Raw genomic sequence first — 115,343 nt, forward strand, 5'->3', positions numbered from 1 at the left:
TTTTAATGATCATTATTTATGGTATTAATATCATGTTAGCCTTCATTATTTCTGCAGGATTGAAAAAAGTGGATGCTTCAGGCTGGAAGATTCTGGAATTCTTAAGAAGAAAGACCGCATCTTAAGACTTTAGCGATCAAATTGAAATAAAGTCACATTTCTTATCTCAATTTGTTTAAATTTACAAAAATTTTACAACATGTTTAAGTTGAAACTCCCTACCGATCCAAGGTGGGCAAATATTGCAGAAGGAAACATCGGAGAAATTTTAACAGATCATGCCTGGTGTGAGCAAAAAGCAGCTACCAATGCTATAGGCCTGATTACAATGCTTCCGGAATATCCTGAGATTGTGACAGAACTCCTTGCCATTGCACAGGAAGAGCTGGATCATTTCAATCAGGTGCATGAGATCATTAAGAAAAGAGGACATACCTTTGGAAGAGCAAGAAAAGATGATTACGTGAATGAACTGGCGAAATTTATCGTTCAGGGAAAAAGAGAAGACCTCATCGTAGACAAAATGCTTTTTGCTGCTATGATTGAAGCAAGAAGCTGCGAAAGATTCAAGGTTCTTACTGAAAACATTAAAGACGAAGAACTTAAAGTTTTCTATAAAGAACTTATGATTTCTGAAGCCAATCATTACACCACTTTCATTGGATTTGCAAGACAGCTTGGAGATCCGGAAAAAGTAAACAAACGTTGGGAAGAATGGCTGGAATATGAAGCCAGCATCATTAAATCTTACGGAAACAAAGAAACTATTCACGGTTAAAATAGAAACAGTAAAGAATACACATTGAAGAAGCCAAGTTTTGAAAATATTGCCAATCTATTTCTGAAAAACTTTTTTCAGGGGCTGGTTATTATTGGTCCTATCGGGCTTACCATTTTTGTAATCTGGTATATTGTAAGTGCAATTGACAATCTTGTTCCTTCTCTTGCAAAGCAGATCCCGGGTCTTGTTTTCGTATCAATCATACTTTTTACTGCTATTTTAGGGTATTTAGGAAATAAATTCGTGGTCGGAAGATTCTTTTTCGATACGATGGACAGCTTACTGGAAAAAACTCCGGGAGTAAAGCATATTTACACTCCTACGAAAGACGTGATGTCTTCATTCGTAGGTGATAAGAAAAAATTCAACGATCCTGTATGGGTAAAAACCAATGAAAATCCGGAAATCTGGAGAATCGGCTTTTTAACCCAAAAAGAAATGTCGGACGTTGACAAGCATAATTACGTTGCGGTATATCTTCCCCACTCGTACGCCATCTCGGGCTGGGTAATTGTTACTGAAGAAAAAAACATCAAACCTGTAGTGGGAATGACTGCGGCTTCTGCAATGAAGTTTGCAGTGAGCGGCGGTGTAGCCGGATTCCATTCTGATGAAAATATATTTAAAGCTCCGGAATAATACTTCCCAGCCTTATTTATACATTGATGAATTTTGAAAATTATTTTCAAACACATTTTCTTTACAAACAATTTAAAACATAATTTAACTCATGAAATTACCGTACGCGGAACCTTTCCGCATCAAAATGGTGGAGGAAATCTACCAATCTACCAGAGAAGAAAGAGAGCAATGGCTTAAAGAAGCTAATTATAACCTTTTCAATTTACGATCTTCACATGTTTATATTGACCTGCTTACCGATTCAGGAACCGGAGCAATGTCTGATAGACAATGGTCTGCTTTAATGACCGGAGATGAAAGCTACGCAGGATCCCGTTCTTTTGAACAGTTACAGAAAACTGTAGAGAACATTACAGGATTCAAATATTTATTGCCTACACACCAGGGAAGAGCGGCAGAAAACGTTCTTTTCTCAGTATTGGTAAAAGAAGGAGATGTAGTTCCGGGGAACTCTCATTTTGACACCACAAAAGGGCATATCGAGATCAGAAAGGCACATGCCATAGACTGTACTATTGATGAAGCTTTTGATATTAATGACCTTCACCCTTTCAAAGGAAATATCAACCTTGAAAAGCTTGAAGAAGTTTATAAAAGCCATCCAAAAGAAAATATTCCTTTCTGCTTAATTACCATTACATGTAACTCTTCAGGAGGGCAGCCTGTATCATTAGAAAACATGAAGGCTGTAAAAGAACTTTCTGACCAATATGGAATTCCTGTATTCTTTGATTCAGCGAGATTTGCAGAGAATGCTTACTTCATCAAAAAAAGAGAAGCAGGACAGGAAAACAGAAGCATCAAAGAAATCTGTAAGGAAATTTTCTCTTACGGAGACGGGATGACAATGAGTTCTAAAAAAGACGGTTTAGTAAATATCGGTGGGTTCATTGCTTTAAATAATGAAGAAGTTTTCAGAAAAGCTTCCAACTTTACCATTATTTACGAAGGATTTATTACTTACGGAGGAATGGCTGGAAGAGATATGGCGGCATTGGCTGTAGGTCTTGATGAAGCTACTGAGTTCGCTTATCTTGAAAGTAGGATTTCTCAGGTTGAATACTTAGGAAATAAACTAATTGAATACGGAATTCCGGTTCAAAAACCAATCGGAGGACACGCTGTATTCATTGATTCTTTAAACTTCCTTCCCAATGTTTCCCGTGAAGAATATCCAGCACAGACATTAGGACTTGAAATTTACAAAGAAGCAGGGATCAGAACTGTAGAAATAGGAACACTATTGGCAGACAGAGATCCTGCCACAAGAGAAAACCGTTATCCTAAGTTAGAGTTGGTACGTCTGGCGATTCCTAGAAGAACCTATACCAATAACCATATGGATTATATTGCTGCTGCTATCAAGAATGTTTATGAAAGACGAGAAGAAATAGCAAAAGGATACAAAATCACCTGGGAACCGGAAATCTTAAGACACTTTACTGTTCAGCTTGAAAAAGCTTAATCATAAAACCGGAATTTTTTTCCGGTTTTTTTATGCATTAAAATTCAAAAAGCTCCCTATACAAGAGCAATCTTGTTCCTCTTATTTTCAAAAAAACAAACATAACTGGTTTAAAATCATTCAGATATTATATTTTACAAATAAATATAAATCAAACATATTTCTTTATCATACCCAACATATTATTCTTACCACTTTATTTTTCAGAAAACTCAATTAAATTAATTCCTTTTTTGAAATAGTGAATGTTTTTAATTTTAATTTTGTACCGATCTGGTAAAACAGATATAAAAATACTTGAGAACCAACCTGAAAAATCCGTTATTCCGAAAATGAAGAAAATTGCTGTCGTGGGCGCCGGTATCTCCGGCTTAAGCATGGCGAATTACTTAGAAAAATACAAGATTGATTATCACATCTACGAAAGAAGAAAAAAGGAAGATCTGGCAGGTCATGGTTTTCTTATTCCACAGGAGGGAATGGAATACCTTTATCAGATCATAGATCCGGACCTTCTTCTTAAGCATGGGAATTTTTTAAAGAAATACATACAATACTCCCATACGGGAAAAATACTGGCAGAAAAAGAACTGAACCATGTTTTTGCCATTTCAAGAAATTCATTGATTGATCTCCTGGCTCAAAATATTTCTCCTGAAAAAATAACCTACAAACACACCATAACCCCCGATGATCAGCAGAACGGAAAATTAAAACTTTCCGATGGAACTGATATTGATGCAGAAATAGCGGTCATTTCTGATGGTTCCCGAAGCCGTATCAGAAGCCGTCTTTTTAAAGATGAAATCATGAAAGTGGTAAGGGAAAGTGAAGTAGTGAATATCATTCAGGATAAGGAAATTGCAGATTCTATTGAAAATGACTTTATAAAATTCCATCATGAAGACGGTGGGTTAACTTTTGGTATTCTTAAACTCACCCATGATACCATTCTTTGGTATTCACAGTTTGACAATGAAAAATATATGATCAACGACCGCTCAGCAGAGAATCTAAAGAAATATATGCTTGAAGTTTTTGAGAACTGGCATCCTTTAGTCCCATCAGTTATACAGAAATCCGACTATAAAAACGTACATTTATGGTGTGTTTATGAGCTGGAAAAACTGAATCCGTTTTATCAAGATAATATTGTATTCATCGGAGATGCAGCACACCCACTGATCCCGTTTACAAGCCAGGGTGTAACCTCTGCATTGAAGGATTCTTTTACATTAACGAAATATCTAGTTGAAGAAGAAGATAAAAAGGAAGCCTTCAGAAAATATGAAGCAAAAAGGAAACCTGAAATTGAGACTCATATCAATAACGGAAGAACATTGCTCAATCAGTTCCTGCTCCCGCTCCATCAACAATCAGAAAATATTTTACCCATATCTTACAAATAAATATGTTCAGCAATAACGATATCAATTTTGAAGCACTGAAAAGAAAAGCCTACAACGGAAGATGGGCAACTTTAGAGGAAGGCATTATTCCCCTTACCGCTGCAGATCCGGACTTCAGGACAGCCCCTGAAATAGAACAGGGAATTATTGAATACCTGAAAGACGGCTATTTAAGCTACGGACCGTTTTCCGGTCTTCCGGAATTCAAAAAAAGTGTTGCAGATCATTTTAACAATGAGAAACATGGAAGCTTTTTCCCGGAAAATGTTCTGGCAGTCAACAGTGCCGCCCAGGGAATGTTCCTGATCGCCTCTTATGTTCTTAACCCGGGAGATGAAGCCATCATTCTGGATCCTGTAGATTTCCTTTTCAAAAAATCAGTAGAAACCGCAGGTGGAAAAGTGATGCTTTGCCCTGTAGATACAACAACGGGAGACATTGATTTTGAAAAACTGGATTCTTTAATCAATCGCAAAACGAAGCTTATCAGCATCTGCAATCCGCACAATCCACTGGGAAAAGTATACCCTAAGGAAGTTTTAATAAAAATAGCAGAAATCGCTTCAGCTCATGATCTTTGGGTGATGAGTGATGAAATCTGGAGTGATATTATTTATGATAACAAAAACTTCCACACTTATTCTTCTGTTTCTGAGAAGGCAAAGAGAAAAAGTTTTACCGTTTATGGCTTTTCAAAATCATTTGGAATTGCAGGACTGAGAATTGGAGCTGTATTGTGTAATGACCAGGATATTCTTGAAGACTTTACAGAAAAATCCAATTTCAATTCAACAATAGAAGGCGTTTCTACTTTGTCCCAGATTGCCGGAAGTGTAGCTCTGGAGAAAGCAAAGCCTTGGTATAAGGAATTTTTAGCTCATTTACAGAGTAACAGAAATTTTGCTTTTACATTATTAAGCCGCTCAGAAATTGTAACTCCCAATCTGCCTGAGGCTACTTTTGTACTCTTTCCGAAGATTGAAAACGGAATGTCCAGCGATCAGTTTGCCCAACATGTTTTAAAGCAGGGAAAGGTTGCCATTGTTCCCGGATCAGAAAGATGGTTCGGAAAAGGAGCAGAAGGACATATCAGAATTTGTTTTTCCACTTCACAGGAAATTTTAGAAGAAGGAATTAACAGAATCATTACCAGCTTTTAATATTAAAATTTTTCATCAAATTCCAATAATAAGTTATTATTTTTCTCAATTTAACACAAATCTTTATTAAATTAAGATATCCATACTAAATATTTAATTTTAATATGGATTTAAAAATAAATATTGATAATTTTGATTAAATCACCACTCAAAATTATCAATATGAAAATAAAATACATCAGCATTATTTTTCTTGGAGTTTCTACCTTATCTTATGCCCAGCAAATAAAGGATACCCTGAAAGAATCGAAGATTGACGAAGTGGCCATCACCGGAAGCCGGAATAAAAAACGAACCGTAGTGAATACACCTGTTCCTATTGATATCATCGACATTAAACAGGTAAGCCAGTCAACAGGTCAAGTAGAAATCAACCAGCTTTTACAGTTTTCTGCGCCATCTTTCAACTCCAACAAACAATCAGGATCTGACGGTGCTGATGCAGTAGATCCTGCCACCCTAAGAGGACTTGGGCCGGATCAGACTTTGCTGTTGTTGAATGGAAAAAGATATCACCAGTCTTCACTGATCAACCTTTTCGGAACCAAAGGAAGAGGAAATACCGGATACGATATGAATACCATTCCGATTGGTGCGATAAAAAGAGTGGAGGTCCTTCGTGACGGAGCCTCAGCTCAATATGGATCTGATGCCATTGCAGGGGTAATCAATGTAATTCTGAATGACCGTGACAAAGGTTTTGAAGGAAATGCTTTTTATGGAATGAATCTTTTTAAAAGCCCGGGGAATAATGATGTTGTCTCAGATCATAAAGTAGACGGAACCACCTTTGATTTCAGTGGAAATTTAGGAACCAAAATAGGCTCCAAAGGAGGTTTTGGAAACTTTACCGTAGAGTTTATGAACAAAGATTATGCGATACGAAATGCAAATCCTGACTTATATACTGCTCCGAGACAGCGTTTCGGGGATGCAAAAGCGCAAAATATTTACTTTTTCGGAAATATTGAGCTTCCTTTATCTGATGGTCTGAAATTCTATTCCCGTCAAGGTTTTTCTCACAGAAATACCAAAGCCTACGCATGGACCAGATCAGCAGATGCCGACGGAAATATTCCTGAAATTTATCCTACAGGATTCAATCCGATTGAAAATACAAGCATTACAGATTTTACGTTTGATAACGGCCTGAGATTCAAGGTTGCCGGATGGGACGTAGATTTTTATAATGCTTTTGGCAACAACAGATTTACCTATCAGATTGACAATACGATTAATGCCACTCTGGGGATCAAATCACCTACAAGCTTTAATGCAGGAGGACATTCATTATTACAGAATACAACAGGTTTTAATGCTGTGAAACAGTTCAAAGTGCTGGAAGGGTTGAATATCGCTTTCGGATCGGAATTCAGGTATGAAAAATTTGATATTATCAAAGGAGAAGAAGCTTCTTATAGCATGTATGATGTAAATGGAAATCCTGTGACTGCCAGTACACCCCAAAACCTTCTTGTCACTAATCCTTTAAGCGGTAATGTAAGACCAGGTGGTTCCCAGGGATTCCCTGGATATTCTTCAGACATTGGTAAAAGCAGAAATAACTTTGCGGCCTATGTAGATACTGAGCTTGACGTTACAAAAAACTGGATGATAAGTGTTGCCGGAAGATTTGAAAATTATAATGATTTCGGAAGCACTTTAAATGGAAAATTTGCGACAAGATATGCGATCACTTCACAGTTTGCCTTCCGCGGTTCCGTTTCTACCGGATTCAGAGCACCTTCTCTGGCTCAGAAATACTACAGCCAGCAGTTTACCAACTTTCAGGGTGGCCAATTGGTTACTATTCAGCTTGCTTCTAACGATAGTAGCATTGCAAGCAGTCTGGGAATTCCTCAGTTGAAGCAGGAAACCTCTGTGAACGGAAGTGCCGGATTTACTTTCAACACAGGAAAATTCACGGCGACAGTGGATGGATATTATATTCAGGTAAAAAACAGAATTGTTCTTACCGGATATTTTGCACAGGCAGACCTGCCGGCAGATGTTCAGGCAGATAATCCATTTATTGACCAGGTACAGTTCTTTTCTAATGCAATCGATACCCGTACGAAAGGCGTTGACCTTATTTTAAACTATAGTGAAAACCTTGGTTCCGGGAAACTGACTGCTACCTTAGCCGGAAACTATAATGATATGGAAATCACAAAAGTGAATACTTCAGAAAAGCTTGCAGGGAAGGAAGATATTTACCTGAGCGAAAGAGAAAAAGCTTTTATTCTCGCTTCTGCTCCAAAAACAAAAGTCAATTTAAACCTCAATTATAAGATCAACAAATTCAATGCGAATCTGCAGTTGGTAAGGTTTGACAAAGCAACACTGATTGGGTATGATGGTACAGAACAGGTATATAATCCAAAAGTAACTACTGATCTTTCTTTTGGCTATGAATTTTGTAAGAATCTGAACCTCACCCTGGGCAGTAAAAACCTGTTCAACAGATATCCTACGCTGCAAACCACTCATGTAAGTGATGGAAATACAGAAGGCGGAGGTATTTTTGACCCTGTTCAGATGGGATTTGCCGGAAGACAGGTTTTTGCCAGACTTAACTTTAAGTTTTAATTGAAAATAAAAACTCCTGAAAATTTCCAGGAGTTTTTTTATTTTATTTTTTTGAAATCTTATACAATTTGCCACTGTCAGTTACCGCATAAAGATTTCCGTCCATTCCGTTCAATACATCGCGGAAACGTTCTTTCTGATCTGCCAGAAGACGTTCTTCACCGATGACTTTATTATCTTTCATGACAATTCTGTCAATATGTTCGCCACTTAAGCATCCGATGATCAGATTTCCTTTCCACTCTTCGATATTTCCTGTATAAAAAGTAATTCCGCTTGGAGAAATCACAGGATCCCAGTAATAGACGGGTTGTTCAGTTCCTTCTCTTTGGGTGATTCCCTGCCCTACTTTGTCTCCTGAATATTCAATTCCATACGTTACATCTCCCCATCCGTAATTTTTTCCGGGTTGGATCAGGTTGATTTCATCCCCACCTCTCGGTCCCATTTCCACATCCCAGAGATTTCCATTAGGATCAATTGCCATTCCTTGCGGGTTACGCACACCATAAGCATAAATTTCAGGCTTATAGCCTTGTTTTCCGATAAAAGGATTTCCAGGAGCAGGCTTACCGTCTTTTGTAATTTTCAGGATTTTCCCAAGATAATTATCCGTTTTCTGTGCGTACACACGGGTTACTTTATCCGATCTTTCTCCTGTACTCACGAATAAATGTCCATCTTTATCAAAAGCCAGACGGCTTCCATAGTGTTTATCTCCATCATAAGAAGGCTCAGCACGGAAAATAACTTTTACATCTGAGATATTTTTGAGATCTGCAGACAACTTACCTTTCGCCACGGAAGTTAAATTTCCTTTTCCAAACGGTTCTGAAAAACTGAAGTAAATAATATTGTTAGCAGTAAAATCAGGATCAAGAGCTACATCTAGCATTCCTCCCTGCCCTTTTGAATCCACTTTTGGAAAGCCTTCTATTTTTGACACCTGTTTCCCATCCGTTGAAACAACATTCATGTGACCATTCTTATCCGTGATCAGAAACTTTCCATCAGGTAAATTGATAATTCCCCAAGGTCTTCCTAAATCTTTGTTTAATATCTCTACATTATATGCTGTTGCAGTCTTTACTGCCTTGATTCTTGTCTGTCCTTTAAATGCCGGTTTGTAATCAGAATTAGGTTTCTCCGTCTCTACACTTCCATCGTTTTCGGTCTTCTGAGCATTCGCGTGATTTTCTTTGCACGATGACAAAATAAGAAAAAGACTCATTATCGGGACATAAAATTGATTGATTCTCATAATATTAGGATTGGTGATTGTATAATGAATGGAAAAATAATGCCATAAAATTTGTTAGTTTCATTTTTTATTCTACATTTGTAGAACAAATTACAGCATTGTAGAATGAAAGAGATTAAATTAACAGATTCTGAAAAAATTCTCATGGAAATTCTTTGGGAGAAGAAAAAAATTTTCATGAAGGATATTCTGGAAACCTATCCTGACCCCAAGCCCGCTGCAACTACTATTGCAACTTTGCTTAAAAGAATGCAGAACAAAGATCTTGTAGGTTATAAAGTGTATGGAAATTCCCGTGAATACTATCCAAAAATAGAAAAAGGGGAATATTTCAAGGAAGAAATGACTTCCATGATTGATCGTTTTTTCAACAGCTCGGTAACACAGTTTGCCTCCTTTTTTACATCGAATGCTAAACTCAGTCAAAAGCAACTGAAAGAACTCCGCGATATCATTGATGATCAGATAAAAGAATAGATATGGCAGCCATTGTTCTGAAAATAATTCTGTGTTCTTCTATTTTCATTGCCGTTTATTATCTCTTCCTTGAAAAAGAAAGAATGTACAGATTCAACAGATGGTATTTACTAAGTGGCATACTGCTTTCTTATATCATTCCATTTATTAATATTACGATACAAAGAGCAGAAGCTAAAATAGAGCCTCAAGCTCAAATGATGATTGAAGAAACGGCTCAGCAAATGATTTTAATTCAGCCGGAACAGAACAGTTTCAACTGGATGAACGTTGTATGGGGCGTATATGCTGTAATTACACTTTTTCTACTCATGAAAAGTCTCTTAGCTCTCTTAACTTTCAGAAGAATTAAAGGTGAAAAACGTATTTACGAACATTACAATATTATATTAACAAGTGAAAGTCTTTCTCCATTCAGTTTCTGGAATACAATATATATGGGGAAAAATTACATGGAAAATAATAGAATTGACCAAAGGATTTTCCTGCATGAAAAGGCTCACATTGACCAGAAACACAGTCTAGACTTAGTAATACTGAATTTTTTAAAGATTTTTACCTGGTTCAATCCTGTTCTTTTCTTATACAAAAAAGCAGTAATCACAAATCATGAGTTTTTAGCAGATGAAGCGGTACTGAAAAAGAATTATAATATTAAAGAATACCAAAACCTTATTCTTGAAGAAATTCTTAGCCACCAAAATCCTCCTTTGACTCATTCATTTAATTTTAATAACACCAAAAAAAGATTTATTATGATGAAAACAGAAAAATCGAGATTTAGCCTGTTAAAGAAAACAGCTGGAATAACAACGCTAATTGCTGCTGCAATTTTACTTTCTGAAAGAACGTATGCGGTAAATTCGATAAATATTCAGGTACCAGAAAAAACAGCGGAAATTTCTGCTCAATCTAATGACCAGAATTCTTATCAGGAATTTAAAGACATATTGGCTAAGTATGCAGATTTGCTGAATGACGGAAAATATGCTGAATTTTCAAAAAAGGTCTCTGAAAGTGATAAAAAAAGACTGGAAGAACTTTATCCTTTACTGAATGAAACCCAGAAAAATGAACAGAAGATCACATTCTTTGCGTTGCCTGAACTGAAAAAAAGAATTCCAACAGAGAGTGAGCTGAAATCATTTTTAAATAAAAAAGACTACGCAGTCTGGATTGATTCAAAGAAAATAGAAAACAGCGTTTTGAAAAACTATAAGAAAACAGATTTTTCAAATGTTTATATCAGTAAAATTTATCCGAATGCCAGAACAGCACAAAATCCTCAGCCTTATCAGGTTACTTTAATGACTCCGGCTTATTTTGAAAAGACGAGACAAGAAGGAAAATCGTCTGTCATAATGGGATTCAAAAGACAAGATTTAAAAGCCGTTTCAGATACAATCGTTCCAAGAATAAATAGTTTAAACGAAAATAATCAGGGTAAAAACACAAATACAGCCATCAATACTCCATCGAATGCTAATGAGCTTCCGGCACAATACGTTGATGGGGATAAGAGTTTTAGAATGCAAATAAATAAGGGCATTGATACCAGTAACTTTGAACCTAAATATGGTACTATAACATCAACTGCCTATATTCACATCGATGAGACAGGAAAAACAACACAGGTAACCACTTCGGGAGATAATGAAATACTAAACCGTGAACTTCTTAAGACTGTCACTGAAATAAGTAATAACACAGTCTGGAAACCTGCTACGAAAGATGGCAAACCCATTGCTTCTGTGCTAAAAGTCCCCGCAACAATGACTTTTACAAAACCTTAATGTTGAAAGCGCTAAAAATTAGCGCTTTTTTATTTTTTCAATTATTCCTATTGAGACTGTTAAAATTTTATTATCAAAATATTCACCTTCAAAACATTATCCTGTCTAATAATTTCTTTCGTATTTTTGTTACATACATTCTTTTCTATGGATTTTAAGCTTCAATCAGAATATAAACCTACCGGAGACCAGCCCCAAGCAATTGAAAAACTTACCGAAGGGATAGAGATCGGTGAAAAATATCAAACGCTACTCGGAGTTACAGGCTCCGGAAAAACCTTTACTGTTGCGAATGTTGTAAAAAATGTTCAGCGCCCAACCTTAGTTCTGGCACACAATAAGACTCTTGCGGCACAGCTTTTCATGGAGTTTAAAGAGTTTTTCCCGGAAAATGCCGTGGAATACTTTGTAAGCTACTATGATTACTACCAGCCTGAGGCGTATATTGCTACAACAGGAACTTATATTGAAAAAGACCTGAGCATCAATGAAGAGGTGGAAAAGCTGCGTCTTTCTGCAACTGCCAGCCTTCTTTCAGGAAGAAGGGATGTTTTGATTGTAGCCTCTGTTTCCTGTATTTACGGTATCGGAAACCCTACGGAATTTCATAAATCTTTAATTTCAATCGCTATTGGTGAGAAAGTGACAAGAACAGCACTTCTCCATTCACTAGTTAACGCATTATATTCCAGAACATTAAATGAATTCCAACGAGGAACATTCCGTGTAAAAGGAGATGTGATTGATGTATTTCCTGCTTATACTGATAATGCCATCAGAATTCAGTTTTTTGGAGATGAAATTGAAAAAATTCAAAGCTTTGATCCTGTTACAGGGAATGTGGAAGATAATTTTGATCAGATACAAATTTATCCTGCCAATCTTTTTGTCACATCAAAGGAAACCTTAAACGGTGCCATCAAAGAAATTCAGGATGATATGGTAAAACAGGTTGATTTCTTTAGCTCTGTTGGAAAGCCATTAGAAGCCAAGCGACTTCAGGAAAGAACTGAATTGGACCTTGAGATGATCAAAGAATTGGGCTATTGTTCAGGAATTGAGAACTATTCGAGATATCTTGACGGCCGTCTTCCGGGCACAAGGCCTTTCTGCCTGATCGACTATTTCCCTAAAGACTTTTTAATGGTTATTGATGAAAGCCACGTAACTGTTCCACAGGTTCACGCCATGTACGGAGGTGACCGAAGCAGAAAAGAAGCATTAGTGGAGTACGGCTTCAGACTTCCGGCTGCTATGGACAACAGACCTTTAAAATTTGAAGAATTTGAAGCTATTCAGAATCAGGTAATCTATGTATCAGCAACTCCTGCAGATTATGAACTTGAGAAAACCGGAGGAGCTTATATAGAGCAGATTATTCGTCCGACAGGACTTCTTGACCCTATTATTGAGGTAAGACCTACCATCAACCAGATTGATGATTTGATGGAGGAAATCCATAAAAGATCGGATGCTGATGAAAGAGTACTGGTAACGACTTTAACGAAGAAAATGGCTGAAGAACTTACGAAATACTTTACCAAATTCGGAATCAGAACAAGATATATTCACTCTGATGTTGAAACGCTGGAACGTATTCAGATCATGCAGGATCTTCGTCTGGGACTTTTTGACGTGCTTATTGGAGTCAACTTATTGCGAGAAGGATTGGATCTACCTGAAGTTTCATTAGTCGCTATTCTGGATGCTGATAAAGAAGGAATGCTGAGAAGCAGAAGATCAATGATTCAAACCGTGGGACGTGCTGCAAGGAATGTGAACGGAAAAGCAATCATGTATGCTGACAAAATCACAAAATCTATGCAGGCCACCCTGGATGAAACCGAATACCGTCGTGCCAAACAAATGCAGTACAATGAAGATCACGGCCTGAAGCCACAAGCATTAAATAAAAAGATTTCTGAAAACCTTGTCGGAAGAAGCAAAGACTTCCCTGATGAGAAATATACCCAAAAAGAAATCCTTCAGAAAGTTGCTGAAACAAAAGCAACTTATGCAAGTGAAGATATAGAGAAAATGATTACACAGAAGCAGAAAGAAATGGAAGCGGCTGCAAAAAACCTTGACTTTATAAAAGCGGCCAAGCTGAGAGATGAAATTGCAGCTTTGAAAGCTTAATAAGACTGATTGATAAAAAAGTTTCGGCGGCATCTTCGATGCCGCCGAAACTTTATACCAAGATTGGTTTATTTATTTTTTACAATCCGTTTCTTACTGCTGCCCTGATGGGAGTCAGAAGATCCATCAGACCGTTTAATTTGATCTCATAAACTGTTGAAAGCTGCATTCCCAGTTTTCCTTTTGGCATTCCATTTTTGTTGAACCATTCCAGGTAGCTGATCGGAAGGTCAATCAGAACCGTTCCTTCGTACTTACCGAACGGCATTTTCATGACGCAGATTTCTTTTAATATTTCGGGATTCAGTCCTTCCACTTTTTATATAATTAAATTAATTTTTCTTCAAGATCATTTTGACCGGGCAGTTCAAGGTCCGGAGGTGTTTCTTCATCCGAAAATTCATTTCTATACACCTGAACCAGAAGAAGGGTCAGTGAAATCAGAATAGGCCCGAAAATAAGCCCCATGAAGCCAAAAAGATTCATTCCCATGATAATCCCAAATACGGTATTCAAAGGATGAATGTTTTCCAGTTTCTTTAAAAGCGTAAAACGAAGAAGATTATCCGTAAGACCTACCACTACAAGGCAGTAGATCGCTAAGCCGATACCTTGACCTGTATTTCCTTCAGCGATCATAAAGATACATACGGGAACATATACAATAGCCGTTCCTACCACAGGAATTACTGAAGCAGCAGCCGTCAGTGCGAAAAGAAGTATTGCTCCCGGAGCTCCAAAAATAAGGTATCCGATAAGCGCTACAATCCCCTGTCCTACTGCTACAACCGGAATCCCGATAGCATTGGCCATAATCAGTTTTCTCATTTTATCGCCTATCAAAGAAATATTTGATCTCTTCAATGGTGCAGAAGAAGTAAGAATCTTTTCAAAGAGTCTTGGCTTTTCCAGCATAAAATAGAGAATAAAATACATGGACATCACTACAGTAAGCGTATTGAATGTACCACTGACCGCTGACGTAGAAACTTTTCCTACATTATCTTTCAGTTTCGCCATATTTTCTTTGCTCAGAATATCAAATCCTGTTTTGGAAAATATGTAAGAATGTATTTTATCCAGGAAAACATTGAACTTGGCCATATAAGCCTGTGCATTTCCCAGTTTATCAATAATAAGATCAGCAATAAAGTAGATCGGAAGAATAAGAACAATAAGACTCGCAAACATTAATGCAAATGCAGCAAGTGAAGGTTTCCATTTTTTTTCTTCCTGCAGGTAAAAGTTATACTTTCTGCAGACTACATAAATGGTGATTGCCCCTAAAACAGAGGGAATAAACAATGCCAGATTAAAACAGATCAGCCCTGCCAGCACTATAATAATGGCCAGCAAAGACATCTGCTTTATCGCAACACTGCTTATTTGTTTGTCCTTATTCATCATCTATTTTATATTTTATTTACTGTACATTATTTGTCTTGGTTTTCCTAAGAAAGCACAATACGTAGAGTACATTACAATCATAATAAACGGAGCGGTTAAGATAACCCCAATTCCGCAAAGAATAACCCCTGCAATAGAGATCAGGAATCCTAAGAATCCGGTTAATAAGAAAACTCCATAGTTTTCTTTAGCAATATTGAATGATTTTCCCAAAGCATCTGTAGCTGAAGCATTTTCAAATAACAAAATAGGATACCCTAATAAAAGGAAAGGATATACAAAAATAATAGGCAGCACACATAATGCAAGAGCAACTGAAGAAATAATCCCCGATAGAAGACTGTAGATCAATATGTTTACAAAATTCTGACGGTATCCGATGAATAGGTCAGAAAACTCAATAGGACTTTTGGTATTATATTTATTCACCATGTAAATCAATCCTACATACAAAGGCGATAACAAGAGACCGAAAAGACTGGAAGCCCCCATATACAAAGGAAGCCCCGGAGCATTCCAATAATTGAAGTCACCTCCTGAAGATTTCATATCTTCTACAATAGAAGCAGAATCAAATCCGGTAAGCATCTGAATAACAGACCCTCCAACCAGATAAATAATCATTGCTACGATTCCGTAACCGAAAACACCTTTATACATTTCAAAGGCATGAGAAATAATCGACCCCGTATCTCTGTTAGGCACAGAGCCTTGCTGATCAAATTCGTTAAATTCAGACATAGTTTAAATATTTAATGATTTTACCAAAATTAGTTTTTTTTAGTAAAAAATCACATTAAACACGAATGAATTTTAACTTTTCTCTGAAAAAACCGTTTTATACAATGAATAAATCATCGCATTCCAAAAAGGAAAAGTGAAAAGTCCTCCTATCAAAAACAGAGCAAAACCCAAATACTTAAATAGAAAAGCAACGATTACACAAACCATTATTTCAACGAAATACATTTTAAGAGCTTTAAAGTTCAGAGAAATTGCTTCGAATATCCTTTTATCCGTAAAAAACATAAGTGGTGCAACAAAAAGAGTCACAGCAACCCAAGCAACGGCCAATACTACGGTAGGAATTGTAAATTTGTAAATAAAGAACCAGAAAAGAAAATACCCTACATATTTAAAAAAGTTGAGTCCATTGTATCCTGCAAACAGATCTCCGATGACAATATTTTCTTTAAGATCAATTTTCCTGAAAATCTGGAACATCCCGAGATTCAATGGATATAAAAATGCTGTAGTTCCCCAGATAGCCAGGGTAAACATCTGATAATTTTCGGTTGCCGTTATTGCTTCCATTTTTTTCAGATATGCTTTTGTTCCCTGCAAAAAAGCTTCCTCCAATTCTTTATTGTAAGAGAAAACGTCATATTTTGTTCCAAAAAGCATAACTGCGGTAAGCAATATTCCAAAAAAGATGATGGAAAACATCAACTGAAAAACCAGTGTTTTATTCCAATAAAAAAAAGCCTGCTTCAATATAAAATCTAGTCCCGGTTTCTGAGGATATTTGTTCTGCATCATAAAAAATTTATGCAAAAGTAAACATCAATAATTATTTTTGCAGAATGTTTTCAGTGAATCATCAAAAATTTATGGAAATGGACGAGCTTTCTCTTCAGAAGGTTCCCTATTTTTTCGTAATCGACTTTCTCTCGGAGAGCGTCGAAATATATCAGGAACATGAAATTGACAAATCAGGTTTAATAATTGATTTTCAAGAGTTTTCAAACACAAAAGAAATACAAGCGCTAGATAAAAAGGTAGTCTGGAAATCGTTTCCTGAAACATTGGAAAGCTTTAAAATTGGTTTTGATAAAGTTCAGAAAAATATTCGTTTGGGAAACTCTTATTTAGTAAACTATACTAGAAAAACGAAGATAGAGACAAATTTAACCTTAGAAGAAATTTTTTATCATTCAAATGCAAAGTATAAAGTTTTTTATAAAGATTTTTTTGTATTTTTTTCTCCTGAAACTTTTGTTAAGATCATTAACGGTAAAATTTTAACCTATCCCATGAAAGGCACCATTGATGCCTCTATTGAAAATGCTGCGGAAATACTGAAGAATGATAAAAAAGAAAAAGCAGAACATTACACTGTAGTAGATCTGCTTCGGAATGATCTGAGCATAGTAGCTGATGATGTAAAGGTGGACCAGTTCCAGCATATTGATTTCATCAAAACCCAACAAAAGGATCTGTATGCAATGAGTTCTGAGATTTCAGGAATGATAAAACCTGAATTTGATGGAAAAGTAGGAAGCATCATGCAGAAGCTTCTTCCCGCAGGCTCTATTTTAGGAGCTCCCAAACCTAAAACACTGGAAATAATTCTGGATGCAGAAGGGTATGAAAGAGGCTATTACACGGGCGTTTGCGGCTGGTTTGACGGCCAGAATGTTGACAGCTGTGTGATGATCCGTTTTATAGAGAAAGAAGGAAATCAACTTTATTTCAAAAGTGGAGGCGGTATAACGCATATGAGTAAGTTAGAAGACGAATATCAGGAAATGAAAAATAAAATCTATGTCCCAATTCATTGAAAGCATTAAAGTAGAAGATCAGGAGATTTTTCTATTGGATCTACACCAGAAACGTGTCAATCAAACATTTTCCCATTTCGGGAAAGAAGACTCTATTGATCTGGCCAAGATCTACAAAAATCTACAGCATGATGAAGATGGTCTTTTCAAATTAAGAATTTCTTATGATCTCGACAAAAGAGTCAGAACACAGATGATTCCTTATGCGATTCCTGAAATTCAGGATTTCAAGCTGGTAGAAAATAACAGTTTTGATTATTCATTCAAGTTTGAAGACCGTAAGGAGTTGGATAAAATGAAGATGAAATCTAAAACAGAAGAGATTATCATTGTCAAAAATAATCACATCACCGACACCTCTTTTTCCAACCTTTTATTTTTAAAAGGGAAAGACTGGTTTACTCCCACTACCTATCTTCTGAACGGAGTACAGAGACAGCATCTTTTAAAGCACAAAAAGATCAAAGAAACGGAGATCACTTTACAAAATATAAAGCAGTTCACCCATTTCCAGATCATTAATGCATTGAATGATTTTGATGATATGTTCATCTATCCTATCGACAGAATTATCAATCTGCCGGGGAATGAAGAGTATCTTGATCTTTAAGATTATTTCATAAACTCAAAGTATGACTTCAGCACATCTGCGCTATTCTTCCCGTGAGTATTTACTTCCAGGATTTTTGGTTGTGCATCAGGTTTGAAGAAATTCTCCAGAACTCTGTCAAGCGTAATTTCATCTTCTACCTTTACGTAGGAGAACCCAAAGTGCTTGGCAAGAGATTCTGCATTCTTACGGTGTTTTGTGGCAATAAACTCGTCTAATGTATTCGGGTTGGCATTTCCAGGCCCCGGAATGATCTTAAAGATATTTCCTTCACCGTTATTGAAGATCATGATTCTTACAAACGGAGGAATATATTGATTCCAAAGTCCGTTGATGTCATAAAAGAAACTTAAATCTCCTGTAATCAGCAAAGTAGGATTTTCATTTTTAATAGCAAACCCCATTGCCGTAGAAGTAGATCCGTCAATACCGCTGGTTCCTCTGTTACAGTACATTTTTCGCTTTCCAAAATCAAACAGCTGTGCATATCTGATCCCAGAAGAATTACTGAAATGGATGTTATAATTTTCAGGAATCGTCTGTGAAGCCTTATTGAAGAAATAAAAATCTGAGAATTCAATCGTATTCAAAAACTGCTCGTGTTTAGCATCTTTTTTATCCCTTAAAACGTCCCAAAGATTAAAATAAGGTCTGGGCTCCAGATTGATAAATTTCAACAATTTTGAGAAGAAAACTTCAGGCTTAACTTCAATTTTTTCTGTCAGTGAGAAATAAGTATCCGGCTGCCATACTTCATCCAAGTGCCAGTGCTGTTTAGGACGAGCACTTCTCAGGAACTGTTTTACTTTTTTAGAAACAACGTTCTGCCCCACTGTAATCAACAGATCCGGAGCGTAGGTTTTATAGTCTTCTTCTGTAAAATTAAATATATAACGGTCTATATGTTTAAAAAACTTCTCATGATGAAGGTTAGAATTAGCTTCACTCAAAACAATCACAGAATGGTTTTTCACCAATTGAGTCAATTGATTTTCCAGCTCAGGGCTATAATCTCTGGTTCCTACCAACAACATAATTCTTTGTGATGTATGCCATTCTGCAATTAAATTTGAAGGAATTTCATACTCTTTGTACTTGATTGTTTTTTCTACTGTAGGAAAAGTAGGAAGTTCTGATACAAGCTCATACAAAGGCTCCTCCAAAGGAATATTAATATGCACCGGTCCCTGTTTTTCAAAGCAAAGTTCAATGGCTTTTTTAATCGTATCGAAATTAATATCTTCTGCATGTTCTTTGCTGTCTTCCAAAAGCTGGAAGTCACCATAGGAATGCTGATGAAAAACATCCTTCTGTCTTATCGTCTGACCATCGAACAGATCAACATAATCAGTTGGTCGGTCGGCAGTAAGTACCAAAAGTGGAATATTCTGATAAAAAGCTTCAGTAACAGCAGGATAATAGTTTACCACTGCAGATCCGCTGGTACAGGTAATTGCTACCGGTTTCTTTTCGCTTTTCGCCATTCCCATTGCCACAAAAGCAGCACTTCTTTCGTCTACAATACTGTAACAGTTAAAACTATCTACCTCCGAAAAATGAATGGCCAAAGGAGCATTTCTTGACCCCGGAGAAATCACGATATCAGCAATTCCGTACTGTTGAAGAAGATGTGCAAGTATTTGGATACTTCTCTTAGAAGAATATTTTTTCATACAGCAAATTTAACTTATAAATAATGATTTTAAAATCATTTAAATTAAAAAAAATGTAATTTTGCTGTTCGTAAATTTCTAAAAATGGATAAAATACCTAGTGTAGACCTGCGTGATTTCCTTTCGGACAACCCGGAACGCAAACAGAAATTTGTAAATGAAATCGGAAAAGCTTATGAAGAAATTGGTTTTGTAGCCTTAAAAGGCCACTTTCTTGATGACAACCTAGTGGATGATTTGTATGGAGAGGTAAAAAACTTTTTTGAACAGCCAGCGGAAACGAAACAGAAGTATGAGATTCCAGGAATTGGTGGCCAGAGAGGTTATGTAGGATTCGGTAAAGAAACTGCAAAAGGTTTCAAAAAAGGAGACTTAAAAGAATTTTGGCACTTTGGACAATATCTGTCTGATGATTCAAAATACAAAACTGAGTATCCGGACAATGTAATTGTTGATGAACTTCCAAAATTCAACGAAGTTGGTAAAGAGGCATTCCAGATGCTTGAAAAAACCGGACAGTATGTTCTAAGAGCTTTAGCATTGCACCTTGGCTTAAATGAATTTTATTTTGATGACAAAATCGCAGAAGGAAATTCTATTTTAAGACCTATTCACTATCCGCCAATTACTGAAGAACCGGATGACGCGGTAAGAGCAGCAGCTCATGGAGATATCAACCTTATTACTCTTTTAATGGGAGCACAGGGTAAAGGTCTTCAGGTTCAGAACCACAATGGAGAATGGATTGATGCCATTGCAGAACCAGATGAATTGATGATCAATGTTGGAGATATGCTTTCAAGACATACCAACAACAAATTGAAATCTACTATCCACAGAGTGGTAAACCCACCAAGAGAGTTGTGGAGTACTTCAAGATATTCAATTCCTTTCTTTATGCATCCTGTAAGTGCAATGTCTTTAAATGCACTTGAAAATTGTGTAGATGAAAACAATCCGAAACTGTACGAAGATACTACTGCCGGAGAATTCCTGCATGAAAGATTGATCGAACTGGGATTGATTAAAAAATAAATAAAGAGGCTGTCTCGATCTTGAGACAGCCTCTTTTTATTCCTATTTGTATCACTATCCTGTTATACAATAAAACTCAGGGCATGGTGTAGGCTGAGTAAAAGTTCCCCACGGACAGATACATGTATAAGAATCACCGCCACCGCCTGGGTTTCCTCCTCCTCCCGGATTTCCTCCATAAGGTACACATTTTCCACCTGAACAGATCTCTCCTGCAGAGCACCCTCCTTCCCCTGGTCCTCCACCTTCAAAACAATATGCCGGAAAGTCTATTCCAGCAACAATACTTTTCTTGTCTTCTCTTGAAAGTTTTTTTAGATTTTTCATAGTTTTTGATTTTTGGTATTTCCTACTCTATAAGCTTTTCGGATAACGCTTGTTTAAAAATAATATTTATTTAACTAATAATCAAATAATTAAATGAAATTGAGTTTCAAACAGATTCAAGAGACTATAATTTTACTAAACTTTATTTTTTTATATACTATATCTTGTTTAATTAAAAATATTTTAACTATTTTTACTTTACCTACAAATTTTTAATTAAAACAATATGAAAAATTTAAAAAAACTACAAAAAGACCAATTAAAAAACATTTCCGGAGGTGCTACTCTTCCTGAAGCAGATTTCTGCATGTATTATTGCAGCGGAGTAATTGTTTGTGCTACGTGCAGTGATGATTTCAAATGCCCGGACACAAATAATGATATGTAAGATTGAAAATCAAAATGTCATAAAATGGGAACCGTTTCTTTGTTGAAGCGGTTTTTTATTTCTGTATGCTTACAATAGCGTAGATTTTAGCTCCTCTTATAGCATTTCCACACATAGATGTATTTTAATAAAAAAGAGATTGATTATGAGCTTAAAAATAATGTCTGATAGTAATAAGTAATACTGGTATTAAATTAGAAAATGCTTTAGCATTAATAAAGAAGAGCATTCTCCCGCTATCCATTCATACTCCTCGTGCCAGTGCTTTCCTACCCTTAAACCAAACAGATTTCCCACGCAAGCTGCGGGATAACCATTACTATCGGGGCTAGGGAAGACGAATGATGAACGATAATTATGAATTAATAAATTATGAGTTGTTGAAGCGATCCTGTCTAAGAATGATCAATTTTACATTCTAAGATCTAGTATCCCCAATTATGTCATTCCGCAGGAATCCAGCCACATTTATTAACGTGAAGGTTTCAAAGGGAAAATATACCACAGTTTCATTTAATTCAGACGATTTGATATTGTAAAATATGTTTGATGATAGAATTTAAAATGGATTATTCGGACTCCTGCGGAGTGACAAGATAGTATGTGCTCTGAATGATAAGTAATAAGTGATCAATGCAATGTATGATTTGGATTGGATAGCAACAGCAAACAATCAAAATCATTATTGACTGTTCATTACTTACTGCCGATTGCTGATTACTGATTACTCATTGCTTATGTTTGAGTTGGGTATAAAGCAAAAAAAAATCCTTTATCATAAGATAAAGGATTTTTAAAAATAAAATAAAAACTGGCGGCGGCCTACTCTCCCGCTTTCGCAGTACCATCGGCGCTGGTGGGCTTAACTTCTGTGTTCGGAATGGGAACAGGTGAGCCCCACCGCTAAAACCACCCTAAAGAAGGTATATAGCATCTGGCTATTTGCTGCTGGCTCTTGGCTATTTGCCATTCGCTAACCGCTAGTCGCCAATTGCATTTTTAAGCGATAAAAACTTTCACAAAGACAAAACCTTCACTGCGCATAAAGTACTTGTCGTATTTATTATTTAATAATTTGATATAGCAACCAAAGGCTATAAATCTACGGGTAATTAGTACTACTCGGCTATGACATTACTGTCTTTACACCTGTAGCCTATCAACGTCGTCATCTACAACGACCCTTAAAAGATGTCTCATCTTGAGGCGAGTTTCGCACTTATATGCTTTCAGTGCTTATCTCTTCCAAACGTAGCTACTCAGCGGTGCACCTGGCGGTACAACTGATACACCAGAGGTTTGTTCAATTCGGTCCTCTCGTACTAGAATCAAGCCCTCTCAAACATCTAACGCCCGCAATAGATAGAGACCGAACTGTCTCACGACGTTCTGAACCCAGCTCGCGTGCCACTTTAATGGGCGAACAGCCCAACCCTTGGGACCTTCTCCAGCCCCAGGATGTGACGAGCCGACATCGAGGTGCCGAACCTCCCCGTCGATGTGAGCTCTTGGGGGAGACTAGCCTGTTATCCCCGGAGTACCTTTTATCCTATGAGCGATGGCCCTTCCATACGGAACCACCGGATCACTATGTCCTGCTTTCGCACCTGATCGACTTGTAGGTCTCACAGTCAAGCACCCTTATGCCATTACACTCTACGCACGGTTACCAAGCGTGCTGAGGGTACCTTTGAAAGCCTCCGTTACTCTTTTGGAGGCGACCACCCCAGTCAAACTACCCACCACGCAATGTCCTTCTAAAAGAAGTTAGGCTCCAAGTAAGTAAAGGGTGGTATTTCAACGTTGGCTCCACCTACACTAGCGTGCAAGCTTCAAAGCCTCCCACCTATCCTACACATTACTTACTCAAAGTCAATACGAAGTTATAGTAAAGGTTCACAGGGTCTTTTCGTCCCATTGCGGGTAATCGGCATCTTCACCGATACTACAATTTCACCGAGCTCGTGGCTGAGACAGTGCCCAGATCGTTACACCATTCGTGCAGGTCGGAACTTACCCGACAAGGAATTTCGCTACCTTAGGACCGTTATAGTTACGGCCGCCGTTTACTGGGGCTTCAGTTAATGCCTTCGGTTTAACCCTAAGCACCTTCCTTAACCTTCCAGCACCGGGCAGGTGTCAGACCCTATACAGCATCTTTCGATTTAGCAGAGTCCTGTGTTTTTGATAAACAGTCGCCTGGGCCTCTTCACTGCGGCCACCATTGCTGATGGCGTCTCTTCTTCCGAAGTTACGAGACTATTTTGCCTAGTTCCTTAGCCACGACTCACTCGAGCACCTTAGGATTCTCTCCTCGACCACCTGTGTCGGTTTTGGTACGGGTTGCTTCACTTCGGCTTTTCTTGGATCAGATTACACTACAGCAGCTTCGCCCGAAGGCTAGGCCTTGACTATTCCGTCAGTCTTTAGCAGCTACATCCAACCGTCCCCTTTTTAGTGTGAGCAAGTATGGGAATATTAACCCATTGTCCATCCACTACCCCTTTCGGGTTCGCGTTAGGTCCCGACTAACCCTCAGCTGATTAGCATGGCTGAGGAAGCCTTGGTCTTTCGGTGAGCAGGTTTCTCGCCTGCTTTATCGTTACTTATGCCTACATTTTCTTTTCTATCCGCTCCACAATACCTCACGATACTGCTTCGGCGCAAATAGAATGCTCTCCTACCAGATATATCTAAAATATAAATCCATAGCTTCGGTAATATGTTTATGCCCGATTATTATCCATGCCGGACCGCTCGACTAGTGAGCTGTTACGCACTCTTTAAATGAATGGCTGCTTCCAAGCCAACATCCTAGCTGTCAATGCAGTCCAACCGCGTTGCTTCAACTTAACATATATTTTGGGACCTTAGCTGTTGGTCTGGGTTCTTTCCCTCTCGGACATGGACCTTAGCACCCATGCCCTCACTGCCGTAGAACATTTATTAGCATTCGGAGTTTGTCAGGAATTGGTAGGCGATGAAACCCCCGCATCCAATCAGTAGCTCTACCTCTAATAAACTTATATACGACGCTGCACCTAAATGCATTTCGGAGAGTACGAGCTATCTCCCAGTTTGATTGGCCTTTCACCCCTACCCACAGGTCATCCGAAGACTTTTCAACGTCAACCGGTTCGGTCCTCCACTCTGTGTTACCAGAGCTTCAACCTGCCCATGGGTAGATCACAAGGTTTCGCGTCTAATCCTACTAACTATGCGCCCTATTCAGACTCGCTTTCGCTCCGGCTCCGGTACTTAATACCTTAACCTCGCTAGTAAAATTAACTCGTAGGCTCATTATGCAAAAGGCACGCCGTCACAGCATTACGCTGCTCCGACCGCTTGTAGGCGTACGGTTTCAGGTTCTATTTCACCCTTCTATTCGAAGTGCTTTTCACCTTTCCTTCACAGTACTTGTTCACTATCGGTCTTTCAGGAGTATTTAGCCTTGGAGGATGGTCCCCCCATATTCAGACAGGATTTCACGTGTCCCGCCCTACTCATTTATCACTCAAATATGCCTTTCATATACGGGGCTATCACCCTCTATGGCCGTTCTTTCCAGAACATTCTATTAAACATATATCAGCTTTTGGGCTAATCCGCTTTCGCTCGCCACTACTTACGGAATCTCTTCGATTTCTTTTCCTCCGGGTACTTAGATGTTTCAGTTCTCCGGGTTTGCTCCTCTTACGAGGTAATACATCTTCAATGTATTGGGTTGCCCCATTCGGACATCTGCGGATCAATTCGTGTGTGCCAATCCCCGCAGCTTTTCGCAGCTTACCACGTCCTTCTTCGCCTCTGAAAGCCTAGGCATCCGCCATACGCCCTTAACGATTTCTTTCCTATTGGTTACTCAAGCGCTTTATGCGCTCGGTTTTCTCTTTGTGATGTCTTTACCGTTAATGTCAATGATCTTAATGTCTTCTTGTCCAATTGATGAACAGATGTTGTTTTTGGCTCCATCCGTAACTTTTAAATCAATCTTCCAAAACTGTGGAGAATAAGGGAGTCGAACCCTTGACCTCCTGCGTGCAAGGCAGGCGCTCTAGCCAGCTGAGCTAATTCCCCCTCTAGTTGCTGTTGGCTTCTTGCTTCTCGCTATTGGCTCTATTGCCATCAGCTATAAGCTATTTGCCAGCCGCATTAATTAGTAGTCTCGGGCAGGCTCGAACTGCCGACCTCTACATTATCAGTGTAGCGCTCTAACCAGCTGAGCTACGAGACTGTCTCTTAGACGTAAAGAGGATAGACTGATAGATAATTGACCCGCGTCTCTTCTCTAAACTCTCTCTTCTTTGTCTCTCTCAATCCCTTTACTAATTTCTAGTGGGTTTTGTATTTTTAATATAACCAACCAAACAAAAAACTAAAGCTTTACTTTGAAGTAAGTACTTTGTATCTTACGATACTAATTTTGTTTATCGTCATAAGACGCTCTAAAATGAGATGTTCCAGCCGCACCTTCCGGTACGGCTACCTTGTTACGACTTAGCCCTAGTTACCTGTTTTACCCTAGGCAGCTCCTGTTACGGTCACCGACTTCAGGTACCCCAGACTTCCATGGCTTGACGGGCGGTGTGTACAAGGCCCGGGAACGTATTCACCGCGCCATGGCTGATGCGCGATTACTAGCGATTCCAGCTTCATAGAGTCGAGTTGCAGACTCCAATCCGAACTGAGACCGGCTTTCGAGATTTGCATCACATCGCTGTGTAGCTGCCCTCTGTACCGGCCATTGTATTACGTGTGTGGCCCAAGGCGTAAGGGCCGTGATGATTTGACGTCATCCCCACCTTCCTCTCTACTTGCGTAGGCAGTCTCACTAGAGTCCCCAACTTAATGATGGCAACTAGTGACAGGGGTTGCGCTCGTTGCAGGACTTAACCTAACACCTCACGGCACGAGCTGACGACAACCATGCAGCACCTTGAAAAATGTCCGAAGAAAAGTCTATTTCTAAACCTGTCATTTCCCATTTAAGCCTTGGTAAGGTTCCTCGCGTATCATCGAATTAAACCACATAATCCACCGCTTGTGCGGGCCCCCGTCAATTCCTTTGAGTTTCATTCTTGCGAACGTACTCCCCAGGTGGCTAACTTATCACTTTCGCTTAGTCTCTGATTCCGAAAAACCAAAAACGAGTTAGCATCGTTTACGGCGTGGACTACCAGGGTATCTAATCCTGTTCGCTCCCCACGCTTTCGTCCATCAGCGTCAGTTGTTGCTTAGTAACCTGCCTTCGCAATTGGTGTTCTAAGTAATATCTATGCATTTCACCGCTACACTACTTATTCCAGCTACTTCAATAACACTCAAGACCTGCAGTATCAATGGCAGTTTCACAGTTAAGCTGTGAGATTTCACCACTGACTTACAGATCCGCCTACGGACCCTTTAAACCCAATAAATCCGGATAACGCTTGCACCCTCCGTATTACCGCGGCTGCTGGCACGGAGTTAGCCGGTGCTTATTCGTATAGTACCTTCAGCTACTCTCACGAGAGTAGGTTTATCCCTATACAAAAGAAGTTTACAACCCATAGGGCCGTCGTCCTTCACGCGGGATGGCTGGATCAGGCTCTCACCCATTGTCCAATATTCCTCACTGCTGCCTCCCGTAGGAGTCTGGTCCGTGTCTCAGTACCAGTGTGGGGGATCACCCTCTCAGGCCCCCTAAAGATCGTAGACTTGGTGAGCCGTTACCTCACCAACTATCTAATCTTGCGCGTGCCCATCTCTATCCACCGGAGTTTTCAATTTCTAATGATGCCATCAAAAATATTATGGGGTATTAATCTTCCTTTCGAAAGGCTATCCCCCAGATAAAGGCAGGTTGCACACGTGTTCCGCACCCGTACGCCGCTCTCAAGATCCCGAAAGATCTCTACCGCTCGGCTTGCATGTGTTAGGCCTCCCGCTAGCGTTCATCCTGAGCCAGGATCAAACTCTCCATTGTATGTTTGTCTGACTCACTCAAAGTTTTTTAACGCTTTAGTTTTTCCTTACTTGGTTGTTATATTGTATGTCAATGATCTTTATATCTTTCGCTTTTTAACGTAGCAATCTTCTCTGTCAGTGTCGCTCCGTATTTGCGAGTGCAAAAGTAAAACTTTATTTCTTAATGACCAAATGTTTTGAAAGAAAATTTTAAAGTTTTTTTAAGTAACCTTAATTCCTTTCTTAACCTTAATCACCCTACTCCTGCGCTCCCTTTATTTGGGACTGCAAAGATACAAACTCTTTTTTAACCCGCAACTTTTTTTAATAAAAGTTTTGAAGTTTTTTCGTCCGTCTCTTTTTGAAGTATCTTAATGTCTTAGCTTATCTAAAAGCTCTTCTGCGCTACTGATGTACTCTCGTTTTCAGTGGGGCAAAGATAACAACTTCTTGCAACGCAAAACAAGTTTATTTAACATAAATTTTACCTTTCCGTAATATTTAACCCTAAACTACTGAAACAAAGGATCAAAAATTTTAAACATTTGTTTGGAAGAAGGAAGGGAAAGTTGGAGAGTTGGAGGGTTTGAGCGTGGGAGAGGGTTTTCGTTCGGTGGAAAGGGATTCGGGATACGAGGTGCGGGGTGCGAGGTTTGGGATGTGGATGATCAAAATAATATATATATAATTATATAAAATAGCTTTTTAAAAGTTTTGGCTGCGGTCTAGTATTTATAATCATTATTATTCTATATCCCGGATAGTATTGTTACTCCGTAGGAGTCTGGATAAAACTCTTTCGAAAAATTAAAATAGCAGAAATATAATTCAGCTTAATTAAAATGCTTCGACTCAGCTCAGCATGACACTGCTAATACTAACTGCTAAAAAAATCTTAAACATATTCTGCCAACTTCCTTCCTTTAAAAGCTCTCGTAAAGAAGTTTGGATTCCTGAGCAATGACACAATGGAGATTTATACCCACTAACCACCTAACATAAAAATCAGGAATATGAAAATTCAACAACAATGTTCTGCATAGAAACACGAAACTCGAAACTCAATAACCCGAAACTCATTATTTATAATTCATAACTTATAATTCATCATTCGTCTCCCTAGCCCTGATAGAAATGGTTACCCCGCAGCTTGAGTTGGAGAGCAGATGATTTTTAGCGCGGGACAGCTCCGCGCGAGGAGTAGGAATGGATAGCAGGATAAGCTCCTGAAAAAAATCGTACTATATACTATATATATGATATAGTATTAAAAATAACCAGAAGTGGAAAGTTTATTAACGACAACAATGTTGAAAACAGCTACTCTTTATACTATAATATAATAGATAAAATTAATCCGTCCGTAATGATCAATTCCGGCTGTAATGATCAATCAAATAGTCTTAATTGTTGATCGCGGGTTCCGGTAAAATTAGCAGTTGAAAGCTTTGGAAATTCTTTACCGTCAAAAAACTTCTTTCTGCCGATCTTAAAAGTGGTGTGAATCATTTCAGCGATATTGCCTTCTCCCCTCTGTCTTTCGAAATATCTTTTATCTCCAAGCTTTCCGCCCCGCATGGATCGGATAAGGTTTAAAACTTTTTGTGCCCTGTCCGGAAAATGGCTTTCTATCCAATTCACAAAAACAGGTTCAACAGTATCATTTAATCTCACCAGCGTATATCCGAATCCTAAAGCTCCTGCATCGGAAATGGCTTTTAATATATTCAGCGGTTCATCACTATTGAGTCCGGGAATGATAGGAGCAACCATTACGTGTACGGGGATGTTGTTTTCGGAAAGAATTTCTATGGCTTTTAATTTATTTTTTGCAGAACTCGTCCTGGGCTCCATCTTCCGTCTCAGTTCTTCGTTGATAGTGGGAATACTTAAAGAAACAGATACCAGATTTTGCTCTACCATAGGCTTTAAGATATCAAGATCTCTCAAAACCATTGCATTTTTTGTCAGAATATTGACAGGATGTCTGTAATCAAGACAGACCTGCAGTAGTTTTCGGGTGATTTCAAATTGTCTTTCGGCGGGCTGATAGCAGTCTGTGTTACCGGATAGCAGAATTGGAGCTGCTTTATACCCTCTTTTTTGAAAAAATTTCTCCAGCAATTCCGGGGCATTTTTCTTTACCATGATCTTTCTTTCAAAATCAATCCCGGCGCTGTACCCCCAATATTCATGGGTAGGTCTTGCAAAACAGTAAGAACAGCCATGTTCACATCCCTGATAAGGATTCATAGAATATTCCATCGGAAGATCCTCGCTTTTCACCTGATTAACAATGGTTTTGGGAAAAACTTCAGTGAAGGAGGTTTTTATTGTTTCGAAATCTTCATCATCAGGTTCATAGGTATACCTGTCGAAACGATTAATAACGTTCCGCTGAGCTCCCTGACCTTTTATGAAATTTTCGTTTTGCATTCCTGTGTAAAATTAGAATGGAATTTGCATAAAATAATGAGTTTTAACATTAAAGTTTTCCACAAAAAAATCCAACACTTTCAAAAGCGTTGGATTTTAACATAATTAAATATATTTTTTTACTACTTCAGTGCGTAAAATTCCACTCCGTGAGTTTCATCATCCTGATTCTTTTCATCAAAGTGTCTGTGATAATCCGAATAGGAATCACTATATTTTTTATCTTTTTTAGTCAATATTTTTTTTATGCTTATTAAACTTAATACTGCCAAAAGACCAACTCCTCCTGCCAGTAAAACTCCAACTTCTTTTTTCATATTTTCTTTGATTTAATATTGTTAGCATTGCAAAAAGCATACCTATTTTATTTTTTCAAATTATAAATTTTGTTAACATTGAACTTTATTATTAGGGAAATTACAATCCGATATTTTTATTATATTTAAAAATTGCAATGGTTTAATTATTGTACTTAACAAGAAAAATAACATTATGGAAAATCCAGAAAACATTGACAGAATGACAACCTTAAGCCAAGTCATGAAAACGCTTTCTGAAAGAGGAATACAGCGAGAATTCAGGATGAATGAGAAATGTGAAATGAAGTTTGAAAATTCTGAAAAAGTTTATCAGCCTGCAGAATTGGTGATCTTAAAAACATACCGTTTTGAAGGAGACAGCAATCCTGATGACAATGCAGTGCTTTATGTAGTAAAAGATAATGCCGGAAACCGTGGAATGATCATAGACTCTTACGGAGCAGACAGCAATTATCCAGGTGAAGAGTTTGATAAGTTTCTAAGAGATATTCCTATATTGGAAAGTGACGAGTTCAATTTTTAAACTGAACCATTTTATATTAATTCTTTAAACCATTAAGGTTGTTTCAATAAAAAGATCGTTGGTTTTTAATCATCAATCATTCTGCTTTAATGGTTTAAAGAATTATTCTTCTGAATTTTCTTTTTTCTTGAATATATTGTTCAGAAAACCTTTCTTTTCCTTTTTTTCTGCTTCCGGTTTGGAGGCTTCTTTTTTATTTTTGATCTCCTGTTTTATTTCTTTTACAGATTGTTTCATTTCTTTCACAGAAGTGACTGCTTCTTTTACTTTCTTTTCTGTCTTTTCTACGTTTTTACCAATGAGGGTTTTCTTCAATCCTTGCTCAATTCCTTTCCAGAAGAGATTAAAGAAAGATTTTGTAGGATCCCGCTCTACATTTTCTACGGTAACAGCCTCTGGAAAACTGCCTGAATCTGACTTCAGAAAAACATTGGCAACAGCTGTAAGGAACCCTTTCTTCTCATGATTATTCTTATTAAGTACTGCAATTTTCAGGTCTTTATGTTTAAGATTAAAGGTTCCATGTAATCCGGCAGGATTTCCTTTAAAATTAAAAAGCATTTCCTGAATAGTTCCTGCAGTAGCCGTTACATGAAGGTAAGGCCTGATAAACGGATTGATTCCACTGGCGGGAAGGCCGGTAGTTTTCCCTGCAATTGTAAAATTATCATTGCTATCAGCAACATCGAAGTTCCAGTTTACGGAAAGCGGCGAGAGATTCATGAATGAACAATTGATTTTGATGTCTACTTTTGTGGGTTTTCCTTTTATTTTAGCAGAATTCAGGTTTCTGACATTCATATCAAAATTACTGAATATCAGTTTTCCGGGTCCCATACTTTCCGGAGTATCTTCTTCATAGACTAATACTGAGTTTTTCAGATCAAGAGTATTGATCGTCATCGGAATTTTAATAGAACGCAGCATTTTGGAATACAATGCTTTTATTTTTGGATCGTCTTTCGGAATTTTGCTTCTGAAAATATTGGCATCTGCTGACTGGATTGTTATATGGGAAGCATTCACCATTTTATGATGAGAAAATAAATCCCACGTTCCTTCTGCCGATATTTGCCCGGCTTTGATATCATATAGATCTCTCTCAACAGGAATCATTCTGATAAACTGAGCCCTCGAAACAAGTGGTTTCATGGCAAAATTATTGATCTGAACTTTATTTTTATTAAGTTTCAGAAGCCCTAAGCTCATATTATAGAACTGTGTTTTATATGCAAAGTTCCGGGTGGTGAGATAATAATCTTTAACTTTAAATGATAATCCTGACTGATTTGGCTTGGGAGCTAATTCTATAGCGTTAAGTGTAGCATTCAAATCATGAAAAACCAAGGGTTCTTTCCCATTATCATAAGTAATATTTGAATTTTTCAAAGACATTTTACCTACAACAACAGATTGTATGATTCCAGGGCCCGAAGTTTTATTTTGCTTCTTCTCCCCTGTTTTAATTGTTCCATTTACATTGTCTATAAGGATATCTTTGAGATCAAGATTCACTTTTTTATTAAGAAATTCTAATTTATTAATATTAAAAGCAATGTGATTTGTCTTTAGAACTGCAGCCGTTTTTTCTGCTGATGGAGTTCCGGGTGTCAGCAGAACATCCATGATTTCTCCGCTTTTAGGACTTAATGCAAAACTTCTTATAGAGATATTCTGATGATTGGAATATTGGATATCTTTTCCGGCAAGCAGGAAATCTTTATACCCGATAGGAATTACCTGTTGTGAACTTTCTTTATTAAACATCAGCTGATTGATGTTCAGATTAAGGTTTCCTACAGACAAGAACTTGTTTCCATCCGGTTTATTGATCTGAACTACGGCATTATTCAGTTTTATATTTTTCAAATCAACTTCAAAACTTGAATTTTTATTACTTTTTATCGCTTTTACCCCTGTATTATACACTGTAAAAGCAGGATTTTTAAAGTCAGCATTGGCAAGCGACACTTTATTTTTAGTCAATACGACATCTTTGAATTCCATTCTTGGAACGCTAAATTCAAATAATTGAGGCTTTTTAGGATAAAACTTTTTAAACTGGGTAAAAGAAAGAAGCGGAGTCAGTTTAAAATTTTCAACTGACATCTGCCCATCACGTGTATTAATCTTATGGATGGTAATAGCATAGGTTTCATCGGGACGGAAAAAGAATTTCTCTCCTTTAATGCTGTATCTGTCAAAAACTATTGGAAGTTTATTTTCAACAGACTCTTCTGTCATCTGTAAATTTTCCACAAACAGATTCAGTTGCTGTACAGATAAAAATTTCTGTTTGGTGTGTTTGAAAACGGCAATCTTTCCGTCATTGATCCTGATATTTTCAAATAAAAACGGATTTCTCTTCTTTCCGGTTTTACGATCAACAGGTTTTGCGAGAATGACATTTAAATTAGGCTTTGCCAGCAAAAGATCCGAGGAGCTTATTCTTTTATTAAAAATAGCATCATAAATTCCGAAACGGCTTATTTTCAGGGTATCAATAGTTCCCTGCAATCCAATAACGTCTGTATTTTGCGGATCTTTACTGTTAACAGAAATTCCCGAAGCAAAGATATTTCCGGTTCCTAAATCTACGTCCAGAGTTTTATAAGAGACTTTATATTCAGTATTCTTTTTTATATACTCCGGAAGCTGGGTTTTAAGCCATATATTCAGTCCGAAATTCGCAGCAATAAGAATTCCTGCTAAGATTCCGAAACTTATCAATAGTCTTTTAACCCATTTTTTCATATTTTGTGATTTGGTTTTATTTTACATCGATCAATTTTTTATTTCAAGATCGATTACATATCCTTCGTGTCCTCTTACATTGATGAAATTTCCTCCTTCAAATCCAAGATACTGTCCTTTGATGCCGGAAAATCTTCCCATAAATTCAGGTTTTTTATCTAATGTAAATGAAGTTACCTTTTCCGGTTTCTCAAAAGGGTAATCGAACATCCATAATTCTTCTCCATCTCTATAGAATTTCTGAAAATCTTCAGGAAAATATTCTCTGATTTTTTGTCTGAAGTCTGCCAGGTCTATTTCTCCTTCAAAATCGTCCTGCAACATTTTTCTCCAATTGGTTTTATCTGCCAAATGTTCTTTCAGAGCTACTTCTATCATTCCTGCTTCATAACGGTTTTCCGTTCTTGCTATGGGTAATGCAAAAGTCGCACCCTGATCAATCCATCGTGTTGGAATCTGAGTATTTCTCGTTACTCCTACTTTTACATCTCCTGTATAAGCCAGATACACGGTGTGCGGCTGAAGCTGAATTTGTTTTTCAATCTCAAGATCCCGTTCCGCAACGCCTAAATGTGCTGTAGAAAGCTCCGGACGGATAATGGTATCACTTGCATAAGGACTTTCAAAAAAGCAGTTTTTGCAGAATCCCATTCTGTAAATAGGTTTATTTTCCCCGCAGTTTACACATTGGAATCCGGTGTGCCTGATGCTTAATTCCTTTCCAATCAGCTCATTCATATGGATCAGATCTCCAGAAAGATTGAGATAGTATTGGATTGGTTTTGCATCGTAGCTTGTCATCTTTAAAATTTGCCCTTGAAACTGCATATTATATTTGTATTACTTTTTTAAGTAAATTTAATGATTATATTTTTCAAAAAGTAAAATTTATATTTTTGTACTCATAAAAAATACAAATGGTTTATCTTGTAACAGGCGGTAGTGGGTTCATCGGATCTCATTTAATTGAACGATTATTAAGAAATGGACATTCTGTCATAAACATTGACAATTTTGATGATTTCTATAATTATCAGGTAAAAATTAAAAATACTTTAGAGTCAATTGGCAAAATTTCGGATTTTGAATATTCAGACAAAGAGACTGACATCCGCCAATTGATTTCACTTACTCATTCTGACCAATATTCCCTCTATTGGCAGGATATCCGGGACCAGAAAGGTCTTGAAAACATCTTTAGAAATCACCCTATCGACATGGTGATCCATCTGGCTGCACTTGCCGGTGTACGCCCATCCATTGAACGTCCTTTAGAATATGAAGAAGTCAATATAAGAGGTACTATGAATCTTTGGGAGCTCTGTAAGGATTTTAATATTAAAAAATTTATTTGTGCTTCCTCATCAAGTGTTTACGGAAACAATGAAAAAGTCCCTTTTGCAGAAACAGATAATGTGGACAATCCGATATCACCCTATGCAGCCACTAAAAAAAGCGGTGAAATAATAGGACATGTTTACCACAATCTATACCATATAGATATGATACAGCTTAGGTTCTTCACGGTATATGGGCCAAGGCAAAGGCCGGACCTCGCCATACATAAGTTTGTAAAGCTTATTTCAGAGGATCAGGAAATTCCTTTTTATGGTGATGGCAATACTGCCAGAGACTATACTTATATAGATGACATTATTGACGGGATTACCAAGTCTGTCTTTTATCTGGAAAATAATTCCGGGATTTATGAGATTCTGAATCTCGGAGAGAATCAGGTAGTCACTTTATCAGAAATGGTTTCCACTATAGAAATGGCATTGGGAAAATCTGCCATTAAAAAAATTCTGCCAATGCAGCCGGGAGATGTCACAAAAACCAATGCTGATATTACAAAAGCAAAGGATTTAATAGGCTATAAACCGGCCACAGACTTCCAAAATGGCATAAAAAAATTTGTGGAATGGTTTTTGAGAAAACGACATTAAGTAAATTGCTGACACAGCTGCCATTCAGTTTGTGACAGCCATTTATAAGAAAAAATTATAAAAAGAATTGAAAATCAAGTATAAAAAAGTTTATTATACAACCTATTTTTATACTTTTGCAAAAAATTAGAAAATTATGTACTGGACATTAGAATTAGCTTCATATTTAAGTGACGCACCTTGGCCAATGACAAAAGCAGAGCTTATTGACTACGCAATCAGAACTGGTGCACCTATGGAGGTAGTAGAAAACCTTCAGGCAATCGAAGACGAAGGAGAAATTTATGAATCTATCGAAGAAGTATGGAGTGACTATCCTACTGACGAGGATTTCCTTTGGAACGAGGACGAATATTAATAAAGCGATAAGCTTTAGGCTGCGTGCTTAGAGCTTTTTTGCCCTTTTTTATATATTAATTTCACACGATAAGCGTGTCATTTAAAACGCTTAAAGCATCTTGCATTAAGCATAAAGCAAAAAATTTATGAGTTTTTTAAACAAAGTTCTTAAAGGGTTTTTGGGAGACAAAAAAGCGCAGGACCTAAAAGAAGTAAAAAAAGTTGTAACAAAAATCAAGGCTGTAGAACCTAACATCCAACAATTGACGGATGATGGGTTGAGACAAAAAACGGCTGAGTTTAAAGAGAATATAAAATCTGCAACCAGCAAGATCACAGCTCAAATAGAACAGATAAAAGAGCAGATAAAAAATTCAACCAATGTTGACGAAAAAGAAGCTCTTTTTTCAAAAATTGAGTCTCTAAAGAAAGAATCATACGAAATTGAAGAGAAGGTTCTTGTTCAGGTTCTTCCTGAAGCTTTTGCATTGATAAAAGAAACAGCAAGAAGATGGGCACAGAATGGAGAGATTCGTGTAACAGCAAGTGACTGGGACAGAGAACTGGCTGAAGCAGGAAAAGATTTCGTTAGCATTCAGGGAGACACAGCTGTTTGGAAAAACTCATGGGATGCTGCCGGAACTCCAGTAGTTTGGGATATGGTCCACTATGATGTTCAGTTTATCGGAGGGGTTATTCTTCACAGCGGTAAAATTGCCGAGATGGCAACCGGTGAAGGTAAAACTTTGGTAGGAACATTACCTATTTACTTAAATTCACTTCCTGAAAGAGGAGTACACGTTGTAACCGTGAACGACTATCTTGCAAAAAGAGACTCGGCATGGATGGGGCCTCTTTACCAGTTCCACGGAATGTCTATCGATTGTATCGATAACCACCAGCCGAACTCAGACGGAAGAAGAAAAGCATACAACTCAGATATTACTTACGGAACCAACAATGAATTCGGTTTCGATTACCTGAGAGATAACATGGTGACTTCACCTTCAGAACTGGTACAAAGAGAACTGAACTTTGCTATCGTGGATGAAGTTGACTCTGTATTGGTAGATGATGCAAGAACACCTTTGATCATTTCCGGTCCGGTTCCTCAGGGAGACAGACAGGAGTTTGATGTTCTTAAACCCTCTATCGACAGAATTGTTGAAGTACAAAAGAAAACGGTTTCTGCTATTTTCAACGAAGCGAAAAAATTAATCGCTGCAGGAAATACAAAAGAAGGAGGATTCAAATTACTTCAGGCTTACAGAGGTCTTCCAAAAAACAGACAATTAATCAAATTCTTATCGGAAAGCGGAAACAGAGCATTGCTCCAGAAAGTTGAAGCGCAGTATATGCAGGATAACAACCGTGACATGCCGATTGTAGATAAAGATCTTTACTTCGTTATTGAAGAGAAAAACAATCAGGTAGACCTTACAGACAAAGGTGTTGAATACATGTCTCAAGGAAACTCTGATGCCAACTTCTTCGTTCTTCCTGATATCGGGACTGAAATTGCTGAAGTAGAAGCTAAAAACCTTTCTAAAGAAGAGGAGTTTGAAGCTAAAGAAAGACTTTTCTCTGATTTTGCTGAAAAATCTGAGCGTGTTCACACGATGAGCCAGCTATTGAAAGCTTATACATTATTTGAAAAAGATGATGAGTATGTAGTCATTGATGGTGAAGTAAAAATTGTTGATGAGCAGACAGGTCGTATCATGGAGGGTCGTCGTTATTCAGACGGTCTTCACCAGGCAATTGAAGCAAAAGAGAATGTAAAAATTGAGGCAGCTACTCAAACTTTTGCAACGATCACGCTTCAGAACTATTTCCGTATGTACAATAAACTTGCGGGGATGACTGGTACAGCTGAAACTGAGGCGGGTGAACTTTGGGAAATCTACAAACTGGATGTAGTGGTTATCCCAACAAACCGTCCAATCTTAAGAAATGACAAACAGGATTTGGTTTTCAAAACCAATAGAGAAAAATATAATGCTGTAATTGAAGAAATTGAAAGATTAACTGCAGAAAAAAGACCGGTATTGGTAGGTACTACTTCTGTTGAAATTTCTCAGTTGCTTTCAAAAGCCCTTCAGTTAAGAAAGATTCCACACCAGGTACTGAACGCGAAGCTTCACAAAAAAGAAGCAGAGATTGTAGCTGGAGCAGGACAGCCGGGAGTTGTTACGATTGCAACCAATATGGCAGGTCGTGGTACGGATATCAAGCTTTCTAAAGAAGTAAAAGATGCAGGAGGTTTAGCAATTATCGGTACCGAAAGACACGATTCAAGACGTGTTGACAGACAGCTTCGAGGTAGAGCGGGACGTCAGGGAGATCCCGGAAGTTCTCAGTTCTACGTATCTCTTGAAGATAACCTGATGCGTTTGTTCGGTTCTGAGAGAATCGCTAAAATGATGGACAGAATGGGTCACAAAGAAGGTGAAGTAATTCAGCATTCTATGATCAGTAAGTCTATCGAAAGAGCACAGAAAAAAGTAGAAGAAAATAACTTCGGAACAAGAAAGAGACTTCTTGAGTATGATGACGTAATGAACAAACAACGTGATGTAATCTACAAAAGAAGAAAGAATGCTCTATTCGGAGACCACCTGAAGTATGATATCACCAATATGATTTTCGATGTAGCCAATTCTATCGTTGCGAAAGGAAAAGCTAGCGGAAGTTATAAAGATTTTGAATACGAAATCATTAAAACATTCACCATGGAATCTCCGGTTTCCCAAAGTGATTTTAATAATAAAAATGTTCAGGATCTGACGAATATCTTATTCAACGCAGCTCAGGAAGATTACAGAATGAAGTTGAATCTATTGAAAGAAAAATCATTTCCTATCATTGAGAATGTTTACCAAAATCAAGGTTCAATGTTCAAAATGATCCAGGTTCCTTTTACAGACGGACACAAAACAATGACGATTGTGGCTGATCTTAAAGAAGCGTACGATACGCAATGTGAAAGTTTAGTAAACGATTTCGAAAAGAACATCACTTTATCGATCATCGATGAAAACTGGAAACTTCACCTTCGTGAGATGGACGACTTAAGAAGATCTTCACAGGGAGCTGTTTACGAACAGAAAGATCCATTGGTAATTTATAAGCAGGAATCTTTCCACTTATTCAGTGAAATGATCGACAAATTGAACAAAGAAATTATTTCTTTCTTATATAAAGGAGAAATTCCAGCTTAAGAAAAATTTAATAATATCATCTAAAAACCGCTATGGCATTGACCATAGCGGTTTTTTGTTATTCAGTATATAATAATTTTATGATAAATATCAATCTTATTATTTATTTAGAACAGTTAAAAATAATATATTTGCAGAAAATTTGAGTTTCATGAAAAATGTACTGATCTGTGCTTCCGCACTGGGAACAATGCTGGTTTCTGCGCAAAAAAAAGACACCATCAAATCCAATGATATTGAAGAAGTAGTTGTTAACGGAAGATATTATCAGAAGTACAAGCTGAATGAGGTTTCGGGTTCACTGAGAATTCAGACTCCTATTCTTGAGCTTCCACAGAATGTACAGTCTGTAAGTTCTCAGGTTCTTGCTGATCAGATTACATTGAACATGTCGGAAGGGATTGTCCGTAATGTAAGTGGAGCAAGAAAAGTAGAACACTGGGACAATGTGTATTCCAATGTATTTATGAGAGGAGCCGGTATTGCCACTTTCATGAATGGAATGAATGTTTCTTCTACCTGGGGACCTATCAATCCTGATGCTTCTATTATAGACAGAATAGAGTTTGTAAAAGGTCCTGCCGGATTCATGGGTTCTATGGGAGATCCTGCCGGGTTTTATAATGTGGTAACCAAAAAACCTACCGGAAAATTTGCTAATAGTGTTCGTTTTACTACAGGAAGCTATAATCTTTTCAGAGGGGAAGCAGATCTTGACGGGGTTCTTGTAAAAGACGGAGTTTTAGATTACCGTATCAATCTGATGGGAAGCTCCAACAATTCTTGGGTGGAAAATGATAAAACAAGTAAAATCATTGTTGCTCCTTCCATTACTTTCAGACCAACAAAGACCACTACCTTTACAGCACAGTACAACTATCAGTACTTGAAGTTCAATCAACCTGGAGCTTACCTGATGTCTAATGACGGATATGCTTCATTGAATGTACATACCAACTTTAATGATCCCAACTTCAAAAAAACTGAAGTAAAAGATCAGAGTTTATTCTTAAGCTTAGATCAGGAACTGTCCAAAGATTGGGTATGGAGCACACAATATGCTTACATGGACCTGAACTATGACGGAGGTTCTTGGTGGGGAACATTTGATCCATCCAATAAAAATGTTTTAAACAGAACATTAAGCAACTGGCAGGCAAAAGGAAAAAATCACATTTTCCAGACGTATGTAAGAGGAAAGCTTAATACAGGAAATATTGTACATAAAATTATTGCAGGATTTGATTATGGAGACAGAAAATACATCGCCGACTTTTCTTCTTATTCAAAAATTGTAGATGGTAAAGAAACCTTACTATTCCCTATCGATATTTATAATGTGAATTATGGAGTGGATCCTTCGAAACTTCCTTCTTCTGATTTTTATACATTAAACACTTCTGCCCCATTTTATAATGATCAGGGAGTAAAATACACTTCTTATTATGCTCAGGATCAGATTGAAATGATTGATAATAAACTAAGATTAACCCTAGCAGGAAGATATACAAGTGGAAAAACCTATTCTGCATATCCTAATCTAAGCCCTGGTACTCCTATTGTACCTGATACAGCAGGAGAGTTTACACCAAGAGTGGGAGTAAGCTACTCTATTAATGAAAACTTCTCTGCTTACGGTATCTATGACAAGACCTTCGTACCACAATCCGGAACAGGAATTAACAAAACCAAAATTACAGATCCTTTCAGAGGACAGAATATTGAATTCGGACTGAAAAAAGACTGGTTCGGTGGAAAATGGAACTCTACTTTCGCTGTATACGAAATCAGAAGACAAAATATTCTTGTTACGGGACCTAAAGAACAAAATGAAGGACAGCCTTTTCAGGTTGCTACAGGTGAACAAAGAGCCAGAGGATTTGAAACTGATATCAAAGGAGAAATCATTAAAGGGTTGAACATTATCATCAACTATGCATATACAGATGCAAAAACAGTTAAAGATACAGATCCTGCAAAAATTGGAATCCAGTCTCCGGGGAATGCTAAAAATGTACAAAATACATGGGTAAACTATAGGTTTGAAAATGGCCTTATGAAAGGTTTTGGTATTTCGGCAGGTTATCAGTATCAGGGAGGAAGACAATCCTGGTATGGGGTAAGTGCCACAAAAGATCAAAGCTTACCTGATTATTTTGACACCAACTTCGGGGTTTCCTATGTTGCTAAAAAATTCGATGTCAACTTTATGTTGAATAACGTTCTTAACAGAAAACTTTACAGCGGATACAGAGGAGATGGAGGAGAATACGCATGGATTTATAATGCTCCGCGTAACTGGAGAGTATCAATAGGATATAAATTTTAAAAAATTCAAAGGTTAACCCCTCGTGGGGTTAACTTTTTGCTATGAGAAAAAAGCATCACCATAAAAAGAAAGTTTCGCCAACAAAAAAATGGTCTGCCAGACTCCATTTGTGGTTTGGTCTGTCTGTCGGCATCATTGTATTTATAGTCTCTCTATCGGGGACTTTATATATTTTTAAGGATGAAGTACAAAACAGTCTGCGCAAGGAAGCCATTTATGTAAAAACAGAAGATCCCGGAAAGAAGGCATTATCGCTTAATTTGCTTCGTGAAAAATTATCGTTGGAACTCAACGAAAAACATCCGTTAAGCTCAGTAGAAATTCCTTTAGACAAAAGCAAATCCTACCGATTTCTTTATTATGAAAAAAGTAAAAAGGGCTGGAATTATTTTCAACAAGTTCTCATCAATAAACAGGTATATGTAAATCAATATACCGGAGAAATCATTGCGGTGTATGATGAAAAATATGATATATTTAATATTCTGAAGTATATCCATTGGGGACTTCTGCTCAATTCCGAATGGGGACCATATACCGTAGGAATCCCTACCGTTCTCTTTATCATAATGCTGATTACAGGAATCATCTTATGGTGGCCCAAAAATAAAAATGCAAGAAAAGGACGTTTTTGGTTCAATTGGGAAAATGTAAAAAACTGGAAACGTAAAAACTATGACCTTCACAATGTATTAGGGTTCTATGCCTCATTCATTGCCTTAATAATGAGTGTTACGGGAATTTATTTTGCTTATCCATATGTGAAAAATACCTTTAACCTTGCGATATCCGGTTATTGGGAAGCTCCAAAAGAAAAAGAAATCAAGTCTCCGGATTCACTGATGGTAAAAAATAAAGCTGTTTTTGACCTGGCCGCAGCGCAGACCGAAAAATTGTATGCAGGCTCATCCAGTTTCAGAATCAATTTAAACGGAAAGAATAAAAAAGGGAAAGAACTGAAAAACCTTCCCGTTACCATCTATGGACAAGATGGAAGATTCAGCGAAAGAAACCTGCTAACATTCGATAAATACTCAGGAAAGCTATTAGCCAACAAACCTCATCAAAAACTGAGCAACGCCGAAAAATATGCCAATGCTAATTATGATGTTCATACAGGATCTTACTTCGGTCTGTTTGGAAAAATCATCTGGTTTATTGCCGGACTCACGTGTACATCACTGCCTGTAACAGGATTCCTTGTTTGGTGGGGAAAAAGAAAGAAAAAAGGAAAGAAAATATAATGAAAAAAGCGCTTTTATCAGCTGCCTGTCTGGGAACCACTACCGTTTTTGCTCAGGTAAAAGATACTCTACAAACTAAAAATGTAGACGAGGTTGTAATGACTGCGTCCAGAAAAAAGGAAAACATAAAAGAAGTTCCAAGCTCTATTACTGTTGTGGGAGAGAAACAGATTCAGTCTCAGCTTACAGTAAACTCTGATATTACGAGCATTTTACAATATACGGTTCCCAGCTTAGGAACCAATTCAGGGCAGACTTCCAATTCAGGACAGACGTTGAGAGGGCGCCAGGTTCTGGTTTTGATTGATGGGATTCCACAGTCTACTCCACTTCGTAACGGAGCAAGAGACTTAAGGACCATTGACCCTTCAGCTATCGAAAGAATCGAAGTGATCAAAGGAGCTTCTTCTATCTATGGGAACGGAGCAGACGGAGGAATTATCAATTATATTACGAAAAGAAGCAAAACAGATAAAAAAATTTCCGGGGTTTCACAGATTGGTCTTACAGGACAGCCATACGGAGGTACTTTAGGAGTAAGAGCCAGCCAGCTTTTATCCGGAAAGATCAATAAATTTGACTATACCCTTTCATTAGCCTACGAAAGAACGGGATATACAAAAGATGGAGATGGTGTTTTAATCAGCCCTACCTACAGCATTGCCAAGATGGACAACTACAACGGATTGCTTAAAATTGGCTATGATATCAACGAAAATCAAAGAATTGAAGCCTCTTACATTGGCTATTCTTCAAGATCAGACCTGAATGTAGGATTAAAAACAGGAAAATACGGCATCACTCCTACCATTGGCGAAGGAATAGGAAAAGGACTGGAAACCACACCTCAGGGAACTCCGAAAAACCACAACATCAGAGTAAGCTATGACAATAAGAACCTGTTTGCAGGAACTTCTTTAAATATTAATCTTTATTATCAGGATTTTAAAACCGTTTACGGATACAGTGATACGTTCTTCAACGGTGGACAATCCAATGTTATTTCCCAGAAAAAAGGAGCAAGAATCAATTTGGATACCCAACTCTGGAACTCCCCGAATTCACAGGGAGAAATCATCTACGGAGCTGATATCCTGAACGATCAGACCGTACAGAAGCTGGAAGACGGACGTTTCTGGACTCCCAATATGAGCATGACCAATATTGCTCCTTTTGTATTGGCAAAAATTGACCTTTTCAAAAAATTCACAATCAAAGGAGGGTTCCGCTACGAAAATATCAAAGTGAATGTTGATGACTTCAACACCCTTTCTACCCTTAAAAGTGACGGAACTTTCACCAAGAGTATTCCTGTAGCAGGAGGAAAATTAAGCTACAATGCGTTGGTTGGAAATATCGGGGTACGTTATAATATCGAACCTTATATCAACCTTTTCGGAAGCTTTTCTCAGGCCTACTCTATCAATGAATTGGGCAGAATTCTAAGGACCTCAACTTCTGAAACGATTAAAAACCTGGAAACGAAACCAATTATCGTTAATAATTACGAATTGGGAGCTACAGGACAACTTTCCAGCTGGCTTAATTATGAACTGACTTCTTACGTGAGCACTTCCAAACTGGGAGCCTCATTCGTACAGAGCCCGGACAGATCCCTGATGATTCAGAGATCTCCTGAAATTGTATACGGTGTTGAAGGTTTCTTACACTTTACTCCTGTAAAATGGATTCAGTTTGGTGGAAGCTACAGCTGGATGGAAGGAATTACCTCTGTAAAAGATGATGGTGATTATTCCGCAAAAATCAATAACAGCAGAATTTCCGCTCCTAAAGTTCTGGCTTATGTACAGGCAAAACCTGTTCCTACATTATCCATTGGTTTAGATATGCTTCATTCTTTCCAGCAGGACAGATTTGAGCCTAATGCAAAAACAGGATTATATGCCTATGGAGAAGGATATGTTCCTGAATATACCGTTTTTAATTTCAAATCAAGTTATGAGGTGAACAACAACTGGAGGGTATCTTTGGGGATTGAAAACCTTTTCAACAAAGTATATCAGCCGGCAATTTCATGGTGGACCGCAAGAGACAGTGATTTCACCAATGCTCTTGGATTGAGGGGAACCTTCATGATCGAATATAAATTTTAATTAATCTAAATAAAAAGTAAAATATATCTTTGCTTTACTTTTAGCTGCATATGAAGAAAAATCATCATCATAAAAAAAAACCGGGATTCTTTAAAAAGTGGTCTGCCAAGCTGCACCTTTGGTTCGGATTGGGAATAGGTTTTCTGATCTTTATTATCTCTATTACCGGAGCCTTGTATGTTTTTAAGGATGAAGTGGAAAACATCACCCGAAAAGACGTCATATATCATCATGAGCAGAATATTGAGCAGAAACAGGTACTTCCTATCAGAGTAATGGAAAAAGCTGTTGCAGAACAGGTCAAGGAAAAATATCCGATCCATTGGGTGAATGTTCCTATTGACAAAAAGATGTCCTATATGTTCTTCTGGTATGAGCACAATGCAGATGCCTGGAACTATTTTGATGAATTTCCAATTTATAAACAAGCTTATGTAAACCCGTACACCGGGAAGGTACTGAGAGTTTATGATGAAAAAAACGGATTCTTCAATATCGTAAAAATGATCCACTGGAGCTACCTTCTGAAACAGGATTGGGGAACGTATGTCGTAGGAATTCCGGTAATCATTTTTATCATTATGCTGATCTCCGGGATTATTCTGTGGTGGCCTAAGAACAAAGCAGCAAGAAAACAGCGTTTTGCCTTCAAATGGAAAAATATTAAAAGCTGGAAAAGAAAGAACTATGACCTTCATAATGTATTAGGCTTTTATGCATCTGTTTTTGCTTTGATCTTCTCCATTACAGGACTTTTCTATGCATTTTTTGTTGTTCAGGCGATGATCTACGTGATATTTTCAGGAGGAGAAACAAAGTATCCGGATTTTTCCCATATCAAGACAAAAGCTCCTATTGAATTGAGAACAGAAGGTACACTTGATAAAATCATCAATACAGTACAGACGAAATATCCTGATTCTTATGGTTTTGCTATAGATTTAGGACACCCACACATGGATGACCACGAACATCCTAATTTTGAGGTGTATGTGAAACATCTTTCTTATTCGTACCATAAAAGCAGCAGCTTAATCTTTGATGAAAACTCAGGAGAATTGCTGCACACTCATGATCCGAAGGATAAAAACTTTGGAGAAAAGGCTGTGAATGCCAATTATGACATCCATGTAGGCGCTATTTTAGGGCTTCCTACCAAGATCATTGCCTTTATCGTAAGTTTGATCTGTGCCTCTCTTCCGGTAACCGGATTTATGATCTGGTGGGGGAGAAAAAAGAAAAAACCGTTAAAAACAGCTTAATATATTAAATAAAACCCAGTTAATAATCCATTAATACAATCTTTTTTATAATTTTAGCCCCTAGAATTTAATAATAGAAATGTCATTAATAGATTTATCAAAACAAGTTGCCCTTGGAGTTGACATCGGCGGAACCAATACTAAATTCGGAATCGTAAACCACCGTGGAGAAGTTCTGGATAAAGGAAACCTGAGAACCGATGCTTATGACAAAGTTGAGGATTTCATCGATGCTTTATATGAACATGTTCATCCAATGATGGAAAAATATGGTACTGAAGCACATTTTGACGGAATCGGAGTAGGAGCTCCTAATGCAAATTACTATAAAGGAACCATAGAATTAGCTCCCAACCTTCCATGGAAAGGAGTAATTCCTTTTGCTGAGCTGATGACAGCAAAATTCGGACTTCCTTGTACAGTAACCAATGATGCGAATGCTGCTGCCCTTGGAGAAATGCTTTTCGGAGCAGCCAGAGGAATGAAAGATTTCATTATGATTACACTGGGAACAGGAGTTGGAAGCGGAATCATTGCCAATGGAAGCTTAATCTACGGACATGACGGGTTCGCCGGAGAATTGGGACATACCATTGTAAAACCAGGTGGTAGAAAACACTGGAGTACGGGTTCTGAAGGGAGCCTTGAGGCCTATGCTTCTGCTACAGGAATTACCATTACAGCAAAGAAAATGAGAGCTGAGTTCCCGGAATCTATGCTAAACCAGTATCCTGAAGATGCAATCAATTCTAAAACAGTATACGAGTGTGCGATGAAAGAAGACCCAATTGCCATTGAGGTTTTCAGATATACAGGTCAGAAACTGGGTGAGGCATTGGCTAATTTTGTGATGTTCTCTTCCCCGGAAGCCATTCTTTTATTCGGCGGAGTGATCAAAGCAGGAGATTTTATATTAAAGCCTGCTAAGCTTCATATGGAAAGAAATCTTCTTCCTATCTTTAGAAATAAAGTAAAACTGGTATTCAGTGAACTTGACGAAGCAGATGCAGCTATCCTTGGAGCAAGTGCTTTGGTTTGGGAAAAATAAACTGAACACTATTTATATCATACAGAGCATCCTTTTTTAGGGTGCTTTTTTTGTCCACAGATTATACAGATCGTCACAGGTGATTATGCTTTATTATTCTTGTGGTTATTTGTGAAAGCATTTGTGTTATTTGTGTTTAAATCTAAAAAACAGACCCCCGGAAAAACATTTACAGATTAAGTTTAGTTGAGATGCTTCGACTCCGCTCAGCATGACATTGCTAATACCAGCTGTTTTTAAAATATCCCAGATATCTGCTTTTACATTGTGTATTACTCTATTTTCTCACAGATTTCGCAGATGATCGGGTTACATTTCCTTGTGTTTATTTGTGAAAACATTAGTGCTATTTGTGTTTAAAATTCAGCTTAATTGAAATGCTTCGACTCCGCTCAGCATGACAATTCTAATACTAACTGCTTTAATACTATTTCCGTCATTTACCCTCAATATTTTGTTCTTAACCGTGCTTAAAATCATTTGTAGCATCTATCATTATAATTTGAGTTTATGAGGTTAAAACCGTGTTCAAATGAAAAAGTTTTTCCTATTTTTGATAAGCTTTTCCCGTACAAAGGAAGAGAAAATAAAACAATATAATTACCAACAATGGACAACAATAATTTAGAACAGATTACTTTCGGTGGTGGATGTTTCTGGTGTGTGGAAAGCTGTTTCAATATGCTTAAAGGGGTAAAATCTGCTATTTCAGGATATTCCGGGGGACATAAAGACAATCCGACCTATCAGGAAGTTTGTACTGGTGAAACGGGACATGCAGAAGTGGTACAGATCACATATGATCCTGCGGTTATTTCTTATGAACAGCTGATGGATGTATTTTTCTTCCTTCATGACCCTACCCAATTAAACAGACAGGGGAATGATATCGGTACACAATATCGTTCTGTTATTTACTATAAAGATGCTGCTGAGAAGGCAAAAGCTGAAGAAGCCATCAAAGTATCTCAGGAATCAGGAAGATGGGCCGGTACTTATGTAACAGAACTGACCCAATTCGATACATTCTGGCCTGCAGAACAATATCATCAAGGGTATTATAATGAGAACCCTACACAGCCTTATTGCAGCGCTGTAGTGGGCCCTAAGATCCAGAAGTTTAAAAAGCATTTCGGAGAACTGGGAATGCTGAACGCGGAATAAAGCCTTATATTCTAAGTTCTGGCTAAAGTGCTTTCAATTGGCAGCACATGAAAGCTTAGCTGAATGCTTACAAACTGATATAAAATAAAAGGAGCGAAGAGGAAATCTCTTCGCTCCTTTTTTGTTTAAAAACTAACCGAGCAGGAATCTTATTCTGACATTATGGGATCTGCATTTTTTCCTGCATATTTTGTAATCATATGCCTCGTGGCATCTCTTAAACTTTTTCCGTTATCCGGATTTATTCCATCCATAGTAAAAAACTCAACTGCATTATCATACTTTGTATACCAAGAGTTACCTAATCCGTTTTCTATTGTCAAAGTATCTGGTCTGGTAATTTTCTTAAAATATTTTAGCCTTATAGTATCAACTGGTATTAATTTATGCTTGGGGTTTCTATCATCACAAGATGTAATTTTATATTCATTCCCATCCCAATACATACATTTATTTTCTTTACCAAACCTTATACCTCCATTCCCTCCGTAAGAAAAACCTGCAAATAAAATAATAATCAGAGCACCTATTCCCATCCCATTTTTTGCCATCTGTGGAATGTTGAAGACTGGTTGGTTTTTTATCACTATCATGATATTTGACATTTTATCAGAAAATGAATTTCCTTTAGTCACAGTGACATTCACTTCAGTATCATCAGTATCATTTTTATAATGAGCTTTTCTTTCTTTGCGATAATGATTGAAATCGTTAAAACCCAAATACTTACTAAATAAGTCCAAGGTGGCTGGTTTTATAGTTGCATCCTTATTCAGGTCTACAATAGATTGATAGTACCCCAGCATTGTTCTATAATTAAGATTGATCTTAAAGTCCTGAAGAAGAATAATTTGTAAATACTTCAATATACCACTTACTGATGTTCCTGAACCATCTTTTTCAGCTTTAGCATATACTTCTTGGAGTAATTTTTTTTTCTCTTGTAAATTTTTTGCCATGATCTTAGTAATTATTTGGAAAAATAAAAAGATTTCAGAAGATAAGGATGCGGAAAACCGTAAATATCAACATTTTAAAGTTTCCAAAATCTTACCAAAAAGCTACTACCAGTCACTTTCCATTTTGACGCAATTTTGTAATCGAGATCAGGGACAAATACAAACATTAAAAATAAAATCTAAAAAAACCTGATTTCAAAAATCACCAGATAAAACGGAGGAAAACTCCGGGTTGGGAAGCAGATGTTTCTCCTCCGTTTTTGAAGGTTCACTTCCCTAAAAAATTAAGAAGCGCTTCGAAATTTTAATTGTGTACAGCCTGAGATAAATAGATCTCAGGAGGAAGAAAAACAGTCAAAAAACTTCTAAAATTTTAAGGAATGATCGAGATTATATTGATGCTATTCGGTTTAGCATTCTCAACCAATAATACTAATGCAACAACTGCAAATGATAATAACCCAACAACTGTAACAGTTCAACCTCAAAGTGGTGCTTCAGATCCTGGAGGGTCTACAGAAGAGACAGGTGGAAGTGATACAGGAGGAGAAACAGGCACAACGCTTCCTCCTAAAAAATAAAAAAAACCACTCTTTTTAGAGTGGTTTTTTTTATTTTAGTAAAATGATACGAAATTTATTATTTTCCCTTTTTTCTTTCTGCCTCATTGCTTCATGTAAGGATACACTTGAAAGCAATACTAATATAGTAAAAGCCGATAAATTATATGAAGAAGGTGTTAGCCTTCTTGAAAAAAATGATGTTAAAGCTTATTTAAAACTCCAGGAAGCAATTTCTTACTATAATAAAGAAAGTGATTTTTCTAATATTTCTAAAAGTTTGATTGTACAAGCAAATGCTCAAAAAAACAGAGGTGATTTTTTAGGTGCAGAATCAACATTAGTAGAAGCCTTAAAAATGATGAGTGAAAATGATGAAAGTCTTTACTCATTATATGATACTATGGCTACCTTGAAATTAAATCAAAAGCAATATTCACAAGCAATAGAATGGTATGACAAGGCTCTTTCCGTTAAGATTGAGTCGGGGCAAAAAAGACTCAGTATATTAAATAATAAATCTGTAGCAGAATATAAATTAGGAAAATATAAACTGGCGTTAGATATTTTACAAAAACTTGATTTATCAAAACTTTCAGATTTAAAATTAAAAAATAGAATCAAAGAAAATATTGAATACACAAAATGGCTAGACAATAATAATTATGAGGCTCAAGCTACTATAGAAAATATATTAAAGCTTAAATTAGAAAATAATGACCTTTGGGGAGCGAATTCAAGCTATGCACATTTAGCAGAAATAAATAAAAAATCTAATCCAGAGAAATCTCTTTATTATGCTAAGAAAATGCTTGATATAGCTCAAATAAACAAAAGTCCTGAAGATAGACTTGAAGCTCTTGAAAAAATAATTTATGTTGATAAACCAACAAATACCAATAGTCATTTTATAACATATAAAAACCTGTCTGATAGCATCCAAAATAGTCGTAGTGATTACACAACTAAATTTGCATTTATAAAATACGAAAACACAAAAGTTAAAGCAGAAAAAGCAGAAAAAGAAAATCAATTATTATGGCTTTCGTTAGTTTTAGCATTACTTACTGCAATATTTATTGTAGTTGTTATTTTATATAAAAAAAGGCAGAAAAGACTTCAACAAGAAAAAGAGATCGAGGTAAAAAACACCCAGCTTAAAATATCGAAAAAAGTCCATGACGTAGTTGCCAACGGCATTTATCAGGTGATGACAAAGATTGAGAATCAGGAAGATTTTGACCGGGATAAAGCCCTTGACGAACTGGAATTTGTGTATGAAAAATCAAGGGATATATCCTACGATAAAACGGCGGAAGAAAAAGAGTTCAGTAAGGTAATTTCAGAACTTATTGCTTCCTTCACTAATGATATTGTAAAAACTTTTACTGCAGGAAATAGCCCGGGGATTTGGGAACCAATTTCTTCTACAGTAAAAGAGGAGATTTACCAAATGCTTCGCGAACTGATGGTGAATATGAAAAAGCACAGCCAAGCCACCCATGTTGCCGTTAAATTTGAAAAAATCAACAATAGGGTTGAAATTCAATACAAAGATAATGGAATAGGAATTTCAGGAGATCTTGTGTATAAAAATGGCTTACGTAATACGGCATCCCGCATTGAAGCGATTAATGGAACCATTACTTTTGATACAAAAATTGAAAAAGGGCTGAAGGTTAATCTTTCATTCCCTGCTTCTTAACTATATCATCATGTTCAAAAAAGTTTTAATCGTTGAAGATCAGGAAATAATGAACAAGGGAATCCTGAATACAATAAAAGAATTAAATATCCCTGCTTTCGATTATGTAACGTATTGTGATGAAGCTTTGGGTAGAATCAGAACCGCATTAGAAAGAGAAAGTCCTTACGAATTGCTTATTGCTGATCTGTCGTTTGACAAAGATCATATTTCCCAGAAACTTCATTCCGGGCAAGAACTTATCTTTGAAGCGAAAAAACTTCAGCCTGGTTTAAAAGTAGTTGTATTTTCAGTAGAAAAGAAAGCAAAAACCATTGATGACCTTTACAAGATATATAAGATTGACGGATTTGTAGGTAAGGCAAGACGTGACGGACAAGACCTGAAAAGTGCAATACGGAAAATTTTTAATGGAGAGACCGTAATTCCTCAGGAAGTTCTGAATACGATGCGTCATATTTCTTCCGAGTTTGACGCCTATGATATGAAACTACTTGAGTTGCTAGCCAAAGGACACAAACAAAGTGAGATAAGCATCTATTTAAAGGAGCACAAAATGATGCCCTATGGTATCAGATCTATTGAAAAAAGATTGAATGAGCTTCGTGACAGCCTTGGTGCAAAAAACAATATCGAGATGATTGTAATCTGTAAAGATATTGGCCTAATCTGAGTATTTCCGCTGAAAAGATCATTTTTTTATTCTTTTTACGTGAACCCGTAATTATAAAATATCAAATGAATATATTTTTGAGGTCTTAACCTATTTTTTAAAATTAAACCGTATAACCATGTTCAAAAAAGTTTTAATTGCCGAAGACCATGAAAGTATCAATATTTCCGTCCAGAAAACCCTTAAGGAATTAAATATTCCCCAAGTCGATTATGTGTACTATTGTGATGATGCTATAGGAAAAATTCAGAAAGCACTACGGGAAGAGCATCCCTACGACTTATTGATTACAGATCTTTATTATGAGGAAGATCATCACGAGCAGAACCTTAAAGACGGAAAGGATCTCATCAAAAAAGTAAAAGAAATACAGCCTGATTTGAAAGTTATTGTATTTTCTGCGGAACATAAAACGGGAATCATAGAAAATCTTTTTTCAGATTATCAAATTAACGGGTTTGTCCGTAAAGCCAGAAACGATTCAAAAGATTTAAAAAAATCTATTGCAGCAGTATATATAGGCGAAAACTATTTATCTTTTGATTTGAAACAGGAGATGAAGAAGTTCAATAGCTATGAGTTTTCTACATTTGACATTACACTTGTTTCTCTGCTATCTAAAGGTGTTTTACAGAAAAACATCCCTGTTCATCTCGAGGAAAGAAATATAAAACCCGCCAGCTTGAGCAGCGTTGAGAAAAGATTAAACAGCCTGAAGGAAGACCTTGAAATAAATAGCAATGAGCAGCTGGTAGCCTTCTGTAAAGATATCGGGATTATATAAAAAAACAATTCATTTCACTTACAGCCTTTCAAATTTTTTGAAAGGTTTTTTTATTTTTTGTCCGTTTTACGGAAAACCGTAACGGACCAAAATTTAATGCTCATATTTTTGGACTGTTAAACAATAAACAATTTTTATTATGAAAAAGGAATATTACCTTAATAAGAATCAGCAGTCAAATGGAGACTATGAAGTGCATGAAAGCTCATGCCGATTTTTACCATCTTCTGAAAATAGAATTTATTTAGGCAGTTATTATACTTGTGAGGAAGCAGTAAATGAAGCGAAAAGACGATTTCCAATTCAAAGAAATAATATCAACGGGTGTTATTATTGTTCAAATGCATGTCATACAAGTTAAAATAAGAAAAGCTAATCATGGGAAAATTCGTAATCACTCAAAGAGTTAACAAAGAATATCAGTTTAATCTGAAGGCTGGAAACGGCGAAATTATTTTAACCAGCGAAGGGTATATTCAGAAAGCATCCTGCCAGAAAGGAATCGAATCAGTAAAAGTTAATTCTCAGGACCTTTCAAGATACGGCAGAAGACTTGCTAAAAACGGAAAAGATTATTTCGTGTTAAAAGCAAGAAACGGTGAAATTATCGGAAACAGTCAAATGTACAGCACAAAATCCGGAATGGAAAATGGCATCGCTTCTGTAAAATCAAATGCTCCGACAGCAGAAATCGTTGATGAAACTTTAAAAAATTAAAAACTATGGATCTTAAAATTAAACTTGAGCAACTGCATCAGAAAGTAATAGGCCTTAAAGACCAGATCGGAACAGAAGAAGCTACAAAAAATGCTTTTGTAATGCCTTTCATTCAAATCCTTGGTTATGATATTTTCAATCCTACGGAAGTAGTTCCTGAACACGTCTGTGATATTGGGACAAAAAAAGGAGAAAAAGTGGATTATGTAATCAAAAATAATGATGAACCCATCTTCATCATTGAATGTAAGCACTGGAAAGAAAGCGCTGATGCTCATAATTCGCAGCTTCACAGGTATTATCATGTTTCTAAAACGAGATTCGGAGTTTTGACCAATGGAATTGTGTACAACTTTTATACGGATTTGGAAAAGCCTAATATTATGGATGAAAAGCCGTTTTTTACCATCAATATTGAGGATCTGAAAGACAGCTCCATTAAAATTCTGGAAAGCTTCACCAAGAAAGATTATAATCTGGAAAGCATCCTAGATTCTGCAGAAGCCTTGAAATACATCAAAGCTATCAGAAAGGAATTCGAAAAAGAAATCGAAAACCCGTCTGACGAACTGGTAAAAATTCTGGTGAACCGCTTCTTTGAAAAACCTTTAACAGCCAACAGAATGGTTTCTTTCAAGGAATATGCTAAAAAAGCATTGACCACTTCTATTAATGAGTCGATCAGCTTCCGGTTAAAATCCGCCCTGAGCATCAATGAACAGATAGAAAAAAACGAAGACGATGTGAAATCATCACAGCCTATCGATCAAAATAACGATTCTAAAATTGTAACTACAGAGGAAGAGCTCGAAGGTTTTCAAATTGTAAAAGCGATTCTAAGGGAGAAAATTCCATCTTCAAGAATTGCTTACAGAGATACTCTTTCCTATTTCGGGGTGTTGTTGGATGACAACAACAGAAAACCGCTTTGCCGACTGCATTTTAATACAACGAATAAATATCTGGAGACTTTTCACAACGGAAAAGAAGCAGGAGAAAAGATGTTATTAAATACACTGGATGAGATCTACAATTATAGAAATCAGCTTCATCTGACGCTGGAAAATTATGCATAAAATTAATAGCCATGAAAACTTTAATATCTTTCATAATACTGATATTCAGCTTATTTCTTTTAAATTCTTGTTTGAAAGCTAATGACAATGTAGGACACGGCGGAAGGTGCACAGGTTCAGCCTATTGTTCCGCTTGTTCCAACTGTTCAGGATGTGCTCACTGCAGCAGTGGTGGGACTTGTGGTGTTTGTCGTGGTGGATCTTACAGAAAAAGCTCTTCTTCGGGAAGCTCTTCGAAAAGCAAGTCTAAAAAACATAAATCCCCGGATTCTTACAGGTCTTCAAAGCCACATACCAGTAAACCTCCAAAAGTATTTATTGACAAGGTAAACATCAATCTAAACTCTAACAACAGATACATTGCAGGCATTGCAACAACAAATGTTTATGAGAAGCCTACCTTTAAATCTAAAGTAATAACAAAAGTATCTAAAGATGCCAAACTATTACAGCTCTCAAAGGAAGGATCATGGTATAAAGTACAGGTCAAATCAAATGGAAAGACAGGATATGTCTTCAATAAAGATGTAAAATAATCAAAAAACAAAATAATATGAACTTAAAGAAATTTTTAAATGAAGAACAGGATCCTCAAGCTGTTGAAAAGCTTTTAGGAAGAATCAACAGCCTTCTTACCTCACAAGAAGCTGTAGAATATATAGCTGTTCAGAAGAAGCCTGTAATAAATTTATCTCCTGATTGTATTGTCCTTACCAATAGAAGAATTATTTTCTGCAGGCCAAAAAACTTCGGCTTATCTATGGATTTTCAGGATTACAGTTGGGTGGATATTGCTGATTGTCACATCAAAGAAGGAATTGTTGGCTCTACCTTTATTATGAGAACTACAAAAAACTTTACAAATATGATGGATTATCTTCCTAAAAACCAAGCCAGAAAGCTGTATCAGTTTGCACAGGAAGTGGAAGAAAAAATGCGGGGGCTCAGACGAGAAAAAAATCTTGAAACATTGAGAGCCTCTGCAGGAGGCGTTACTGTGAATAATGCTACCCCTATTATCACACAACCTCAACAATTTCAGGAAGAAAAAAAGCCATTGTTGATAGAGAATGAAGATCCTTTTGCTTTATTGCAGAAGTTAAAAGACTTAAAAGAGAACGGAATCATTTCTCCTGAAGAGTTTGAAACAAAAAAGAACGAAGTTTTATCAAGAGTTTAAATTATGAAATCAAAATCTACCGCCGCATTACTTGCTTTTTTCTTGGGAGGATTAGGCATTCACAGGTTTTACCTAGGTCAAAATATTATGGGAATATTGTATTTGGTATTTTGCTGGACTTTCATTCCCGCATTAATAGCATTTATCGATTTCTTCGTCTTTATTTTTATGTCTGAAAACCGTTTTAATTATAAATATAATCTCAAAACAGGATTTTAAACAAACATTATGAAACCATTCCTCACCTTCTGTGCGTTATGTTGTTTCGCTGGTATTTTCAAACTTCCTATAGAATATTATACTTTTCTTAGAATTATTATTTCCATTGGAGCATTATTGGTTTTATACAATACACTGAGCTCTAAACAACATTATTTCAGTATATTATTTCTAATCATTCTCATTCTTTTCAATCCCGTTTTTCCTTTTTATTTATATAGGAAAAGCATTTGGATCCCGATTGATATCATCACAGGAATTTTATTTCTGCTGACCAACTTCGCAGAAAGAAAAGAACAAAAAAAGGAAGAAGAAGTTCCTGAAGAAACCACGAAACAATCTGCTCCCATCCACCAAAGAACTGTTTCAAGAGACAGAATCATTAATCCTAAAAAACCAAAAGAAGAATAACCATTATGGAGAACAATCAAATAACTGAAAATCTCAAAGCACATTTTTTACGATTGTATCAAATGGCTATCTGTGATGATGATTTCAGTGCACTAGAATTAAAAATGCTCTACAAATGTGCAGAAGAAAGGGGAATTCCATCCAAAAATTTAGATGAAATCCTTTTAAATCCAATCAATTTAAAATCATTGGTACCACAGACTATTGAGGAGAAAGTAGATTATTTATATGATCTCACCGTAATGATCTGGGCAGATGGAATTGTTTCTCCAAACGAATATATTGCCATGCAAAAATACGTTCTGATGTTTGGTTTTGTAGAAGAAAATGCACCTGCCATTGTAGGTTATCTTATTGAAGCCGTGAAAATCGGAAAGAATAAAAGTGAAATTTTATATGAATTAAAAAACTAACTTATCATGGATACCACTAGTATAAAAAATTTATTTAAACTCAAATCCGTTCCGATAGAGTCCAAACAGGAACACCTTCCTAAAAACAATATCATTCCAATTGATGAATCTCTCGAAGAAACCCGAAAAAGGACCTATCATGAATCAGGTTACAGGGACAGCTCACGAACCAACGGAAACCACTCTACTCTATCCATTTGCCTGGATGCCGTTTATTCGAAATTTCAGAACGAAGAAAAGGAAATGGTCGAAAAACAGAAAAATCTGAAAGAATCCTACGTCAACGAACAAAAAAACAGAGAAACTGAAATTAAGGCGCTGACAGTATCACAGGAAACAAAAGAAGAGCAGCTAAAAAACAAAAATATAGAAATTGAAAATCATCAGCATACAATTGAAAATTTAAAAGCTGAAATCCTTGATCTACCCAGAAACCCGGAAAAGCACCATATAAATGCGACAAGGGGAGCTTCTGCAAAATTCTGGATCGGGCTTTTCCTTTTGATTCCCATCACTTTATATTTAGGAACATTTTATATCTCAACTTCTTATTCAGCTTTTTTCAAAAGTTTTGATGCAAAAAGTACAATTATCCAAAGTGTTTTAGATGCACAGGCTTTCAGTAAAGCGTGGAACGAAGGAGTAATTGAAGGAGCTTTTGTTACCTTGATCCCGTTTGTATTTCTCGGGTTGGGATATTTGATTCATATGTTTTGGGAGAATAAAACAAGAGCCAATTATATCAAGCTGGGATTATTATTTATCGTAACATTTATTTTCGACTGCATTTTAGCCTACGAAATTGAGTCAAAATTGTATGAATTAAACAAAACTTTTGAATCACCACCATTTGATATTAAAATTGCTTTTACCAAAATTCAGTTTTGGGGAATTATTTTCGCTGGATTCATTGTATACATTATTTGGGGACTGGTTTTCGACTTTGTAATGAAAGAACACCGTGAAAAAGATAAGATTAAAAATGAACAGGAAATCAGACAGAAGAGGATTGAGTTCTTTCAGGAAAAAATCAATGTCCTGAAAAAGGAAATTGAAGAAATCCTGACCAATATCGGAAGTACAAAAGAATTAATTATCAAAACACGAGGAAGAATAGAAGAACTTCAGAATATTATTGACGGTGTGATCATACCTACTAAAGATTACAAATTGTATGCGTCAGAGTATGTTCAAGGCTGGATCACTTTTATCGGTGAAAAAATAGCAGTATCAAGAACGGAAAAGCAAACGATGATTGATGACTGCATTTCAACCTACAATGCCAATCTGGAAACCGTGGGTGCTAATTCTGACAATCAAAATTTAGTGTATTTATCATCTTTATAACTGAAAATTATGAAAAAGATATTCTATTTATTATTCATTATTTCTTTGGTTTCTTGTTGCAAAGAACAACCTCCAACACCGTGTACAAATTGTCCACCAGCTGTTGATTCTAATAATATTAATCTTAGTATTTTAATTGATTTATCAGACAGAATTGATCCTATAACCAATCCAAATCCCACCATGCAGTATTTTCAGCGGGATGCAGAATATATCAAAGCTATTGAAAAAGGATTTTTAAATCATATTAAATCAAAAAGAATCATCACATACGATGATCAGATGCAGGTTTTCTTCAATCCGGAGCCTTCAGATCCGAAAATGAACGAGTTTACAAAAGAATTGAAGGTTTCTTTTAATAAAGATATTCCAAAAAGTTATTTTGATTCTGTTGACAAAAAATATTCGGAATTACCTCTAAACATTTATCAATCAGCAATAAAAGATGGCAAATATGTAGGGTCAGATATCTGGGAATTCTTCAAAAACAAAGTGAAAGATTATTGCATTAAAGATGATCGCAGAAACATTCTTTTCATTTTGACAGACGGCTATATGTATCATGAAAACACTAAGTTTAATGAAAAGAAGGAAAAATCATACAAAACTTCCTATTTAACAACCAAGCTTATAAAAGCTAATAACCTGACAACATCCGGTTTTAAAGATACCATTGAAAAAAATGGCTTTGGCTTTGTAAAAGCAAATGAAAACCTGAGTAATCTCGAAGTTATTGTTTTAGGAATCAATCCCGAAAAAGGAAATCCTTTTGAAGAAGCTGTTATTAAAGAATATTGGGAAAATTGGTTTAAAGAAATGAAAATCAAAAAGTATCAGATCAAATCTGCCGATCTCCCTTCCAATCTGGAGCCCATTATCTTAAAAGCTATTTCAGGAAAATAAAAAACACACTCTAATATATTTAACCAAAAAAGCGAAGAATTAAATTTCTTCGCTTTTATTTATTTTCTTATCATTTCCGTATGCGGAATATCATCTTCCAGATACTTCTTGCCCGTATCTATAAATCCGAATCCACTATAGAATCTTAAAAGATAATCCTGTGCAGATATTTTGATTTCAGAAGTGTGAAAACGGTTTTCTATTGTTTCTACGGCATATTGTATCAGCTGTTTTCCCAGACTTTTACCTCTCGCCTGCTCTGTTGTCAGAACTCTGCCGAAGGAAGTTTCATCATATTTTATTCCTTTGTCAAAAACACGGCAATAGGCAAGCACTTCTCCGTCTTCCTCAGCCCAGATGTGAACTGCTTTCTGATCATAATTATCCAAGTCAGGATAAGGACAATTCTGTTCAATAACAAAAACGTCAATACGTGCTTTCAGTACTGAATACAACTCAGGAACGGTGAACTCATCAAACGTTTTGATTTTCCAGATAATATTACTCATCGAAGCTTATATTATTATTGATTAAAAACTCATTGGTCTTCTGAATAAAATTAAGAATGTTATCTCCGCCCTCTTTCTTTTCTGCTGAGGTCACATACAGTTCTGGTAGATCTTCCCAGGTTTTATGAAGTTCAGCTTTATAATCTTCAACGTTTTTAATGGCAACGTTCGGTTTTAGCTTGTCAGACTTGGTAAATACAATAGAAAAAGGTATTCCACTTTCCCCACACCATTGAATAAATTCCAGATCAATTTTCTGTGGAGTATGTCTTATATCTACCAATACAAAAAGGTTGACAAGATTTCTTCTGTTCAGAATATAATTCGTGATCAGCTTTTCAAAATCCTTTCGCTGAACTTTTGAAACCTTTGCATAACCGTAGCCCGGTAAATCCGTAAGGTACCAGTTTTCATTCACTAAAAAATGATTGATCAGCTGGGTTTTTCCTGGAGTCTGTGATGTCTTGGCCAGGTCTTTATGGTTCATCATTGCGTTGATCAATGATGACTTTCCTACGTTTGATCTTCCGATAAAAGCATATTCAGGAATATTAGGTTCAGGGCATTCCTGCCATTTTCCGCTGCTCTTTACAAACTCTGCTGTCTTGATAATCATTGTTGAATGTATTTTAGAAAAATAAACCATTAAGAAAAGCTCTTAATGGTCATTTTATGATGTATTTATTAAACTTTATCTTTTATCCAGTTGTACAGGATTTCATTGAATTCATCCGGCTTCTCCATCATTGCTGCATGGCCGCAATGATCTATCCAGAATAAATCCGAATTCGGAATAAACTTGTGCATGTCTTCTGCTACTTCCGGAGGAGTTACATTATCCTGTTTACCCCAGATCAGACACGTAGGTGTCGTAATCTTCGGAAGGTCGTTCAGCATATTGTGTTTGATGGCACTTCTTGCCAGCATTACTGTTTTTATTCCTTTCATTCTGTCATTTACCACCGCAAAAACTTCATCCACAAGATCCTCTGTCGCAATCTTTGGATCATAGAAAACCTCTTCCGTTTTCTTTCTGATATAAGACCGGTCATTTTTCCTTGGAAAACTGTCCCCGAAAGTTCTTTCATACAATCCGGAACTTCCTGTAAGCACAAGATTTTTCACCAAATCAGGTCTTGCTAAAGTCAAGATAAGCCCTACATGCCCTCCCATTGAGTTTCCCATAATGGTAACCGGACCTGAAATATGACTTTCTATAAACTTGATAATATATTTTGCGATAGTGGTAAGATTCGTATTGAGTACCGGCAGATCATAGATCGGCAACTGAGGAACATATACTTTAAAGCCTCTTTCCGAAAAAAAATCTACCATTTTATCGAAATTACTCAAACCACCCATTAACCCGTGCAACAGCACTAATGGATGTCCTTCTCCCGCTTCTACATAGGAATATTTCTTTTCTTTTTTTGTACTAAATATCATAAAACGCCTTAATAAAGCCTTGCAAAAATACAAATTAAACCTCAAAAAAATTTTGATTATCCTAATTTAAGATAAAAATAATATAATATTCTCCTTTTTAACTTTTTTTTTCAAACACGCTTTATTATGGGCTAAATAACACTCTCAGCAACTATCTTCATATCAGTATTTTACATTATTGAAATTCAATCTCTGATAAAACTTATTAACATTGAGTCAAAAAGTGGGAAAAAGTGGGAAATTTTGGAAATTATTATATAAATTTGTCCCAAATGAAAAATTTCATTGGGACATATGAGTGTAAAATTGACGACAAAGGCCGCTTAAAAGTTCCTTCATCTTTAATTAAACAGATGGAAAACTTCGAAGACAAGGCATTTGTAGTCAAAAGATCTGTGTTCCAACCCTGTCTGGAAGTCTATCCTATGAATGCATGGGACAAACTGATGGGCAAAATTAATAAACTGAACAGATTCATAAAAAAGAATGCTGATTTCATACGAATGTTTACTGCAGGAGTAAAAACAGTAGAATTGGATAATGCAGGAAGATTACAGATATCGAAAGACCTGACCGTTTTTGCAAATCTTCAGAAAGATATTGTGATTACCAGCGCAGGAGAACTTTTCGAGATTTGGGACAAAGATGCCTATGAAAAGGTAATTGCTACCAATGAAGCTGATTTTGCAAGCCTTGCCGAAGATGTGATGGGCTCTTTTGACGAAGAATAGTGATAGTAGGTTATTAATTAATAGTATTAAATAAAAAACACAATTAAGCATGTATCATAACCCCGTTTTGTTGAAGCAGAGTGTTGATGATTTGGTGACGAATCCTGACGGAATATATGTGGACTGCACCTTTGGAGGCGGAGGCCACTCCAGGGAGATTTTGAGCAGACTTTCTGATAAAGGAAGATTGTTCAGCTTTGACCAGGATCTGGATGCACTTAAAAATACAATTGATGACCCTAGATTTACATTGGTTAATCAGAATTTCAGATTTCTGGAAAACTCATTACTGATGTACGGAGTTCCTCAGGTAGACGGTGTTTTGGCTGACCTGGGTGTTTCTTCACACCAGTTTGATGAAGCAGACAGAGGTTTCTCTACAAGAAGCAATGCTCCTTTGGATATGAGGATGAATGTAATGCAGAGCCTCGATGCCAAAAGAGTGATCAATGAATATGAAGAAAGTGAACTGGCAGATCTTTTCTATCACTATGGAGAATTAAGAGAAGCAAGAAAACTGGCGAGAGAAATTGTTCACCACAGAAAAACAAAAAGCATAGATACTACTGAGGATCTGAAAAAGCTTTTCAGCTACATTCCTCCTCATAAGGTCAATAAATTCTATGCCCAGCTTTTTCAGGCGATAAGAATTGAAGTTAACCAGGAGCTTGAAGTATTAAAAGAAATGCTGGTTCAGGCTTACAATGTGTTGAAACCGGAAGGAAGACTCGTTGTTATTTCTTACCACTCTTTAGAAGATCGTTTGGTAAAAAGATTCCTGAAAAACGGAATGTTCGAAGGAGAACCGGAAAGAGATATCTACGGAAATTATAAAAAGGCATTCGAGTTGATAAAGAGTAAAGCTATCATTCCTGATGACCAGGAGATCGAAGAAAACTCTAGAGCAAGAAGTGCTAAAATGAGAACAGGAATAAAGATATAAATGATAAATCATAAGTGATAAGCGATATCAATTATCTTTTATCATTAATCAATTATAAAAAAGCTTTGGCAAAAAGAACAACAAATCGCCCCCAGAAAAGACTCACTTTTATAGATATTATAAAAGGAAACTTTCTGAACCGTGATGAGATCAAAATACATTACAAGTATTTTCTTCTGTTGTTTATACTGATGATGGCCATGATTTACACCAACCATCTCGTCAATAAAAAAATTAAAATTGTAAACGCCTTAAAGGAGGAAACAGAAGAATACAAATCAAGAAACGCTTACGCCCAGAGTAAGCTGATCAAAGTAAAAATGGAATCAGAGCTGGGGAAAGAGGTCGCCCGGGATTCATTGATGACCCTGGAAAACCACCCTCACAAATTGCTAATAAAACTGGACAGTACAGATGCAAAAGCAAAATGAATACGACAATAAACGTAAGAAAACGTTACGATGGGGCTACCTCTTTGCAGTGGTAGCTTTGTGCGTGTTTGTCATGTTCTTGGCAAGAATTGTTATTCTTCAGAATACCAATGTTCAGGAAATTAAAGACGATTACATTAATAAAAACTATCGTGAAGCCACTTTAAAGGCTGCCCGCGGTAATCTTTTTGCGTCTGACGGCTCTATCCTCGCAACCACCGTGATGCGGTATGACATCTATCTTGACTTCAAAACGATGAAAGATACAGTGTACTCCAACAACATCGGAGCGCTTACAGATTCATTGAGCAAAATGTTCGGAAAATCCAGAGGAGAATTCAGACAGAAATTTGACGAGCAGAAGAAAAAGAAAAATCAATACTATACGTTGGTAAAAGGCCTTGACTTTGACCAATACGACAGAATCAGAAAGTTCCCGATCTTCAAAAGAGGTAAAAATAAAGGAGGTTTTATTGTTGACCGAAATTATAAAAGAGAATTGGCTACTTCGGAAATCGGGGCCGGAACCATTGGTATGGATAACGGTGAGCTTAAATCTGGACTTGAGGGTGCTTTCTCCAAATACCTGACAGGAACAGACGGAAAAAGACTTGAGCAAAGAATCAATTCTTCTCAATGGAAACCTATCGACTTCTGGAAAGTACAGGAACCTGTAGACGGAGAAGATGTATATACTACCTTAGACCTTAGAATTCAAGACATTGCACACTCTGCTCTGGAGAAACAGCTGATCCATTTTGAAGCAAAACACGGAACCGTGATCGTGATGGAGGTTGAGACCGGAAAAGTACGTGCACTTGTTAACTTAAGAAGAACAGATTCAGGAGATTACGAAGACTCTTACAATTATGCCCTGAAAGATAATATTGAGCCGGGATCCACTTTTAAAACCATTTCGCTTCTGGCAGCAATGGATGACGGTTTCATTGATGAGAACACTACTGTAAACGTAGGAAACGGTGTCTGGACTTATGCAAAACAGAGAATCTCAGACGGACACGGCGGAGGAACCTATGATATCAGTGATGTTTTAGCAAAATCAAGTAATGTAGGAACGGCAAAACTGATCACAAAATATTACGCAGAAAAACCTCAGATATTTCTTGATCACTTAAAGCGCTGGAAACTGTTCGATAAAATGGATATAGAACTTCCGGGAATCACAAAACCGAAAATTGTAACTCCACAAAATAAAAGATGGAATGCAGCAACGCTGGCTTCTATTTCTTACGGATACTCTTCCAATGTTAATCTTTTACAATTGACAACTTTCTACAACGGAGTTGCCAACGGAGGTAAAATGCTTAAACCATTATTCATCGATAAAATCATGAAAGATGGAAAAGTAATGTACAATGCCAAGCCTGAAGTAATGGTGAATAAAATGGCATCGGAAAAGGCTATTAAAATGATGACCAATGCTTTAACCAAAGCCGTAGAAAAAGGAACGGGACGAAGCATCTTTACTCCTAACCTTAAAATGGCAGGTAAAACCGGAACCGCAAGATTTGAATACTGGCTGCCCGGCCCAATGAAATACAGAGCATCATTCGCAGGATTTTATCCCGCAGACGCACCAAAATATACCTGTTATGTAATGATCAGCGAACCCAATACATCAATAGGATTTTATGGAGGACCAGTTTCAGCACCCGTGTTTAAGGAAATTGCAGGAAAAACATTCCTGAAAACACCTCAGAATATTGAAAAAGAAATGCTTGTAGACAAAAAGGTAAACCTGAGTAAAATGGTTGAACCTAATGTAAAAGTAGCAGTCAATGATAAGCAAATGCCTAATGTAGTAGGATTAATCGGTAAAAACGTAATCCCGCAATTGGAAAACTTAGGATATCGTGTCGACTATAAAGGAGTGGGAAGAATTAAAGAACAATTCCCGTTAGAAGGCACAACAATCAGTAAGAACCAGAGAATTTATTTGTCTCTGCAAAATTAAGAACAAAGTTCCGCAAGGACCATTTAAAACAAAATAGGGCAAAGCCTTATTGATAAAAATGATTATAACAGAATTAGTAAACAGAATCCCAGTACTGGAAATTCACGGTGATAACAACCGTGAGGTTACAGAATTGGTGATCGACAGCAGAAAGGTTACGGAAAATGCTCTTTATATCGCGATGAGAGGTACTGTTGTGGATGGACATTCATTCATTGCATCTGCTATTGAAAAAGGTGCTGCAGCAATCGTTTGCGAAGAATTTCCAGAAACATTGGTTGAAAATGTAACCTATATTCAGGTAAAAGATGCCTCTAAAGCTCTGGGTCACCTTGCTTCCAATTTCTACGGAAATCCTTCTCAGAAACTAAAACTGATAGGCGTTACGGGAACTAATGGAAAAACATCTGTTTCTACCCTTCTTTTTGATGTTTTCAAAAACCTGGGCTATGAATCTGCATTGCTTTCCACTGTTGAAATCAGAATCGGTGAAGAGATTATTCCTGCTACCCATACCACTCCTGATGTAATTACAATCAACAGGATTTTGGCGGAAGCGGTAGAAAAAGGATGTGAATTTGCTTTCATGGAAGTAAGTTCACACGGAATCGCTCAAAACAGAATTGAAGGATTACACTTCAAAATTGCAGGTTTCACCAACCTTACTCATGATCATTTAGACTATCATAAAACCTTCGAAGAATATTTAAAAACAAAGAAAAGATTCTTTGACCAATTAGAAGATACAGCCATTGCTATCACCAATGTAGATGATAAAAATGGGAATGTCATGCTTCAGAACACTAAGGCTAAAAAGAAGTCTTATGCCTTGAAAACCATGGCAGATTATCACGGAAAGCTTTTAGAAGTAGATTTCAACGGAATGCTGTTGAACTTTAACGGAAAAGAATTCTGGACGACCCTTACCGGAAAATTCAATGTATACAATTTGCTGCTTGTATTCGGAATTGCTGAAGAGCTTGGTTTTGAACAAGATGAAATTCTTCAGGCAGTCAGCAAACTAAAAAGAGTTTCCGGAAGATTTGAAACATTCAAATCTGATGGTGGAATTTTCTTTATCGTAGATTATGCGCACACTCCGGATGCATTGGAAAACATTCTGGACAGCATCAACGATATCAGAACCAAAAACGAAAGATTAATCACCGTATTCGGCTGCGGAGGAGACAGAGATCACTCCAAAAGACCTGAAATGGGAAATATTGCCACTAAAAAATCAACACTGGCAATCATCACTTCAGATAATCCGAGAACAGAAGATCCTGCGCAGATCATCAAAGAAATTGAAGCAGGCGTTGAACCTCAGAACTTCAGCAAATACACTTCAATTCCGGACAGAAGAGAAGCCATAAAGATGGCCATAAAATTTGCAGAACCTAAAGATATTGTTTTGGTTGCCGGAAAAGGCCACGAAACCTATCAGGAGATAAATGGTGTAAAACATCATTTTGATGACAAAGAAGTAATTAATGAGCTTTGGAAATTAATGAGCAAGTAAATTACAAGCGATAATTGATCAATAATAGCTGATTTTATCATTCATCAATTATCAATGATTATTTATTAACAATTGAAACTATGCTATACTATCTATACGAATATCTAACCAACCATGGAATTCACGTTCCGGGATTAGGATTGTTGAAATACATTTCCTTCCGTGCCGGAATGTCTGTATTATTCTCTCTGATTATTGCTCTTGTCTACGGAAAAAGAGTAATCAATTACCTGAGAACAAAACAAATGGGAGAATTGGTACGTGATCTTGGATTAGATGGTCAAAAACAAAAAGAAGGAACTCCTACCATGGGAGGACTTATCATCATTTTGGCAACCATCGTTCCCGTATTGCTGTTTACAAGAATTACCAATGTGTATATTGTACTGTTGCTGGTTTCAATGTTTTGGATGGGGGCTATTGGTTTCCTTGATGACTATTTAAAGAAAATCAAAAAAAATAAAGACGGATTAAGCGGTAAATTCAAAATTGTAGGCCAGGTTGGTTTAGGGCTAATTGTCGGAATTACAATGTATTTCCACCCGGACATTACCGTTAAAAGAAAATATGCCGATGCTAAGGTGGTGAACAGAAATAATGTAGAGCAGAATTTCATGCCTACGGAAAAAATTACTGTTTCTACCGTTCCCTTTGCAAAGAACAATGAGTTCGATTATAGCGGAATTTTGTTTTGGATGAATGATAAAGATGCCCATGAGTGGGCATGGATTGTCTTTATTCCTATTGTCATCTTCATTGTAACGGCAGTTTCAAACGGCGCCAATATTACAGACGGAATAGACGGTCTGGCAGCTGGAACAAGTGCCATTATACTGCTCACGCTGGCTCTTTTCGCTTACCTTTCCGGGAATATCATCTTTGCAGACTACCTTAATATCATGTTCCTTCCGAATATGGGTGAAACCACCATCTTTGCTGTGGCAATGGTAGGCGCAGTGATCGGATTCTTCTGGTACAACACCTATCCTGCACAGGTTTTCATGGGAGATACAGGAAGTTTGATGCTGGGAGGAGTAATTGCCGTTCTAGCAATCATTTTAAGAAAAGAATTATTGATTCCTGTATTATGCGGAATCTTCCTGATTGAAAACCTGTCTGTAATGCTTCAGGTAGTCGTTTTCAAATACAGAAAAAGAAAATACGGGCTGGAATATGCCCAAAACAATAGACTATTCAAAATGTCACCATTACACCACCATTATCAGAAAGAAGGGTTCCACGAAAGTAAAATCGTGAACAGAATGATTATCATCGGTGTAATACTGGCAATTGTATGTCTGATCACATTAAAAATGAGATAAAAACCAATTTAAAAATTAAAAGATCGAAGCATTGAATATTTTAATCATTAAATCTTTTAATCATTAAATCAAAATAATATGAAAATAGTTGTTTTAGGAGGTGGAGAAAGCGGATGCGGAGCTGCTTATTTGGCTAAAAAGAAAGGTCTGGAAGTATTTCTTTCAGATAAAGGAGTCATTAAGGATAACTATAAGCAGTTTCTTACCGATAATGAAATTGAATTTGAAGAAGGAAACCACGATGAAGAAAGGATTTTAAATGCTGACTGGATCGTAAAAAGCCCGGGAATTCCGAAAAAAGCGGAGATCATCCACAAGATTCATGAAAAAGGAATCAGGCTTTCCTCTGAAATTGAATTTGCTTCTGAATTTACAGATGCAAAGATCATCGCCATTACCGGAAGCAACGGAAAAACAACCACTACTTCCCTGATCTACTACATCCTGAAAAATGACGGATTGAATGTAGGTTTGGGTGGAAATATCGGCTATAGCTTTGCCAAGCAGGTTGCAGACGAAAATCATGAATATTATGTACTGGAGGTAAGCTCTTTCCAGTTGGATGATATTCAGAATTTCAGACCTTATATTTCTTTATTGTTGAATCTGTCTAAAGATCACCTGGATCAGTACAACTACAACTATGAAGAATATGCGCTTGCAAAATTCAGAATCACTGAAAATCAGGAAAATGATAATTTCTTCATCTATAACAAGGATGATGAAATGAGCAAAAATCTTCTTGAAAAACTTGAAATAAAGGCTAAAATGGTTCCTTTCTCAACAAAAGAGAAGCTACCTGAAGGAGGTTTTGTGAATGAAGATGAGATTGTGGTAAAAATGAAAGACGAGTTCTCAATGAAAGTTAATGAATTGTCTCTATTGGGAAATCATAATGTCGCGAATAGCTTAGCAGCATCTATTGCCGGTAAGATATTAAAAATCAATAATGAAAGCATCAGACATTCACTGATGACCTTCCAGGCTGTAGAACACAGATTGGAATTGGTGACTGAAATTGACAGTGTAAAATACATCAATGACAGTAAGGCTACCAATGTGAATGCCACTTACTATGCTTTGGAAAGTATGAAAACACCAACCGTATGGATCGTTGGTGGATTAGATAAAGGAAATGACTATACCGAAATTGAAGATTTAGTCAAAAGAAAAGTAAAGGCCATCGTATGCCTTGGAATTGATAACAAGAAGATCATAGATTTCTTTAAAGACAAAAAAGAAGTTATTTATGATACTTCAAGCATGGAAGAAGCCGTGAGAATTTCAAAATCACTGGCTAAAAAGGGTGATACTGTTTTACTATCTCCATGCTGCGCAAGCTTTGACTTGTTCAAAAGCTATGAAGACAGAGGACGCCAGTTTAAACAACAGGTATTAAAAGCCAATGGCCAATAGCCAGGAGCCAATAACATTACATATGGACGAACAGAACGCAGAAAGCAGATTTGAATTTCTAAAGGGCGATAAAGTACTTTGGATGGTCATCCTTGTGATCTCCATTTTCTCTATTTTCCCGGTATACTCTGCAAGTTCAAATCTCGAATACATTGTTAATAACGGGACCACAACAGGTCACGTGATCAAACATATGTTCTTTGTAGTCTTAGGATTAGCCATTATGAGACTGGTAGGAACCATAAAATATGAATACATCGGAAAGCTCAGCAGTATCCTGCTCGGCCTTATGATTGTTCTATTGATTGTCACCATGTTTACCGGCCAGACCATTGACGGAGCCAGTGCCTCCAGATGGCTGAAAATACCGGGAACACCTATTTCCTTCCAGCCTTCATCATTTGCTTTTTTAATGTTAATCATCTATCTGTGCAGATATTTAACCAAAAAGATCACCAGAGAAAGGCTTCCGATAGAGAATATCATGTATATTTTCGGGCCTATCCTGCTTGTTTTCGTATTGGTAGCAAAGGATAATGGTTCCACGGCATTAATGATTCTAATGGTTTCCGTTGTGGTTCTTGTCATAGGACAGCTTCACTGGAAATACATTGCAGGGTTTATCTCAGCATCATTTGTAGCCATTGTATTATTTTTATTAATAGCGCTGAATACAAATATGATCGGTGGAAACCGTGTTCACACATGGATGAGCCGTGTAGAAACATTTACCTCAAGCAAAGCAAAATCTGCCGATGTAGATGATGAGAGTGTAAAAGCGAAAAACTATCAGGTAATGCAGGCCAAAGCAGCCATTGTACATGGTGGGATTACCGGAATGGGACCAGGAAAAAGTGCATTGAAACAAATGCTTCCACAGTCTGCCTCCGACTTTATTTTCGCGGTCATTGTAGAAGAATACGGAGTGATAGGAGCTGCTTTTCTGATCAGTTTATATCTGATTATGATGATTAGGATCGTGATGATTGCCAGTAAGATGCCTGCATTTTTTGGATCGTTGCTCGTGCTCAGTCTTGGAGTGATGATTTTCATTCAGCTTTCGGTAAATATCGCTGTTGCAGTGAATCTGATTCCGGTAACAGGACAGCCGCTGCCTTTAATCAGTTATGGAGGAACCTCAATGCTGGTCACCTATTTACAGCTAGGTATTATTTTAAATATAAGCTCAAGGATTCAGATTTATGATGAAGAAGGAATGGGCAAAAAACAAAGTATAGCAGAAATAAACGATATCGCTTAAAATGGACAAAAAATTAAAAATAGTATTATCCGGCGGAGGAACAGGAGGACATATCTTCCCGGCTATCGCCATTGCGGATGAGATCAGAAAGAGATTTCCTGAAGCAGAATTTTTGTTCATTGGTGCCAACGGGAAAATGGAAATGGAAAAAGTTCCTCAGGCAGGCTATAAAATCGAAGGAATTGATATCGCAGGAATAGACAGAGGGAACCTGCTATCCAATCTGGGACTTCCTTTCAAGATTCTGAAAAGTTTATCAAAATCTAAAAGAATCATCAAAAACTTCGCTCCCGATTTTGCTGTAGGAACCGGAGGATTTGCCAGCGGACCAGCACTATATGAGGCAAGCAAAATGGGAATTCCAATTTTTATTCAGGAACAAAATGCTCACGCAGGAGTTACCAATAAGATTCTAAGCAAAAAAGCGAAAGCCGTTTTCACAGCCTATCCAAAAGTAGAAGGTTTTCCGGCAGAGAAAATAAAATTCCTAGGAAATCCGATTCGTGAGAACATCGTTTCAGGAATGCAGGAAACCGATCAGGCAAAAGAAAAAATGGGATTGAATAAAGACAAACTTACGATTCTGTCTGTAGGGGGTTCTTTAGGCTCAAGAACATTGAATAATGCTTGGAAATCTCATTTAGAACAAATTATAGATAAAGATTATCAGCTGATCTGGCAGACAGGAAAGCTTGATTATAAAGATATTATAAACGAAACAAAAGATACAGCCACCGGAAACATTCAGATCCTTGAATTCATCAAAGATATGGAACTGGCTTATTCTTCAGCTGATATCATCGTTTCCAGAGCCGGAGCAATTGCCATTTCAGAGCTGGCAGTAGCACAAAAACCGGTACTTTTGGTTCCTTTCCCTTTTGCAGCGGAAGACCACCAAACCAAAAATGCCATGAATCTGGTTGAAAAAAATGCAGCCAGAATGGTAAAAGACTCTGAAATGCAGGAAAAATTCTGGAGTACATTATCAGAAATCTGCGAAAATGAAAGTGTAAGAAAAGAAATGTCCGACAATCTGAAATATTTTGCCAAGCCAAATGCAGCAAAAGAGATTGTAGACGAAATATTTAATAAACTGTAAAAAGTATCATTGTAAAATGTATTAATGACAACAAAACTCATGAATACATTATACATGAATACAACAATACAAAACAAAGGAATGAACATTTTACAAACATATCAGACTTTTTACTTCGTCGGAATCGGAGGTATCGGAATGAGTGCATTAGCGCGCTATTTCAATGCATCCGGAAAAAAAGTATTGGGTTACGACAAGACCAATACCAAATTGACTCAGAATCTGATGAATGAAGGGATTGATATTGTTTTTGAAGACCTTATTGATGAAAGGATTACTTCTCTTCAGAAAGAAGATACATTGGTGATCTATACTCCAGCCATCAAAACGCTTAGAATATTGGATTATTTCAATGAAAATCAGTTTGAAGTATTGAAGCGAGCTAAGGTTTTAGGATTAATTACTGAAAATACAGACTGTATTGCTATAGCAGGAACCCACGGAAAGACGACAACGTCTACTCTTGTGGCTCATTTATGCAAAGAAGCAGATCTTCCTTTCTCATGCTTTTTAGGAGGAATTTCCGAAAACTTTAAATCCAACTTCCTGTACAATGGTTCTACTTATTCTGTAGTTGAAGCAGATGAATATGACAGAAGTTTCCTGAATCTTTCTCCGGACTGGGCAGTGGTAACTTCTACAGATGCAGACCACCTGGATATTTATGGAGATAAAAGCCATATCGAAGAAGGATTCAGACAGTTTGCAGCTTTAGTACCTCAAGACCAACAGCTTTTTGTGAGAAAAGGACTGGAAATTGGTAGAGGACACCAAACCTATGCAGTAAATGAGCCTGCAGATTATTATTCTGACAACCTGCGTATGGAGCATGATAAAATTTATTTTGACTTCCATACTCCTGTTGAAACAATAAAGGATTTCGTTTGGGAGATTCCGGGAATCCATAATGTGGAAAATGCTACTGTAGCACTGGCTATTCTGCATAATTTAGGCGCAGATTTTGATACGCTGAAAAAAGCTATTGCCAACTTTAAAGGAATTAAAAGAAGATACACGAAACATATTTATCAAAATGGTAAAATTTATATTGATGATTATGCCCACCATCCTACAGAAATCAATGCTGTAATGGGCTCAATCAAAACATTTTATCCTGATAAAAAACTATTAGTAGCCTTCCAGCCCCACCTTTTCAGCAGAACAAGAGATTTCGCGGACGGGTTTGCAGAAAGTTTAAGCAAAGCAGATGAACTTATTCTGCTTGATATTTACCCTGCAAGAGAATTTCAGGAAAACTTTGAAGGAATTACTTCAAGCTGGCTGCTGGATAAAGTAACATTAGATAAAAAAGAAGTATCAACATTATCAGATGCTTTTGAAAAAATAAAAGAAAAAGATTTTGACATCCTTCTTACCGTAGGCGCAGGAAATATAGACACCCTGTATGATCCTATCTGTGAATGGATAAGTAAATTGTAAAAAGTAATAATGTATTTAAGTATTCATGAATACATTTTACATAAATACATGAATACAAAAAATGTATGAAAAATAAATACAGAATATTAAAAATTGCTGTCACTGTAATCATCCTTGGATTGTTACTGAGTTTCTCGTTGAAGAGATTCAGCCACCAACAGATTACAGACAATAAGATTTCTGTAAAAATGAGTGAAAAAACTCCGGTGTATTTTGTAGATGAAAAAGATATCAGGGAGATTGTAAAAAAAGAAAATCCTTCAGGAAAAGTGGGTGATCTTAATATTCCTTCCTTAGAAAAAAGAATCAATGCACTTCCGGCGGTCGATAGTGCCAATGTCTATCTGAACCTGAATGGAAAACTGAATCTGGATATCAAGCAGAGAGTTCCTGTTTTCAGGCTTAATAAGGATGGAAAAGACTTTTATGTAGATGAAAAAGGGATTGAATTTCCAATCTCAAGAACCTATTCTCATCCATGTATGCTGGTAACCGGAAATGTACAGCCGGATGAATATGAAAAGCTGGCAGAGCTGGTAGGAAAGATAGATAAAGATGATTTCAGTAAGAAATATTTTATCGGGATTTCAAAAAGCAAAGACAGCTACAGTCTTCTGACAAGTGAAGGAAATTACCGGGTAGAAATTGGAGACCTGGATAATATTGATTTTAAAGTAAAAGGATTTAAAACCTTTGTGGAAAAATATCTTGTATATCAGGATCCACAGAAGTACAGCATGGTTTCAGTAAAATATCAGAATCAGATTGTTACTACTTTAAACCCTTATTTTAAAGAAAATGACAGTATTTTAAAAGCAGGGAAAATGGAACTGGCAAAAGCTCCTACTCCAATGACCACAGCAAAGAAGACAGAGACTAGGCCAAAAATAGCGGAAGCAAAAAAGACAAGCTCCACGCCTGTAAAAACAAAAGAAAGTACAAAAGCACATACAAAAGAAGCTAAAAAACCAGAGAAAAAATCAAGCGCTAAGGCCTTGTCCAAGCCAAAGGCAAAAGTAAAAATAGAATAAGTCCTTCCGGGACATTCAATACACAAACAGGAGATCATCCTTAGAGAAAAAAAAGGAAAAAGTAGAAAAAATCAAATCGATATAAAAATGGAAAATCAAGAGTATTCAGTAGGTCTGGACATCGGGACAACAAAGATAGTCGCGATTGTCGGAAGAAGGAATGCACACGGGAAAATAGAAGTTCTCGGTGTAGGAAAAGCTAAAAGTCTTGGTGTTCATAAAGGTATTGTGAATAATATTTCACAGACTATTAATTCAATCAAGGCTGCAGTATCCGAAGCACAATCCAGTGCTGGCGTTCCTATCCGCAAAGTTACGGTAGGTATTGCAGGAAAACACATTCGTTCTCTGCAGCACTCCGATTATATTATGCGTGAACATCCTGATAAGTTTATTACAGACGATGACATTGAAGCATTAAAAGATCAGGTGAAAAAGCTGGTTATGCTTCCTGGAGAAGAAATTATCCACGTACTTCCTCAAGAATATAAAGTGGATTCCGAGGGTGAAATTCAGGAGCCCGTTGGTATGCATGGAAAGCGTTTAGAAGCTAACTTCCACGTTGTAGTAGGTCAAATGGGCAGCATCAGAAATATTGCAAGATGCGTTCGTGAAGCCGGATTAGAAATGGAAGCCCTTACTTTAGAACCATTGGCATCTTCAGAAGCTGTTCTTACAAAAGAAGAAAAAGAAGCCGGTGTAGCGATTGTTGACATTGGTGGTGGTACAACAGATATTGCGATATTTAAAGATAATATCATCCGTCATACCTGTGTGATTCCATACGGAGGCGGAATTATTACCGAAGATATCAAAGAAGGTTGTTCCATTATAGAGAAACATGCAGAACAACTTAAAGTAAAGTTTGGTTCGGCTGTTCCCGAATTAGAAAAAGACAGTACTTTTGTAACCATTCCGGGGCTTCACGGCAGACCGGACAAAGAAATTTCTTTAAAAACTCTGGCACAGATCATCAATGCAAGAGTAGAAGAAGTTTTGGAAATGGTCAATACAGAACTGAAAGCTTATGGTGCTTTTGAACAAAAGAAAAAGCTTATTGCCGGAATCGTTCTTACAGGCGGAGGTTCAAACTTAAAACATCTTCGTCAGCTGGCCAATTATACCACAGGTTTTGACAGCAGAATCGGTTTTGCGAATGAATATATCGCCAATGATAAAAATCAGTACCTGAAAGGCCCTGAATTTGCTACGTCTATCGGGTTACTGATGGAGAGTTTAAAGATCAGAGACAAAAAGCAGAATGCTGATGAAATCATAGAAGTTGTTGCAGAACAGCCAAAGCAGGAAGCCGCTTCAGTACAGACAGAAACTGTTCAGCCGGTTCAGCAGGCAGCACCTGTTCAGGAACAGCAGTCTTTTGAGAATGAAAGACAGGAGAACAGAAAGGCGAAATTGACTTTCGGGCAGTCGCTTATGGAAAAAGTAAAAAAATTCTTTGAAGAAGTAGAGTAAATTATAAATGATGAATGATAAGCGATAAACGATCTTTTCCTTATCAATTATCATTGATCAGTTATCAATTATAATTATTAAAAATATAGTTATGGAAAATATAGGTACACAAGGATTTTCATTTGATTTGCCAAAAGGAAATTCATCCATCATAAAAGTAATCGGTGTAGGAGGCGGTGGAAACAACGCTCTGAAGCACATGTACGAGAAAGGAATTCACGGCGTTGATTTCGTGATTTGTAATACAGATGCTCAGACTCTTGATAATAACCCGGTTGCTAATAAAGTTCAGTTAGGAACAACAATCACAGAAGGTCTTGGAGCTGGTGCAGACCCTGAGGTTGGAGAGAAATCTGCAATCGAAAGTATTGAAGATATTAAAGCTGCTATGGGCCAAAACACTAAAATGGTGTTTATCACTGCCGGAATGGGTGGTGGTACCGGTACCGGAGCCGCTCCTGTCATTGCTAAGGTAGCAAAAGACATGGGAATTCTAACGGTAGGTATTGTTACCGTTCCTTTCAGCTTTGAAGGTAAAAGAAGATTAGATCAGGCTGAAAACGGTCTTGATAAACTAAAAAATAATGTTGATTCATTAATTGTGATCAACAATGATAAACTGAGACAGCAGTTCGGAAACCTTGGATTCAAGCAGGGATTCTCAAAAGCAGATGAAGTTTTAGCGAATGCAGCCAAAGGGATGGCAGAAGTTATTACAGGTTACTTTGATGTAAACATTGACTTTAGAGATGCTAAATCTGTACTTCAGAATTCAGGTACCGCTTTGATGTCTACAGGAACTGCTTCAGGTGAAAATAAAGCCGAAGAAGCGGTAAGAAAAGCCCTTGACTCCCCATTATTGAATGATAATAAGATTACAGGTGCCAAAAACGTTTTGTTATTGATCAGAAGTGGTGCTGAAGAAGTAACCATGGATGAGATTGGTATCATCATGGACCACATCCAGAAAGAAGCAGGAAACACAGCAGATATTATCTTCGGGGTTGGTGCTGATGAAGAATTGGGAGATGCTGTAAGCGTTCTTGTTATCGCAACAGGATTCTCTAACGAGAACAAGAAATTTGCAGGACCTACAGAGAAAATCAGAATCAGTCTTAACGACAGCTTTGATACTCCGAAAAACTCACCTTTCAAAACAAGAGAGGAAAGAGAATCTGCGCCTGATACAGCTTATGATTCCAGCAGAGCCAATCATTTCAGATTAGATGATGAAGACCACGGTACACAGTTCAAGGTTACCTCTATCGAAAAAAAAATGATTCTTGAAGAAGAACCGGTGAAACCTGAAATCAAATTCACTGATAAAGAGGAAAATATCATAAATACTCCTGAACAGGCTTGGAAAAACGAAGAAGAAAGTGAGCAGGAATACAGCTTATTTTCTATTGACGATGAGAATGAAGATCCAAATGACCTGGAAATTCAGTCTTTCTCATTTGATTTTGAAAATAAAAAAGATGAGCCACAATCAGGAAGTACTTTCAACAGCTCTTTTGCAGAAGAAAAGCCTGTTGAATTCAGTTTCTTTGTTAACGAACCTGTCAGAAATGAGCCTAATACTGATTTCGGACAGCCAAAAGCGGAATTTAGCAACCCAAGCAATGCTGCTGTAGCTGAACCGGCTCAGAAGATTGAAACCTTCTACCAGAAACAGGAAGAACCAAAAGCTGAAACAAGAACTTCTTTTGAGAACAAAACAGAAATTGAAACTCCGAAAACTGAAGAATCAGAATTCACTTTTGTGAATAAAACGATTGACCAGGACAGAGTGATTGAAAGAAGAAATAAATTGAAAGAATTCAATTCACGCTACCAAAGCTTTGACAGCACGAGTGAATTTGAATCTATTCCTGCTTTCAAAAGAAAAAATATTTCGATCGACGGAACCAATGCTTCAGATCAGAATATCAACACGTATCTGTCTGACAACAATGGCTCTATGCAGATCAGAGAAAACAGATTTTTAAATAAAGACGTAGATTAAATGCTATTGGCAATTGGCTCTCGGGCCTATGAAAGCTATTAGCCAATTGCCAGAAGCCAAAAGCATATAAACATGAGTTTAGAAAATATAATAAGCGAAGCTATAAAAACAGCCATGAGAGAAAAAGACAGAGTAGCTCTAGACTCTCTTCGTGCTGTAAAATCTCAGATTCTTCTTTTACAAACAGAAGCAAGAGGCGCTGAAGTTTCTCCAGAGCAGGAAATTGCTATTCTTCAGAGAATGATCAAGCAGCGTAAAGATTCTTTTGAGCAGTTTTCTGCTCAGGGGAGACAGGACCTTGCAGAAGTAGAAGAAGCTCAGATGAAAGTAATTGAAAAGTTTTTACCTAAACAGCTTTCTGCGGAAGAACTTGAAACAGAAATTAAAAATATTATTTCTGAAACCGGAGCTGAATCTATTAAAGATTTAGGAAAGGTAATGGGAGCAGCATCGAAAGCATTAGCCGGAAAATCAGACGGAAAAAGTATTTCCGAGATGGCTAAAAAGCTGCTGTCTTAGTTGAAAGCTAACCGTTGATGGCAAATCCATAACCCTTCAACTTATTATTCCTATCAACTATTTATATTAGGATATACAACCTTTGCATATCGATTTGATTAAGAAGCCCGGAACTTTTCAGTTCCGGGCTTCACTTTTCTTTGGATATTAAAGTTTGTTAATCAGTTTTGATTCTAAACTGCAAAAAGAATTAAGATACTACCATATTTCATACAGTATTTAAGTGGTTGATTGCTTGAGGGAAAGCCTTAAATGTTTTTTTCATGGTCGTTTGTTTTTCAGAATCATTTCAAAATTAACAATAATTTTCCATTATTCCTAGTCTTAATTCACTTTTTTTTGAATATTATTACAATATTAATATTTGATTAATTTTATATGACTAATCCATTGATAGTTTTTATATATTGAACAAACGCAAAGAAATGCTTAACTTTGTGCAGATAAAAACAAAATATATGTATCCAACAGATTTAGTAATGCCTATGAAGGCAGAGCTTACAGATAAAGGTTTCCAGGACTTGACAACTCCAGCTCAGGTAGAAGATGCGCTGAAGCAGTCCGGAACTACATTATTAGTAATTAACTCCGTATGTGGTTGTGCTGCAGGTGCTGCAAGACCAGGAGTTGTATACTCTCTGACAGGAGATAAAAAACCTGATCATTTAACAACTGTATTTGCAGGATTTGATACTGAGGCTGTAACAGAAGCAAGAAAACACCTTGCTCCATTCCCTCCAAGTTCTCCATGTGTGGCCCTTTTCAAAGATGGTGAATTGGTTCACATGCTGGAAAGACACCACATCGAAGGGAACCCTGCAGGTGCTATCGCTGCCAACCTTCAGGCTGCATATGATGAGTATTGCTAAGAAACAATAATCTAAATATCAAACCGTTACATATTTTGTAACGGTTTTTTTATTTAATTCTGTAAAAAATTTTCAGAAAATTCAAATATCATTATATTTGTTGGAATGGCAACCAAAGCACTTTTTAATACCGTAGTCAACTGGTTCATCCGTCAAAGGATAGATCAGATACAGAATTTCATGGACCATCCCATTGAGACCCAGAAAGGTATACTTTTTTCTCAGCTGTTTCATGCAGAGGATACGGAATACGGTAAACTATACGGATTTAACTCTATATCAAGTTATCAGGATTTTAAAAACAAAGTTCCGATTGTTACCTATGAAGAAATGGAGCCCTATATTGAAAAAGCAAGACAGGGACAAAAGGATGTAAGCTGGCCCGGGTTCATTAAACATTTTGCCAAATCATCGGGAACTACCAATGCCAAGAGCAAATTCATCCCTATTTCTACCGAGAGCCTTGAATACTGCCACATGAAGGCAGGAAAGGACATGGTATCCATTTATGCCAATAATCATCCCGAAAACCAGCTTTTTAACTATAAAAATTTACGTTTAGGGGGAAGCTCTGAATTGTATGCTGACTTTAACACAAAATTTGGCGATTTATCCGCTATTTTAATTGATAATCTTCCTTTTTGGGTAGAAATTACCACCACTCCAAGCAAAAAGGTATCTTTAATGGGAGAATGGGAAAGTAAACTGAAAGCGATCACCTCTGAAGTAAAGAATGAAGATGTGGGAAGTATCCTTGGGGTACCAAGCTGGATGATGGTTCTACTTCAAAAAGTATTAAAGGAAACCAATATCGGAAGTATTTCAGAGCTGTGGCCGAATCTGGAGGTGTTTTTTCACGGCGGAATCAGTTTTAAGCCCTACAGGGAGCAATTCAGGCAGATCATCGGAAAAAACATCAATTACTACGAAATTTACAATGCTTCTGAAGGCTTCTTCGGGATACAGGACAGATCAGACAGTGACGAAATGCTGCTGATGCTGGATTATGGTATATTTTACGAATTCATTCCTATGGATCAGTTCCATTTTTCGAATCCGAAAGTGGTAAGTCTGGAAGATGTGGAAGTAGGAAAAAATTATGCAATGGTTATTACCACCAACGGCGGCTTGTGGAGATATCTTATTGGTGATACTGTTGTCTTTACATCAACAAACCCATTCAGAATTAAAATAACAGGAAGAACCAAACATTATATCAATGCTTTTGGTGAAGAGCTGATGATTACCAATGTGGAATCTGCTCTTTCAAAAGCTTGTGAAGCTACGGGAGCACAAATCACGGATTTCACCGGAGCTCCTGTCTTTATGAAAGGAAACGAAGGAGGTGCCCATGAATGGATCTTTGAATTCAGCCAGCATCCGGATGATCTTGACAACTTTATTGATGCCTTTGACAAGCATTTAAAAACTATTAATTCTGACTATGAAGCGAAGAGATACAACAATATAACCCTTAAAAGGCCTATAGTACACATCGCTAAAACCAATCTTTTCTATCACTGGCTGGAAGCTAAAGGAAAACTTGGCGGTCAAAATAAAGTTCCAAGACTGAGCAACGACAGAGAATATATTGAGCCTTTGCTGGAAATGAATAAAAACTAAGAATTTTCTTTTCAGTTATAATAAAAAAAGCCGTAATTGAATTACGGCTTTCATTTTTATTTACTTAAGTCTTCTTTCACTTTTTTCGCAGCTTCCTCTACTTTTGAAGCTCCTTTTTTAGCGGCTTCTTTAGCATCCTGTCCTACTTTATTTGCTTCCGTTTTGATGTCCTGTCCGGCTTTGTGAAGATCCTGTTTCGTTTTATCGGCTGTTGCATCAATCTTATCTTTAGCCTTTTGAGCCGCATCATCAATCTTATTTCCGGCTGCATCCACTTTTGCTTTTACATCTTCTTTTGCATTGTTGATCTTTGCTGTATCAACAGTGTTTGGAGTTTCTGTAACGGTAGTGGTGGTTGTGGTAACTGATCCGTCAGCGTTTTCTACTTGTTCTGTTTTCGTTGTTGATTTTGTACATGCTACAGTGAATACTGAGATCACTATTGCTGCTAGGATTTGTTTTTTCATATTATATATTTTTTTAAATGATATTGCTTTATTGTGTTTTAGTGTCTGGCGTTGAAGGTGTTTCTGCAGGCTTCTGTTTCTTTTCTGCATCTGCCTTTTTCTTTTCCTCTTCCTGTTTTGCTTTATTTTCTTTTTCAAGTTCTGCTTTTAGCTTGTTCTCTTCTTCCTGAAGCTTTTTAGCCTGTTTTACAGAGTCCAGATATTGAGGGGAAGACATTCTTATCTTGCGCGCAATATCTACTGAAACAGCTCCTGTGGAAAAGGAATCAACAGCAACAGTATCATAATTCATCTTAACTTCCTGTTCAGCAGCAAATCCCGGGGTTTCTTTCTTGGAACATGCAGTGAAAAGGATTGTGAAAATAAAAATCGCAGACAGTATATTTTTCATGGAACTAATTTAGCAGAAATTCTGCAATTACAGGATAGTGATCCGATAATTTCACAGACTGGTCTACTTTATAGCTTAAAGGAATAATAGATTTTGAACTGAAAATATAATCAATTCTCAAAGGGACTTTATAGTCATGAAAACTGCTTGCACTTCCCTTTCCAGCCATTAAAAACGCATCCTGAAGGTCTTTTCCCAGATTATAATATTCATAAGAATTGGGAACAGAATTAAAATCTCCGGCTAAAATAACAGGATAAGGAGATAAATCTACCATTTTTCTGATTCTTTTCACCTGGTCTTCATGAGCCTGAAATGTAGGGGTCATATGCGAAAGGAGTTGGGAAACATTTCCAAAACCTAAGCCATCCAGCTTCGTAAACATAGATTTATTAAGTCTGAAAGGTTCAAGATACACATTAATAATTCTGATTACTTTACCATTAATATCTATATCAGCATAAAATGAATTTCCGCGAGCCTTCTCATCAATCAGTTCTGCCTGTCTTACAATTTTATGTTTCGTTTTAAGAATAACTGACGGGTATTTTATTAGATCTCGTTTGATAGCGCGGTTAGTATCTTTTTCCTGCACAAGAATTATGTCTGCATCCTGCTCTTTGATATAATTTTTTACTTTATCCCAACCATATTCTCCATATTTTACATTAAATGTCAATACTTTAATATCCCGTATTGTTTTTACATTTTCTGTTTTTGGAGAAAAATTGATCCATCTTCTGATCGGGTTATAGAAAATAAGAGTCCCTAATGCAAAAGCAATCGCTATTTTTTGTTTCTTAAAAATCCAGATCAATGTAAGAATTACATGCGCCAATATCAGATAGGGGAAACCAAGCGAGAGAAGATTCAGATTGCCCAAAACGTTAGGCGGAATCCATGCATTCCCTAATGTGCTTAACAGCAAAACAGCAATAACGATATGTATAAATAGTAATATCTGATTCGACTTCATGAAAAAACGGTCTTGGTACGGTTTTCTTTCAACAAAAATCCTACCAAGCAGACAATTTTAACTCTTTTTATGATTATTTGCTCTCCGCGGAAAATTTCACGATGACAGGATAATGATCTGAAATACTTACAGAACGGTCAACTTCGTAAGATATTGCCTTTACTGATTTTGAAGAAAAGACATAGTCGATTCTGATTGGAAATTTATAGTCGTGAAAACTGGTTGCACTGCCTTTCCCAGCCGTTAAAAACGCATCTTCAAGCCCATCTGATAAATGATAATATTCGTAAGAATTGGGTACAGAATTAAAGTCTCCGGCAAGGATGACCGGATAAGGTGAATTTTCAATTACTTTATGAATCAAGCTAACCTGTTCCTGATGTTTTTTAAAGGTAGGAATGAGCCTTTTAACGACATCTTTTATTTTTTGTTCGTTGGTGTCGGTATTTCCGTTAAGTTTCACCATATCTTTTTCGAACCGGAAAGGATTAAGATAAACATCAATGAATCTATATATCCTACCATTAATTTCTATATCAACCTGCAGTCCGGGAATTCTTACATTTTCATCTTGTGGATCTATGATCTGCTGCTTAATGATCTTATGCTTTGTTAAAATCGTTAACCCTCCGCCAGGATTTGCTTTCTGATACCCTTCAAATTGATAATCTTTACCGGCATCTTCCTGTAAAAAAAGAACATCTGCATTCTGAGATTTCAGATAAGGGGCAATCTCTTTGTTTCCTCTGCCACCAGCTCTGGTATTGAAAGAAACTACTTTTATCCCGGAATTTTCTTTTTTATCGGAATAGTTAACCCATCGTTTTACAGGATTAATAAAAGCAAGACCCGCAAACATAAATACAAACGCTCTTTTTTTCCAGCTGAAAACCCAGAATATCGTCAGAATGACATAAAGGATCATAAGCACCGGAAAACCTAAGGAAAGCAGATTCAACCACGGAAAAATCTTCGGTGGAACATATGCATTCAATAATGTGCCCAGCAGCAAAAATAGAATTCCCAGATGCAGAACGAATAGTATGAGTCGGAAAACCTTCACAATGTTATTTTAATTGAAGCGGTACAAATGTTTTTTCCAGTTGAGTGCCAACAGCCAACCTACTAAAGCTCCACCTACGTGGGCAAGGTGAGCAATACCGCCTCCATTCCCTGAAAGCCCAAGATATACTGAAACAACAACAATAATAGGCAAAAGGTATTTTACTTTTATAGGTACCGGAATAAACATGATTCCAATTTTAGAATCAGGATATAATGTTGCAAATGCAGCTACGACGCCGAAAATAGCACCGGAAGCACCTACCATAGGCGTGGCTACAATACCTTTGAAACTTTCCAGTAATTCTTTTTGTTTAAGAATAGAATCTGTATTCCCAGTAAACTCAACACTGGCACCAGACAAATATGCATTTACATTAAACCCAAGCTGCTCTAACTCGCGGGAAAGCTGCTGAACTTCAACAAAATTCCACAAATTAAAAAGGAAAAAGGCTCCTAAACCGCTTGCAAAATATAAAATCAGATACTTTTTGTCTCCTAATGTCTGCTCCAGAATGGGCCCAAAACTAAAAAGAGTCATCATATTAAATAAAATATGCATGATACTTCCGTGCATGAACATATGGGTAATAACCTGCCATGAATGGAAAAAAGGTGAGAACGGATAAAATCCCGCGAGATAACCAATCATCTGATTACCCATGAAATAAGTAACAATAAATACTATAACATTGATGATAATAATATTTCTTGTAATCGGCGGTATATTGTTAAACATAATTTTTTAAAATTTATTTTTGAAGTCATTAAACGGAACTTCGTAATAGCATCTTTTGCCATCCGGTAAAAATTCCGGGAAGCCTAATGCCGTAAAGTCTTTGATCAGCTGTTCCGCATCTTTTTTATAAATAAAGTCAAATCTTGACTTCGACTGCATTTTGTTCCATTGATTATGGTAATACTGCAAAAATTCTTCTTCTGTCTTGTATTCCAGGATTTCAAAAAGGTTTTCCAGGAATTGCATTGCCTGGGTTTCTTTCAAGCCTTCAGGAAGTGAATCTATTCGAAGTACACTTTCATGAGCAATTTTCATGTCAAACCCTAATTCCGGAAGATATTTTTTGATCGAGTTGTATTTTGCCTTCTCAATTTCATTCATATGATATTCCAGAGAGAAAAGAAGGGCGTGGCTGTTTGTGTTTGATTTTCTGGTAGATTTATTTCCTTCAGAAACCAATAGCCTGTGCATTCTTCCAAGATCCAGCATCAATGTCACATCTCCTTTATTGAAAAGCCAGTAACCGTTCGGAAGTCTCATCAGATCTTCATCAAAATCTTCGTCTTCAAATAAATTGATCTTTGAAGGCTCAGCAGTAATATTCTGATGATACATTTCCGTAAGATTCTGAATTTCTTCCGGATGCACTACATTTCTTTCTTCAAGGAACGGGTTATAATCTTTATCTACGATGATTTCCGGCATTTTCACAAAACCACTTCCACCGCTATTTCCTTTGCTTGGAATAGGTTTATTCATCATTTCATCCAATTCAGGGTCTCTGTCGAAATCAAGGCTTGGAGAAACATTATAAATTCCTAAAGATCTTTTAATGGTTGAGCGGAGCAAAGCAAAAATAAGATGTTCATCTTCAAATTTCACCTCGGTTTTCTGTGGATGAATATTGACATCTATTTTCTCCGGATCAAGCTCCAGAAAAAGAAAAAACGAAGGCACATATCCCGGCTGAAGCAATCCTTCAAAAGCTTCCTGTACTGCTTTATTGAAGTATGGGCTTCTGAAATACCTCCCGTTCACAAAAAGAAACTGCTCTCCTCTTGCTTTCTTGGCTCCTTCAGGTTTAGCAACAAACCCATGAAGCTTACACCAGATAATATCTTCTTTGATAGGAATTAAAAGCGGCTGAAGCTTTCTTCCGAAAACATCTACAATACGCTGCATCTGACTTCCTTTTCTCAATCTGAAAACAGCTTCATCATCATGGAAAAGGGAAAACTCCAGATTCTCATGAGCCAATGCAACACGCTGAAATTCATCAATTACGTGTCTGAATTCAATATTATTATTTTTTAAAAACTTCCTTCTTGCAGGAACGTTATAAAAAAGATTTTTTACTAAAAAATTTGATCCGTCTGCGGTCTGAACCGGGTCCTGAAACTGGAAAACTCCACCTTCAATATAAATGTTGGTACCGATAGATGTGTCTTTCTGCTTCGTTCTGAGCTCCACCTGAGAAACCGCTGCAATAGAGGCCAGTGCTTCACCACGGAAACCTTTTGTAGCAATTTTAAAGATATCTTCTGTTCCTTTGATTTTGGAGGTAGCATGTCTTTCAAATGCCATACGGGCATCTGTTTCGGACATTCCTTTTCCGTCGTCTACCACCTGAATAAGGTTTTTACCGGCATCTCTGATGATCAGTTCAATTTTCGTTGCATCTGCATCAATAGCATTTTCCAAAAGTTCTTTCACGATGGATGCAGGCCGCTGCACCACCTCTCCCGCTGCAATTTGGTTGGCTACATGATCCGGTAAAAGCTGAATAATATCTGACATAAAAACGTAAATCAACTTACAAAAATAGTCAATGGAAACGGGAATTAAAATACCAAAACCGTGATTTAATATTTAATTATCAACATTTTTGCCTGTTTATCCCCAATCAATTTTTTTAATGTTTGTAATGAAGGGCGTTAGCAAGTTAATTGCTTGAATCCGGAAATTTTCATTTCAGCAGCCATGAAAAACAGGACAAAAACAAGACATTCAGAGAGATTTAAGTTAATTTTTAAGAAAAATGCCCCTATTCTATAATAAAATAAGGGCACTTACAGCTAGTTTATACAAAAAAATTAATAGTGTGTTTTATATTTTAATCCTCAAAGACAAGCTTTCTTTTCTTCTCTCTTTTAGGAATTCCATGGATTTTATCGTACAGGTAAGCAAAGAGATTCGGTTTTTTATAAATCCTGCTGTATCTGTACTTCGTGTTGAAATGACGGATATGGATTTTATAGGCATCATACCCGATTACAATCAACAAACATATACTGATCACATAGAATACCCTGAACTCAAGGTAGTAATAGGTCAATCCTGAGAATACCGCTCCCATTACGTAAGCAAGCATAATACTCATCAGAAGTTTTGCTCTGCCAATAAGCTCTCCATTTTTTCTGTATTTTTTCTGCGTAAACATAGATACCAGAATTCCTAAATCGGTGGTTGTTCCGGTAAGGTGGGTCGTTTTCACAGAGAAGTTGGAGATACTTGCGGTAAGACCGTTTTGCAGTCCGGTGGCAAAAAGCATCAATGCTACTAAATATTCTGTTTCTTCTAATGTTTTCTGGTAATAAAACTGTCCGTACACTCCTACAAACAAAAGACATATGATTTCCAGCACAATGGGCATAGAATGGGCAAAATATTTACTTTTCTTGTTAAAGTTGATCACAATAAAGTTAGACAGGAAGCTTCCGAAGAAGAATAAAAAGATCCATCCGCCTACCACAGCTACCTGTGTCCAGTTTCCTTTACTTATTTCTGCCGCTAAAATAGCGTAGTGTCCCGTTACGTTCGATGTAAAAGAGAGAAATATCAATAGGGAAGCAATGTTTATAGTACCCGCCGTAAAGGCAGTCAGCGTCCCCAACCTGATATTGTCTCCCAGTGTCCTGCTGTTACTATAATTTCTTAACATTTTTTATTTTTTTAAATTGTGTTTTATTTAGACCTCTACAAAGATCTCTGCCAGCCTTCCTCTTTCCGGAAGTCTTTCTCTTACTTCAACGGTAATTTCATGGGATTGCAGCTCTTTGCATTTTTTGATGTAAGGAATCAGATCAAACTTCCCTTTTCCTTTACTCTTAATAGACGGAGAATAATAAGCCTCTTCAATATTTTCTGCCTTTACATATTGGTTGAATGTTCTTTGGAAACTTCCCGTAAAGACATCACAGGTGATTTTGTTAACCAGATGAGGATATTTATTACTGATAATTCCAAAAGCATCACAGAATTCTGCAGGCCTGATTTTATTAAAAACTGATGTTTTGGTACTAAACAAAAGGTCTCTGATAGAATCTCCGGCATCATATCCGGAAGTCAGAAGAATATTATATTGGTTCTGGTCTTCTGATGCATCTTTCTCTTTAAGTACTTTTTTCAATATATTCAATGACTCAAGAGAGTAATCTGTTGCAATTAAAATTGTTTTAGTCATGTTCTTATTATTTTGTATTGTGTTTATCTTTTTTGATGATACAAAACTAGAACGACCAAATTAGAAGATCTTTGGAATGGAATTAAAATGTGATTAAAGAGATTAAAATGAGATTAGAAAATTGTTAAGAGGGCTTAATATAGGATAGATTAAAATCAAAAAAAAGGAGACAAGCATCTGTTTTTCAGAATAAAACAAATTAAAAATGAGTAAAAAACCAGAATAGAGATTCTTATTTGTTTATTTCTTCTCCTTTCTGCATACTATAGAAATTCGGGAACTTCATCTGTACGGTTGTTCCCTGATTCTCATGCGAACTTACAATTAGTTCACCATGGTGCATTCTTACGATATTTCTCGCAAGCGGAAGCCCAATTCCGTAGCCTTCATAGTTGTTCGTATTAGAAGCTCTGAAGAACGGGTCGTAGATTTTATTCATTTCTACTTCCGGAATTCCGATCCCATTGTCTTTTACAATAATGTAGACATCTGTATTGGTGGCTCCCAAAGAAACTTTTACCTGCTGGAAATTAGAATATTTGCACCCATTACTGATGATATTCGCTACTGCAAGATGTAATAACTGTTCGTTCCCCTGAACTTTCAGTTTTTTAGGATTATCAGGAAGCATACTGATATCCAGATAGATATTGTTTCGGGAATCAATTCTCCTAAGAGTTTCAATAACATCCCAAAGAAGCTGATCAATTCTCACCTTATCCATTTTCTGGATCTTTCCGTCGAATCCGGTTTGGGCAATCATTAATAATGCTTTGATCTTTTTATCCAGTTTTTCGGCTTCATCCAGAATAATTCCAAGAGTTTCTTTGTACTCGTCGGCAGTTCGGCTGATGGAAAGGGCAACATCGGCTTCTCCCATGATGGATGTAAGAGGCGTTCTCAATTCGTGGGAAACATTTCCAATCAGGTGATTCTGGGTCTCGAAAGAAGTTTCAATACGGTTGAGCATATCATTGAAGGTATCTACCAATTCATTGAGTTCCTTATTATCAGGCTGTGATTCCAGTCTTAAATGAAGATTTTCAGAACTGATTTCCTTTACTTTTCCTGTAATTTTTAAAATGGGTCTGAATAACGTTTTGGACAGATAAAAAGAGAAGATCATACTAAAGAATAATGAAAGTACGATACACGTAATCAGTGTTCTTTTTAAAAATCCGAGATAATAAACCACATAATGGTTTTTGGCAGAAGCGATTGCGATATAATCTTTATCATCATATCTGAAGCTCTGTCCTATATAATAAAATTCTTCATCATTATAATTGGATTCTCCTTCTCTGATAATATTTTTAAAGAAATAATCCGGAATATGAACTTCCTGGGATATTTTTTTGAAATTGGAATCGGTAGGAACGGCAAAGACATAGTCTTTTTCCATTGGAAGTTCCTCTTCATTCAAGCTGTTAAGCACATAGTTTTCCGGAAGGTCGAGATGGTCTTTGCTTTTCTCAATCTGAACAATGGTAGCTGTTCTGATCTTCAGCAGCTCATAAAACCTCTGATGCGAAAAATTAACGATAGAAAAGTACACCAAACCACTGAACAACAATATGATGGCTGTAAAAACCAACATCAAAAGCACCATCGTTTTAGTCTGATTTGTAATGACTTTATTAAACATCTATCACGTTTTTTTCAACACATACCCCATTCCTATCACGGTATGAATCAACTTATTATCATCCTGGCTATCCAGTTTTTTCCTTAAATAATTGACATATACATCTACCACATTAGTTCCCAGCTCATAGTTTACTCCCCAGACCGCATCCAGGATTTCTGCTCTTGAAATTACTTTTTCAGGATTATTCAGAAAATACAACAGGAGTTTATATTCTGTAGAAGTAAGAGAAATATCTTCTCCCGCGCGGGTTACTTTCTTTGTATAATCATTCACCATCAGATCCGAAAACTGAAAAACATGTTCATTATCCGGCTCCGGTTCAGCGATTTCCTGCGGGCCATTGTTGTTACTTCTTCTTAGCAAAGACTTCACACGCGCCACCAGTTCAATAAATTTGAAAGGTTTCACCAGATAGTCATCTCCACCGCTTTCCAGTCCGAGAACGATATTTTCTGAAGTTCCCAATGCCGTTAAAAACAAAATCGGAACGCTCTGATTGGTTTTTCTTATTTCTTTACATACATCCAGACCATTCATTTCCGGAAGCATAATGTCTAAAATTACCAGATCAAAATCGTTAGCCTGCACCAGCTGTACTCCTGTACGCCCGTCAAAAGCTACAGAAATCTCATATCCATTTTCCTGAAGTCCCTTTTTAATGAAAGATACTACACTGGTTTCGTCTTCGATAAGAATAATTTTTTTCATAGATGAAATAAGGAGTTTTACAAAAATAGGGAAATTTTCTTGGGGGAGAAAAAGTGAAGAATCTCAGAGAGTCAAGTAACAAATAATAATTTTCAATGAATTGATTCTCTCCTGTACCTAAACTCTATAGAATAATATTACCTTTGTTTTTAATAGAATGATGAAAAAATAATTCAGGTTAAATTGTACAGCGTATGAACGATTTTTTAATAGGTATCGGCAAGAGATTAAAGGATATTAGAAAAAAGAATAATTTAACCATTAATGATCTTGCTTTCAAAGCAAATGTAAGCAACGGGCTTGTTTCCAGGATTGAAAATGGCAGAACGATTCCATCGCTTCCTGTTTTATTAGATCTGATTCAGTCTCTTGAAATAGATGCCAGCTATTTTTTCGAAGGAGTTGAGAAAAAATCCAACGCCAAATTCATTTATGTTCCGAAAGAAAGCCAGCAAGTCATTGAAAAAGAAGTAGAAGCTGAAGGATTCAAGTATATGCACATCTTCAGCAAGAGTCTTCATTCTTTAGGGTTTGAAGCCGTTCTACTAACTCTTGAGCCCAATTCTAAAAGGGAAAAGGTCATTACGGATGCCTGGGAATTCAAATATATTCTGAAAGGAGAAGTGAAATATGTGATTGATAATGAAGAAGTCATCTTAAAAGAGGGTGATTCTTTGTATTTCAACGGAAAATTTCCTCACGTTCCTGTAAGCATCAGTGATGAAAGCTGTGTGATGCTTGTTCTTTATTTTTATACTGCTTAATAGTAAATTTAATGGAAAGTTTTTACTCGACTTTTGTCATTCTGACGAAGGAAGAATTTTATTTTCATTCAATAACATGAGATTCTTCATTACATTTCATTTCATTCAGAACGACACGTCGAGAATAGATTCATTCCAAGTGTATGCAACGCTTCATCAGCGATAAAGTCGCAGCCTTCGCTTCCTTAAAAATATACTGTTCCAATCATAAAACTTTGCGTCTAAAATAATAATCATTTTACTCACTATCCCTCAATTTCTAATTTTTCAGACAATACAAAAGTTTACAAATATGCAATTTTTGATTTTCTAGATTCTTCCTAAATGAACGAAATATTAACTAAAACATCATTGTTTTGGTTCAATTTCCATTGCATAATTATAAAGCAATATTTACTAAAAACATGATGTGAACAGCGTCAATCTCTGTTTCGACCTGTTTTCAAAGATCAGATTCAACACTTTTCAAAGTAAAACAGCTGTAACAAACAGTGTCTATTTGTTAAATAATACTTAATACAAAATATTTATATATATTAAAATTATTGGCTTGATTTGCATAAAAAATTTAATATATGTAAAAATGAAAACAAATTTAGAGAAATTACTTACCCTTGTTTTTGTCTGTCTCATCGTTTTTGTTTCAGCGCAGAAACAGTTAATTATAGGAACTGTTCTTGACGACAGTCAGCCTCTCCCCGGGGCCACAGTCAAAATAAAAGGCTTATCCAGAAATATAACAACTGATATTGAGGGAAAATTTGCCATCAATGATATCAAAGAAGGACAATATACTTTACAAATAAGCTATATAGGTTATGAATCTACAGACATCAATGTGGATCTGAAACCGGAACAAACCGTTGATTTAGGAATCATAAAACTTTCCCAGCCCCGAAAAAATATTGATGAAGTGGTGGTTACAGGAACACTTAAAAATACAGAAGCAAGAGCATTAAATCTTCAGAAAAATGCAATCAACATTACCAATGTTATTGCTTCAGACGGAATCGGAAAGCTTCCGGACAGAAATGCAGCAGAGACGGTACAGCGTGTACAGGGAGTTTCTATTGAAAGAGATCAGGGCGAAGGAAGATTTGTTTCCCTGAGAGGACTTCCGCCATTCTGGGCCTCTACAACCATCAATGGAAACAGACTTCCAACGGCTGAGGAAGAAACAACTTCAAGAGCTACAGCTTTCGACTTCTTTCCTACGGAACTGATCTCGTATGTACATGTAAACAAATCTTTTACCCCTGATATGGAAGCAGACGGAATTGGTGGCGGCGTAAACTTTATCACCAAGACTCCGCCAATGAAGACAGAATTCAAAGCAACAATTGGAAGCGGATATAATGCAAAAGCAGATAAAGGTGTTTACAATCTTGGATTTTTGTATGGAGGAAGAACAAAAGATAAGAAATTCGGGTATTTGTTCAATTTCGCTCATTTCATAAGAAACTGGTCTACAGATAATTTCGAGGCCAGAAGAAGTGGAGACGAAGGTGTTTTCAGACTGGAACTCCGTGATTATAACGGGGTAAGAAAGACAACCGGTATCAATACGGCTTTTGAATATGTTTTATCTCCGAAAACCACTTTCTATTTAAAAGGAATGTATGGTACTTTATCAGATGATGAAACCCATTATAAACACAGAATCCGATTTGATAAGTTCAGCAGTGCCAATAATACAGCAAGGGTTGAACTTCAGAACATTCACAATTTACTGATCACAGAGCTTACTTCAGTTTCTTTGGGAGCGGTTCATCAATTAAATAAAGGAAAAATTGATTGGGATTTATCTTATTATGATAACAAATTCAAGTATGGAAATATCCCTGACAAGCAGAACAATTCTTACTATGTTATCAAGTATACCCAATCTGGTGTAGGCATCAATCCTGATTATATTTCCAATCATGGAAATGGCCCAAGAGCTTACTGGAAAGCAGATGGAGGAAAATTAGATTATAAAAATCCGGATGCTTTATTTGGTTTTTACAGTGATCCGAACTTTAAGATGGATGCTTCCCAAATGAGATTTACAGATCTTGAATTCTATAAAGTTTTTGTAGAAGAAAAGGATAAAATCGTTGCGGCATTCAACCATGAGATCAATGCTTCTAATAAACTGACTTTAAAGTATGGTTTTAAATACAGAGATAAAGAGCGTAATGCAAAGTTTTCTGATATTTTCTACAACTGGAGCAACGGAACAGCCCCGCTACTGTCAGATTTTTCACCATATATCACGACACAGCCCAACGGACCGAAATATTTAAGTGAAATGAATGCCCACATCGGGAATACTTTCGGGCCGGTACTTTCCACCAATGGAATGAATCAGTTCTGGTATGATCATCAGGGAAATCTGAAAATTAATACTGCTGATTCCGAAGCGTTGGAATACAATAAAGCATTAGGTAGGAACTTTGATGTGTTTGAAAAACATGCAGATGCTTATGGGATGGCAACCTATAAACTGAATGATAAGATTACGATTTTAGGCGGAATCAGATTATCCAATACCAATACCAAAGTAAGAGGATACAGCGTGAATGATAATGTACTGACTCCTGTAGAAAATACCAAAAACTACCTGGCCGTTCTTCCGATGATTCATTTGAAATATACTTTAAACGATAAAGCCAACCTTCGTTTTGCAGCGACAAGAACTTTCTCAAGACCGAATTTCGGAGATCTTACGCCGGGAGGAACTTATATTGAAGCAGATAACGAGTTTAAAGGTGGAAATCCCAACCTTAATCCTACCTATTCTTTGAATTTTGACCTGATGGGAGAATATTATTTCTCCAACGTAGGGATTTTAAGCGGAGGAGTTTTCTATAAATCCATTACAGATCCTATTTTCCAGGATTCTTTTATCGGAAATTATAATGGAAACAACGGAGTACAGTTTACAGCTCCAAATAACGGAAAAGCAGCATGGTTGGGAGGTATTGAACTGGGAATCAACAAGAGATTCGATTTTCTTCCTGGGTTTCTACAGTACTTCGGAGTGCAGCTGAATGCTACATTCATGACTTCTGAAATGGAAAAGCCAAGCGGAAGAACGGTAGCCCTTCCTTATCAGGCAAAGGAATTGTATAACGCACAGCTTTTCTTTGAGAAAAAAGGATTTAATGCCAGACTGGCTTACAACTATAAAGGGAAATATGCTGTAGAGTATGCCGAGGAAGACATCAATGATTCTTATTATGGTAAATACAGCAATCTTGACTTCGGAGGCTCTTATCAGTTTACCAAATACCTGACTTTATACGCTGATGTAAACAATATTCTGAACAAACCTCTGATCTATCATTTTGGTAAAAATGAAGACCGCCCTGAACAGGTAGAATATTACGGAGTACGATTCAATCTTGGAGTAAAACTGAACTTCTAAACCATTATCATGGCCAGAACAATCAATAAAAAAACATTAGTAACACTAAAGGCCGCTTTTGCTGCTTTTGGTGTTTACTTCTGCATGTACGGCTTCAGAAAGCCTTTCACCGTAGCTTCTTTCGAAGGCCTTTCCTATTTCGGAGTTGATTATAAGATTTTGATTATCATTGCACAGGCAGTAGGTTATTTTATATCAAAATTCATCGGAATCAAATTTATTTCCGAACTGAAACCTCAGAAAAGACTTACTTATCTGTTTGTTTTCATTGCCATTGCAGAACTTGCGTTGTTAGGATTTGCAGCTGTTCCCGCTCCTTACAGTATTATATTTATGTTCATCAACGGAATTCCGCTGGGAATGATCTGGGGAATTGTTTTTTCCTATATTGAAGGACGCAAAACGACAGAAATCATTGGCTTATTTTTATGCTCAAGCTTTGTCGTTTCTTCAGGATTTACAAAGTCGGCAGGGAAATTTTTAATGGATACATTCTCAATTTCTGAATTCTGGATGCCGTTTTCAGCAGGACTTATCTTTATTATTCCATTGATTCTTTTCGGACTGCTCCTTGAAAGAATTCCCCAACCTTCGGACGAAGATATTTTGCTTAAAAACAAAAGACAGCCATTGAATGGTGCAGAAAGAAAAGCACTGATCCAGCAGTTTTTTGTTCCGATCGTGTGTATCATATTTCTGTATATCAGCTTAACGGTTTTAAGGGATTTCAGGGATAATTTCAACCGGGAAATCTGGGACGGACTGCATTTCAGTTTCGACAGCGCTATTTTTACCTTAACGGAGATTCCTATTGCAGTGATGGTCCTTTTGATCTTAAGTTTTATGGTGAAAGTGAAAAACAATAAAAAAGCATTTGCTTACTATCATTATATTCTTTTCGCAGGAATTCTCACTGTAGGACTTTCTACTTATCTTTTTCAGCAGGGTTCATTATCTCCCTTTTTATGGATGACGGTTTCCGGCTTTGGAATGTACATCTGCTATATTCCTTTTAACGGAATTTATTTTGACCGGATGATTGCCGCTTTTGAGATCAAAGGAAATGTAGGTTTTCTGATCTATATTGTAGATTCATTCGGGTATCTGGGAAGTGTTTTGATTCTTCTGTATAAAAACTTTGGCTCAGCCCAGACTTCATGGTTACATTTTTATATCAACTTAAATTATATCATCACCGTTACGGTTTTCATTCTTTCGGTGATTGCTTTTCTGGCTTTCAGGAACAAATCAAAGCCGAAATCAAACTTAAACTCAAACTCTAATCAATTCATCAATTTCGATACGTCGAAAATTTTATAAATAACAATACAATGACAATAAAATTTGATTTACTCGTTGTAGGAGGTGGAATTTTAGGAACATTCCATGCTTATCATGCGCTGAAGAAAAATCTTAAGGTAGCTATACTGGAAAGAAATTCTGTTCCTCAGGGCGCTACTGTGAGGAATTTCGGACAGGTAGTACCTTCCGGAATGGATCTGAAATGGCAGAATTTCGGAAGAGAAAGCCTTGCCATCTATCATGAACTTCACACGCACGCAGATCTTACCATCAGACAAAACGGATCTGTATATATCGCTTCCAATGACGAAGAACTTCAGCTGATTGAAGAACTTTATGAAATCAACAGAAACAATGATTATGAATCTGTTTTATTATCAAAAAGCGACTGTATCAAGAAATATGATGGTCTCCGTTCAGATTATTGCAAAGGAGGACTGTTTTTTCCGCAGGAACTTTCTGTAGATTCTGCAGATATGATAGTAAAACTTCATAAACTACTTCAGGAAAAGATGGGATTGCAGATTTTCTATAACACCACAGTTCTTAAAACCCATGAAGATGATCAGAAATGTACTGCTGTAGCAGCAGACGGAACAGCATTCAATGCTTCTAAAATCATTATCTGCGGTGGACACGAGTTCAAAACTTTATATCCTAAAGTATTCAATGACAGTGATCTGGAAGTGAGTAAGCTTCAGATGCTTCAGACTAAACCACAAGGAATTTATTCGCTTCAGGGAAATATCCTTACCGGGCTTTCTGTGAGAAGATATGAATCATTCAGCGAGTGCCCTTCTTTCCAGAAAATCAAGGCTTTAGAAGACCAAAATTCTTTTGAAAAGAAATACGGAGTTCATATTTTATTCAAACAAGCACTTGACGGTTCTGTGATCATAGGAGATTCTCATGAATATGCAGACGCTAAAAATTCAGATGATCTTGGATATGATCTTAATATGGAGATTGACGAATTTATGATTCTTGAAGCTAAGAAAATCATTGATCTTCCAACATATGAAATCCAGAGAAGGTGGTTTGGAATTTATTCCCAATGCAAAACCAAAGATATTTTCGAGCACAGCCCATCTGCGAATATTCATATAGTAACAGGTATCGGAGGAAAAGGAATGACGGGAAGCGGTGGCTTCTCAAAGTTTAATATTGAAAAAATTTACGCCTAAAATTTAAATGAAAAATATAGAATTATTAGTTCTGGATATGGCCGGAACAACGGTTGATGAGGACAATGTAGTATACAAAACACTTACCAGCGCTGTGAATGATTACGGCTATGTTGTAAGCCTTGAAAAAGTATTATCCAGCTGTGCCGGAATGGAAAAACTGGAAGCTATTACAAGTCTTTTAAAAGAAATGAACGGAAATGAAGATGATGCTGCCGCTATTTTTGAAAATTTCTCAGATCAGCTTAAAGAATCTTATAAAAATCTTGAAGTAAAACCCATCAATGGAACGGAAGATTTCCTGCTCAGCATGAAGTCCCAAAACAAAAAAATTGTTTTAAATACCGGATATACTTCTGAAATCGCTCATCAGCTTTTGAATAAACTCAACTGGAAAGAAAGTATTCATTTTGATGCCTTGATTACTGCTGATGATGTTTCGGAAAGCCGTCCAAGCCCTGAAATGATCATGCTTGCGATGAAGAAATTCAATATCACTGAAGCTCATAAGGTTTTAAAGGCAGGAGATTCTGTCATTGATGTTGAAGAGGGTAAAAATGCAGGCTGCGGACTGACGATTGCTGTCCTGTCAGGAGCTCAAAGCAAGGCTGAACTTGAAAAGGCTTCCCCGGATTATATTCTTAATACCATTTCTGAGGCTGAAGATCTTCTTTAAATACCTCTTTTCAAAATACTTTTAGTACTTCTTGGCACAAACGTTTTCATGGTAGTTCATTGGAAATGTTTGTGTTTTTTATCACCCCGTCAAATTATTTGACAGAAGATTCACAAAAGCTAAATAATTCGGCTTTTGTCATTCTGACGAAGGAAGAATCTTACTAATCTTCAAAATATTAGATTCTTCACTATATTTCATTTCGTTCAGAATGACACTTTTTGAAACAGTCTCGATTTAGTACAATCACTTGAACAGTTGTCAAATCCGAAGATTTTAGAATTTTTTTTTAGAACTTTTTAATTATCAATTAATTAACTTTCAGTTTATAAATATTTACAAATAGTAAACTAATTTTACAATAATTAAAAATAAATTACTATTTGTAAACTTTTATACTTTCAAAAACTCTTTTCCCTATGAAAACAAAACTATTCTCAATGGCTGTTGTAATAAGCTGCTTTCTTGGAGCTCAGACAAAAAAAGTCCTTTTTATCGGAATTGACGGATGTCGTGCAGACGTAATGATGTCTACACCTACTCCAAACATCCAAAACCTTATCAGTCAGTCAATCTATTCTGTTGACGGACTTTGCGCTGCCACTACCTGGAGCGGAAACGGATGGAGTACTATGCTTACCGGAGTATGGCACACCAAACACAATGTTCAGGACAATAATTTTACAAGCCCGAACTTCGTTAATTACCCTGACTTTCTTACCAGAGCAGAAACTTACAATCCGAATTTGAGAACTATTTCTCTAGCTCACTGGGCACCAATCAATGATAAAATCGTACAGAATGCGGATGTAAAGACTAATCTGGCAACAGATCTTGCAGTAAAGAATGCTGCTGTAACGGCTTTGCAGAATGATAATCCGGATATTCTCTTTGTAGATTTTGACGATGTAGACCACGCAGGACATTCTTACGGATTCTCATCAGGTGTTCCTCAATATGTTTCTTCAATTAAAACTACCGACACTTATATCGGAGAAATTGTTACCGCTATGAAAAACAGGCCTTCTTATAACAACGAAGATTGGTTGGTCGTTTTGACTACAGATCATGGAGCGGTAGACAGTTCTCATGGTGGCGGAAATCTTTCTGAAAGAAATATTTTTACGGTGTATTCCAATCCGGGGTTTACTCCACAGCAGATCAGTAAAATGGTACTTGAATCAAATAAAACATTTAATCAACTGAATTTTCCGGCAGGAACGTATGCAAAACCGGCAAACCAGACTCCTTTTAATTTTGGAGCGAATCAGGATTTTACGGTTGAATTTTGGGTAAAGCCCAATGCATCTTATTCCAGTGATCCGGTGATGATCAGTAATAAAAACTGGGCTAACGGAAAAAATAAAGGATTCGTTTTCTCAGGATATTCCGGGCAGACTTTCAAGATGAATATTGGGGACGGAACGAATAGAATTGATCTTGTAGGCGGAAAAGTAGAAACCAATAAATGGAAACATATTGCTGCAAGCTTTGACAGAGATGGCCTTGTAACACTCTACGAAGACGGTGTTCCGGTAACTTTTGCTAAAATGAATACTATCGGAAATATTGATTCCGGGCTTCCTTTAACTTTAAATCAGGATGGTACTAATACTTATGGAATTAATCTCGCGGCTTCTTATAAAGATGTAAGAATATGGAAATCTGCACTTCCAAATGATGTGATTGTGAATTGGGCTAATCAGGATATTACATCTTCGCATCCTTATTATTCTCAACTATTAGCCAATTGGAAATGTAACGGGACTTCAGGAAATACATTGGCAGATGCAAGCCAAAATGCAAATAATATGACTGCAACTGGTTCGCCAACGTATAATGCCAATACCGTGAACAATTTTAAGGTGTATGATTATACGTCAACAACAAGAGAAACAGATCATTTCCCAACGGTATTGAACTGGCTTTGTATTCCGGTACAGTCTTCATGGGGAATTGACGGAGTGAACAGAATTCCGGCATGTTCCAAAGAAATATTATCAGCAAAAGAGACGAAAGTAACCGTTGAGGATTTTAAAATCTATCCGAATCCTGTTTCAGCCTTCATTGGAATCCATTATAAAACTGAAGATAAGGAAATTAAAGCAGAAATCATTGATAATAAGGGATCAATTGTTTCCACTACAACTCTAGAGGCTTCAAGAGGATATTACGATGAAAAAATCAATATCGGAAATCTTCCGGCAGGAGTATATTTTATTAAAATCAACGGAAGCAAAAGGTCATTAACCAAGACTTTCATCAAGAAATAAAACAGTAAAGCAATTAGATTTAAATTTGATATTAGAACAAGGATATTCCTATCCGAGTTCTAATATTTTTTTGTTATATATTCAGATTCAGCTCCATCTGCACATCTACACGGTCATATCCGGCATCTACAATAGGCACATGCTTAAAGCCCAGCTTTTCATAAAGTTTTATTGCAGGAACAAGAACGGAGTTTGTTTCCAGGACTATTTTTTCAGCATGCAGGTTTTTTGCCAGATCTACTAGTGCTGCTCCCAGCAAATATCCTATTTTTTTACCCTGAGCTTTAGGACTTACCGCCATCTTTGACAGCTCAAAAGTAAGGGGGTTATCTTTTCTTTTCACCAATGCACAAGTTCCAACGGCTTCATTATTTAACAGCGCAAAAACAATATATCCTCCTTTATTTAAAATATGTTCTTCCGGATTATCCAGCAGTTTATAATCACCGGCTTCCATCACAAAAAATGTTTTGATCCATTCTTCATTCAAAGCTTTGAAAGCTTCTTTATACTGAGGTTCATAGGCTACAATTTTTACTTCATTCTTAATATCATTCATCACTATAAAATTTATTAAATTCTGTTTTTTATCATTTTTCCCAGTTTTTCCAGATCACTTTCCACCCTGTCTGTCCATTCCAGTGCATAGTTCAAACGCATGCAGTTCTGATACTGATTATATTGTGAAAACATTCTTCCGGGTGCAAAGTTTATTTTCTGTTCAAAAGCGACATCATAGAGATCTTCTGTACAAATTCTCTTGTCCAGCTCCAGCCAGAGCATAAAACCGCCTTTTGGTTCTGAAATTTTGGTATTGTCCGGAAAATACTCAATCACAGATTTCTGAATCTGAAGATAATTGGCGTAGAGTTTTTTCCTGAACATTCTCAAATGATGATCGTACCGTCCATGCGCAAGAAAATCTGAGATTATATCTGAAAATAATGAAGGACTGGAAACGGTCTGCACGAGCTTCTGACGGATAATTTTATCTTTAAACTTTCCGGGGGCCACCCATCCTGTCCTAAAACCGGGAGCTAGTGTTTTTGAAACGGAACCTACCCACATTACAATTCCTGCTTCATCATAAAATTTACAGGGTTTTGGTCTTCCTGCTCCAAAATAGATATTTCCGTAGACATCATCTTCAATCAGCGGAACATTCTGCTCAGTAAGCATTCTTACCAGTTCTTTTTTGTTCTCATCAGGCATCTGAAACCCTAACGGATTGTTATAATTGACCACAAAACAGCATGCAGAAAGTTTGGGGAGTACTTTTTTTAAAGCATCCAGATCTACTCCTGTAATGGGATGAGTAGGAATTTCTACGGCTTTCAATCCTAATAAATGAATAGCCTGAAGGATTCCAAAGTAGACCGGACTTTCCACCGCTACGCAATCTCCCGGTTTAGTAACTGCCATCAGACAATGATATACTCCGTTCATCGCTCCGGATGTAATCACCAGGTCATCTTCTGTAATTTTTCCTTCCATGACCATGGACCACTTAGCAATTTCGCGCCGAAGCTGCTCACTTCCCTGTACGGACTCGTAATTAACTCCGCTGTCACTTTTCCTCTTCACTACATCAATCATGCATTTTTTCATCTTGGCTACCGGAAGAAGGCTTTTTCCTGGAATTCCCAGAGCAAACTGCGTTACATCTGTACCCGCAATCGTTCCGAATACTTTGTCAAAAAGATCCTGAGGCGTATTTTTCCCGTCCGAAAGCTTCATTTGAGCCACAGACGGCAGAGCAAGCTTCCGTTGGGAAGTCTGGCTTACATAATATCCGTATTTAGGACGTGATTCTACCAGAGACCGGCTCTCAAGTTCCATATAAGCCTGTTTTATGGTATTCAGGCTTACATTGTATAATTTCTGGGCACTTCTCAGTGAAGGCAGCCTGTCTCCAAACTGCAGGGTTTCACTTTTGATCTGCTCTGTGACAGAGTTGGCTATTTTAAGGTACAGAACATCTTTCGGCATTGCATTACGGTTTTAAGTAAATGTACAATTTTATCATGGCTTTATTCAAGATTCAGCCAGCTGATCATTCTGCTGATACTGCTTTTGAGTTGTTCCGGATCCCTGAAATTAGGGGTGTCATTATTTTTAAAATATCTTTCAGTATTGGAGAAGAAGTTTCTCTTTTCAGCTTCTGACATTTTGTTTTTATCATATATTTTAAAAGAGATTTCATTCTTTTCATTCACAATAAGACTTGCAAATGCAATGGTCTCATTTTTCTTTTTCGCCAACACAAAAGGAAGTCCGAAATTGGAGTCTACTTTCTTTACTTCCTTCATTTGCAGGAAAATCTTTTTAAGTTCCGGCATGTCCGAAATATAAGCTTCGGCATACTGAATCTGTACCTGACGTTGAATTATCTTTTCCATAAGTACTCTTCTTACTTAACAAAATTATGAAGTCTTTAAGTTTGGATACAGATACAGAAGTATACAATATTGTGGGTACAGATTGTATTCTGATGGCTGGAATTTTTAGATAGTATATTTTGAATTGCAAATATTTTTATCAATCGTTTATCCGCATTCACTATATTTGCAAAAAATTTTAGACAACATGAGCTTCTTTGGAAGTAATATTAAAAAAATAAGGCAAGTGAAGGGATTAAGCCAAAAGGCTTTTGCAGACTTATTTGATTTAAACAGAGGGGTGATAAGCTCTTATGAGGAAGGACGTGCAGAACCAAAAATCGAAACCATACTGAAAGTTGCCAATCATTTCAACCTTAATCTTGATAAATTTCTGACAGAAACTCTACAGACAGATGAATTAGGAAGTGTTTCGAATACGGACCAGCTTATGCTTTTCCCGGAACTTTCAATCCAGAATGATCAGGAAATGCAGGTAATAGCACAGAGTAATGGTTCCAATGCATCAATTTTGCAAAAAATATTAGCATCCGTTGATTTGATCTATGAATTTACTACAGAAAAACAATTATTATCACAATATCAATACGGAGACGTTGTATTTCTGAATAAATGCGATGTGAATACAGATGCAACTAATAAATTACTGGTTTATAGCAATGGAACACTACTACATGCAACTGAAAATCAATCAGTAAACGAAGATATTCAAGAATATTATAAGATTGTAGGATATGTTTCAACAGCCAACAAGAATATTTTCTCAGATATTTTTGAAAGACTGGAAAGATTGGAAAAGAAAACAGGAAACAGATAGATATCATAAAGGTTATAAAATAAAAAATCCCTCCGTAATCAATTACAGAGGGACTTGTACCCCAGACGGGACTTGAACCCGTACGTCCTTGCGGACACAGGATTTTAAGTCCTGCGTGTCTACCAGTTCCACCACCAGGGCATGGTGTGGGCAAAAAAAAAGATCCGAACCAGAGGTTCCAACCTTCTCAATGATTCTAAAAATATTTTAGAATAGTGCGGATGAAGGGACTCGAACCCCCACGCCTCACGGCACCAGATCCTAAGTCTGGCGTGGCTACCAATTACACCACATCCGCTGGTTTGCTGATCTGAATTTACAGATTCAGGCTATATTTCTTACAAATATAAAAATTTTATTTAAAGAACACTCTCTATTAAAACAAAAAACCCTCCGTAAGATATTACAGAGGGTCTTGTACCCCAGACGGGACTTGAACCCGTACGTCCTTGCGGACACAGGATTTTAAGTCCTGCGTGTCTACCAGTTCCACCACCAGGGCATGGTGTGGAGCGAAAAACGGGATTCGAACCCGCGACCCCAACCTTGGCAAGGTTGTGCTCTACCAGCTGAGCTATTTTCGCATAGTGCGGATGAAGGGACTCGAACCCCCACGCCTCACGGCACCAGATCCTAAGTCTGGCGTGGCTACCAATTACACCACATCCGCTGGTTTTTTATATTGTAAGTTTTAAAGAGCTTGCTTCGTTTTTGTGAGTGCAAATATAGGGCAATTTCCTTTACTACCAAACTTTTCAAGAAAAAAAATTAAAATTTCTACATTTTTTTTTCACGGCACCTTTTATTACATTTCATTTTCTTACTTTTACATCGTTAATATTTACGATATGGAATTACAAGGAACGGTAAAGAAACTTTTTGATGCTCAAACATTTGCGAGCGGGTTTCAAAAAAGAGAAATGGTTATTTTAACTCAAGAACAGTATCCACAGCCGATAAACATAGAATTTTTGTCTGATAAAATCAGTTTATTAGATAACCTTAAAGAAGGAGAAAACGTAAAAGTAGGAATCAACATCAGAGGTAGAGAATGGGTTTCTCCTCAAGGTGAAACTAAATACTTCAACTCTATTACAGGGTGGAGAGTAGAGAAAGTTTCTGAAAATGCTTCAGAACCTACTCAGGCAATGTCTCAGCAATCTGCAACTCCAGTTTCAAACGAAAATCCGTTTGCCGGAGATGATGATGATGATTTACCTTTTTAATTAAAGAATATAAGATCAAATATAAATCCTGCTTTTTGAAGTGGGATTTTTTTTCTAAGCATGGTTCAATTAGACGAAAACGAGATTTCATTTCCTGACCCTGAGCTGTATGACGGTCATGAAGGAGTGGTTGCTTTTGGAGGTGACTTGTCTGTAGAGCGCATTTGGTTTGCTTATCAACTGGGTATCTTTCCCTGGTACAACCCCGGAGAAGAAATTCTATGGTGGTGTCCGGATCCAAGATTCGTTCTTGTTCCGGAAGAATTAAAAGTCTCAAAATCAATGAGAAAGATATTAAACAAAAATGTTTTTACTTTTTCAGAGAATAAAAACTTCAGGGAAGTCATCAGGAACTGTCAAAAGGCGAACCGAAAAGGGCAGTCCGGAACATGGCTTTCTGATGAGCTGATGAATACTTTTATCCAGCTTCATGAATATGGTTTAGCCAAAAGTATTGAAGTGTGGCAGGATGAAGAGCTTGTGGGTGGCTTTTACGGACTTCAGATTGGAAATGTTTTTTGCGGGGAAAGCATGTTTGCTAAAGTGAGTAATGCTTCCAAAGCAGGATTTATCCATTTTGTAGAAAGCAATAAAAATACTATTGAATTAATTGATTGTCAATCTCATACAGAGCACCTCGAAAGCCTGGGTGCTAAAATGATTCCTAAAAAAGAATTTCTAAAAATCTTACACGAAAATAATGAACGCGGATAAAGAAAAATGGGTTCTTCTGATTATCCTGAGTATTATCTGGGGATCATCCTTTATTTTAATCAAAAAATCTCTGGAGCATTTTAATCCTTTTCAGGTAGGATCTTTAAGGGTTCTGATTGCCGGGATTATTTTACTTCCGGTTGCTATTTCCAATTATAAGCTTTTCCCTAAAAAACATCTGAAATGGTTAATTCTGGCAGCTTTTACCGGAAATTTTATCCCAATGTTCCTTTTTCCCATTGCGGAAACCGAAGTGAGCAGCAGTATTGCGGGGATCATCAACTCTATGATGCCTATTTTTGTGATTATTGTAGGAGCATTGGTATGGAAGTTTGAAACAACCAAAAAACAGATCATAGTTACATTGATAAGCTTTACCGGAGTCTGTATTCTTGCATTCGGAGGGGGTGACAGCGGAGAATTGAAAATGATTCCGATTTTACTGCTATTATTGGCTACTTTATGCTATGCTCTGAGTACAACAACTGTAAAATCAAAGCTTATGGAAGTTTCTTCCACCATTCTATCTGCCTTTGTTTTCTCATTTGTTTTATTATTTCCTTCCATTATTGCATTAACCAGCACCGGATTCTTCTCGGAGTTCACCTTTTCCAAAGACAATCTGCTTGGGCTTATGTTTGTGAGCCTTTTATCTGTTTTCGGAACGGGACTGGCGATGATGATGAATTACCGTTTGCTGAAAGTTTCCTCGCCTCTTTTTGCATCAACAGTTACCTTAGTAATGCCTATTGTTGCTATTATATGGGGAATTTTAGATGGCGAAAAACTCACTTATTTACAGTTTATGGGAGCAGGAATTATTATTGCCGGACTTCTATTTTTAAGAACAAATCCAAAAAAATAAAATCATATTATAAATTAAATTATATTTGACCGATTTAACTTATAACTATGAAAAAAATTCTACTTTGTGGCTCAATAGCCTTATTAACACTTTCGTGTTCTTCTACGCGTGATGATGCTCCGTTTGATAACAGTGATCCTTCCACTCAAAACGTCATTCTTCCTACAAAAATGACTATGGACGGTATTGTAATGAAAATCAATTACAACGGAACCAAAATCATCAGCATGATCAACAACATTAATCATGGGCAAAGAATTGAATTCACTTATACTGACGAATATGTCACCGGGATTAAACATTACGAAAACAACGTTCTTGAAAGCACGGTTGAATACGGATATTCTAATGGCCGTATGGCTTCTGCCATTACCAAAGAATATTCTCTTACCGGTACAGTACAAAACACGGTTACATTTACTTATACCTACGCAAGTACTACAGAAATTAACGTAAAAAAACAAACGAATTCCGGGGCTGCAGGATCCTCTGTAATCAACAGTGTTTTTACATACAGCAATGGAAATATGGTAAGCAATATAGGCTCAGGGACGGGAACTGTGAATGGAAACACTGTCAACTATACAGAAACGGAAACGTACACTTATACGGATAAAAACTATCCTTTTAAGAATATAAAAGGCTTTGATAAAATTATATTCAATGGAAATGAAAGCGATGGGGTAAGCATGCTGTTTTCAAATATAAAGAATAACTTAAGCACTTATAAAGGACAGTTTACCAGCACCACAGTAGGCGGAGGAACCACAACCGGAACAACTTCTCATAAATATACCACTACTTTTAATACCGCAGGGTATCCTTCTGTAGAAGACAGGCAATCTCTTGATATCAATGGAAACCCCAATACAAGTACCCCTGATAAATTCATCTACGAATACAATTATCAATAAAAAAAACCTGCACTTCTGCAGGTTTTTCTATTATTTTTAGATTAATCTAGTTCTTTTTCTTCACTTTAGTCGCTTTAACCTTTTTCACTTCATCTTTAATGAAAGGATATTTTTTCTGCATATCCTTAACTAAAGACGGATCAAGGTCTAACGCTTTCTGAAGTGATTCTGTTCCTTTATCCTGATCTTTCAGATTGAAAAAACAGTTACTCAACTGATAAAACAGCTCAGCTCTGTGATGTTTTTTTATGGCACTGTTCAAAACAGTTACTGCATCTTCGTACTCTCCTACCAACATCAAAACTTCTGAGTAGGCATACCAGTTGTAGAACCTTGTAGGCTCTGCATCCACCAGCTTTTTAAGACAGGAAAGGCTTTCTTCAAACTTCCCTGAATCGATGAAAAGAAACGCTAGCCTTTTTTGGTAGTCAAGGTTATTTTCATTCAGCTGGGTAGCTTCTTTGGCATAATGCAATGCTTCAGACATTCCGCCCATTTCTTCGTAAAGATAAGACTGCTCCATCATCGCAAGATAAAACTGAGGGTCTTCTCTCAATGATTTCTGGAATGCATTTAAAGCTAAAATAGGCTGTTTTAATGCCTTATTGCACAAACCGATCTTATAAAAAGTAAATGCTTTCGTGTATTCCAGCTCCAGCATTTCTTCATAAGTCTCAATAGCTTTCTGGTATTGTCCCATAGCTTCATAACAGGCTGATTTATTAGCATATACTCCTACAGAGTTTGAGTTGATTGCCAACAAATAATCGTAGCCTCTTATGGCTTCATCATAATTTTTTCTGTTGAAATAGAATTGTCCGTATTCAAACCAGGCGGTTTCAGAATAAGGGAATTCATCTAAATATTCATTAAGAAAGGCTATAGCCTCCTCGCTCTTATTCAGGTCACTGAAGCACACCATACAGTTTTCCAGCGAATATTCATCCGTAGGATCTTCTTTCAGTGCTTTTCTGTAATGTTTAAGTGCGTTAAAAGGATCTCCGAGATTCACATATTCATCCGCAATAAAGTTGTGGAGAAAGTTTTCTTCTTCCTCTAATGTCAAAGCTTTTTTACAAATTTCAATGGATTTTCTGGGATTTCCTAAGCTCGAATAATATTTAGCGTAACAAACCAAAAAGTCTGTGTTCTCCATAGAAGCACCTTTCAGCTCGTTGATAAGTTCCTTCGCCATATTATAGTCTTCCCACTCCAAAAGGATCTCAAGTCTTTTGATCTTGATATCCAATGAATTGGGATGAAGCTTAAGTCCATAATTAACCGCCATATCAGCGTAATTAAAATCACCAAGCTCCAAATAATAAACAATAATGTCTTCCAACTCTTCTGTATCAAAGTAGAATTCGTCATTGTTTTCCATCATTTCCTCGAACTTTTTTACAAGTTCATTTCCAAAATACTCTTCCAATAGTGTCCTCTTTGTCGGCCTGATGTCTGAATTTGCTTACAAACCTCGGCAAACGGTTAGTTAATAATACATCTGAAACTGATATTCAAATATTTATGCAAAGTTGCAACTTTTTTTTGAATTTTCCAGTTCATAAATTTCTATTATAAAAATAGTAAAAAAAGAAAACCGATAAAAGGATTGTGGATAAAAAAATGGAAATTGGGGTTAAATTCTTATGACCAGACGTTTTCCGCTTTGTATCTCAGCATTCCACACGGTTTCGATATTTTTAATATCAACGTCTTCTGTTTCCATTTTAATTTTTCCTTCTACGGCTGCCTGATACATTTCCGGAATGATTTCAGTAAACAGCCGCGCAGATTCTTCTTTCGTCCAGCTGCCCAATCCTGATCCTGAAATCTGAATATCAGTTCCTCTGAGAATCTGTGAAGACAGTTGAGTGGTATCACCGCTCATTCCTCCTATTGTTACCAGTTTTGTTTTGTGGGAAAACGTTCCGTCTCCTTTGAAAGCGGACAATATCATTTCTACAGAATGGCCCCAGATATAGTCCAAAACAACATCTATAGGAGTCTGCTGGTGAATTTCTTTTATTTTTTGTTTAAAGTCATGATCATCCTGTTTGAGAGAAACCACCTCATCAGCTCCCAGTTCACGCAAAGCCTGCAAGGATTCTTCATTTCTTCCGGTAACGATGATCTTTCGGGCGCCATATAATTTGGCAATCTGGACGGCAATTCTTCCTGTAACTCCTGTTGCTCCATTGATCAATACTGTATTTCCAGGCTGCAATCCCGCCTTGAATTTTAAAGCCATTGCTGATCCCATAACCGCGTTGGGTAATGCTGCTGCTATAGAAAAATCCAGTTCTTCCGGAATCGGGACCATCATTTTTTTATCGGCCACCGCTTTTTCAGCTACGGTTCCTTTCTTACTGAAAAAATAGACTTTATTTCCATTCTCCAGATATCCTGCTCCATCGGTCCCTATAATTGTAGGCTGATGTTCCTTATTTTCTGTTGAATAATGATTTCCTCCTGCTCTGGCTTTGTCAAGATTTTTAATAGACGCTGCTTTTACAGATACTAAAATTTCATTTTCCTGTATTGTTTCCGGTTCCGGGAAATCTGCATATTGAGGAATACTTGCTTTATCAAATACTACTGCTGCTTTCATTCTTTTAATTTTTATACAAAATTATAAGGGATGAATGCTATGAAACGATAACATTTGTTATCAGTTTGGGAAAGGAAGCTGGAAGAATGAGGGAAAAAGTTATAACCCCGATAATAGATTTAAAACGCGGAGCACGCCAGGAACATGATATTGTGATTATTATTTGTTCGCAAGGGCACTTCGTTCAGCAATGAACAATCGTTGCTGAGGGAAACGCCTTTGCGACCTTATTCAACAACATGTATTATTCTTTGCAAACCTTGCGTTTAAGATGAGCCAAAATTTATACAGTCCCTTTTTAAACTTCCGGCTTCTGGCTTCCATCTTCCTGCTTATCCCAGTCTCTCTTTCAATATTTTGCTTTTGATCCTGCTGAGATGCACCGTCGTAATGCCCAGATAGGAAGCAATATAATGTTGGGGAACTCTTTTAATAATTTCCGGCTTGGTTTTGGTCAGATTGATATACCGCTGCTGTGGTGTATCTTTAATAAAGGAAAAGAAATGTTTCATATAATCGAATACCCTTTCAAAAAGAGCATCCATAAACAGGTTTCTGAGCTCAGGATTTTCATAGACGTCATCCAGGAAGGCCTCTACATCGGGTTTATCAATTTTGTATAAGATGCAGGGTTCTATGGTTTCAAATGACACCATACTCGGTAAGCCTTTTTTGAAGCTTTCAAGGGAGGAAAACATTGTATTTTCAAGAAAAAACTGGAAAGTGACATCTTTTCCGTCATTATTATACCAGGCTCTTACGATTCCTTTTTCAATATAATAGGCATTGCAGGAAACCTCATCTTCTTTTAAAAGCAAGGTTTTGGCTGGAACTTCCATACGTTCAAAGCTGCCCAGAAATTTTCTCCATTTTTCTTTAGGGAAAGGAAACCTGTTTTTAATATGCTCAAACATACCTGATATAAAAAAAGAACGGAACAAATGTCCGTTCTTATATATTTTAGATTAAACTTTTAATTTTAGCAATGATATCATCACCTAACTGATCTGCTTCTTCCTGAGAGTGAGCTTCTGTATAAATTCTGATAATCGGTTCTGTATTAGATTTTCTAAGGTGAACCCAGTTGTTTTCAAAGTCTATTTTAACGCCGTCTACAGTAGAAACGTCTTCATTCTGATATTCCTGCTCCATTTTGCTTAAGATAGCGTCTACATCAATTTCCGGAGTCAGTTCTATTTTCTTTTTACCCATGAAATAACTTGGATATCCTGCTCTTAGCTCAGAGACTGTTTTGTTTTCTTTGGCCAAATGAGTTAAAAATAAAGCTACTCCTACTAAAGAGTCTCTTCCATAATGTAAATCAGGATAGATAATTCCCCCGTTTCCTTCTCCTCCAATGACTGCATTTTTCTCTTTCATTAAAGTAACAACGTTTACTTCTCCCACAGCACTGGCAAAATATTCTGAGTCATGCGAACGTGCAACATCTCTCAAAGCACGGCTGGAAGAAAGATTGGAAATAGCTGCTCCTTTTTTGTGTTTCAATAAGTAATCAGCAACTGCAACCAATGTATACTCTTCACCAAACATTTCACCTTTTTCATCAATCAGAGCTAATCTGTCTACATCCGGATCTACCACTACTCCTACGTCTGCATTTTCTTTTTTCATCAATTCGCAGATGTCTCCCAAATGTTCTTTCAAAGGTTCAGGATTGTGTGGGAAATGGCCTGTAGGCTCACAGTATAATTTAATGGTTTCACAACCTAATTTGTCCAAAAGCATAGGAATGGCAATACCTCCTGTAGAGTTTACCGCATCCAGGGCTACTTTAAAGTTTTTAGCTTTGATTGCTTCTACATCTACCATGGGTAAATCCAGAATCTGCTGGATATGGATATCAAAAGCATCGTCTCTTGTTTCATATTTTCCAAGATCATCTACTTCTGCATAGTTGAAGTCTTCACTTTCTGCCAAAGCCAGTACTTCAGCTCCGTTTTCCCCGGTGATGAATTCTCCTTTTTCGTTTAATAACTTAAGTGCATTCCACTGTTTTGGATTGTGGGAAGCGGTAAGGATGATTCCTCCGTCTGCATTAAGTTCAGGAACCATTATTTCCACTGTAGGTGTTGTAGAAAGTCCAAGGTCTATTACATTTATTCCCAATCCCTGCAATGTAGCAGTTACCAAAGAAGAAACCATCTGACCAGAAATTCTGGCATCTCTTCCGATGACAAGGGTAAGGTCTTTTTTATTTTTATTATTCTGAAGCCAGGTTCCGAATGCGGAAGCGAATTTTACTACATCCAGCGGTGTTAAGTTATCACTTACTTTACCGCCAATGGTTCCGCGAATTCCGGAAATAGATTTTATTAATGACATGATGTTTTTACTTTTATTTTGTTCTTTCTAAATTTTCCAACGCAAAGATACTTAAAAGACCTTTCAACTTATAGAACGGGAATCTTTTTTTGGATTTTATCGTAGGTATTTTTTACAACTTTTGGTGGCGCAAAACGATAACCTATGTATAACAAACCATATAGGTTATTATTTTCTACGGTCTGGTTATTTTTCTGGTCATAGGCATGCGTATTAAAATTCATTTTACCACCAAATAAAAACCGATCTGTATTATAACCAATATGAAGCCCACCCTGCATTCTTATCGTTGCATACTGCGCATTTTCTTTGGATCCTCCGTTATCAAGATCTCTGTAACTTGAGAATTTCCCTCCTATTCCAGCAGCCAGATAAGGTGAAATATTGACATTCTTGCCTATTACCCAATTATAGAAATATCCGATATTCCCTCCGATATTATATTGCGTCTCTTTGCTTTTTACACCATCAATTTTATTTCTGAAAATAGTAAGGTCATAGTCCACAAAAGGAACCCAGCTTCCGCTGCTTTTATACTGCCATTCTCCCTGCGTGTAGATACTTCTTGCTGAAAAGTTTTTATTGAGAATATAGGAGGTAGATCCTCCAAAGGTTTGTACTCTTAAATCAGGAAACTGAATATAGGGATCTCTTCCTTCCTGCCATTCCGGAGACAGGTCTTTCATGTTTTCCACATAAAAACCACTTACATTTTTATAATAAACATTCTGGATAAATCTTCCGGGAAAAAACCTGAAACTAAAATCGGTATAAGAACTTTCTCCCTTCATTTCATCATCATTATTTCCATCTAAAAATCTGGGAGCAAAAGATACTGTCGCACTTATTATTCTATAATCAATTGAAAATGATGTTTTGGTTTTATTGTTGATTGACAGGTCCATCTTGAAGGCACTCTTTCCTTCTCCTGATGAAAAAACATAGTTCTCAATATTGGTATCAAGATTCACACGAACCATTACCTGGTCTGCATAAGACTTAGTATTTATGGTATCGGATTGTGCTTTACCCTGAGCCCCGAATAAAGAAAATAGGACTAGAGAACCTGTTTTTAAGAAATTCAAATTAATAATTTACATTAGAAAAATGAAATTACTACATTTTTTTCAATTATCCGATAAACCTAAAATTAAGAACAGCCACAATCTTTATCGCAGTTTGTTCTTTTGGAGCTGAATTTCTTAGGTGCGAAATTCTTTTTAAGTACTTTAAATAAAGAGTAACAGGCGAATGCTACAATTAATAGGATAAGTACGTACTGAAAAATTAGTGATGAGTCCATTACTTTAAAATCTGATATACTATCATCGACACAAAATATGCCAAACCTGTCATCATAACCACCTGAAAGCCGGTCCATTTCCAGCTTTTGGTTTCTCTGTAGACTACTGCAAGTGTAGAAACACACTGCATTGCAAATGCATAGAATAGAAGAACCGAGATTCCGGTTGCAAAACTGAAGACTTTTTCTCCGTTTGGTTTCACATCTCTTCTCATTTTATCAATTACTTTTACTTCCGGAGCGTCATCCTCCAGACTGTAAAGGGTAGACATTGTTCCTACGAACACTTCTCTTGCCACGAAACTAGTAAGAATTCCCACTCCCATTTTCCAGTCGTAGCCCAGTGGAGCGATTACAGGTTCTATTCCTTTACCCATTTTGGCAAGGTAAGAATGATCCAGATGAACGTCTGTAGCGACCAGTTCATTTGTTTTCTGGCTTGGCCCGAAATAACTCAGGAACCAGATGATGACACTTACAATGAAAATGATTTTTCCGGCTCCTGTAATAAAGTCCCATACTTTTCCTAAAACCATTTTAAAGTCATACCCGAAAAGTGGTTTTTTATAAGCAGGAAGGTCCATTACCAGATATGTTTTTCCTTTACTTTTAATAAATCTTTTAAGGATTGCTGCTGAGAATAAAGCAACCAGGAAGCCCAGAAGATACATTCCCATCAGAACCAGCGCCTTATATTTTATTCCTAAAAATGTTCCTTCTGAGATGATCAGCCCAATAATAATACTGTACACCGGAAGTCTCGCAGAACAGGTCATAAATGGCGTTACCAATATCGTCAGCAATCTTTCTTTCACGTTTTCAATGTTTCTGGTAGAGATTACCGCAGGAATAGCACAGGCCGTTCCTGATACAAGTGGGACAATACTTTTTCCGTTAAGTCCAAAGGGACGAAGCAATCTGTCCATCAGAAATACAACTCTTGCCATATATCCTGAGTCTTCCAGCAGATAAAGGAAATACAACAGGATTCCGATCTGTGGTGCAAAAACCACAATCCCTCCAATTCCGGGAACAATTCCGTTGGAAACAAGTGAATTAACAGGTCCTTCCGGAAGGTGTTCGCTTGTAAATGCTGCCAGCCATGAGAATGTTTCTTCTATCCAACTCATTGGATATTCTGCCAGAAAGAAAACGCTTTGGAAAATAATCAGCAAAATAGCTAAAAAGACTACATAACCCCAGAATTTATGTACTAAAACTTTATCCAGTTTTTCGGTTAATAATTCTTTGAATTGAGCTTTTTTAGAAATTACATCTTCCAGTATTCTGTCTACATTCTGATATCTTCTTACCGTTTCCTGAACCTGTAATCTTTTTGGAACCAGGCTTTTTGTATCTGCCTCATTCAGCTGTTCCATTACAGAACTTATTCTGCCCAGGTCAGTACCCAGTGAAAGGCTCATCCAGGCTTTATATTCATTATCGAAACCTTTATGCGCTGCCAGTTTCTGAATAAAATCTCTATGTTCGTTCGGTGTTTCAAAAGAAACCTTATCTGTTTTTACAAATTCATTGTTATAAACAGCTTCTCTTACTTCCTCAATCCCGATCTGCTCCTTGGCATTGGTCTGAATAATTTTAATTCCTAATGCTTCGGAAAATTTTTGAATATCAATGGAGATTCCTCTTCTTTCCGCCTGATCAATCTGATTGACAATCAGAATCATTGGAATACCAAGGTCCTGAATCTGCTGAAACAGAAGCAGCCCTCTTTTTAAACTTAATGCTTCAAGAATATACACAACACCTGCATAGTTTTTCTGCTCGTCAATAAGGTATTTGGAAAAAATAGCTTCATCTTCTGAGCTCGGATATACGCTGTAAGAACCCGGAAGGTCAATAACCTCAACATCCTGATCTTTATAGGTATAGTTCCCCGAATGGCTTGCAACGGTAACGCCGGCATAGTTTCCGGTTTTCTGCTTTTTGTTACAAAGCGTATTAAAAACCGTTGACTTTCCTACATTAGGATTTCCGACTAAAAGTATCTGTTTTTTCTTGTTTTCCTGCATTAATTCAATTCTTCAACAATGATGTAATCTCCTTCTTCCTCACGAAGAGCAATCCGGCTTTTTTCTGCTCCAAATTCTACATACATGGGCCCATTGAACGGAGCCTGATACAAAATCCTGAAAGCGGTTTCCGGAAG

99 protein-coding genes, 7 tRNA genes and 3 rRNA genes (2 of these 109 running past the window's edge) are annotated in these 115,343 nt (G+C 36.9%); 64 read left to right on the top strand and 45 right to left on the bottom strand.

Annotation, left to right across the window (positions count from 1 at the left end; translation table 11 throughout):
- From DYR29_RS14540 to DYR29_RS14570, 7 genes are all read left to right on the top strand, one after another.
- Positions 1-125: the 3' portion of an acyltransferase family protein gene (locus tag DYR29_RS14540; protein ID WP_213277432.1), read on the top strand. It extends 964 nt beyond the left edge of the window; 125 of the gene's 1,089 nt are visible here — the last part of the coding sequence; its start codon lies off the left edge, out of view; the stop codon is at positions 123-125.
- Positions 126-199: 74 nt separating this feature from the next.
- Complete coding sequence (locus DYR29_RS14545) at positions 200-778, top strand: tRNA-(ms[2]io[6]A)-hydroxylase (protein ID WP_213277433.1); 579 nt, start codon at positions 200-202, stop codon at positions 776-778.
- 24 nt (positions 779-802) lie between these two features.
- Complete coding sequence (locus DYR29_RS14550; RefSeq protein ID WP_047377240.1) at positions 803-1,420, top strand: DUF502 domain-containing protein; 618 nt, start codon at positions 803-805, stop codon at positions 1,418-1,420.
- A 91-nt stretch (positions 1,421-1,511) separates the two neighbouring features.
- Complete coding sequence (locus DYR29_RS14555) at positions 1,512-2,888, top strand: tryptophanase (RefSeq protein ID WP_213277434.1); 1,377 nt, start codon at positions 1,512-1,514, stop codon at positions 2,886-2,888.
- A gap of 332 nt (positions 2,889-3,220) precedes the next feature.
- Entirely contained in the window at positions 3,221-4,297 is a 1,077-nt protein-coding gene (locus tag DYR29_RS14560) for an FAD-dependent monooxygenase (RefSeq protein WP_213277435.1), read from the top strand.
- 2 nt (positions 4,298-4,299) lie between these two features.
- Positions 4,300-5,457: a pyridoxal phosphate-dependent aminotransferase gene (locus tag DYR29_RS14565; protein WP_213277436.1), complete on the top strand. Its 1,158-nt coding sequence runs from the start codon at positions 4,300-4,302 to the stop codon at positions 5,455-5,457.
- A gap of 162 nt (positions 5,458-5,619) precedes the next feature.
- Positions 5,620-8,046 carry a TonB-dependent receptor plug domain-containing protein gene (locus tag DYR29_RS14570; protein WP_213277437.1) on the top strand — a complete coding sequence of 809 codons (2,427 nt, stop codon included), beginning with the start codon at positions 5,620-5,622 and terminating at the stop codon, positions 8,044-8,046.
- 43 nt (positions 8,047-8,089) lie between these two features.
- Here the strand turns inward: DYR29_RS14570 and DYR29_RS14575 are convergent, their stop codons facing one another.
- Entirely contained in the window at positions 8,090-9,307 is a 1,218-nt protein-coding gene (locus DYR29_RS14575; protein ID WP_213277438.1) for a PQQ-dependent sugar dehydrogenase, read from the bottom strand.
- Between the two features lie 105 nt (positions 9,308-9,412).
- Here DYR29_RS14575 and DYR29_RS14580 point away from each other — a divergent pair, with 105 nt between their 5' ends.
- The 3 genes from DYR29_RS14580 (at position 9,413) to uvrB (ending at position 13,716) form a co-directional block, all read left to right on the top strand.
- Positions 9,413-9,784: a BlaI/MecI/CopY family transcriptional regulator gene (locus tag DYR29_RS14580; RefSeq protein ID WP_142718766.1), complete on the top strand. Its 372-nt coding sequence runs from the start codon at positions 9,413-9,415 to the stop codon at positions 9,782-9,784.
- Positions 9,785-9,786: 2 nt separating this feature from the next.
- Positions 9,787-11,577 carry a M56 family metallopeptidase gene (locus DYR29_RS14585; protein ID WP_213277439.1) on the top strand — a complete coding sequence of 597 codons (1,791 nt, stop codon included), beginning with the start codon at positions 9,787-9,789 and terminating at the stop codon, positions 11,575-11,577.
- A 147-nt stretch (positions 11,578-11,724) separates the two neighbouring features.
- Positions 11,725-13,716 carry an excinuclease ABC subunit UvrB gene (gene uvrB, locus DYR29_RS14590; protein ID WP_213277440.1) on the top strand — a complete coding sequence of 664 codons (1,992 nt, stop codon included), beginning with the start codon at positions 11,725-11,727 and terminating at the stop codon, positions 13,714-13,716.
- A gap of 79 nt (positions 13,717-13,795) precedes the next feature.
- Here the strand turns inward: uvrB and DYR29_RS14595 are convergent, their stop codons facing one another.
- From DYR29_RS14595 to DYR29_RS14610, 4 genes are all read right to left on the bottom strand, one after another.
- On the bottom strand, positions 13,796-14,023 hold the full coding sequence (locus DYR29_RS14595) for a DUF3820 family protein (RefSeq protein ID WP_047420761.1): 228 nt from the start codon (positions 14,021-14,023) through the stop codon (positions 13,796-13,798).
- A gap of 20 nt (positions 14,024-14,043) precedes the next feature.
- Complete coding sequence (locus DYR29_RS14600; protein ID WP_213277441.1) at positions 14,044-15,123, bottom strand: AI-2E family transporter; 1,080 nt, start codon at positions 15,121-15,123, stop codon at positions 14,044-14,046.
- A gap of 12 nt (positions 15,124-15,135) precedes the next feature.
- Entirely contained in the window at positions 15,136-15,864 is a 729-nt protein-coding gene (locus DYR29_RS14605; RefSeq protein ID WP_213277442.1) for a beta-carotene 15,15'-monooxygenase, read from the bottom strand.
- Between the two features lie 72 nt (positions 15,865-15,936).
- Positions 15,937-16,659 (bottom strand): hypothetical protein, encoded by a 723-nt coding sequence (locus DYR29_RS14610; protein WP_249413508.1) that lies wholly within the window; start codon positions 16,657-16,659, stop codon positions 15,937-15,939.
- 47 nt (positions 16,660-16,706) lie between these two features.
- Between DYR29_RS14610 and DYR29_RS14615 the strand changes: the two genes are divergently transcribed.
- Positions 16,707-17,684 carry an aminodeoxychorismate synthase component I gene (locus DYR29_RS14615; RefSeq protein WP_213277444.1) on the top strand — a complete coding sequence of 326 codons (978 nt, stop codon included), beginning with the start codon at positions 16,707-16,709 and terminating at the stop codon, positions 17,682-17,684.
- The gene (locus tag DYR29_RS14620) at positions 17,668-18,294 is read left to right on the top strand and encodes an aminotransferase class IV (protein WP_213277445.1); all 627 of its coding nucleotides are present in this window, start codon (positions 17,668-17,670) and stop codon (positions 18,292-18,294) included. Before DYR29_RS14615 ends, DYR29_RS14620 begins: the two co-directional genes overlap by 17 nt.
- Before the next feature lie 2 nt (positions 18,295-18,296).
- Here DYR29_RS14620 and menD read toward each other — a convergent pair whose 3' ends face one another.
- Positions 18,297-19,967, bottom strand: coding sequence for a 2-succinyl-5-enolpyruvyl-6-hydroxy-3-cyclohexene-1-carboxylic-acid synthase (gene menD, locus DYR29_RS14625; protein WP_213277446.1), 1,671 nt, complete (start codon positions 19,965-19,967; stop codon positions 18,297-18,299).
- Between the two features lie 84 nt (positions 19,968-20,051).
- On the opposite strand from menD, the gene DYR29_RS14630 reads away from it, so the two are divergent.
- Positions 20,052-21,002: an isopenicillin N synthase family dioxygenase gene (locus DYR29_RS14630; RefSeq protein WP_213277447.1), complete on the top strand. Its 951-nt coding sequence runs from the start codon at positions 20,052-20,054 to the stop codon at positions 21,000-21,002.
- Between the two features lie 54 nt (positions 21,003-21,056).
- On the opposite strand, the gene DYR29_RS14635 is transcribed toward DYR29_RS14630, so the two are convergent.
- Positions 21,057-21,329, bottom strand: coding sequence for a bacteriocin-like protein (locus DYR29_RS14635; RefSeq protein ID WP_047420741.1), 273 nt, complete (start codon positions 21,327-21,329; stop codon positions 21,057-21,059).
- Between the two features lie 226 nt (positions 21,330-21,555).
- Here DYR29_RS14635 and DYR29_RS14640 point away from each other — a divergent pair, with 226 nt between their 5' ends.
- Positions 21,556-21,717, top strand: a complete 162-nt coding sequence (locus DYR29_RS14640; RefSeq protein ID WP_213277448.1) for a bacteriocin-like protein — start codon at positions 21,556-21,558, stop codon at positions 21,715-21,717.
- 809 nt (positions 21,718-22,526) lie between these two features.
- On the opposite strand, the gene rrf is transcribed toward DYR29_RS14640, so the two are convergent.
- From rrf to DYR29_RS14675, 7 genes are all read right to left on the bottom strand, one after another.
- Positions 22,527-22,634: ribosomal RNA gene (rrf, locus tag DYR29_RS14645) — 5S ribosomal RNA — on the bottom strand.
- A gap of 175 nt (positions 22,635-22,809) precedes the next feature.
- Positions 22,810-25,567, bottom strand: a 23S ribosomal RNA gene (locus DYR29_RS14650).
- A 153-nt stretch (positions 25,568-25,720) separates the two neighbouring features.
- Positions 25,721-25,794, bottom strand: a tRNA-Ala gene (locus tag DYR29_RS14655).
- An 83-nt stretch (positions 25,795-25,877) separates the two neighbouring features.
- Positions 25,878-25,951, bottom strand: a tRNA-Ile gene (locus tag DYR29_RS14660).
- A 214-nt stretch (positions 25,952-26,165) separates the two neighbouring features.
- Positions 26,166-27,682: ribosomal RNA gene (locus DYR29_RS14665) — 16S ribosomal RNA — on the bottom strand.
- The 16S, 23S and 5S rRNA genes sit together here with 2 tRNA genes alongside, the layout of an rRNA operon.
- Positions 27,683-29,052: 1,370 nt before the next feature.
- On the bottom strand, positions 29,053-30,099 hold the full coding sequence (locus DYR29_RS14670; protein ID WP_213277449.1) for a PA0069 family radical SAM protein: 1,047 nt from the start codon (positions 30,097-30,099) through the stop codon (positions 29,053-29,055).
- 122 nt (positions 30,100-30,221) lie between these two features.
- The gene (locus DYR29_RS14675; protein ID WP_047378034.1) at positions 30,222-30,416 is read right to left on the bottom strand and encodes a hypothetical protein; all 195 of its coding nucleotides are present in this window, start codon (positions 30,414-30,416) and stop codon (positions 30,222-30,224) included.
- 175 nt (positions 30,417-30,591) lie between these two features.
- Between DYR29_RS14675 and DYR29_RS14680 the strand changes: the two genes are divergently transcribed.
- A complete protein-coding gene (locus DYR29_RS14680) occupies positions 30,592-30,942 on the top strand; it encodes a hypothetical protein (protein WP_213277450.1) in 351 nt (116 codons plus the stop codon).
- 102 nt (positions 30,943-31,044) lie between these two features.
- Here the strand turns inward: DYR29_RS14680 and DYR29_RS14685 are convergent, their stop codons facing one another.
- Together DYR29_RS14685 and DYR29_RS14690 are read right to left on the bottom strand one after the other, a co-directional pair.
- Positions 31,045-33,696 carry a hypothetical protein gene (locus DYR29_RS14685; RefSeq protein WP_213277451.1) on the bottom strand — a complete coding sequence of 884 codons (2,652 nt, stop codon included), beginning with the start codon at positions 33,694-33,696 and terminating at the stop codon, positions 31,045-31,047.
- Positions 33,697-33,726: 30 nt separating this feature from the next.
- Positions 33,727-34,524, bottom strand: a complete 798-nt coding sequence (locus DYR29_RS14690; protein ID WP_213277452.1) for a DUF2797 domain-containing protein — start codon at positions 34,522-34,524, stop codon at positions 33,727-33,729.
- Positions 34,525-34,613: 89 nt separating this feature from the next.
- On the opposite strand from DYR29_RS14690, the gene DYR29_RS14695 reads away from it, so the two are divergent.
- The 9 genes from DYR29_RS14695 to msrA all read left to right on the top strand — a co-directional run bounded on the left by DYR29_RS14695 (position 34,614) and on the right by msrA (position 48,363).
- A complete protein-coding gene (locus tag DYR29_RS14695; RefSeq protein WP_213277453.1) occupies positions 34,614-35,642 on the top strand; it encodes a GDP-mannose 4,6-dehydratase in 1,029 nt (342 codons plus the stop codon).
- Positions 35,643-35,778: 136 nt separating this feature from the next.
- On the top strand, positions 35,779-36,000 hold the full coding sequence (locus DYR29_RS14700; RefSeq protein ID WP_002662059.1) for a DUF2795 domain-containing protein: 222 nt from the start codon (positions 35,779-35,781) through the stop codon (positions 35,998-36,000).
- Positions 36,001-36,127: 127 nt separating this feature from the next.
- Positions 36,128-39,202 carry a preprotein translocase subunit SecA gene (secA, locus tag DYR29_RS14705; protein WP_213277454.1) on the top strand — a complete coding sequence of 1,025 codons (3,075 nt, stop codon included), beginning with the start codon at positions 36,128-36,130 and terminating at the stop codon, positions 39,200-39,202.
- Between the two features lie 151 nt (positions 39,203-39,353).
- Positions 39,354-41,531 carry a TonB-dependent siderophore receptor gene (locus DYR29_RS14710; RefSeq protein ID WP_213277455.1) on the top strand — a complete coding sequence of 726 codons (2,178 nt, stop codon included), beginning with the start codon at positions 39,354-39,356 and terminating at the stop codon, positions 41,529-41,531.
- 41 nt (positions 41,532-41,572) lie between these two features.
- Complete coding sequence (locus DYR29_RS14715) at positions 41,573-42,775, top strand: PepSY-associated TM helix domain-containing protein (RefSeq protein WP_213277456.1); 1,203 nt, start codon at positions 41,573-41,575, stop codon at positions 42,773-42,775.
- Positions 42,775-44,889 (top strand): TonB-dependent receptor, encoded by a 2,115-nt coding sequence (locus DYR29_RS14720; protein WP_213277457.1) that lies wholly within the window; start codon positions 42,775-42,777, stop codon positions 44,887-44,889. Before DYR29_RS14715 ends, DYR29_RS14720 begins: the two co-directional genes overlap by 1 nt.
- Before the next feature lie 50 nt (positions 44,890-44,939).
- Positions 44,940-46,151, top strand: a complete 1,212-nt coding sequence (locus DYR29_RS14725; RefSeq protein ID WP_213277458.1) for a PepSY-associated TM helix domain-containing protein — start codon at positions 44,940-44,942, stop codon at positions 46,149-46,151.
- Positions 46,152-46,230: 79 nt separating this feature from the next.
- Positions 46,231-47,199 (top strand): ROK family protein, encoded by a 969-nt coding sequence (locus DYR29_RS14730; protein WP_213277459.1) that lies wholly within the window; start codon positions 46,231-46,233, stop codon positions 47,197-47,199.
- A 609-nt stretch (positions 47,200-47,808) separates the two neighbouring features.
- The gene (gene msrA, locus DYR29_RS14735) at positions 47,809-48,363 is read left to right on the top strand and encodes a peptide-methionine (S)-S-oxide reductase MsrA (protein WP_213277460.1); all 555 of its coding nucleotides are present in this window, start codon (positions 47,809-47,811) and stop codon (positions 48,361-48,363) included.
- 149 nt (positions 48,364-48,512) lie between these two features.
- Here msrA and DYR29_RS14740 read toward each other — a convergent pair whose 3' ends face one another.
- Positions 48,513-49,322, bottom strand: coding sequence for a hypothetical protein (locus tag DYR29_RS14740; RefSeq protein WP_213277461.1), 810 nt, complete (start codon positions 49,320-49,322; stop codon positions 48,513-48,515).
- A gap of 380 nt (positions 49,323-49,702) precedes the next feature.
- On the opposite strand from DYR29_RS14740, the gene DYR29_RS14745 reads away from it, so the two are divergent.
- The 13 genes from DYR29_RS14745 (at position 49,703) to DYR29_RS14805 (ending at position 59,310) form a co-directional block, all read left to right on the top strand.
- The gene (locus tag DYR29_RS14745) at positions 49,703-49,903 is read left to right on the top strand and encodes a hypothetical protein (protein ID WP_213277462.1); all 201 of its coding nucleotides are present in this window, start codon (positions 49,703-49,705) and stop codon (positions 49,901-49,903) included.
- Between the two features lie 43 nt (positions 49,904-49,946).
- The gene (locus tag DYR29_RS14750) at positions 49,947-51,587 is read left to right on the top strand and encodes a tetratricopeptide repeat-containing sensor histidine kinase (protein WP_213277463.1); all 1,641 of its coding nucleotides are present in this window, start codon (positions 49,947-49,949) and stop codon (positions 51,585-51,587) included.
- A gap of 10 nt (positions 51,588-51,597) precedes the next feature.
- The gene (locus tag DYR29_RS14755) at positions 51,598-52,260 is read left to right on the top strand and encodes a DUF5932 domain-containing protein (RefSeq protein WP_213277464.1); all 663 of its coding nucleotides are present in this window, start codon (positions 51,598-51,600) and stop codon (positions 52,258-52,260) included.
- A 118-nt stretch (positions 52,261-52,378) separates the two neighbouring features.
- Positions 52,379-53,044 (top strand): response regulator, encoded by a 666-nt coding sequence (locus tag DYR29_RS14760; RefSeq protein ID WP_213277465.1) that lies wholly within the window; start codon positions 52,379-52,381, stop codon positions 53,042-53,044.
- Between the two features lie 378 nt (positions 53,045-53,422).
- On the top strand, positions 53,423-53,761 hold the full coding sequence (locus DYR29_RS14765; protein ID WP_213277466.1) for a YegP family protein: 339 nt from the start codon (positions 53,423-53,425) through the stop codon (positions 53,759-53,761).
- A 5-nt stretch (positions 53,762-53,766) separates the two neighbouring features.
- The gene (locus tag DYR29_RS14770) at positions 53,767-54,837 is read left to right on the top strand and encodes a type I restriction endonuclease (RefSeq protein WP_213277467.1); all 1,071 of its coding nucleotides are present in this window, start codon (positions 53,767-53,769) and stop codon (positions 54,835-54,837) included.
- Between the two features lie 11 nt (positions 54,838-54,848).
- Positions 54,849-55,373, top strand: a complete 525-nt coding sequence (locus DYR29_RS14775) for an SH3 domain-containing protein (protein ID WP_213277468.1) — start codon at positions 54,849-54,851, stop codon at positions 55,371-55,373.
- A 17-nt stretch (positions 55,374-55,390) separates the two neighbouring features.
- Positions 55,391-56,017, top strand: a complete 627-nt coding sequence (locus tag DYR29_RS14780; protein ID WP_213277469.1) for a PH domain-containing protein — start codon at positions 55,391-55,393, stop codon at positions 56,015-56,017.
- Between the two features lie 3 nt (positions 56,018-56,020).
- Positions 56,021-56,236 carry a TM2 domain-containing protein gene (locus tag DYR29_RS14785; protein WP_213277470.1) on the top strand — a complete coding sequence of 72 codons (216 nt, stop codon included), beginning with the start codon at positions 56,021-56,023 and terminating at the stop codon, positions 56,234-56,236.
- Positions 56,237-56,245: 9 nt separating this feature from the next.
- Positions 56,246-56,647 (top strand): DUF6804 family protein, encoded by a 402-nt coding sequence (locus tag DYR29_RS14790; protein WP_213277471.1) that lies wholly within the window; start codon positions 56,246-56,248, stop codon positions 56,645-56,647.
- Positions 56,648-56,652: 5 nt separating this feature from the next.
- Positions 56,653-57,060: a hypothetical protein gene (locus DYR29_RS14795; protein WP_213277472.1), complete on the top strand. Its 408-nt coding sequence runs from the start codon at positions 56,653-56,655 to the stop codon at positions 57,058-57,060.
- 6 nt (positions 57,061-57,066) lie between these two features.
- Positions 57,067-58,407, top strand: coding sequence for a beta-carotene 15,15'-monooxygenase (locus DYR29_RS14800; RefSeq protein WP_213277473.1), 1,341 nt, complete (start codon positions 57,067-57,069; stop codon positions 58,405-58,407).
- Between the two features lie 9 nt (positions 58,408-58,416).
- Positions 58,417-59,310, top strand: coding sequence for a hypothetical protein (locus tag DYR29_RS14805; RefSeq protein ID WP_213277474.1), 894 nt, complete (start codon positions 58,417-58,419; stop codon positions 59,308-59,310).
- 59 nt (positions 59,311-59,369) lie between these two features.
- Here DYR29_RS14805 and DYR29_RS14810 read toward each other — a convergent pair whose 3' ends face one another.
- The 3 genes from DYR29_RS14810 to DYR29_RS14820 all read right to left on the bottom strand — a co-directional run bounded on the left by DYR29_RS14810 (position 59,370) and on the right by DYR29_RS14820 (position 61,265).
- Positions 59,370-59,819, bottom strand: coding sequence for a GNAT family N-acetyltransferase (locus DYR29_RS14810; protein ID WP_213277475.1), 450 nt, complete (start codon positions 59,817-59,819; stop codon positions 59,370-59,372).
- Complete coding sequence (gene yihA, locus DYR29_RS14815; protein ID WP_213277476.1) at positions 59,812-60,435, bottom strand: ribosome biogenesis GTP-binding protein YihA/YsxC; 624 nt, start codon at positions 60,433-60,435, stop codon at positions 59,812-59,814. The genes DYR29_RS14810 and yihA overlap by 8 nt, the downstream gene beginning before the upstream one ends.
- A 68-nt stretch (positions 60,436-60,503) precedes the next feature.
- A complete protein-coding gene (locus DYR29_RS14820) occupies positions 60,504-61,265 on the bottom strand; it encodes an alpha/beta fold hydrolase (RefSeq protein ID WP_142717543.1) in 762 nt (253 codons plus the stop codon).
- Between the two features lie 272 nt (positions 61,266-61,537).
- Here DYR29_RS14820 and mraZ point away from each other — a divergent pair, with 272 nt between their 5' ends.
- The 16 genes from mraZ (at position 61,538) to DYR29_RS14900 (ending at position 80,922) form a co-directional block, all read left to right on the top strand.
- The gene (gene mraZ / locus DYR29_RS14825) at positions 61,538-61,996 is read left to right on the top strand and encodes a division/cell wall cluster transcriptional repressor MraZ (protein WP_047421934.1); all 459 of its coding nucleotides are present in this window, start codon (positions 61,538-61,540) and stop codon (positions 61,994-61,996) included.
- Between the two features lie 49 nt (positions 61,997-62,045).
- Entirely contained in the window at positions 62,046-62,939 is an 894-nt protein-coding gene (gene rsmH / locus DYR29_RS14830) for a 16S rRNA (cytosine(1402)-N(4))-methyltransferase RsmH (RefSeq protein ID WP_213277477.1), read from the top strand.
- A gap of 65 nt (positions 62,940-63,004) precedes the next feature.
- Positions 63,005-63,370: an FtsL-like putative cell division protein gene (locus DYR29_RS14835; RefSeq protein WP_047377999.1), complete on the top strand. Its 366-nt coding sequence runs from the start codon at positions 63,005-63,007 to the stop codon at positions 63,368-63,370.
- The gene (locus DYR29_RS14840; RefSeq protein WP_213277478.1) at positions 63,354-65,345 is read left to right on the top strand and encodes a penicillin-binding transpeptidase domain-containing protein; all 1,992 of its coding nucleotides are present in this window, start codon (positions 63,354-63,356) and stop codon (positions 65,343-65,345) included. The genes DYR29_RS14835 and DYR29_RS14840 overlap by 17 nt, the downstream gene beginning before the upstream one ends.
- A 58-nt stretch (positions 65,346-65,403) precedes the next feature.
- Positions 65,404-66,864, top strand: coding sequence for a UDP-N-acetylmuramoyl-L-alanyl-D-glutamate--2,6-diaminopimelate ligase (locus tag DYR29_RS14845; protein ID WP_213277479.1), 1,461 nt, complete (start codon positions 65,404-65,406; stop codon positions 66,862-66,864).
- 80 nt (positions 66,865-66,944) lie between these two features.
- Positions 66,945-68,186, top strand: coding sequence for a phospho-N-acetylmuramoyl-pentapeptide-transferase (gene mraY / locus DYR29_RS14850; protein WP_213277480.1), 1,242 nt, complete (start codon positions 66,945-66,947; stop codon positions 68,184-68,186).
- Between the two features lie 78 nt (positions 68,187-68,264).
- Positions 68,265-69,602, top strand: coding sequence for a UDP-N-acetylmuramoyl-L-alanine--D-glutamate ligase (gene murD, locus DYR29_RS14855; protein WP_213277481.1), 1,338 nt, complete (start codon positions 68,265-68,267; stop codon positions 69,600-69,602).
- Positions 69,603-69,624: 22 nt separating this feature from the next.
- Entirely contained in the window at positions 69,625-70,863 is a 1,239-nt protein-coding gene (locus DYR29_RS14860) for an FtsW/RodA/SpoVE family cell cycle protein (RefSeq protein ID WP_213277482.1), read from the top strand.
- 1 nt (position 70,864) lies between these two features.
- Complete coding sequence (murG, locus tag DYR29_RS14865; protein ID WP_213277483.1) at positions 70,865-71,962, top strand: undecaprenyldiphospho-muramoylpentapeptide beta-N-acetylglucosaminyltransferase; 1,098 nt, start codon at positions 70,865-70,867, stop codon at positions 71,960-71,962.
- Positions 71,963-72,043: 81 nt separating this feature from the next.
- Positions 72,044-73,402 (top strand): UDP-N-acetylmuramate--L-alanine ligase, encoded by a 1,359-nt coding sequence (gene murC / locus DYR29_RS14870; protein ID WP_213280635.1) that lies wholly within the window; start codon positions 72,044-72,046, stop codon positions 73,400-73,402.
- Positions 73,403-73,467: 65 nt separating this feature from the next.
- Positions 73,468-74,433 carry a cell division protein FtsQ gene (locus tag DYR29_RS14875; RefSeq protein WP_213277484.1) on the top strand — a complete coding sequence of 322 codons (966 nt, stop codon included), beginning with the start codon at positions 73,468-73,470 and terminating at the stop codon, positions 74,431-74,433.
- A gap of 87 nt (positions 74,434-74,520) precedes the next feature.
- Positions 74,521-75,906, top strand: a complete 1,386-nt coding sequence (gene ftsA / locus DYR29_RS14880; protein WP_213277485.1) for a cell division protein FtsA — start codon at positions 74,521-74,523, stop codon at positions 75,904-75,906.
- Positions 75,907-75,997: 91 nt separating this feature from the next.
- On the top strand, positions 75,998-77,911 hold the full coding sequence (ftsZ, locus tag DYR29_RS14885) for a cell division protein FtsZ (protein ID WP_213277486.1): 1,914 nt from the start codon (positions 75,998-76,000) through the stop codon (positions 77,909-77,911).
- Between the two features lie 72 nt (positions 77,912-77,983).
- Entirely contained in the window at positions 77,984-78,430 is a 447-nt protein-coding gene (locus DYR29_RS14890; RefSeq protein ID WP_213277487.1) for a GatB/YqeY domain-containing protein, read from the top strand.
- A gap of 458 nt (positions 78,431-78,888) precedes the next feature.
- Positions 78,889-79,299: a BrxA/BrxB family bacilliredoxin gene (locus DYR29_RS14895; RefSeq protein WP_115929805.1), complete on the top strand. Its 411-nt coding sequence runs from the start codon at positions 78,889-78,891 to the stop codon at positions 79,297-79,299.
- 105 nt (positions 79,300-79,404) lie between these two features.
- Positions 79,405-80,922: a GH3 auxin-responsive promoter family protein gene (locus tag DYR29_RS14900; RefSeq protein ID WP_213277488.1), complete on the top strand. Its 1,518-nt coding sequence runs from the start codon at positions 79,405-79,407 to the stop codon at positions 80,920-80,922.
- A 56-nt stretch (positions 80,923-80,978) separates the two neighbouring features.
- On the opposite strand, the gene DYR29_RS14905 is transcribed toward DYR29_RS14900, so the two are convergent.
- From DYR29_RS14905 to DYR29_RS14950, 10 genes are all read right to left on the bottom strand, one after another.
- A complete protein-coding gene (locus DYR29_RS14905) occupies positions 80,979-81,389 on the bottom strand; it encodes a hypothetical protein (protein ID WP_047421955.1) in 411 nt (136 codons plus the stop codon).
- Between the two features lie 28 nt (positions 81,390-81,417).
- Entirely contained in the window at positions 81,418-81,780 is a 363-nt protein-coding gene (locus DYR29_RS14910) for a hypothetical protein (RefSeq protein WP_213277489.1), read from the bottom strand.
- Between the two features lie 4 nt (positions 81,781-81,784).
- Positions 81,785-82,756: an endonuclease/exonuclease/phosphatase family protein gene (locus DYR29_RS14915; RefSeq protein ID WP_213277490.1), complete on the bottom strand. Its 972-nt coding sequence runs from the start codon at positions 82,754-82,756 to the stop codon at positions 81,785-81,787.
- A 73-nt stretch (positions 82,757-82,829) separates the two neighbouring features.
- The gene (locus tag DYR29_RS14920) at positions 82,830-83,819 is read right to left on the bottom strand and encodes an endonuclease/exonuclease/phosphatase family protein (RefSeq protein ID WP_249413509.1); all 990 of its coding nucleotides are present in this window, start codon (positions 83,817-83,819) and stop codon (positions 82,830-82,832) included.
- Positions 83,820-83,828: 9 nt separating this feature from the next.
- Positions 83,829-84,557: a rhomboid family intramembrane serine protease gene (locus tag DYR29_RS14925; protein WP_213277491.1), complete on the bottom strand. Its 729-nt coding sequence runs from the start codon at positions 84,555-84,557 to the stop codon at positions 83,829-83,831.
- Between the two features lie 6 nt (positions 84,558-84,563).
- A complete protein-coding gene (gene mutL / locus DYR29_RS14930; RefSeq protein WP_213277492.1) occupies positions 84,564-86,354 on the bottom strand; it encodes a DNA mismatch repair endonuclease MutL in 1,791 nt (596 codons plus the stop codon).
- A 316-nt stretch (positions 86,355-86,670) separates the two neighbouring features.
- Entirely contained in the window at positions 86,671-87,498 is an 828-nt protein-coding gene (locus DYR29_RS14935; RefSeq protein ID WP_142717528.1) for a YoaK family protein, read from the bottom strand.
- 27 nt (positions 87,499-87,525) lie between these two features.
- Positions 87,526-88,020 carry a hypothetical protein gene (locus DYR29_RS14940; protein WP_213277493.1) on the bottom strand — a complete coding sequence of 165 codons (495 nt, stop codon included), beginning with the start codon at positions 88,018-88,020 and terminating at the stop codon, positions 87,526-87,528.
- A 232-nt stretch (positions 88,021-88,252) separates the two neighbouring features.
- Entirely contained in the window at positions 88,253-89,665 is a 1,413-nt protein-coding gene (locus DYR29_RS14945) for a sensor histidine kinase (RefSeq protein WP_213277494.1), read from the bottom strand.
- Between the two features lie 3 nt (positions 89,666-89,668).
- Complete coding sequence (locus DYR29_RS14950; protein WP_047377977.1) at positions 89,669-90,376, bottom strand: response regulator transcription factor; 708 nt, start codon at positions 90,374-90,376, stop codon at positions 89,669-89,671.
- Positions 90,377-90,570: 194 nt separating this feature from the next.
- On the opposite strand from DYR29_RS14950, the gene DYR29_RS14955 reads away from it, so the two are divergent.
- From DYR29_RS14955 to DYR29_RS14980, 6 genes are all read left to right on the top strand, one after another.
- On the top strand, positions 90,571-91,140 hold the full coding sequence (locus DYR29_RS14955; protein ID WP_047426317.1) for a helix-turn-helix domain-containing protein: 570 nt from the start codon (positions 90,571-90,573) through the stop codon (positions 91,138-91,140).
- Positions 91,141-91,723: 583 nt separating this feature from the next.
- Entirely contained in the window at positions 91,724-94,549 is a 2,826-nt protein-coding gene (locus DYR29_RS14960; RefSeq protein ID WP_213277495.1) for a TonB-dependent receptor, read from the top strand.
- Between the two features lie 9 nt (positions 94,550-94,558).
- The gene (locus DYR29_RS14965; protein ID WP_213277496.1) at positions 94,559-95,869 is read left to right on the top strand and encodes a DUF5690 family protein; all 1,311 of its coding nucleotides are present in this window, start codon (positions 94,559-94,561) and stop codon (positions 95,867-95,869) included.
- A gap of 11 nt (positions 95,870-95,880) precedes the next feature.
- Positions 95,881-97,035, top strand: a complete 1,155-nt coding sequence (locus tag DYR29_RS14970) for a TIGR03364 family FAD-dependent oxidoreductase (protein WP_213277497.1) — start codon at positions 95,881-95,883, stop codon at positions 97,033-97,035.
- A 7-nt stretch (positions 97,036-97,042) separates the two neighbouring features.
- Positions 97,043-97,711, top strand: a complete 669-nt coding sequence (locus DYR29_RS14975) for an HAD-IA family hydrolase (RefSeq protein ID WP_213277498.1) — start codon at positions 97,043-97,045, stop codon at positions 97,709-97,711.
- A gap of 419 nt (positions 97,712-98,130) precedes the next feature.
- A complete protein-coding gene (locus DYR29_RS14980) occupies positions 98,131-99,984 on the top strand; it encodes a LamG-like jellyroll fold domain-containing protein (protein ID WP_213277499.1) in 1,854 nt (617 codons plus the stop codon).
- Between the two features lie 73 nt (positions 99,985-100,057).
- Here DYR29_RS14980 and DYR29_RS14985 read toward each other — a convergent pair whose 3' ends face one another.
- Genes DYR29_RS14985 through DYR29_RS14995 form a run of 3 tightly spaced genes read right to left on the bottom strand, consistent with a single transcriptional unit; the run spans position 100,058 to position 102,383 of the window.
- Positions 100,058-100,543 carry a GNAT family N-acetyltransferase gene (locus DYR29_RS14985; protein WP_213277500.1) on the bottom strand — a complete coding sequence of 162 codons (486 nt, stop codon included), beginning with the start codon at positions 100,541-100,543 and terminating at the stop codon, positions 100,058-100,060.
- A gap of 14 nt (positions 100,544-100,557) precedes the next feature.
- Positions 100,558-101,973 (bottom strand): PLP-dependent aminotransferase family protein, encoded by a 1,416-nt coding sequence (locus DYR29_RS14990; protein ID WP_213277501.1) that lies wholly within the window; start codon positions 101,971-101,973, stop codon positions 100,558-100,560.
- A 41-nt stretch (positions 101,974-102,014) separates the two neighbouring features.
- Positions 102,015-102,383: a hypothetical protein gene (locus DYR29_RS14995; RefSeq protein ID WP_213277502.1), complete on the bottom strand. Its 369-nt coding sequence runs from the start codon at positions 102,381-102,383 to the stop codon at positions 102,015-102,017.
- Between the two features lie 226 nt (positions 102,384-102,609).
- Here DYR29_RS14995 and DYR29_RS15000 point away from each other — a divergent pair, with 226 nt between their 5' ends.
- Complete coding sequence (locus DYR29_RS15000; RefSeq protein ID WP_249413510.1) at positions 102,610-103,200, top strand: helix-turn-helix domain-containing protein; 591 nt, start codon at positions 102,610-102,612, stop codon at positions 103,198-103,200.
- Positions 103,201-103,257: 57 nt separating this feature from the next.
- Here DYR29_RS15000 and DYR29_RS15005 read toward each other — a convergent pair.
- From DYR29_RS15005 to DYR29_RS15025, 5 genes are all read right to left on the bottom strand, one after another.
- Positions 103,258-103,341, bottom strand: a tRNA-Leu gene (locus DYR29_RS15005).
- Positions 103,342-103,416: 75 nt separating this feature from the next.
- Positions 103,417-103,498: transfer RNA gene (locus DYR29_RS15010), tRNA-Leu, on the bottom strand.
- A gap of 120 nt (positions 103,499-103,618) precedes the next feature.
- A tRNA-Leu gene (locus DYR29_RS15015) sits at positions 103,619-103,702 on the bottom strand.
- 6 nt (positions 103,703-103,708) lie between these two features.
- A tRNA-Gly gene (locus DYR29_RS15020) sits at positions 103,709-103,784 on the bottom strand.
- A gap of 4 nt (positions 103,785-103,788) precedes the next feature.
- Positions 103,789-103,870, bottom strand: a tRNA-Leu gene (locus DYR29_RS15025).
- A gap of 178 nt (positions 103,871-104,048) precedes the next feature.
- Between DYR29_RS15025 and DYR29_RS15030 the strand changes: the two genes are divergently transcribed.
- The 4 genes from DYR29_RS15030 to DYR29_RS15045 are packed head-to-tail and all read left to right on the top strand — an operon-like array spanning position 104,049 to position 106,919.
- A complete protein-coding gene (locus DYR29_RS15030) occupies positions 104,049-104,426 on the top strand; it encodes a DUF3127 domain-containing protein (RefSeq protein ID WP_047380715.1) in 378 nt (125 codons plus the stop codon).
- A 60-nt stretch (positions 104,427-104,486) separates the two neighbouring features.
- Positions 104,487-105,140, top strand: coding sequence for a leucyl/phenylalanyl-tRNA--protein transferase (gene aat, locus DYR29_RS15035; protein ID WP_213277504.1), 654 nt, complete (start codon positions 104,487-104,489; stop codon positions 105,138-105,140).
- Positions 105,127-106,005 (top strand): DMT family transporter, encoded by an 879-nt coding sequence (locus tag DYR29_RS15040; protein ID WP_213277505.1) that lies wholly within the window; start codon positions 105,127-105,129, stop codon positions 106,003-106,005. The genes aat and DYR29_RS15040 overlap by 14 nt, the downstream gene beginning before the upstream one ends.
- Before the next feature lie 47 nt (positions 106,006-106,052).
- Positions 106,053-106,919, top strand: coding sequence for a hypothetical protein (locus DYR29_RS15045; protein WP_213277506.1), 867 nt, complete (start codon positions 106,053-106,055; stop codon positions 106,917-106,919).
- 46 nt (positions 106,920-106,965) lie between these two features.
- On the opposite strand, the gene DYR29_RS15050 is transcribed toward DYR29_RS15045, so the two are convergent.
- The 7 genes from DYR29_RS15050 to DYR29_RS15080 all read right to left on the bottom strand — a co-directional run.
- Positions 106,966-108,348 carry a tetratricopeptide repeat protein gene (locus DYR29_RS15050; protein WP_047421987.1) on the bottom strand — a complete coding sequence of 461 codons (1,383 nt, stop codon included), beginning with the start codon at positions 108,346-108,348 and terminating at the stop codon, positions 106,966-106,968.
- Between the two features lie 207 nt (positions 108,349-108,555).
- A complete protein-coding gene (locus tag DYR29_RS15055; protein ID WP_213277507.1) occupies positions 108,556-109,527 on the bottom strand; it encodes a quinone oxidoreductase family protein in 972 nt (323 codons plus the stop codon).
- Positions 109,528-109,859: 332 nt separating this feature from the next.
- Positions 109,860-110,441: a Crp/Fnr family transcriptional regulator gene (locus DYR29_RS15060; RefSeq protein ID WP_213277508.1), complete on the bottom strand. Its 582-nt coding sequence runs from the start codon at positions 110,439-110,441 to the stop codon at positions 109,860-109,862.
- A gap of 46 nt (positions 110,442-110,487) precedes the next feature.
- Positions 110,488-111,870 carry a phosphoglucosamine mutase gene (gene glmM / locus DYR29_RS15065; protein ID WP_213277509.1) on the bottom strand — a complete coding sequence of 461 codons (1,383 nt, stop codon included), beginning with the start codon at positions 111,868-111,870 and terminating at the stop codon, positions 110,488-110,490.
- A gap of 68 nt (positions 111,871-111,938) precedes the next feature.
- Entirely contained in the window at positions 111,939-112,955 is a 1,017-nt protein-coding gene (locus tag DYR29_RS15070; RefSeq protein WP_213277510.1) for a DUF4421 family protein, read from the bottom strand.
- Between the two features lie 217 nt (positions 112,956-113,172).
- Positions 113,173-115,206 carry a ferrous iron transport protein B gene (feoB, locus tag DYR29_RS15075; RefSeq protein ID WP_213277511.1) on the bottom strand — a complete coding sequence of 678 codons (2,034 nt, stop codon included), beginning with the start codon at positions 115,204-115,206 and terminating at the stop codon, positions 113,173-113,175.
- Positions 115,206-115,343 carry the 3' portion of a FeoA family protein gene (locus tag DYR29_RS15080; protein ID WP_052186375.1) on the bottom strand. It continues 69 nt past the right edge of the window, so only the last 138 of its 207 coding nucleotides appear in the window; its start codon lies beyond the right edge, outside the window; its stop codon occupies positions 115,206-115,208. The genes feoB and DYR29_RS15080 overlap by 1 nt, the downstream gene beginning before the upstream one ends.

Source organism: Chryseobacterium indologenes (assembly GCF_018362995.1).
GTDB classification, from domain to species: domain Bacteria; phylum Bacteroidota; class Bacteroidia; order Flavobacteriales; family Weeksellaceae; genus Chryseobacterium; species Chryseobacterium indologenes_G.

What these genes read in the sequence shown, in the direction of transcription:
- DYR29_RS14545 (WP_213277433.1), top strand. Translation starts at nt 200, where the DNA reads ATGTTTAAGTTGAAACTCCCTACCGATCCAAGGTGGGCAAATATTGCA.
- DYR29_RS14555 (WP_213277434.1), top strand. Translation starts at nt 1,512, where the DNA reads ATGAAATTACCGTACGCGGAACCTTTCCGCATCAAAATGGTGGAGGAA.
- DYR29_RS14560 (WP_213277435.1), top strand. Translation starts at nt 3,221, where the DNA reads ATGAAGAAAATTGCTGTCGTGGGCGCCGGTATCTCCGGCTTAAGCATG.
- DYR29_RS14565 (WP_213277436.1), top strand. Translation starts at nt 4,300, where the DNA reads ATGTTCAGCAATAACGATATCAATTTTGAAGCACTGAAAAGAAAAGCC.
- DYR29_RS14570 (WP_213277437.1), top strand. Translation starts at nt 5,620, where the DNA reads ATGAAAATAAAATACATCAGCATTATTTTTCTTGGAGTTTCTACCTTA.
- DYR29_RS14575 (WP_213277438.1), bottom strand. Translation starts at nt 9,307, where the DNA reads ATGAGAATCAATCAATTTTATGTCCCGATAATGAGTCTTTTTCTTATT.
- DYR29_RS14580 (WP_142718766.1), top strand. Translation starts at nt 9,413, where the DNA reads ATGAAAGAGATTAAATTAACAGATTCTGAAAAAATTCTCATGGAAATT.
- DYR29_RS14585 (WP_213277439.1), top strand. Translation starts at nt 9,787, where the DNA reads ATGGCAGCCATTGTTCTGAAAATAATTCTGTGTTCTTCTATTTTCATT.
- uvrB (WP_213277440.1), top strand. Translation starts at nt 11,725, where the DNA reads ATGGATTTTAAGCTTCAATCAGAATATAAACCTACCGGAGACCAGCCC.
- DYR29_RS14600 (WP_213277441.1), bottom strand. Translation starts at nt 15,123, where the DNA reads ATGATGAATAAGGACAAACAAATAAGCAGTGTTGCGATAAAGCAGATG.
- DYR29_RS14605 (WP_213277442.1), bottom strand. Translation starts at nt 15,864, where the DNA reads ATGTCTGAATTTAACGAATTTGATCAGCAAGGCTCTGTGCCTAACAGA.
- DYR29_RS14610 (WP_249413508.1), bottom strand. Translation starts at nt 16,659, where the DNA reads ATGCAGAACAAATATCCTCAGAAACCGGGACTAGATTTTATATTGAAG.
- DYR29_RS14615 (WP_213277444.1), top strand. Translation starts at nt 16,707, where the DNA reads ATGTTTTCAGTGAATCATCAAAAATTTATGGAAATGGACGAGCTTTCT.
- DYR29_RS14620 (WP_213277445.1), top strand. Translation starts at nt 17,668, where the DNA reads ATGTCCCAATTCATTGAAAGCATTAAAGTAGAAGATCAGGAGATTTTT.
- menD (WP_213277446.1), bottom strand. Translation starts at nt 19,967, where the DNA reads ATGAAAAAATATTCTTCTAAGAGAAGTATCCAAATACTTGCACATCTT.
- DYR29_RS14630 (WP_213277447.1), top strand. Translation starts at nt 20,052, where the DNA reads ATGGATAAAATACCTAGTGTAGACCTGCGTGATTTCCTTTCGGACAAC.
- DYR29_RS14635 (WP_047420741.1), bottom strand. Translation starts at nt 21,329, where the DNA reads ATGAAAAATCTAAAAAAACTTTCAAGAGAAGACAAGAAAAGTATTGTT.
- DYR29_RS14640 (WP_213277448.1), top strand. Translation starts at nt 21,556, where the DNA reads ATGAAAAATTTAAAAAAACTACAAAAAGACCAATTAAAAAACATTTCC.
- DYR29_RS14670 (WP_213277449.1), bottom strand. Translation starts at nt 30,099, where the DNA reads ATGCAAAACGAAAATTTCATAAAAGGTCAGGGAGCTCAGCGGAACGTT.
- DYR29_RS14675 (WP_047378034.1), bottom strand. Translation starts at nt 30,416, where the DNA reads ATGAAAAAAGAAGTTGGAGTTTTACTGGCAGGAGGAGTTGGTCTTTTG.
- DYR29_RS14680 (WP_213277450.1), top strand. Translation starts at nt 30,592, where the DNA reads ATGGAAAATCCAGAAAACATTGACAGAATGACAACCTTAAGCCAAGTC.
- DYR29_RS14685 (WP_213277451.1), bottom strand. Translation starts at nt 33,696, where the DNA reads ATGAAAAAATGGGTTAAAAGACTATTGATAAGTTTCGGAATCTTAGCA.
- DYR29_RS14690 (WP_213277452.1), bottom strand. Translation starts at nt 34,524, where the DNA reads ATGCAGTTTCAAGGGCAAATTTTAAAGATGACAAGCTACGATGCAAAA.
- DYR29_RS14695 (WP_213277453.1), top strand. Translation starts at nt 34,614, where the DNA reads ATGGTTTATCTTGTAACAGGCGGTAGTGGGTTCATCGGATCTCATTTA.
- DYR29_RS14700 (WP_002662059.1), top strand. Translation starts at nt 35,779, where the DNA reads ATGTACTGGACATTAGAATTAGCTTCATATTTAAGTGACGCACCTTGG.
- secA (WP_213277454.1), top strand. Translation starts at nt 36,128, where the DNA reads ATGAGTTTTTTAAACAAAGTTCTTAAAGGGTTTTTGGGAGACAAAAAA.
- DYR29_RS14710 (WP_213277455.1), top strand. Translation starts at nt 39,354, where the DNA reads ATGAAAAATGTACTGATCTGTGCTTCCGCACTGGGAACAATGCTGGTT.
- DYR29_RS14715 (WP_213277456.1), top strand. Translation starts at nt 41,573, where the DNA reads ATGAGAAAAAAGCATCACCATAAAAAGAAAGTTTCGCCAACAAAAAAA.
- DYR29_RS14720 (WP_213277457.1), top strand. Translation starts at nt 42,775, where the DNA reads ATGAAAAAAGCGCTTTTATCAGCTGCCTGTCTGGGAACCACTACCGTT.
- DYR29_RS14725 (WP_213277458.1), top strand. Translation starts at nt 44,940, where the DNA reads ATGAAGAAAAATCATCATCATAAAAAAAAACCGGGATTCTTTAAAAAG.
- DYR29_RS14730 (WP_213277459.1), top strand. Translation starts at nt 46,231, where the DNA reads ATGTCATTAATAGATTTATCAAAACAAGTTGCCCTTGGAGTTGACATC.
- msrA (WP_213277460.1), top strand. Translation starts at nt 47,809, where the DNA reads ATGGACAACAATAATTTAGAACAGATTACTTTCGGTGGTGGATGTTTC.
- DYR29_RS14740 (WP_213277461.1), bottom strand. Translation starts at nt 49,322, where the DNA reads ATGGCAAAAAATTTACAAGAGAAAAAAAAATTACTCCAAGAAGTATAT.
- DYR29_RS14745 (WP_213277462.1), top strand. Translation starts at nt 49,703, where the DNA reads ATGATCGAGATTATATTGATGCTATTCGGTTTAGCATTCTCAACCAAT.
- DYR29_RS14750 (WP_213277463.1), top strand. Translation starts at nt 49,947, where the DNA reads ATGATACGAAATTTATTATTTTCCCTTTTTTCTTTCTGCCTCATTGCT.
- DYR29_RS14755 (WP_213277464.1), top strand. Translation starts at nt 51,598, where the DNA reads ATGTTCAAAAAAGTTTTAATCGTTGAAGATCAGGAAATAATGAACAAG.
- DYR29_RS14760 (WP_213277465.1), top strand. Translation starts at nt 52,379, where the DNA reads ATGTTCAAAAAAGTTTTAATTGCCGAAGACCATGAAAGTATCAATATT.
- DYR29_RS14765 (WP_213277466.1), top strand. Translation starts at nt 53,423, where the DNA reads ATGGGAAAATTCGTAATCACTCAAAGAGTTAACAAAGAATATCAGTTT.
- DYR29_RS14770 (WP_213277467.1), top strand. Translation starts at nt 53,767, where the DNA reads ATGGATCTTAAAATTAAACTTGAGCAACTGCATCAGAAAGTAATAGGC.
- DYR29_RS14775 (WP_213277468.1), top strand. Translation starts at nt 54,849, where the DNA reads ATGAAAACTTTAATATCTTTCATAATACTGATATTCAGCTTATTTCTT.
- DYR29_RS14780 (WP_213277469.1), top strand. Translation starts at nt 55,391, where the DNA reads ATGAACTTAAAGAAATTTTTAAATGAAGAACAGGATCCTCAAGCTGTT.
- DYR29_RS14785 (WP_213277470.1), top strand. Translation starts at nt 56,021, where the DNA reads ATGAAATCAAAATCTACCGCCGCATTACTTGCTTTTTTCTTGGGAGGA.
- DYR29_RS14790 (WP_213277471.1), top strand. Translation starts at nt 56,246, where the DNA reads ATGAAACCATTCCTCACCTTCTGTGCGTTATGTTGTTTCGCTGGTATT.
- DYR29_RS14795 (WP_213277472.1), top strand. Translation starts at nt 56,653, where the DNA reads ATGGAGAACAATCAAATAACTGAAAATCTCAAAGCACATTTTTTACGA.
- DYR29_RS14800 (WP_213277473.1), top strand. Translation starts at nt 57,067, where the DNA reads ATGGATACCACTAGTATAAAAAATTTATTTAAACTCAAATCCGTTCCG.
- DYR29_RS14805 (WP_213277474.1), top strand. Translation starts at nt 58,417, where the DNA reads ATGAAAAAGATATTCTATTTATTATTCATTATTTCTTTGGTTTCTTGT.
- DYR29_RS14810 (WP_213277475.1), bottom strand. Translation starts at nt 59,819, where the DNA reads ATGAGTAATATTATCTGGAAAATCAAAACGTTTGATGAGTTCACCGTT.
- yihA (WP_213277476.1), bottom strand. Translation starts at nt 60,435, where the DNA reads ATGATTATCAAGACAGCAGAGTTTGTAAAGAGCAGCGGAAAATGGCAG.
- DYR29_RS14820 (WP_142717543.1), bottom strand. Translation starts at nt 61,265, where the DNA reads ATGATATTTAGTACAAAAAAAGAAAAGAAATATTCCTATGTAGAAGCG.
- mraZ (WP_047421934.1), top strand. Translation starts at nt 61,538, where the DNA reads ATGAAAAATTTCATTGGGACATATGAGTGTAAAATTGACGACAAAGGC.
- rsmH (WP_213277477.1), top strand. Translation starts at nt 62,046, where the DNA reads ATGTATCATAACCCCGTTTTGTTGAAGCAGAGTGTTGATGATTTGGTG.
- DYR29_RS14840 (WP_213277478.1), top strand. Translation starts at nt 63,354, where the DNA reads ATGCAAAAGCAAAATGAATACGACAATAAACGTAAGAAAACGTTACGA.
- DYR29_RS14845 (WP_213277479.1), top strand. Translation starts at nt 65,404, where the DNA reads ATGATTATAACAGAATTAGTAAACAGAATCCCAGTACTGGAAATTCAC.
- mraY (WP_213277480.1), top strand. Translation starts at nt 66,945, where the DNA reads ATGCTATACTATCTATACGAATATCTAACCAACCATGGAATTCACGTT.
- murD (WP_213277481.1), top strand. Translation starts at nt 68,265, where the DNA reads ATGAAAATAGTTGTTTTAGGAGGTGGAGAAAGCGGATGCGGAGCTGCT.
- DYR29_RS14860 (WP_213277482.1), top strand. Translation starts at nt 69,625, where the DNA reads ATGGACGAACAGAACGCAGAAAGCAGATTTGAATTTCTAAAGGGCGAT.
- murG (WP_213277483.1), top strand. Translation starts at nt 70,865, where the DNA reads ATGGACAAAAAATTAAAAATAGTATTATCCGGCGGAGGAACAGGAGGA.
- murC (WP_213280635.1), top strand. Translation starts at nt 72,044, where the DNA reads ATGAACATTTTACAAACATATCAGACTTTTTACTTCGTCGGAATCGGA.
- DYR29_RS14875 (WP_213277484.1), top strand. Translation starts at nt 73,468, where the DNA reads ATGAAAAATAAATACAGAATATTAAAAATTGCTGTCACTGTAATCATC.
- ftsA (WP_213277485.1), top strand. Translation starts at nt 74,521, where the DNA reads ATGGAAAATCAAGAGTATTCAGTAGGTCTGGACATCGGGACAACAAAG.
- ftsZ (WP_213277486.1), top strand. Translation starts at nt 75,998, where the DNA reads ATGGAAAATATAGGTACACAAGGATTTTCATTTGATTTGCCAAAAGGA.
- DYR29_RS14890 (WP_213277487.1), top strand. Translation starts at nt 77,984, where the DNA reads ATGAGTTTAGAAAATATAATAAGCGAAGCTATAAAAACAGCCATGAGA.
- DYR29_RS14895 (WP_115929805.1), top strand. Translation starts at nt 78,889, where the DNA reads ATGTATCCAACAGATTTAGTAATGCCTATGAAGGCAGAGCTTACAGAT.
- DYR29_RS14900 (WP_213277488.1), top strand. Translation starts at nt 79,405, where the DNA reads ATGGCAACCAAAGCACTTTTTAATACCGTAGTCAACTGGTTCATCCGT.
- DYR29_RS14905 (WP_047421955.1), bottom strand. Translation starts at nt 81,389, where the DNA reads ATGAAAAAACAAATCCTAGCAGCAATAGTGATCTCAGTATTCACTGTA.
- DYR29_RS14910 (WP_213277489.1), bottom strand. Translation starts at nt 81,780, where the DNA reads ATGAAAAATATACTGTCTGCGATTTTTATTTTCACAATCCTTTTCACT.
- DYR29_RS14915 (WP_213277490.1), bottom strand. Translation starts at nt 82,756, where the DNA reads ATGAAGTCGAATCAGATATTACTATTTATACATATCGTTATTGCTGTT.
- DYR29_RS14925 (WP_213277491.1), bottom strand. Translation starts at nt 84,557, where the DNA reads ATGTTTAACAATATACCGCCGATTACAAGAAATATTATTATCATCAAT.
- mutL (WP_213277492.1), bottom strand. Translation starts at nt 86,354, where the DNA reads ATGTCAGATATTATTCAGCTTTTACCGGATCATGTAGCCAACCAAATT.
- DYR29_RS14935 (WP_142717528.1), bottom strand. Translation starts at nt 87,498, where the DNA reads ATGTTAAGAAATTATAGTAACAGCAGGACACTGGGAGACAATATCAGG.
- DYR29_RS14940 (WP_213277493.1), bottom strand. Translation starts at nt 88,020, where the DNA reads ATGACTAAAACAATTTTAATTGCAACAGATTACTCTCTTGAGTCATTG.
- DYR29_RS14945 (WP_213277494.1), bottom strand. Translation starts at nt 89,665, where the DNA reads ATGTTTAATAAAGTCATTACAAATCAGACTAAAACGATGGTGCTTTTG.
- DYR29_RS14950 (WP_047377977.1), bottom strand. Translation starts at nt 90,376, where the DNA reads ATGAAAAAAATTATTCTTATCGAAGACGAAACCAGTGTAGTATCTTTC.
- DYR29_RS14955 (WP_047426317.1), top strand. Translation starts at nt 90,571, where the DNA reads ATGAACGATTTTTTAATAGGTATCGGCAAGAGATTAAAGGATATTAGA.
- DYR29_RS14960 (WP_213277495.1), top strand. Translation starts at nt 91,724, where the DNA reads ATGAAAACAAATTTAGAGAAATTACTTACCCTTGTTTTTGTCTGTCTC.
- DYR29_RS14965 (WP_213277496.1), top strand. Translation starts at nt 94,559, where the DNA reads ATGGCCAGAACAATCAATAAAAAAACATTAGTAACACTAAAGGCCGCT.
- DYR29_RS14970 (WP_213277497.1), top strand. Translation starts at nt 95,881, where the DNA reads ATGACAATAAAATTTGATTTACTCGTTGTAGGAGGTGGAATTTTAGGA.
- DYR29_RS14975 (WP_213277498.1), top strand. Translation starts at nt 97,043, where the DNA reads ATGAAAAATATAGAATTATTAGTTCTGGATATGGCCGGAACAACGGTT.
- DYR29_RS14980 (WP_213277499.1), top strand. Translation starts at nt 98,131, where the DNA reads ATGAAAACAAAACTATTCTCAATGGCTGTTGTAATAAGCTGCTTTCTT.
- DYR29_RS14985 (WP_213277500.1), bottom strand. Translation starts at nt 100,543, where the DNA reads ATGAATGATATTAAGAATGAAGTAAAAATTGTAGCCTATGAACCTCAG.
- DYR29_RS14990 (WP_213277501.1), bottom strand. Translation starts at nt 101,973, where the DNA reads ATGCCGAAAGATGTTCTGTACCTTAAAATAGCCAACTCTGTCACAGAG.
- DYR29_RS14995 (WP_213277502.1), bottom strand. Translation starts at nt 102,383, where the DNA reads ATGGAAAAGATAATTCAACGTCAGGTACAGATTCAGTATGCCGAAGCT.
- DYR29_RS15030 (WP_047380715.1), top strand. Translation starts at nt 104,049, where the DNA reads ATGGAATTACAAGGAACGGTAAAGAAACTTTTTGATGCTCAAACATTT.
- aat (WP_213277504.1), top strand. Translation starts at nt 104,487, where the DNA reads ATGGTTCAATTAGACGAAAACGAGATTTCATTTCCTGACCCTGAGCTG.
- DYR29_RS15040 (WP_213277505.1), top strand. Translation starts at nt 105,127, where the DNA reads ATGAACGCGGATAAAGAAAAATGGGTTCTTCTGATTATCCTGAGTATT.
- DYR29_RS15045 (WP_213277506.1), top strand. Translation starts at nt 106,053, where the DNA reads ATGAAAAAAATTCTACTTTGTGGCTCAATAGCCTTATTAACACTTTCG.
- DYR29_RS15055 (WP_213277507.1), bottom strand. Translation starts at nt 109,527, where the DNA reads ATGAAAGCAGCAGTAGTATTTGATAAAGCAAGTATTCCTCAATATGCA.
- DYR29_RS15060 (WP_213277508.1), bottom strand. Translation starts at nt 110,441, where the DNA reads ATGTTTGAGCATATTAAAAACAGGTTTCCTTTCCCTAAAGAAAAATGG.
- glmM (WP_213277509.1), bottom strand. Translation starts at nt 111,870, where the DNA reads ATGTCATTAATAAAATCTATTTCCGGAATTCGCGGAACCATTGGCGGT.
- feoB (WP_213277511.1), bottom strand. Translation starts at nt 115,206, where the DNA reads ATGCAGGAAAACAAGAAAAAACAGATACTTTTAGTCGGAAATCCTAAT.